Source organism: Nocardia sp. CA-084685 (assembly GCF_050955785.1).
Lineage (GTDB): Bacteria > Actinomycetota > Actinomycetes > Mycobacteriales > Mycobacteriaceae > Nocardia.
Genome location: NZ_CP192094.1, coordinates 7,928,759 through 8,041,476, shown reverse-complemented (window position 1 = coordinate 8,041,476; position 112,718 = coordinate 7,928,759). Strand labels below are relative to the sequence as shown.

112 protein-coding genes and 2 pseudogenes (2 of these 114 running past the window's edge) are annotated in these 112,718 nt (G+C 65.7%); 58 read left to right on the top strand and 56 right to left on the bottom strand.

Annotated elements, in window-relative coordinates; translation table 11 throughout:
- Positions 1-732 carry the 3' portion of a serine hydroxymethyltransferase gene (gene glyA / locus ACQP2U_RS35895; protein WP_396957360.1) on the top strand. Its footprint begins 564 nt before the window's first position, so only the last 732 of its 1,296 coding nucleotides appear in the window; the start codon falls outside the window, past its left edge; its stop codon occupies positions 730-732.
- Positions 733-1,158: 426 nt separating this feature from the next.
- Here glyA and ACQP2U_RS35890 read toward each other — a convergent pair whose 3' ends face one another.
- From ACQP2U_RS35890 to ACQP2U_RS35875, 4 genes and pseudogenes are all read right to left on the bottom strand, one after another.
- Positions 1,159-1,320: a hypothetical protein gene (locus ACQP2U_RS35890; protein ID WP_433716814.1), complete on the bottom strand. Its 162-nt coding sequence runs from the start codon at positions 1,318-1,320 to the stop codon at positions 1,159-1,161.
- A gap of 71 nt (positions 1,321-1,391) precedes the next feature.
- Positions 1,392-1,751: pseudogene (locus tag ACQP2U_RS35885) on the bottom strand (MBL fold metallo-hydrolase); the annotation flags it as partial.
- Between the two features lie 430 nt (positions 1,752-2,181).
- A complete protein-coding gene (locus ACQP2U_RS35880; RefSeq protein ID WP_433711592.1) occupies positions 2,182-2,922 on the bottom strand; it encodes an ESX secretion-associated protein EspG in 741 nt (246 codons plus the stop codon).
- Positions 2,919-3,488, bottom strand: a complete 570-nt coding sequence (locus tag ACQP2U_RS35875; RefSeq protein ID WP_433711591.1) for a hypothetical protein — start codon at positions 3,486-3,488, stop codon at positions 2,919-2,921. Before ACQP2U_RS35875 ends, ACQP2U_RS35880 begins: the two co-directional genes overlap by 4 nt.
- A 115-nt stretch (positions 3,489-3,603) precedes the next feature.
- Here ACQP2U_RS35875 and ACQP2U_RS35870 point away from each other — a divergent pair, with 115 nt between their 5' ends.
- A complete protein-coding gene (locus ACQP2U_RS35870; RefSeq protein WP_433711590.1) occupies positions 3,604-4,128 on the top strand; it encodes a hypothetical protein in 525 nt (174 codons plus the stop codon).
- Positions 4,129-5,441: 1,313 nt separating this feature from the next.
- Here the strand turns inward: ACQP2U_RS35870 and ACQP2U_RS35865 are convergent.
- Positions 5,442-6,635 carry an FAD-dependent monooxygenase gene (locus ACQP2U_RS35865; RefSeq protein WP_433711589.1) on the bottom strand — a complete coding sequence of 398 codons (1,194 nt, stop codon included), beginning with the start codon at positions 6,633-6,635 and terminating at the stop codon, positions 5,442-5,444.
- A gap of 111 nt (positions 6,636-6,746) precedes the next feature.
- On the opposite strand from ACQP2U_RS35865, the gene ACQP2U_RS35860 reads away from it, so the two are divergent.
- Both ACQP2U_RS35860 and ACQP2U_RS35855 read left to right on the top strand, forming a co-directional pair.
- Complete coding sequence (locus ACQP2U_RS35860) at positions 6,747-7,493, top strand: TetR/AcrR family transcriptional regulator (RefSeq protein ID WP_433711588.1); 747 nt, start codon at positions 6,747-6,749, stop codon at positions 7,491-7,493.
- A gap of 44 nt (positions 7,494-7,537) precedes the next feature.
- The gene (locus ACQP2U_RS35855; RefSeq protein WP_433711586.1) at positions 7,538-7,957 is read left to right on the top strand and encodes a limonene-1,2-epoxide hydrolase family protein; all 420 of its coding nucleotides are present in this window, start codon (positions 7,538-7,540) and stop codon (positions 7,955-7,957) included.
- Between the two features lie 109 nt (positions 7,958-8,066).
- On the opposite strand, the gene ACQP2U_RS35850 is transcribed toward ACQP2U_RS35855, so the two are convergent.
- Positions 8,067-8,339 carry a hypothetical protein gene (locus ACQP2U_RS35850; RefSeq protein ID WP_364383958.1) on the bottom strand — a complete coding sequence of 91 codons (273 nt, stop codon included), beginning with the start codon at positions 8,337-8,339 and terminating at the stop codon, positions 8,067-8,069.
- A 281-nt stretch (positions 8,340-8,620) separates the two neighbouring features.
- Here ACQP2U_RS35850 and ACQP2U_RS35845 point away from each other — a divergent pair, with 281 nt between their 5' ends.
- The 3 genes from ACQP2U_RS35845 (at position 8,621) to ACQP2U_RS35835 (ending at position 11,778) form a co-directional block, all read left to right on the top strand.
- Entirely contained in the window at positions 8,621-10,015 is a 1,395-nt protein-coding gene (locus tag ACQP2U_RS35845) for a PhoH family protein (RefSeq protein ID WP_433711584.1), read from the top strand.
- Between the two features lie 193 nt (positions 10,016-10,208).
- Positions 10,209-10,745 (top strand): LGFP repeat-containing protein, encoded by a 537-nt coding sequence (locus tag ACQP2U_RS35840; protein ID WP_433711582.1) that lies wholly within the window; start codon positions 10,209-10,211, stop codon positions 10,743-10,745.
- Positions 10,746-10,908: 163 nt separating this feature from the next.
- Entirely contained in the window at positions 10,909-11,778 is an 870-nt protein-coding gene (locus tag ACQP2U_RS35835) for an acyl-ACP desaturase (RefSeq protein WP_433711581.1), read from the top strand.
- A 209-nt stretch (positions 11,779-11,987) separates the two neighbouring features.
- On the opposite strand, the gene ACQP2U_RS35830 is transcribed toward ACQP2U_RS35835, so the two are convergent.
- From ACQP2U_RS35830 to ACQP2U_RS35815, 4 genes are all read right to left on the bottom strand, one after another.
- Complete coding sequence (locus ACQP2U_RS35830; protein ID WP_433711579.1) at positions 11,988-13,394, bottom strand: class II fumarate hydratase; 1,407 nt, start codon at positions 13,392-13,394, stop codon at positions 11,988-11,990.
- 227 nt (positions 13,395-13,621) lie between these two features.
- Complete coding sequence (locus ACQP2U_RS35825) at positions 13,622-13,825, bottom strand: hypothetical protein (RefSeq protein ID WP_433711577.1); 204 nt, start codon at positions 13,823-13,825, stop codon at positions 13,622-13,624.
- Complete coding sequence (locus ACQP2U_RS35820; protein ID WP_433711575.1) at positions 13,818-14,144, bottom strand: hypothetical protein; 327 nt, start codon at positions 14,142-14,144, stop codon at positions 13,818-13,820. Before ACQP2U_RS35820 ends, ACQP2U_RS35825 begins: the two co-directional genes overlap by 8 nt.
- Positions 14,141-14,335, bottom strand: a complete 195-nt coding sequence (locus tag ACQP2U_RS35815) for a hypothetical protein (protein ID WP_397036985.1) — start codon at positions 14,333-14,335, stop codon at positions 14,141-14,143. The genes ACQP2U_RS35820 and ACQP2U_RS35815 overlap by 4 nt, the downstream gene beginning before the upstream one ends.
- A 241-nt stretch (positions 14,336-14,576) precedes the next feature.
- Here ACQP2U_RS35815 and ACQP2U_RS35810 point away from each other — a divergent pair, with 241 nt between their 5' ends.
- The 3 genes and pseudogenes from ACQP2U_RS35810 to ACQP2U_RS35800 form a co-directional block, all read left to right on the top strand.
- Positions 14,577-15,476, top strand: coding sequence for a helix-turn-helix domain-containing protein (locus tag ACQP2U_RS35810; RefSeq protein ID WP_433711573.1), 900 nt, complete (start codon positions 14,577-14,579; stop codon positions 15,474-15,476).
- On the top strand, positions 15,466-15,672 hold the full coding sequence (locus ACQP2U_RS35805) for a DUF397 domain-containing protein (protein ID WP_433711572.1): 207 nt from the start codon (positions 15,466-15,468) through the stop codon (positions 15,670-15,672). Before ACQP2U_RS35810 ends, ACQP2U_RS35805 begins: the two co-directional genes overlap by 11 nt.
- 214 nt (positions 15,673-15,886) lie before the next feature.
- A pseudogene (locus tag ACQP2U_RS35800) lies at positions 15,887-16,204 on the top strand (DoxX family protein); the annotation flags it as partial.
- Here the strand turns inward: ACQP2U_RS35800 and ACQP2U_RS35795 are convergent.
- Together ACQP2U_RS35795 and glpX are read right to left on the bottom strand one after the other, a co-directional pair.
- Positions 16,189-16,752 (bottom strand): YbhB/YbcL family Raf kinase inhibitor-like protein, encoded by a 564-nt coding sequence (locus ACQP2U_RS35795; protein ID WP_433711570.1) that lies wholly within the window; start codon positions 16,750-16,752, stop codon positions 16,189-16,191. The pseudogene ACQP2U_RS35800 and the gene ACQP2U_RS35795 overlap by 16 nt on opposite strands.
- Before the next feature lie 120 nt (positions 16,753-16,872).
- Positions 16,873-17,916 carry a class II fructose-bisphosphatase gene (glpX, locus tag ACQP2U_RS35790; protein ID WP_397036978.1) on the bottom strand — a complete coding sequence of 348 codons (1,044 nt, stop codon included), beginning with the start codon at positions 17,914-17,916 and terminating at the stop codon, positions 16,873-16,875.
- Between the two features lie 134 nt (positions 17,917-18,050).
- Here glpX and ACQP2U_RS35785 point away from each other — a divergent pair, with 134 nt between their 5' ends.
- Positions 18,051-18,617: a DUF4245 domain-containing protein gene (locus ACQP2U_RS35785; protein ID WP_433711569.1), complete on the top strand. Its 567-nt coding sequence runs from the start codon at positions 18,051-18,053 to the stop codon at positions 18,615-18,617.
- Here ACQP2U_RS35785 and ACQP2U_RS35780 read toward each other — a convergent pair whose 3' ends face one another.
- The 5 genes from ACQP2U_RS35780 to ACQP2U_RS35760 all read right to left on the bottom strand — a co-directional run bounded on the left by ACQP2U_RS35780 (position 18,618) and on the right by ACQP2U_RS35760 (position 21,568).
- Positions 18,618-18,815 carry a hypothetical protein gene (locus ACQP2U_RS35780; RefSeq protein ID WP_433711568.1) on the bottom strand — a complete coding sequence of 66 codons (198 nt, stop codon included), beginning with the start codon at positions 18,813-18,815 and terminating at the stop codon, positions 18,618-18,620. It lies immediately after the preceding gene.
- A 192-nt stretch (positions 18,816-19,007) separates the two neighbouring features.
- Entirely contained in the window at positions 19,008-19,307 is a 300-nt protein-coding gene (locus tag ACQP2U_RS35775) for a type II toxin-antitoxin system Phd/YefM family antitoxin (RefSeq protein WP_433711566.1), read from the bottom strand.
- Between the two features lie 67 nt (positions 19,308-19,374).
- A complete protein-coding gene (locus ACQP2U_RS35770; protein ID WP_397036973.1) occupies positions 19,375-19,617 on the bottom strand; it encodes an exodeoxyribonuclease VII small subunit in 243 nt (80 codons plus the stop codon).
- Between the two features lie 2 nt (positions 19,618-19,619).
- Entirely contained in the window at positions 19,620-20,852 is a 1,233-nt protein-coding gene (xseA, locus tag ACQP2U_RS35765) for an exodeoxyribonuclease VII large subunit (protein WP_433716695.1), read from the bottom strand.
- Between the two features lie 95 nt (positions 20,853-20,947).
- Positions 20,948-21,568, bottom strand: coding sequence for a lipid droplet-associated protein (locus tag ACQP2U_RS35760; protein WP_433711565.1), 621 nt, complete (start codon positions 21,566-21,568; stop codon positions 20,948-20,950).
- 216 nt (positions 21,569-21,784) lie between these two features.
- Here ACQP2U_RS35760 and ACQP2U_RS35755 point away from each other — a divergent pair, with 216 nt between their 5' ends.
- The gene (locus ACQP2U_RS35755; RefSeq protein WP_433711564.1) at positions 21,785-22,795 is read left to right on the top strand and encodes a 4-hydroxy-3-methylbut-2-enyl diphosphate reductase; all 1,011 of its coding nucleotides are present in this window, start codon (positions 21,785-21,787) and stop codon (positions 22,793-22,795) included.
- Positions 22,796-22,818: 23 nt separating this feature from the next.
- On the opposite strand, the gene ACQP2U_RS35750 is transcribed toward ACQP2U_RS35755, so the two are convergent.
- Together ACQP2U_RS35750 and ACQP2U_RS35745 are read right to left on the bottom strand one after the other, a co-directional pair.
- A complete protein-coding gene (locus tag ACQP2U_RS35750; RefSeq protein ID WP_433711563.1) occupies positions 22,819-23,760 on the bottom strand; it encodes a DUF6542 domain-containing protein in 942 nt (313 codons plus the stop codon).
- Between the two features lie 56 nt (positions 23,761-23,816).
- Positions 23,817-24,974, bottom strand: a complete 1,158-nt coding sequence (locus ACQP2U_RS35745; RefSeq protein WP_433711562.1) for a DNA recombination protein RmuC — start codon at positions 24,972-24,974, stop codon at positions 23,817-23,819.
- Positions 24,975-25,464: 490 nt separating this feature from the next.
- Between ACQP2U_RS35745 and ACQP2U_RS35740 the strand changes: the two genes are divergently transcribed.
- The 4 genes from ACQP2U_RS35740 (at position 25,465) to ACQP2U_RS35725 (ending at position 32,329) form a co-directional block, all read left to right on the top strand.
- Complete coding sequence (locus ACQP2U_RS35740) at positions 25,465-26,637, top strand: exonuclease SbcCD subunit D (RefSeq protein ID WP_433711561.1); 1,173 nt, start codon at positions 25,465-25,467, stop codon at positions 26,635-26,637.
- 247 nt (positions 26,638-26,884) lie between these two features.
- Complete coding sequence (locus ACQP2U_RS35735) at positions 26,885-30,130, top strand: AAA family ATPase (protein ID WP_433711559.1); 3,246 nt, start codon at positions 26,885-26,887, stop codon at positions 30,128-30,130.
- Between the two features lie 76 nt (positions 30,131-30,206).
- Positions 30,207-31,814: a DNA-3-methyladenine glycosylase 2 family protein gene (locus ACQP2U_RS35730; RefSeq protein ID WP_433716694.1), complete on the top strand. Its 1,608-nt coding sequence runs from the start codon at positions 30,207-30,209 to the stop codon at positions 31,812-31,814.
- Positions 31,811-32,329, top strand: coding sequence for a methylated-DNA--[protein]-cysteine S-methyltransferase (locus ACQP2U_RS35725; RefSeq protein WP_433711558.1), 519 nt, complete (start codon positions 31,811-31,813; stop codon positions 32,327-32,329). Before ACQP2U_RS35730 ends, ACQP2U_RS35725 begins: the two co-directional genes overlap by 4 nt.
- 179 nt (positions 32,330-32,508) lie before the next feature.
- On the opposite strand, the gene ACQP2U_RS35720 is transcribed toward ACQP2U_RS35725, so the two are convergent.
- Both ACQP2U_RS35720 and ACQP2U_RS35715 read right to left on the bottom strand, forming a co-directional pair.
- The gene (locus ACQP2U_RS35720; protein WP_433711557.1) at positions 32,509-32,841 is read right to left on the bottom strand and encodes a YbdD/YjiX family protein; all 333 of its coding nucleotides are present in this window, start codon (positions 32,839-32,841) and stop codon (positions 32,509-32,511) included.
- Entirely contained in the window at positions 32,754-35,066 is a 2,313-nt protein-coding gene (locus ACQP2U_RS35715; RefSeq protein ID WP_433711556.1) for a carbon starvation CstA family protein, read from the bottom strand. The genes ACQP2U_RS35720 and ACQP2U_RS35715 overlap by 88 nt, the downstream gene beginning before the upstream one ends.
- 203 nt (positions 35,067-35,269) lie before the next feature.
- Between ACQP2U_RS35715 and ACQP2U_RS35710 the strand changes: the two genes are divergently transcribed.
- Genes ACQP2U_RS35710 through ACQP2U_RS35700 form a run of 3 tightly spaced genes read left to right on the top strand, consistent with a single transcriptional unit; the run spans position 35,270 to position 38,369 of the window.
- Positions 35,270-36,553 carry an ABC transporter substrate-binding protein gene (locus tag ACQP2U_RS35710; protein ID WP_433711555.1) on the top strand — a complete coding sequence of 428 codons (1,284 nt, stop codon included), beginning with the start codon at positions 35,270-35,272 and terminating at the stop codon, positions 36,551-36,553.
- Positions 36,554-36,588: 35 nt separating this feature from the next.
- On the top strand, positions 36,589-37,467 hold the full coding sequence (locus ACQP2U_RS35705) for a carbohydrate ABC transporter permease (RefSeq protein ID WP_433716693.1): 879 nt from the start codon (positions 36,589-36,591) through the stop codon (positions 37,465-37,467).
- Positions 37,464-38,369, top strand: a complete 906-nt coding sequence (locus ACQP2U_RS35700; protein WP_433711554.1) for a carbohydrate ABC transporter permease — start codon at positions 37,464-37,466, stop codon at positions 38,367-38,369. The genes ACQP2U_RS35705 and ACQP2U_RS35700 overlap by 4 nt, the downstream gene beginning before the upstream one ends.
- Before the next feature lie 27 nt (positions 38,370-38,396).
- Here ACQP2U_RS35700 and ACQP2U_RS35695 read toward each other — a convergent pair whose 3' ends face one another.
- From ACQP2U_RS35695 to ACQP2U_RS35685, 3 genes are read right to left on the bottom strand one after another with little or no spacing between them, the layout of a single operon-like run.
- The gene (locus ACQP2U_RS35695) at positions 38,397-38,822 is read right to left on the bottom strand and encodes a VOC family protein (RefSeq protein WP_433711553.1); all 426 of its coding nucleotides are present in this window, start codon (positions 38,820-38,822) and stop codon (positions 38,397-38,399) included.
- Positions 38,823-38,832: 10 nt separating this feature from the next.
- A complete protein-coding gene (locus ACQP2U_RS35690; protein WP_433711552.1) occupies positions 38,833-39,669 on the bottom strand; it encodes a helix-turn-helix domain-containing protein in 837 nt (278 codons plus the stop codon).
- A gap of 42 nt (positions 39,670-39,711) precedes the next feature.
- Positions 39,712-40,344, bottom strand: a complete 633-nt coding sequence (locus ACQP2U_RS35685) for an NAD(P)-dependent oxidoreductase (RefSeq protein ID WP_433711551.1) — start codon at positions 40,342-40,344, stop codon at positions 39,712-39,714.
- Between the two features lie 78 nt (positions 40,345-40,422).
- Between ACQP2U_RS35685 and ACQP2U_RS35680 the strand changes: the two genes are divergently transcribed.
- Positions 40,423-41,001: a TetR/AcrR family transcriptional regulator gene (locus tag ACQP2U_RS35680; protein ID WP_433711550.1), complete on the top strand. Its 579-nt coding sequence runs from the start codon at positions 40,423-40,425 to the stop codon at positions 40,999-41,001.
- A gap of 114 nt (positions 41,002-41,115) precedes the next feature.
- Complete coding sequence (locus tag ACQP2U_RS35675) at positions 41,116-42,039, top strand: quinone oxidoreductase family protein (protein ID WP_433711548.1); 924 nt, start codon at positions 41,116-41,118, stop codon at positions 42,037-42,039.
- Between the two features lie 5 nt (positions 42,040-42,044).
- On the opposite strand, the gene ACQP2U_RS35670 is transcribed toward ACQP2U_RS35675, so the two are convergent.
- Positions 42,045-42,272 carry a hypothetical protein gene (locus ACQP2U_RS35670; protein WP_433711547.1) on the bottom strand — a complete coding sequence of 76 codons (228 nt, stop codon included), beginning with the start codon at positions 42,270-42,272 and terminating at the stop codon, positions 42,045-42,047.
- Positions 42,273-42,339: 67 nt separating this feature from the next.
- On the opposite strand from ACQP2U_RS35670, the gene ychF reads away from it, so the two are divergent.
- The gene (gene ychF, locus ACQP2U_RS35665; protein WP_433711545.1) at positions 42,340-43,419 is read left to right on the top strand and encodes a redox-regulated ATPase YchF; all 1,080 of its coding nucleotides are present in this window, start codon (positions 42,340-42,342) and stop codon (positions 43,417-43,419) included.
- Positions 43,420-43,510: 91 nt separating this feature from the next.
- Here the strand turns inward: ychF and ACQP2U_RS35660 are convergent, their stop codons facing one another.
- Together ACQP2U_RS35660 and ACQP2U_RS35655 are read right to left on the bottom strand one after the other, a co-directional pair.
- Positions 43,511-44,350, bottom strand: coding sequence for an alpha/beta fold hydrolase (locus tag ACQP2U_RS35660; protein ID WP_433716692.1), 840 nt, complete (start codon positions 44,348-44,350; stop codon positions 43,511-43,513).
- A 399-nt stretch (positions 44,351-44,749) separates the two neighbouring features.
- Positions 44,750-45,589: a LysR family transcriptional regulator gene (locus ACQP2U_RS35655; RefSeq protein ID WP_433711543.1), complete on the bottom strand. Its 840-nt coding sequence runs from the start codon at positions 45,587-45,589 to the stop codon at positions 44,750-44,752.
- 102 nt (positions 45,590-45,691) lie between these two features.
- Here ACQP2U_RS35655 and ACQP2U_RS35650 point away from each other — a divergent pair, with 102 nt between their 5' ends.
- The gene (locus ACQP2U_RS35650) at positions 45,692-46,417 is read left to right on the top strand and encodes an SDR family NAD(P)-dependent oxidoreductase (RefSeq protein WP_433711541.1); all 726 of its coding nucleotides are present in this window, start codon (positions 45,692-45,694) and stop codon (positions 46,415-46,417) included.
- Positions 46,418-46,441: 24 nt separating this feature from the next.
- On the opposite strand, the gene ACQP2U_RS35645 is transcribed toward ACQP2U_RS35650, so the two are convergent.
- The 6 genes from ACQP2U_RS35645 to ACQP2U_RS35620 form a co-directional block, all read right to left on the bottom strand.
- Positions 46,442-46,831, bottom strand: a complete 390-nt coding sequence (locus ACQP2U_RS35645; protein ID WP_433711540.1) for a VOC family protein — start codon at positions 46,829-46,831, stop codon at positions 46,442-46,444.
- A 103-nt stretch (positions 46,832-46,934) separates the two neighbouring features.
- Positions 46,935-48,353 carry a pentapeptide repeat-containing protein gene (locus ACQP2U_RS35640; protein WP_433711539.1) on the bottom strand — a complete coding sequence of 473 codons (1,419 nt, stop codon included), beginning with the start codon at positions 48,351-48,353 and terminating at the stop codon, positions 46,935-46,937.
- Positions 48,354-49,046: 693 nt separating this feature from the next.
- Entirely contained in the window at positions 49,047-51,122 is a 2,076-nt protein-coding gene (locus ACQP2U_RS35635; RefSeq protein ID WP_433711538.1) for a protein kinase domain-containing protein, read from the bottom strand.
- An 82-nt stretch (positions 51,123-51,204) separates the two neighbouring features.
- Complete coding sequence (locus ACQP2U_RS35630; RefSeq protein ID WP_433711537.1) at positions 51,205-51,408, bottom strand: hypothetical protein; 204 nt, start codon at positions 51,406-51,408, stop codon at positions 51,205-51,207.
- Between the two features lie 635 nt (positions 51,409-52,043).
- Entirely contained in the window at positions 52,044-52,607 is a 564-nt protein-coding gene (locus ACQP2U_RS35625) for a hypothetical protein (protein WP_397031117.1), read from the bottom strand.
- Between the two features lie 64 nt (positions 52,608-52,671).
- The gene (locus ACQP2U_RS35620; protein WP_433711536.1) at positions 52,672-53,562 is read right to left on the bottom strand and encodes a DMT family transporter; all 891 of its coding nucleotides are present in this window, start codon (positions 53,560-53,562) and stop codon (positions 52,672-52,674) included.
- A 62-nt stretch (positions 53,563-53,624) separates the two neighbouring features.
- On the opposite strand from ACQP2U_RS35620, the gene ACQP2U_RS35615 reads away from it, so the two are divergent.
- Complete coding sequence (locus ACQP2U_RS35615; RefSeq protein ID WP_433711535.1) at positions 53,625-54,536, top strand: AraC family transcriptional regulator; 912 nt, start codon at positions 53,625-53,627, stop codon at positions 54,534-54,536.
- On the opposite strand, the gene ACQP2U_RS35610 is transcribed toward ACQP2U_RS35615, so the two are convergent.
- Complete coding sequence (locus tag ACQP2U_RS35610) at positions 54,446-55,066, bottom strand: hypothetical protein (protein ID WP_433711533.1); 621 nt, start codon at positions 55,064-55,066, stop codon at positions 54,446-54,448. The two genes, ACQP2U_RS35615 and ACQP2U_RS35610, sit on opposite strands and share 91 nt — an antisense overlap.
- A 43-nt stretch (positions 55,067-55,109) precedes the next feature.
- Positions 55,110-55,592, bottom strand: coding sequence for a MarR family winged helix-turn-helix transcriptional regulator (locus tag ACQP2U_RS35605; protein WP_433711531.1), 483 nt, complete (start codon positions 55,590-55,592; stop codon positions 55,110-55,112).
- A 75-nt stretch (positions 55,593-55,667) separates the two neighbouring features.
- Here ACQP2U_RS35605 and ACQP2U_RS35600 point away from each other — a divergent pair, with 75 nt between their 5' ends.
- The gene (locus ACQP2U_RS35600) at positions 55,668-57,125 is read left to right on the top strand and encodes an MFS transporter (RefSeq protein WP_433711529.1); all 1,458 of its coding nucleotides are present in this window, start codon (positions 55,668-55,670) and stop codon (positions 57,123-57,125) included.
- 125 nt (positions 57,126-57,250) lie between these two features.
- On the opposite strand, the gene ACQP2U_RS35595 is transcribed toward ACQP2U_RS35600, so the two are convergent.
- Together ACQP2U_RS35595 and ACQP2U_RS35590 are read right to left on the bottom strand one after the other, a co-directional pair.
- Positions 57,251-57,979 carry a helix-turn-helix domain-containing protein gene (locus tag ACQP2U_RS35595; RefSeq protein WP_433711527.1) on the bottom strand — a complete coding sequence of 243 codons (729 nt, stop codon included), beginning with the start codon at positions 57,977-57,979 and terminating at the stop codon, positions 57,251-57,253.
- A 108-nt stretch (positions 57,980-58,087) separates the two neighbouring features.
- Positions 58,088-59,059, bottom strand: a complete 972-nt coding sequence (locus ACQP2U_RS35590; protein ID WP_433711526.1) for a helix-turn-helix transcriptional regulator — start codon at positions 59,057-59,059, stop codon at positions 58,088-58,090.
- A 110-nt stretch (positions 59,060-59,169) separates the two neighbouring features.
- Here ACQP2U_RS35590 and ACQP2U_RS35585 point away from each other — a divergent pair, with 110 nt between their 5' ends.
- Positions 59,170-59,823 carry a TIGR03086 family metal-binding protein gene (locus ACQP2U_RS35585; protein ID WP_433711525.1) on the top strand — a complete coding sequence of 218 codons (654 nt, stop codon included), beginning with the start codon at positions 59,170-59,172 and terminating at the stop codon, positions 59,821-59,823.
- Positions 59,824-59,867: 44 nt separating this feature from the next.
- On the opposite strand, the gene ACQP2U_RS35580 is transcribed toward ACQP2U_RS35585, so the two are convergent.
- The 4 genes from ACQP2U_RS35580 to ACQP2U_RS35565 are packed head-to-tail and all read right to left on the bottom strand — an operon-like array spanning position 59,868 to position 63,442.
- Positions 59,868-60,833 (bottom strand): glycine betaine ABC transporter substrate-binding protein, encoded by a 966-nt coding sequence (locus ACQP2U_RS35580; RefSeq protein WP_433711524.1) that lies wholly within the window; start codon positions 60,831-60,833, stop codon positions 59,868-59,870.
- Positions 60,830-61,609: an ABC transporter permease gene (locus ACQP2U_RS35575; RefSeq protein ID WP_433711523.1), complete on the bottom strand. Its 780-nt coding sequence runs from the start codon at positions 61,607-61,609 to the stop codon at positions 60,830-60,832. Before ACQP2U_RS35575 ends, ACQP2U_RS35580 begins: the two co-directional genes overlap by 4 nt.
- On the bottom strand, positions 61,606-62,799 hold the full coding sequence (locus ACQP2U_RS35570) for an ABC transporter ATP-binding protein (protein WP_433711521.1): 1,194 nt from the start codon (positions 62,797-62,799) through the stop codon (positions 61,606-61,608). The genes ACQP2U_RS35575 and ACQP2U_RS35570 overlap by 4 nt, the downstream gene beginning before the upstream one ends.
- Positions 62,792-63,442, bottom strand: a complete 651-nt coding sequence (locus ACQP2U_RS35565; RefSeq protein ID WP_364344632.1) for an ABC transporter permease — start codon at positions 63,440-63,442, stop codon at positions 62,792-62,794. Before ACQP2U_RS35565 ends, ACQP2U_RS35570 begins: the two co-directional genes overlap by 8 nt.
- A gap of 198 nt (positions 63,443-63,640) precedes the next feature.
- Here ACQP2U_RS35565 and ACQP2U_RS35560 point away from each other — a divergent pair, with 198 nt between their 5' ends.
- The 3 genes from ACQP2U_RS35560 (at position 63,641) to ACQP2U_RS35550 (ending at position 66,499) form a co-directional block, all read left to right on the top strand.
- Positions 63,641-64,246, top strand: coding sequence for a CHAP domain-containing protein (locus ACQP2U_RS35560; protein WP_433711520.1), 606 nt, complete (start codon positions 63,641-63,643; stop codon positions 64,244-64,246).
- Positions 64,247-64,483: 237 nt separating this feature from the next.
- Positions 64,484-65,611, top strand: a complete 1,128-nt coding sequence (locus tag ACQP2U_RS35555; protein WP_433711519.1) for a hypothetical protein — start codon at positions 64,484-64,486, stop codon at positions 65,609-65,611.
- 180 nt (positions 65,612-65,791) lie between these two features.
- Positions 65,792-66,499, top strand: coding sequence for a DUF1906 domain-containing protein (locus ACQP2U_RS35550; protein ID WP_433711518.1), 708 nt, complete (start codon positions 65,792-65,794; stop codon positions 66,497-66,499).
- 81 nt (positions 66,500-66,580) lie between these two features.
- Here ACQP2U_RS35550 and ACQP2U_RS35545 read toward each other — a convergent pair whose 3' ends face one another.
- Both ACQP2U_RS35545 and ACQP2U_RS35540 read right to left on the bottom strand, forming a co-directional pair.
- Positions 66,581-66,958: a hypothetical protein gene (locus tag ACQP2U_RS35545; protein ID WP_433711516.1), complete on the bottom strand. Its 378-nt coding sequence runs from the start codon at positions 66,956-66,958 to the stop codon at positions 66,581-66,583.
- Between the two features lie 191 nt (positions 66,959-67,149).
- Positions 67,150-67,917 (bottom strand): Rv1157c family protein, encoded by a 768-nt coding sequence (locus ACQP2U_RS35540; protein ID WP_433711515.1) that lies wholly within the window; start codon positions 67,915-67,917, stop codon positions 67,150-67,152.
- A gap of 444 nt (positions 67,918-68,361) precedes the next feature.
- Between ACQP2U_RS35540 and ACQP2U_RS35535 the strand changes: the two genes are divergently transcribed.
- Positions 68,362-69,588 (top strand): mannosyltransferase, encoded by a 1,227-nt coding sequence (locus tag ACQP2U_RS35535; protein WP_433711512.1) that lies wholly within the window; start codon positions 68,362-68,364, stop codon positions 69,586-69,588.
- On the opposite strand, the gene ACQP2U_RS35530 is transcribed toward ACQP2U_RS35535, so the two are convergent.
- Together ACQP2U_RS35530 and ACQP2U_RS35525 are read right to left on the bottom strand one after the other, a co-directional pair.
- Positions 69,527-69,823 (bottom strand): 4a-hydroxytetrahydrobiopterin dehydratase, encoded by a 297-nt coding sequence (locus tag ACQP2U_RS35530; RefSeq protein WP_433711510.1) that lies wholly within the window; start codon positions 69,821-69,823, stop codon positions 69,527-69,529. The genes ACQP2U_RS35535 and ACQP2U_RS35530 overlap by 62 nt on opposite strands.
- 134 nt (positions 69,824-69,957) lie before the next feature.
- Complete coding sequence (locus ACQP2U_RS35525; RefSeq protein WP_085998628.1) at positions 69,958-70,134, bottom strand: hypothetical protein; 177 nt, start codon at positions 70,132-70,134, stop codon at positions 69,958-69,960.
- 153 nt (positions 70,135-70,287) lie between these two features.
- On the opposite strand from ACQP2U_RS35525, the gene typA reads away from it, so the two are divergent.
- From typA to ACQP2U_RS35495, 6 genes are all read left to right on the top strand, one after another.
- Positions 70,288-72,186, top strand: a complete 1,899-nt coding sequence (typA, locus tag ACQP2U_RS35520; protein ID WP_397031150.1) for a translational GTPase TypA — start codon at positions 70,288-70,290, stop codon at positions 72,184-72,186.
- Positions 72,187-72,241: 55 nt separating this feature from the next.
- Positions 72,242-73,966, top strand: coding sequence for an ABC transporter family substrate-binding protein (locus tag ACQP2U_RS35515; protein ID WP_433716691.1), 1,725 nt, complete (start codon positions 72,242-72,244; stop codon positions 73,964-73,966).
- Positions 73,963-74,841 (top strand): N-acetyl-1-D-myo-inositol-2-amino-2-deoxy-alpha-D-glucopyranoside deacetylase, encoded by an 879-nt coding sequence (mshB, locus tag ACQP2U_RS35510; protein WP_433711509.1) that lies wholly within the window; start codon positions 73,963-73,965, stop codon positions 74,839-74,841. The genes ACQP2U_RS35515 and mshB overlap by 4 nt, the downstream gene beginning before the upstream one ends.
- 90 nt (positions 74,842-74,931) lie before the next feature.
- Positions 74,932-76,398: an amino acid permease gene (locus ACQP2U_RS35505; RefSeq protein WP_433711508.1), complete on the top strand. Its 1,467-nt coding sequence runs from the start codon at positions 74,932-74,934 to the stop codon at positions 76,396-76,398.
- Between the two features lie 20 nt (positions 76,399-76,418).
- Positions 76,419-76,577 (top strand): hypothetical protein, encoded by a 159-nt coding sequence (locus ACQP2U_RS35500; RefSeq protein ID WP_169338103.1) that lies wholly within the window; start codon positions 76,419-76,421, stop codon positions 76,575-76,577.
- Positions 76,574-76,993, top strand: coding sequence for a hypothetical protein (locus tag ACQP2U_RS35495; protein WP_433711507.1), 420 nt, complete (start codon positions 76,574-76,576; stop codon positions 76,991-76,993). The genes ACQP2U_RS35500 and ACQP2U_RS35495 overlap by 4 nt, the downstream gene beginning before the upstream one ends.
- Positions 76,994-77,040: 47 nt before the next feature.
- Here ACQP2U_RS35495 and ACQP2U_RS35490 read toward each other — a convergent pair whose 3' ends face one another.
- From ACQP2U_RS35490 to ACQP2U_RS35480, 3 genes are all read right to left on the bottom strand, one after another.
- Positions 77,041-78,879 (bottom strand): APC family permease, encoded by a 1,839-nt coding sequence (locus tag ACQP2U_RS35490; protein ID WP_433716690.1) that lies wholly within the window; start codon positions 78,877-78,879, stop codon positions 77,041-77,043.
- A gap of 256 nt (positions 78,880-79,135) precedes the next feature.
- On the bottom strand, positions 79,136-80,671 hold the full coding sequence (locus ACQP2U_RS35485) for a PH domain-containing protein (protein WP_433716689.1): 1,536 nt from the start codon (positions 80,669-80,671) through the stop codon (positions 79,136-79,138).
- 59 nt (positions 80,672-80,730) lie between these two features.
- Positions 80,731-81,228 carry a PH domain-containing protein gene (locus tag ACQP2U_RS35480; protein ID WP_433711506.1) on the bottom strand — a complete coding sequence of 166 codons (498 nt, stop codon included), beginning with the start codon at positions 81,226-81,228 and terminating at the stop codon, positions 80,731-80,733.
- A gap of 164 nt (positions 81,229-81,392) precedes the next feature.
- Between ACQP2U_RS35480 and ACQP2U_RS35475 the strand changes: the two genes are divergently transcribed.
- The 5 genes from ACQP2U_RS35475 to ACQP2U_RS35455 all read left to right on the top strand — a co-directional run bounded on the left by ACQP2U_RS35475 (position 81,393) and on the right by ACQP2U_RS35455 (position 88,265).
- On the top strand, positions 81,393-83,996 hold the full coding sequence (locus ACQP2U_RS35475) for a bifunctional FO biosynthesis protein CofGH (protein ID WP_433711505.1): 2,604 nt from the start codon (positions 81,393-81,395) through the stop codon (positions 83,994-83,996).
- Positions 83,997-84,186: 190 nt separating this feature from the next.
- Positions 84,187-84,510: a ferredoxin gene (gene fdxA / locus ACQP2U_RS35470; protein ID WP_040695137.1), complete on the top strand. Its 324-nt coding sequence runs from the start codon at positions 84,187-84,189 to the stop codon at positions 84,508-84,510.
- 25 nt (positions 84,511-84,535) lie between these two features.
- Positions 84,536-85,639, top strand: coding sequence for a succinyldiaminopimelate transaminase (gene dapC / locus ACQP2U_RS35465; RefSeq protein ID WP_433716688.1), 1,104 nt, complete (start codon positions 84,536-84,538; stop codon positions 85,637-85,639).
- A 50-nt stretch (positions 85,640-85,689) separates the two neighbouring features.
- Positions 85,690-87,327, top strand: coding sequence for an L-glutamate gamma-semialdehyde dehydrogenase (gene pruA / locus ACQP2U_RS35460; protein ID WP_433711504.1), 1,638 nt, complete (start codon positions 85,690-85,692; stop codon positions 87,325-87,327).
- The gene (locus tag ACQP2U_RS35455; RefSeq protein ID WP_433711503.1) at positions 87,324-88,265 is read left to right on the top strand and encodes a proline dehydrogenase family protein; all 942 of its coding nucleotides are present in this window, start codon (positions 87,324-87,326) and stop codon (positions 88,263-88,265) included. Before pruA ends, ACQP2U_RS35455 begins: the two co-directional genes overlap by 4 nt.
- A gap of 70 nt (positions 88,266-88,335) precedes the next feature.
- Here ACQP2U_RS35455 and ACQP2U_RS35450 read toward each other — a convergent pair whose 3' ends face one another.
- Positions 88,336-89,205 carry an oxygenase MpaB family protein gene (locus ACQP2U_RS35450; protein WP_433711502.1) on the bottom strand — a complete coding sequence of 290 codons (870 nt, stop codon included), beginning with the start codon at positions 89,203-89,205 and terminating at the stop codon, positions 88,336-88,338.
- Positions 89,206-89,428: 223 nt separating this feature from the next.
- On the opposite strand from ACQP2U_RS35450, the gene ACQP2U_RS35445 reads away from it, so the two are divergent.
- Positions 89,429-90,058, top strand: a complete 630-nt coding sequence (locus ACQP2U_RS35445; protein WP_433716687.1) for a TetR/AcrR family transcriptional regulator — start codon at positions 89,429-89,431, stop codon at positions 90,056-90,058.
- 15 nt (positions 90,059-90,073) lie between these two features.
- Here the strand turns inward: ACQP2U_RS35445 and ACQP2U_RS35440 are convergent, their stop codons facing one another.
- Positions 90,074-90,925 carry an oxygenase MpaB family protein gene (locus ACQP2U_RS35440; protein WP_397035892.1) on the bottom strand — a complete coding sequence of 284 codons (852 nt, stop codon included), beginning with the start codon at positions 90,923-90,925 and terminating at the stop codon, positions 90,074-90,076.
- Between the two features lie 131 nt (positions 90,926-91,056).
- On the opposite strand from ACQP2U_RS35440, the gene ACQP2U_RS35435 reads away from it, so the two are divergent.
- Positions 91,057-92,484 (top strand): acyl-CoA synthetase, encoded by a 1,428-nt coding sequence (locus ACQP2U_RS35435; RefSeq protein WP_433711501.1) that lies wholly within the window; start codon positions 91,057-91,059, stop codon positions 92,482-92,484.
- A 39-nt stretch (positions 92,485-92,523) separates the two neighbouring features.
- Positions 92,524-92,913, top strand: coding sequence for a PPOX class F420-dependent oxidoreductase (locus ACQP2U_RS35430; RefSeq protein WP_397035894.1), 390 nt, complete (start codon positions 92,524-92,526; stop codon positions 92,911-92,913).
- Positions 92,914-93,244: 331 nt separating this feature from the next.
- Here ACQP2U_RS35430 and dapD read toward each other — a convergent pair whose 3' ends face one another.
- Complete coding sequence (gene dapD, locus ACQP2U_RS35425) at positions 93,245-94,192, bottom strand: 2,3,4,5-tetrahydropyridine-2,6-dicarboxylate N-succinyltransferase (RefSeq protein ID WP_433711499.1); 948 nt, start codon at positions 94,190-94,192, stop codon at positions 93,245-93,247.
- Between the two features lie 83 nt (positions 94,193-94,275).
- Here dapD and dapE point away from each other — a divergent pair, with 83 nt between their 5' ends.
- From dapE to ACQP2U_RS35395, 6 genes are all read left to right on the top strand, one after another.
- Positions 94,276-95,367, top strand: coding sequence for a succinyl-diaminopimelate desuccinylase (gene dapE, locus ACQP2U_RS35420; protein ID WP_433711498.1), 1,092 nt, complete (start codon positions 94,276-94,278; stop codon positions 95,365-95,367).
- A gap of 10 nt (positions 95,368-95,377) precedes the next feature.
- A complete protein-coding gene (locus ACQP2U_RS35415; RefSeq protein ID WP_433711497.1) occupies positions 95,378-96,184 on the top strand; it encodes a TIGR00730 family Rossman fold protein in 807 nt (268 codons plus the stop codon).
- A 56-nt stretch (positions 96,185-96,240) separates the two neighbouring features.
- Positions 96,241-96,780, top strand: coding sequence for a TIGR00730 family Rossman fold protein (locus ACQP2U_RS35410; RefSeq protein ID WP_433716686.1), 540 nt, complete (start codon positions 96,241-96,243; stop codon positions 96,778-96,780).
- Between the two features lie 4 nt (positions 96,781-96,784).
- Complete coding sequence (locus tag ACQP2U_RS35405; protein ID WP_433711496.1) at positions 96,785-98,554, top strand: long-chain-acyl-CoA synthetase; 1,770 nt, start codon at positions 96,785-96,787, stop codon at positions 98,552-98,554.
- A gap of 85 nt (positions 98,555-98,639) precedes the next feature.
- Positions 98,640-99,524, top strand: a complete 885-nt coding sequence (folP, locus tag ACQP2U_RS35400) for a dihydropteroate synthase (RefSeq protein ID WP_433711495.1) — start codon at positions 98,640-98,642, stop codon at positions 99,522-99,524.
- Complete coding sequence (locus ACQP2U_RS35395; RefSeq protein ID WP_433711494.1) at positions 99,521-100,462, top strand: glucosyl-3-phosphoglycerate synthase; 942 nt, start codon at positions 99,521-99,523, stop codon at positions 100,460-100,462. Before folP ends, ACQP2U_RS35395 begins: the two co-directional genes overlap by 4 nt.
- A gap of 138 nt (positions 100,463-100,600) precedes the next feature.
- On the opposite strand, the gene ACQP2U_RS35390 is transcribed toward ACQP2U_RS35395, so the two are convergent.
- Positions 100,601-101,257 carry an SRPBCC family protein gene (locus ACQP2U_RS35390; protein ID WP_433711492.1) on the bottom strand — a complete coding sequence of 219 codons (657 nt, stop codon included), beginning with the start codon at positions 101,255-101,257 and terminating at the stop codon, positions 100,601-100,603.
- A gap of 147 nt (positions 101,258-101,404) precedes the next feature.
- Here ACQP2U_RS35390 and ACQP2U_RS35385 point away from each other — a divergent pair, with 147 nt between their 5' ends.
- The 5 genes from ACQP2U_RS35385 to ACQP2U_RS35365 all read left to right on the top strand — a co-directional run bounded on the left by ACQP2U_RS35385 (position 101,405) and on the right by ACQP2U_RS35365 (position 106,690).
- A complete protein-coding gene (locus ACQP2U_RS35385) occupies positions 101,405-102,046 on the top strand; it encodes a TetR/AcrR family transcriptional regulator (RefSeq protein WP_433711491.1) in 642 nt (213 codons plus the stop codon).
- A gap of 155 nt (positions 102,047-102,201) precedes the next feature.
- On the top strand, positions 102,202-103,194 hold the full coding sequence (locus ACQP2U_RS35380; RefSeq protein ID WP_433711490.1) for a zinc-binding dehydrogenase: 993 nt from the start codon (positions 102,202-102,204) through the stop codon (positions 103,192-103,194).
- Between the two features lie 259 nt (positions 103,195-103,453).
- Positions 103,454-104,449, top strand: coding sequence for an RNA polymerase subunit sigma-70 (locus tag ACQP2U_RS35375; RefSeq protein WP_433711488.1), 996 nt, complete (start codon positions 103,454-103,456; stop codon positions 104,447-104,449).
- 116 nt (positions 104,450-104,565) lie between these two features.
- Positions 104,566-105,252, top strand: a complete 687-nt coding sequence (locus ACQP2U_RS35370) for an SGNH/GDSL hydrolase family protein (RefSeq protein ID WP_433711487.1) — start codon at positions 104,566-104,568, stop codon at positions 105,250-105,252.
- A gap of 49 nt (positions 105,253-105,301) precedes the next feature.
- Entirely contained in the window at positions 105,302-106,690 is a 1,389-nt protein-coding gene (locus tag ACQP2U_RS35365) for an MFS transporter (protein WP_433711486.1), read from the top strand.
- A 240-nt stretch (positions 106,691-106,930) separates the two neighbouring features.
- Here the strand turns inward: ACQP2U_RS35365 and ACQP2U_RS35360 are convergent, their stop codons facing one another.
- Entirely contained in the window at positions 106,931-108,340 is a 1,410-nt protein-coding gene (locus ACQP2U_RS35360) for a PLP-dependent aminotransferase family protein (RefSeq protein ID WP_433711485.1), read from the bottom strand.
- Between the two features lie 63 nt (positions 108,341-108,403).
- On the opposite strand from ACQP2U_RS35360, the gene ACQP2U_RS35355 reads away from it, so the two are divergent.
- Positions 108,404-108,724 carry a cupin domain-containing protein gene (locus tag ACQP2U_RS35355; RefSeq protein ID WP_433711484.1) on the top strand — a complete coding sequence of 107 codons (321 nt, stop codon included), beginning with the start codon at positions 108,404-108,406 and terminating at the stop codon, positions 108,722-108,724.
- Between the two features lie 130 nt (positions 108,725-108,854).
- Here the strand turns inward: ACQP2U_RS35355 and ACQP2U_RS35350 are convergent, their stop codons facing one another.
- On the bottom strand, positions 108,855-109,142 hold the full coding sequence (locus tag ACQP2U_RS35350) for a putative quinol monooxygenase (protein ID WP_433711483.1): 288 nt from the start codon (positions 109,140-109,142) through the stop codon (positions 108,855-108,857).
- A gap of 64 nt (positions 109,143-109,206) precedes the next feature.
- A complete protein-coding gene (locus tag ACQP2U_RS35345; protein WP_433711482.1) occupies positions 109,207-109,962 on the bottom strand; it encodes an alpha/beta hydrolase fold domain-containing protein in 756 nt (251 codons plus the stop codon).
- Between the two features lie 108 nt (positions 109,963-110,070).
- Here ACQP2U_RS35345 and ACQP2U_RS35340 point away from each other — a divergent pair, with 108 nt between their 5' ends.
- The gene (locus ACQP2U_RS35340) at positions 110,071-110,499 is read left to right on the top strand and encodes an alpha/beta hydrolase (protein WP_433711481.1); all 429 of its coding nucleotides are present in this window, start codon (positions 110,071-110,073) and stop codon (positions 110,497-110,499) included.
- Positions 110,500-110,517: 18 nt separating this feature from the next.
- On the top strand, positions 110,518-111,741 hold the full coding sequence (locus ACQP2U_RS35335; RefSeq protein WP_433711480.1) for an FAD-dependent monooxygenase: 1,224 nt from the start codon (positions 110,518-110,520) through the stop codon (positions 111,739-111,741).
- A gap of 67 nt (positions 111,742-111,808) precedes the next feature.
- Here ACQP2U_RS35335 and ACQP2U_RS35330 read toward each other — a convergent pair whose 3' ends face one another.
- Positions 111,809-112,718, bottom strand: the 3' portion of a protein-coding gene (locus ACQP2U_RS35330) for an XdhC family protein (protein ID WP_433711479.1). It continues 167 nt past the right edge of the window; only the last 910 of its 1,077 coding nucleotides appear in the window; its start codon lies off the right edge, out of view — the gene reads right to left on this strand; it ends in the stop codon at positions 111,809-111,811.

Genomic DNA, 112,718 nt, shown 5'->3' with positions numbered 1-112,718 from the left:
TTCGCGGCGTTCCGGGAGATCGCCGACGAGGTCGGCGCGAAGCTGTGGGTCGATATGGCGCACTTCGCCGGACTGGTCGCGGCGGGTCTGCATCCCTCGCCGGTGCCCTACGCCGATGTGGTGTCCTCTACCGTGCACAAGACCCTGGGCGGTCCGCGCTCCGGGCTGATCCTGGCCAAGCAGGAGTACGCCAAGAAGCTCAACAGCTCGGTGTTCCCCGGTCAGCAGGGCGGCCCGCTCATGCATGTGATCGCCGCCAAGGCCGTCGCGTTCAAGATCGCGGCGAGTGCCGAATTCAAGGAACGCCAGGAGCGCACCCTCTCCGGTGCCAAGATTCTGGCCGAGCGACTCGGCGGCGCCGATGTCAAGGACAAGGGCATCAGCGTCCTCACCGGCGGCACCGATGTGCACCTGGTGCTCGTCGACCTGCGCAATTCCGAGATCGACGGTCAGCAGGGTGAGGATCTGCTGCACGAAATCGGAATCACGGTGAACCGCAACGCCGTTCCGTTCGACCCGCGTCCGCCGATGGTCACCTCCGGCCTGCGCATCGGCACCGCCGCCCTGGCCACCCGCGGCTTCGGCGATGCCGAATTCACCGAGGTCGCCGACATCATCGCCACCGCACTGGCCGGGGGCTCCGACGTCGACACCTTGCGTGCCCGCGTCACCAAGCTCGCTCGGGACCTGCCGCTCTACAACGGCCTCGAGGACTGGCACCTGCTCGGCTGAATCTGTCATATTCGCCTGGGAATCCGGCTGCGCGCCAACGGTATCCGTTCGCGCCGGATTCCCAGGCGAATTCGTTCGTGCACAAGACCGAAAGCGTCTCCGTCGGCGGACGCCTAGCCGGTTCCAACCGGGCAGTGGGGCTCGTCGTCGCCGGATGCTTGGTTGGTTCCTGTTCGGTCGGGCGTACTGGGCTGCTCGAACATGGATCGGGTGAGCGGATTTAGGTCGGCAGTGGCTACCCCTCGTCGGTTGTCTGCGCGTGCACCGTTCGATGAAGGGGATAGGTCGGTGGGGCAACAGATGGACGGGCGGTCGTTCAGAGGAGGAGGGGTTGGCCGGGGGTGAGGATATGGACGGTGGTGTCCGGGGCTAGGGCTGTGGTGGCGTCGCGGTAGAGGTCGGGGCGGTTGCGGGTGGATTTGGTCATCATTCGGTCGCCGAGAGGCCGCTTGTGAAGGCGTAGTGGATGGGGACGGCGAGCCGAGGGTGTAGGGCGCGGGTGAGGTCGGCGGCGTCGGTGGCGTCCATGACGACCTGATGGTTGAACGCGGGTCGGATGCGCAGGCCGTTGATGGGGAGTAGCGCCAAATCCAATCCTTGAAGTGATCGGCGATTTCGTCGAGTTCGGCGATGCGGAGGGTGTCCGCGCCGAAGAAGATGCTGTGGCCGTCGGCGAGTAGTGCGAAGGTGACCTCGGGGACGCCGTGGCTCGCGGGCGTGGCGGTCACCTCCACTGGGCCGAGATGCGTTGTCTGCCAAGGATCCAACTCGACGACATTGTGAAAACCAGCCGACCGCACCCGTTTTGCGAGGCCACGCACGACGGCGAACGGCACATTCTTGTCCGGGTAGCTCCGCAGCGCCCCCAGATCGCAGTGATCGTAGTGGGCGTGGCTGATCACGATGCCCGCCAACTCCGGGAGATCGACGGCGATGGCGATGCTGCGCCGCTCGCCCTGGTAGTAGAAGCGGCATTCGGACAACCACGGATCGGTGAGGATTCTGGCACCGCCCGCCATGCACGGCCTGATCACCTTGCGCCAAGACCGTCCCAGCTTCCCCTGGCTCGACCTCGACCCCCTCCTCGCCACCCTCGTATCCGCCCACCTAGCCGCCGCCCAAAGTAGCCCCGGCCAGCTAACCAAGATCAAGTGGTATCCATGGCGGCATCGGCCGAGAAGGCCCACCACCAGTGCCACCTGATCTTGAATCCTCCTCCTCGCCTACGGATCCCCGCTGTGACATGCTCGGGTTGTGGCGGTTGTCCTGCCTCGACCTTGCTGCGCCGAACGGCCGGACCCGTGGGCAGCCACGATCGAGTCCTCGACCGCTGGATTTCCGGACTGCTTGCCTATGCCTGGAAGAAGGCCGGAGTTGCGTCCGATGTCGATCCTGCTGTCCTTCGCCGCCCACGTCCAACCGTGCCTTGATGGACCGGCGCATCGGGGGCTATTGGTCGACGCGGGCTTTGGCTCGGACGATCGAGTCGTCGAGGTAGCGGGTGATGTCGGCGCTGGTGGCGGGGCGGATCATGAGGGCGCGGTTGGCAGGGACTTCGCAGTAGCGGCCGGCCTTGGTGTCGATCCAGCGGAGTTTTCCGGTGCGCAAGGGTTCGGCATTGCGGGGGCCGACCAGGACGGTGACGGTGCCGCTGGAATCACATGGTTGGCGCCAGAAGCGGCGGTAGCGATCCTGGGTGGCGCGGGACGGGGAGTTGCCGAATGGGTCGGGGCGGTCGTCGTTGAGATCATCGAGGAGATAGCTCTTTTCGGCCGCGGTGCCGGGTGGCGCATCGGGGAGCAGGCGAATCAGTTCGGTGGCGAGTTGGTCGACTCGGACGCGCCGCAGCCGAACCTTGCCGCCATCCGGTGCGGGCGCTTGCAATGCGATGACGCCCGGTCCGGTGCGGGTGGCGCAGCCGATGGCGCGCAGTTCGATCGCACCGCGTGAGTTATCGATGCCGAACAGTTCGATGCGCCAGTCGGGTTTGGCGAGCACCCCGATGGCGCGCTGCAGCGACGCATTGTCCTCGCGGGCCAGCTCCGCACGGAATTGGCGCTGGTAGGCGCGATATTCGTGGAGTCGGGGAAAGCGGCTGGTGAAGCGAAACGGAAAGGGCATGCGATCCAGGCCGGTGCCGAACCAGGCCGCCGCGAATTGCTCGGCGGACAAGGTCCACTGCGTCATCATTGCGCTCCGAGTACGGGCGGCACGGTCTTCTCCACTTCGCCGATCAACTCCTCGCCGTGCTCCTCAGTGCGCAAGTACTTGGCCGACTTGTGCTCACCGTCCTCACCCCGTCTGGGCCGCGCGCCCGGCGGAAACATCCCGGAGTATCCGTCGGTACCCGCCGCGCCCACCCGACTCGGCGTACTGGCGCTCGGCTGAGCCGCCGTCGCTCCCGGTGTGGTTCCCAGCACCGACTTGCCAGGACTCGGAGTCTCGCCGGTGCTATGCGCGCCGCCGGGGTTGGGTGTGCTGCCGGGGTTGGGTGCCTCGCCCAAGTTGGGTGCGCCACCGGAATTGGGTGCGCCAACGGGGGTAGGTGCGCTGCCGGGGTAGCGTGCGCCGCCGAGATTGGGCTCGCCGCCGGGGTTGGGTGTGCTGCCGGGGTTGGGTGCCTCGCCCAAGTTGGGTGCGCCACCGGAATTGGGTGCGCCAACGGGGGTAGGTGCGCTGCCGGGGTAGCGTGCGCCGCCGAGATTGGGCTCGCCGCCGGGGTTGGGTGTGCTGCCGGGGTTGGGTGCCTCGCCCAAGTTGGGTGCGCCACCGGAATTGGGTGCGCCAACGGGGGTAGGTGCGCTGCCGGGGTAGCGTGCGCCACCGAGATTGGGCCCGCTACCGGGGTTGGGTGTGCTGCCGGGGTTGGGTGTGCCACCGAGATTGGGTGTGCTGCCGGGGTTGGGTGCGCCGCCGGGATTGGGTGCGCGTCCAGGGGTGGGTGTGCCGCCGGGGTTAGGTGCGTCACCCGCGTTGGGTGTGTCACCGAGATTGGGCCCGCTACCGGGGTTGGGTGTGCTGCCGGGGTTGGGTGTGCTGCCGGGGTTGGGTGCGCCGCCGGGATTGGGTGCGCGTCCAGGGTTGGGTGTGCCGCCGGGGTTAGGTGCGTCACCCGCGTTGGGTGTGCCACCGAGATTGGGCCCGCCACCGGGGTTAGGTGTGCCGCCGGAGTTGGGTGTGCCGCCGAGATTGGGCCCGCCACCGGGGTTAGGTGTGCCGCCGGGGCTAGGCGCACCCGCGGGACTCGGGAAAGTACCCGTCGAGGTCGAGGTCCCCGGCTCGATCCCGCCGGACGTGACGGTGGTCGGTGAAATCGGTGTGCCGGACGAAGGGGCGGCCGAAGTTGTAGATGTATGCGTAGCGGAGCCGGGCATGGTCGACGAGCCATTGTTCTGAGTCGACGAAATAGTTTGCTCGGCAACAGCTTCAGCCTTGCCTGAGGCATCCACCTTGCCCGTGTCCCCGCTATTTTTCGGATCCCAGATTTTGCTAGTGCCCTCTGCCTTATCGGTATTCCCGGTCCCGCTGGTGCCTTCCGCCGTGCCTGTATTCCCGGTCCCGCGAGTCCCGTCCCTCGTGCCTATATCCCCAGCTTTGCCTGTGTCTCCGGCTGCGCTGGTTCCGTCTGCTTTGCCTGTGTCTCCGGCTGCGCTGGTTCCGTCTGCTTTGCCTGTGTCTCCGGCTGCGCTGGTTCCGTCTGCTTTGCCTGTGTCTCCGGCTGCGCTGGTTCCGTCTGCTTTGCCTGTGTCTCCGGCTGCGCTGGTTCCGTCTGCTTTGCCTGTGTCCCCGCCCCCGCTGGTCCCGCTTGCTTTGCCTGTGTCCCCGCCCCCACTGGTCCCATCTGCCTTACCCGAATCCCAGCCCCCGCCGCTCTCTTCCGCCTTGCCCGTATTCCCGGCCCCGCTGGTGCCCTCCGTCGTGCCTGTACCCACTGCCGCACCGGTGTCCTTCGATGTGCCCGTGTCCCCAGCTGCGCTGGTTCCGTCTGCTTTGCCTGTGTCCCCGCCCCCACCTGCCTTACCCGAACCCCCACCGCTCTCTTCCGCCTTACCTGTACTCCCAGAACCCCCACTCCCACCCCACAAAGCCCCCACCACCCCAGAAATCGGATCAACCGGCGCCGGCAACGTAGGAATCAACAGCGCCGTACTCCCATAAGGCTGGATATAGAACGTACTCATATCATCCCGAGCCTGCTCCTCCCGCGAATTCCGCAGCTCCGGCCCAGAGCTATCCACCACCGGCGGCACTGCCACCTTGAACCGTCCTGCCGCACTCGCCGCCGCCGCTAGCGGTGTCGACTGCTGATCCAGCGACTCGCCCAGCTCACCGACCCGCGCGGCATACTCTCGAATGCCGCGCACCGCCCGGTCGGCCGCCGCGCCCTCCCAATGTTGGTCTACCGCTTGCTGAATCGCGGCTTCGAACTGTTGTCCGGCCTTGGTCACCGCGGCTGCGATGGCCGACCAGGCATCGATCGCACCGTCGAGTCCGGCCGGATTCATCTGGTCGGCAGCCTGTTTGATCTCCGCGTGCGAGAAGTTCTGCGCGTTCTCAGGATTGGTGATCGCGCGGCCGTCCATCTGTCCTGTCATGGCCGAGCCAGCCCCTTCCGTCAGTGCCGTCTGACCCTATAGACGCACTCGGCCCCATCCCGGTTCCATCGAAACACAGCCGATCTCGCCATGCCAGACCATCCGGTCGGCCGATCAGTGCGCATCCGCGGCGCCGACCAGCGCCGGATAGTCCTTCAGGTCGACGGTCTTGGCATTCTCGGACATCTTTTCCATCATGGCCATACCCTTCGAACCGAGGAACCAGTTGCGGAACCTGATGCCGCGCGCGGTCTTCGGGCAGAGGAACCGGCCGGCGTCGGCGGAGTCCGCGAGTTTGGTGTATTTGCGCATGATCTCGTTGTAGCGGGCATACGCGACCGTGTGGTCGCCGTCGGCCATCGCGAGCTCACCCGCGAGCACATACGCGCCGACAACTGCCGCGCCGGTGCCGAAGCCCGCCAGCGTATTTCCGTATCCGGCATCGCCGACCAGTGCGATCCGCCCGTTGGCGTAGCTCTTCATCGGCCGCACCATGGCGATGGCGTCGAGGTAGAAATCGTCGAATTCCTCCATTTCCGAAAGCATGCGCGGCACCTGCCAGCCCATTCCGGCGAAGGTTTCCCGCACGATCCGCCGCTGTGCCGCGACATCGTCACGGGCGTAGTCCAGTTCAGGTGCGACGAACATGTACAGCTGCTGCGCCTTCGGCCCGCCGGTGATGACCAACCGGCCCGGAGCGTTGTAACCGAAGGCGGTCGCGCGCTCGGGCTCTGCTTCGGTCCTGGTGGCCCAAGGGCTCGCACCCGCGACGCAGTAGTAGTGGCCTTTGTGCTGGACGAAGTCCTTCTCCGGTCCGAATGCCAATCGCCGTACACGCGAATGAATTCCATCGGCACCGAGCACCAGATCGAAGCTGCGCGGCGCGCCCTTTTCGAATTCGACCCATACTCCCGAATCGGTCTCGGTCAGCGCGCTGATCGAATCACCGAAGACGTATTCGCAGCTCTGATAGGTCTTTTCGTACATGATCCGAGCTAGATCGCCGCGCAGGATCTCCACATCGCCGCCGGTGAAATCGCCGGACATGAAGGCCAGCTGCTCGCCGTTGTCGTCGACGAACACGGTGTCGGTGGTGCCGGTCCGGTGTGCGTAGACCTCTTCGAGGATGCCCATCCGTTGCAGCAAATTCCGGTGCGTCTCGCCCTTGAAGTCGACGGCCTGGCCGCCGGGTCGCAGGTGCGGCGCGCGCTCGACCACCGTGACGGCGAATCCGTAGCGGGTCAGCCAGTAGGCGAGGGCGGGGCCGGCGATGCTCGCGCCGGAGATGAGGACGGTCTTGCTGCGCATGATGTCTCCTGAGGCTTTATTTGTGTCCAGTGGAATCAGTATCTGCCGGACACGGATTAGAGTATGGTGGACACAGTTACTTGTCAATACGCGATGCGTAAGGATGTTGAAATGCCTGCACCGACCACCGTCGAACTGCTCTGGGGGACCCAGCAGCGGCCCAAGCGTGGACCCAAGCCCGCGCTGTCAGTGGAGGGGATCGTCGCGGAGGCCATCGCGCTCGCCGATGCCGAAGGACTGGCGAATCTGTCCATGCAGCGGCTGGCCGAACGCCTCGGCTTCACCAAGATGTCGCTGTACCGGTATGTGCCCGGCAAGGAACAGCTCACCGCGCTGATGGTGGATGCTGCGATGGGCGCCCCGCCTGATGTCATTGCGGCGCAACAGAATTCGAGCGAGGAGTGGTGGCGGGCCGGACTGCGCCGCTGGGCCGAGACGATCTTCGAGCGCTACAGTGCGCACCCCTGGTCGATCAGTCTGACGATCGGTGTGCGCACGATCGGCCCCAATGAAATGGGCTGGATGAACGCCGCGCTGACCGCACTCGACGGCACCGGGTTGACCGGGCCCGAGCGGCTGGACACCATCGTGCTGGTCAATGGACACATCCGCAGCCTCGTGCAGCAGGTGACGACTGCGGGTCGGCAGGAGACGGCGCAGCAGATCGCGGGCCAGTTCGCCGAGATAATGGTCGCCGCCGGTGACCGTTTTCCCCTGGTCGCGGCCGTCTTCGCCGAGGAGGCCGCCGCCACCGGCGCCTCACCCGCGACCGGCGGCCCGGGCGATGCGTTGAGCTTCGGCATCGACCGAATTCTCGATGGTCTGGGTGTCCTCATCGCGGACCGTGGCCGACGCTAGCGGCATGGGCGAATGAATGCGAGGCCACCGCCTACGCTCAGTGCATGACCGACGAACTGGAACTGAAACAGGACGCGATCACCACGGTGCGGGAGTTCTTCGCCGCACTCGAGATCGGTGCTGTGGACGAGGCGCTGGACCTCCTGCACCCCGATGTCGTCTGGAAGAACACCTCACTGCCGACGGTCGGTGGCGGCCTCACGCGCAAGATCCTGCGCGGACTGAACCGCGATACCATCGGCTTCGCCGCTGAAATGCATCACATCGCCGCCGACGGCGACTTCGTGCTGACCGATCGCACGGACATCCTGCGCGTGGGCCCGCTTCGGATCGCGTTCTGGGTCTGCGGCACCTTCGAACTGCGCGACGGCCGAATCATCCTGTGGCACGACCACTTCAGCTGGGAGAGCGTCCTGCGCGGCACCGCCGTCGGACTCATCCGCGCCGCATTGCCCCGCGGCTGATCCATCCCGCTAGAGGCTGCTTCCGACGGTAGTCGAATGGTGGCTCAGCGCCGCGACAGCCGCTATTCGACCACCGTCGGCGCTCTCGCCGAGGGCCGGGTGCGGGGAGTCAGGTGTGTTTGGCGAGGTAGTCGAGGTAGTAGGGGCGCAGGACCTCGGCGATCTTCCCATCGCCCGCATGGATGTAGTCGTCGATCATCGGCAGCACGTATTTGATGTCGGCCTCGCTCTCACCGAGATCGCCCGCCGCTGCCTCGGCGGCCGGGATCGACTTCAGTAGCCGCCACAGATATTTGATGTCGCCGCGTCGCGCCGCGAGCCGGACCGCACGGTCGTGCAGCTCCTTGGACGACAGCTTCTCCAACTCCTCGTTACCGGCCATACCTGCGACTCTATCTCGCACACGAAGCAGGGGTTAACGACAAATTCACGGACACGCCTACCAGTGCCCGAGCGGAGACCGGGCAGTCGGCGGTAGCGTCGTTGGTGCGGGCCGCGTCGTTGTGGCTCGTACGGGAGGTCCTGAACCGTGACTGAGCTACTCAGTACGAGGGGGCCGGCACCCGGCCCTCGTGGCATCTGACGCAAGTCGGATCCCATCAGGACGGACCGGTCCAGCGAGATCGTTCGTGCGGGTGCCGCGCGAACATAAAGGAGCCCACCGTGACTGCTGCACGCTCCGTTCCCGCTCCCTCGGCGCACTCCAGCTCCGCGAAAGGCGAAGCCGCCGCGAAGGGGGCCCGCCCCTCGCATTCCCAGAATTCCGGTGTTAAATCCTTCGTCATCGACACCTCGGTTCTACTGTCGGATCCCTGGGCTTTCACCAGGTTCGGCGAAAACGATGTCGTATTACCGCTGGTCGTGATCAGCGAACTCGAAGGTAAGCGCCACCATCACGAACTGGGCTGGTTCGCGCGGGAAGCCCTGCGCAACCTCGACGATCTGCGTCTGCAGCACGGCAGGCTGGATCAGCAGGTGCCGATCGGCACCGAGGGCGGAACGCTGCAGGTGGAACTCAACCACACCGACCCCGCGGTACTCCCGGTCGGATTCCGCACCGACACCAATGACTCCCGCATTCTGGCCTGTGCGCTCAATCTGGCGGCCGAGGGCCGTCAGGTGGTGCTGGTGTCCAAGGACATTCCCTTGCGCGTCAAGGCGAGTGCGGTGGGTTTGCACGCCGACGAATACCACGCCCAGGACGTGGTGACCTCCGGCTGGTCCGGAATGGTGGAGGTGGATGTCTCCAAAGCGCAGATCGATCAGCTCTACGCCGAGTCCGTGATGGACCTGGACGAGGCGCGGGAATTGCCGTGCCACACCGGAATCCGGTTGCTCGGCGCGAGCTCCAGCGCCCTTGGCCGGGTCACGCCGGACAAGCGGGTGCAGTTGGTGCGTGAACGCGAGGCGTTCGGACTGCACGGCCGCTCGGCTGAACAGCGCATCGCGCTGGATCTGCTATTGGACGAGAGCGTCGGGATCATCTCGCTCGGCGGGCGGGCCGGTACCGGCAAGTCGGCGCTGGCCTTGACGGCTGGGTTGGAGGCGGTGCTCGAGCGGCGCACACAACGCAAGGTGGTGGTGTTTCGTCCGCTGTACGCGGTCGGTGGGCAGGATCTCGGCTATCTACCGGGATCGGAGAGCGAGAAGATGGGCCCGTGGGCGCAGGCCGTCTTCGACACCCTCGACGGATTGGCCAGTCGCGAGGTGATGGAGGAGGTGCTCAGCCGCGACATGTTGGAAGTCTTGCCACTCACCCACATTCGCGGACGCTCGCTACACGATTCGTTCGTGATCGTGGACGAGGCGCAGTCGCTCGAGCGCAATGTCCTGCTGACGGTGCTCAGCCGACTAGGCACCGGATCGCGCGTGGTGCTCACCCACGATGTGGCCCAGCGCGACAATCTGCGGGTCGGTCGGCACGACGGTGTCGCCGCGGTGATCGAAAAGCTCAAGGGCCACCCGCTTTTCGCGCACATCACGCTGACCCGTAGCGAACGGTCGCCGATCGCGGCGCTGGTGACCGAGATGTTGGAGGAGTACGGCCCGAGCGCATAGCGAACGGCAGCAACTATCCAGGGTGTGTTTCCCATCACAATCGGACGGGTAAGATCCGCGTGATACCTGTTCAGCGGCGGCCCGGCGAGTCTCGGAAGGATTCGCCGGGCCGTTGCCTGACATCGGCCTAGGCTACGCGCGATGTCACCGCCTCCGCGGCGTCATCGGTAGAGCCACTTTCGAGAGGATGGAAATGCACCACTTCGCTCGACGAACGGCTGGATTCACCGCGGTCACCGCGGCCGCGGCACTGCTGCTGGCCGCCGGCTGCAGCAAAGACGACAACAAGGACAACAACTCGGCCGCATCCATGACGACCACCTCGGCGGCCGCGCACGGCGAGGAGCACATATCCGGCGCGGCGGAGGAGACCAAGATCGCCACCCAGGGCGGCGATATCACCGTCTCGGGCATCATCTTCGACAAGTACGTGCGGTCCGGCGGTCCGACCGGTCCGCTCGGCGCGCCGCTGAAGACGGAGGACGATGCCCCCAACGACGGCAAGTGGCAGGACTTCACCGGCGGCGCGATCGTCTGGAGCAATGACAACGGCGCGCACATCGTATGGGGCGAAATCCGCAAGGCGTGGGAGGACAACGGCGGCCCCGACGGCGATCTCGGCTACCCGACCAGCGACGAGAAGGACATCCCCGGCGGTAAGCAGAGCGATTTCGTCGGCGGCACCATTACCTGGGTGGACGGCAATACGACCGTCACGCCGAAGTCCTGATCCGCACCGGCGTCCGGGCGCTGACGTGCCGTTATCGGCGTGCCATTATTGGTCAGTGCTCGCGGTTCGCTCGAAAGAGCTGGTGCTTGTACGCTCGGACGCCGGTACCGATTCCCTATTCGTAGATCCCCGCATCGCGGGGCCCAGCCGCTAGGTTGTGCTAGTGCAAACTCTGTTGACCGATCGCGAACTGCTCGCGTCCCTCGCCGATGAGGTGGAGCTGAATCTGCGCCGCCACATCGCCGCCGCCGACGGCTGGCAGCCGCACGACTATGTGCCGTGGGACGACGGCCGCAATTTCGGCTTCCTCGGCGGAATCGATTGGGAGCCGGATCAATCCGAGTTGAGCGAGACCGCCAAGCTGGCGCTGACGGTCAGCGTGCTCATCGCGGACAACCTGCCCTCCTACCACCGCGAGATCGGCAAGTACCTGCGCACCGGGTCGTGGTGGCGCTGGGTCGGCCGGTGGACGGCCGAGGAGAACCGGCACGAGATCATGATCCGCAACTACCTCATGGTCACCCGGTCGGTCGACCCGGTGCAGTTGGAGCGGTTGCGCATGGACCATATGACCAAGGGCTTCCGGCGTCCCGCGCTGCACCTGCTCGATGTGCTCGCCACCTGTGCCTTCGAAGAGGCGGCCGCCGCCATCCGGCATCGCAACACCGCCGCGCTCGGGGCGAACGAGATGGTCACCGCCATCGCCGAGCGCATCGCGGCCGACGACGAGCTGCAGTCGATCTTCTTCGCCAACTTGGTCAGCGCGGCGTTCGGCGTCGCACCGGATCAGACCATGCGCGCCATCGCCGACAGCGTGACGCGTTTCCAGGTGCCGTCGGTGACGCTGTCCGATGGGCGCAGCAGCGACGATGTGCTCGCCGAGGCGGGCATCTACGACCGTGCCAAGGAGGGTGAATTGGTTTTCGGCCCGCTGCTGGAGCGGTGGCAGTTCTTCACCCGCACCGATATCGGTGAAGACGGTGAGAAGGCGCGCGCGGAACTCGCGCATCTGCGGACCGGATCGCTGGCCTGATTGTCGCGGTCACGTCCAGAAAGCGAGTCGGTCGGCGCACAGTTTCGTGCGTCGGCCGGTTTCTTTTCTCACCGTCATCACATTTCTCGCGGCTCTCGGCATTATTCCGTGACGCCCAGCTCGGATACCTGGGCGTATGCGCTCGAGCGTCACGTCGAATCGGCGTGAAGTGTCCAACGTGACGCTCGACCGCGTTTTCTGATTCCGATCTACTTTCCGTCCTCGACCTTGGCCATCGACAGCACATCCAAGCGGCGATCGAGTTCTTCCAGGGTGAGCTTTTCGTCGAGCAGGCCGCGATCGATCACGGTCTGACGGATAGTCTTCTTTTCCTTCAGCGCCTCTTTCGCGACCGCGGCCGCCTCTTCATAGCCGATGGCGGAATTCAGCGGCGTCACGATCGACGGTGACGATTCCGCGAGGGTGCGCAGATGATCCTCGTTGGCGATCAGTCCGCGAATGCACTTGTCGGCGAACAGTCGGGACACATTGGCCAGCAGTCGAATCGATTCGAGCAGATTGCGCGCCATCACCGGGATGTAGACGTTCAACTCGAACGCGCCGCTGGCACCGGAGAAGGCGACGGCCGCGTCATTGCCGATCACCTGCGCGGCGACCTGCGTAACCGCCTCGGGCAGCACCGGATTCACCTTGCCGGGCATGATCGAACTGCCGGGCTGCAGATCCGGCAGCTGGAGTTCGCCCAGGCCGGTCAGCGGGCCCGAACCCATCCAGCGAATGTCATTGGCGATCTTGGTGAGGCTGACCGCGATGGTGCGCAGTGCGCCGGACGCCTCGACCAGACCGTCACGGGCGGCCTGCGCCTCGAAGTGATCCTGGGCCTCCGACAGTGCGTCGATATCGGTCGACACCACCAGTTCGGCAACGACTTTCGCGCCGAAGCCCGCGGGCGCGTTGAGACCGGTGCCGACCGCGGTGCCGCCGATGGGCAGCTCACCGAGCCTGGGCAGCGCCGACATCATGCGTTCCATACTCGCCGCGACCTGACGGGTGTAGCCGCCGAACTCCTGACCGAGGGTGACCGGCACCGCGTCCATGAGGTGGGTCCGGCCGGATTTGACCACGGTGCGCCATTCGGCCGATTTGTCCAGCAACGCCAGCCGCAGATGGTCCAGCGCCGGGATCAGATCCTTGATCGCCGCCTCGGTGGCGGCGAGATGGGTCGCGGTCGGGAAGGTGTCGTTCGACGACTGCGACATGTTGACATCGTCGTTCGGATGCACGGTCACGCCGTTGGCCTTCGCGATCGAGGCGATCACCTCGTTGGCGTTCATATTCGAACTGGTGCCCGAGCCGGTCTGGAAGACATCGATCGGGAACTGGTCGTCGTGCAGACCCTCGGCGATCTCAGTGGCCGCGGCGATAATGGCATCCGCCTTCGCTGGATCGAGCAGCCCCAGATCCTTGTTCACCTTGGCACACGCGGCCTTGAGCAGGCCCAGCGCCCGGATCTGCCCCCGCTCCAACCCGCGCCCGCTGATCGGAAAGTTCTCCACCGCCCGCTGCGTCTGTGCCCGCCACAACGCGTCCACGGGAACCCGAACTTCCCCCATGGTGTCGTGCTCGATCCGGTACTGCGTCTCCTCGGTCGTCATATTCCCGACCCTATGCCGCGGACGCACGCCATGGGGCTGCCACGCCTGAGGCGATTCGCACACCCGTCGCCGGAATACCGCAGACCCCGCACACTGCCGGGTTTCCCGCACTCCTTCGTGTTCGGGGCACGGCGTTTCGTGCGGTGCGTCGGTGTGCGAGCTGGGCGAAAGGTATGTGAGGCCATATACGGACCGTGCGGGCGCGGCGTCGGTAAAACGCAACGTGGTCACTCACCGACACCCGGGTTGTCGTACTCGGTGGGCCAGCCGTCTTCGCCCACCTCACACTCGGAACCGTCCGCGCGCTGACACAGCGGGCGGGTATCCACCGGTGCCAGTTCGAGTTTGTGCCGGGTGTCTTGATGGAACGCGGTGAGCAGTGCGCGCACGGTAGGGTCGGTGTCCTTGCGTTGGGGCGGGGTCTCAGTCATTTGTGCTGTGCCCCGATGGGTTTGGGCAGTCGATTCCGCACAACAGGGCGGCCCAGTAGTCATCGCGCAGCGCGTCCCAGAGGTCGTCGTGAGTGGGAAGCAGCTCGCGTGCGTCGGCGAGGTCGGAGTAGGCGTCGAATACGATAGTTCCCGGCTGCGCGTCCGGAAGCAGCGTGCGCGAGGGCAGCCGATGTGCGGTGAACGATTCGTGCGGGAACTGCACGCGCAGGATGCGAGCGGAACTGTGGACCAGCTGCCAGACCGCGACCTTGCGGCCGTCTCGGGTTCGGGTGGTGCGCAACGTGTCTCGGCGCATCACGCGACCTCTCCGTTGGCGCGCCCGATGCCGGGGGACTCGACACCCCGGCACCGGGACGACTCGGTGGGCGTGATCTGCGCCCATTCGCGGACGGCATCGGCGAACAGTTCGACCACATCGGCCGGTGCGCCGCTGTAGGTGGTTGGCGGCCCGACGAACGGGTCACGCTGTGGCAGCTCACGGCTCGGCATCTGCGACCTCCCGGATCATCGACGGTTGTAGGTGCGCCCGGTGCCCCGAAAACAACTCCTGACGAGGGAAGAGAGTTCTCACCGGGCGCGTATACAGCACACCACCGGACGCGCACCCACACTGGGCAGAACCGAATGTTCGGATCAATCAGTTGAAAGCCCGTGGATGCGGTGCGGACTTGCGGTACAACGATGTTCGGAAATCGAGCGCAAGTACGTTCACTTTTGAGGGGCGGACCGGATGCCTGGAGACGAATCACCGACACTGCTGCGTCGACAGCTGGGTCGTTTTCTACGCGAGAAGCGCGAGGGGCAAGGCTTAGCGATTCAGGACGCCGCCAGAGCGGTTCAACTGAGCTACAACGGTTTACAGCGGCTGGAAACTGGGCGCACCGTCAACCCACGGCGACAGGATGTGCGCGAGCTGTGTTCGCTGTACGAGGTGGATGGCGATGAGACGAAGCAAGCCGTAGACCTCGCCTCGCGTGCTGCCGCGGCCAAGGATGAGGACGGGGTCACCTCGCTCGGCGGATTGTTCTCCGACGCATTCAACATGTACGTCGGTATGGAGCGGTCGGCGCGCAGGCTGACGTCGTATGAGGTGCAGGTCCCTGGTCTTTTGCAAACCGCCGATTACGCTCGTGCGCTGATCGGTTCCTTCCTTTACGACGGCACCCGCGATGAAATCGAGCGCCGGGTCGAGGTGCGCCTGCGCCGCCAGGTAGTTGTCACTCGGAAAGCCACCCCACTCGCGCTCGAGATACTGCTCGACGAATCCGCTCTGCATCGAATCGTCGGGGGCCCGCGGGTGATGGCGGCGCAACTGCGGCAGCTTGCTGAGATCAGCAAGCTCGATAACGTCAGCCTCCGAATACATCCCTACGCAGCGGGATTCACGCGTGGCATTCTGCACAGCTCGTTCGTGATCCTCGATTTCGGCACCGACAGTAAGGGCCAGCCGATCGAGCCGCCCGTGGTCTACCTCGACGGTGGTATGAGTAGCGACCTGTACCTCGAGAAGCCTGAGCTGGTGCGGCGATACACTGAAATGGCTGACACTATCCGACGGGTAGCGCTCGATGAGAAGAACACGCGAGACCTGCTCCGACAGGTAGCGAAGGAGAAGTACGGTGACCGTTGACCTGTCCGGGGCACGCTGGTTCAAGAGCAGCTACAGCGCATCCAATGGTCAGTGTGTGGAGGTCGCGTTCCTTGATGGAGGCTTGGTCGGGGTGCGTGACTCGAAGAATCCGACCGGCCCCGCCCTGGCCTTCACCCCCGCCGAGTGGACCACATTCACCACTGGCCTAACCAACGGCCAACTCAACCACCCCTAACCCACCCCCACACCAGCGATCAAGATCAGGTGGAACTGGCGGCGGCATCGGCCGAGAAGCCCCGCCCTCAGTGCCACCTGATCTTGATCCGTGGGTGTTGGCGGGGGCGTCGTGAGTGTGTTCATTGGATCGGCGACTTGGGTGGGGCGCTGCCGGGGGTCGCTCGGGTGGTGATCGGGTGGTCGCGGCGGAGCTTTGAGTCGGCGGGGTCTGGGATATCGCGCGCATCCAGTTCATTCGCGACGTTGTCGTGGACCTTGGCTATCCCACGTATTTCCTTCTCCTACTGGGCATTTGGAAGATATTGGGCGCGGCGACACTGCTCGCGCCGCGCATGGGCCTCTGCAAGGGGTGGGCGTACGCGGGGGTGTTCTTCGTATACACCGGGGCCATCGCTTCCCACTTGACGACTGGTTACGAGCGAGGCGAGGTAATCGCGTTGCTCGGATTGACCACGTTGACGATCGCCTCCTGGACGCTGCGACCTCGGGACCGCCGCGTGGACAAACTACTCGTTCACGGCCGTTCGTAGAATCCATCGATCCGGCCACGGGCTACTGCCTGTGCGACGGAGAAGACCTCGCGTGGTTTCGCCTTCGCTGCGGGCTTGCCACCGACTGTGGTGATCGGCTCGGTCAGGGCGAAGAGTTGGAAGGCGTAGCGGTGCGGTCCGTGGCCCTTGATCGGGGCCGGACCTCGGTAGCCGTGGCCGAAGCCGGAGCGCAGGATGCTGACGCCCGGTGCGGGATCATCGGCGCGCAGCGCGTCCCGGGGCAGTTCAGTGAGCGTCGGTTCCAACAGGGCTACGCAATGCACGAATGGCAATCCTGTTGGTGCGTCCGGATCTTCGACGACCAGCAGCAGTTGGGCCGCACCGTCGGGTGCGGTCCACGCCAGCGCGGGGGATACGTCTCGGCCGCCGATCCGCTTGGACGCGTGCACCTCGGGTAGTGGCGACTCATGGGTGAAATCCGGGCTGTTGACCTCGAAGGTCGCCTCCGCCGCGAGGTTCGGCAGATGCCAGGTGAGACCATGGTCTCCGGCGCGCCGATTCTTCAACAGCTTCCCGAGGATCGCCATCGGAACTCCTTGGTCTGTAGGGGATTCCGGAGCTTACCGGTGTCATCACTGATCGTGCACAGCGCGGAAAATGCGTCGAGCCCGATCCGAAACGGACCGGGCTCGATGCCGACGAGAAGGTCAGGGCAGCGGCGGCACCGCATCCTCGTCGCCGACGAAATCGACCGAGGAGTATTCGCGCAGCTTGGTGAGCCGGTGGTAGGCATCGATCATGCGCACGGTGCCGGACTTGGAGCGCATGACGATGGACTCGGTGGAGGCGCCGCCGGGGAAGTAGCGGACGCCGCGCAGCAGGTCGCCATCGGTGACGCCGGTGGCGCAGAAGAAGACATTGTCGCCGGCGACCAGGTCGTTGGTGGTGAGGATGCGGCCGAGGTCGTGGCCCGCGTCGATGGCCTTCTGGCGTTCCTCATCGTCCTTCGGGGCGAGCATGCCCTGAAGTTCGCCGCCCATACAGCGCATGGCGGCGGCGGCGATGATGCCCTCGGGCGTGCCGCCGATGCCGACCAGGATATCGGTGCCGGAGTCGGGGCGGGCGCAGGCGATCGCACCCGCGACGTCACCATCGGAGATCAGGCGGATGCGGGCGCCCGCGTCGCGGACCTGCTGGATCAGTTCGGCGTGGCGCGGCCGGTCCAGGATGCAGACGGTGAGATCGGACTTCGACAGGCTCTTGGCCTTGGCCACCCGGCTGATGTTCTCGCCGATCGGGGCGGAGATATCGATCACGCCCGCCGCATCGGGGCCGACCGCGATCTTGTGCATGTAGAACACCGCCGACGGGTCGAACATCGCGCCGCGCTCGGCGACCGCGAGCACCGCGATGGCGCCCGGCGAACCCTTCGACATCAGGGTGGTGCCGTCGATCGGGTCGACCGCGAAGTCGACCTCGGGACCGGTACCGTCGCCGACCAGCTCACCGTTGTAGAGCATGGGCGCTTCATCCTTCTCGCCCTCACCGATGACCACGATGCCGCGCATGGAAACGGAGCTGACCAGCTGCCGCATGGCGTCGACGGCCGCACCGTCGCCACCTTCCTTATCACCACGGCCGACCCAGCGGCCCGCGGCCATCGCACCGGCCTCGGTGACCCGGACCAGTTCGAGCGCGAGGTTGCGGTCCGGTGCCTCGCGGCGGCTGGGTGCGGGCGAAGATGCCGTCATTACGGTGTGCCTCCTACGGTCGTTGCTACCGCTGATTCTCTCAGAAGCGTGACCGTTCCCGATCAGGTACTACCGTTCCAGATCTCGGACCACCTGTGGACGAGCGTGCCGAACTGGGCGTGGATACTGGGAGCGTGTCGTACCAAAAGCCCCGCATTCTGAACGACTACCGGGATCTGTTCTGGTCACTGATCCCGTTGGTGCTGATCGCCGTGGTCTTCGCCGGGCTCGCCAGCCAGTGCAGTTTCGCCGCGAAGGGGCCGACCGAGGGCCAGATTCCGCACTTCGATGTGACGGCCGCACTCGCCAACGACGCGAAGACGATGCCCTTCCCGATCCGCAATCCGAGCCTGCCCGAACACTGGACGCCGAACTCCGGTAGCCGCGACACGATCACAAGCCGCGGCGGCGGACCGGTCAGCACTGTCGGATACATCACACCGCAGGGCACCTATATGCGGATGAGCCAGAGCAGCGCGACCGAAGAGGCGCTGTCGCGCTTCGTACTCGGTTCCCGCTACGGCACCGGCACCGAGCAGGTCGGCGACCAGAAGTGGGTCGTCTACGCCGAGCAGGGCTCCGAGACAGCGTGGATCGCGGACCTCGGTCAGTCCCGAGTACTCATCACCGGCGCGGGCAACCACGCCGCCTTCACCACCCTGGCCGCTGCCATCGCCTCCGCCCAACCGCTCGCGCGGTAGTCAGAGCGGCGCTACCCACGTCAAATCGGCCGCCTCGGCCGCCGCCCCGAGTCTCTTGTCATAGGTGACGAACGCGCTCAGATCGGCGGCCAATCCTAGTGCGGTAGCCAGGTGCAGCGCATCGAGGCTTCGGACTGTCGCGGGTGTGATCGCGGCGGCATTCGCCCGCACAATCCCATCCATTTCGAGTCTGTCCACGGGGTGAGGACAGCCGGTATGTGAATAAGGTCCGCCGGCCCGGCGATTCGTACCGCGCGCACCAGCTCGACTTCGATCAGGGACGACGTGACCCAGTGCTCGTCGGGGCGATCATCGAGCCAGCTTGCGAGTGCCACCGACTCCGACCGAGATGGACCAGCTTCACGAGAGCGCTGGTGTCCAGGTAAATCATTAGTGGCGCTCGTCATCGCGCAGGGACTGCAGTGCAGCGCTCGCACTGCCCTCCGCGTCGATCGGCGCCTGTCGCAGTCGTCGGCGCACCCCGGCAAGCAGATCCGCACGGCCCCCGGTGGCTGGACGCATGCGCCGCTCGATTATCAACCGCGCACGGACGTCCCGCCCCGGATCTACCGGGACGATCCGGCCGATGATGGTGCCGCGCTCGGTGATGTCGATCGTTTCGCCCGCTTTGACCAATGCCAGGCACCGAGCTGTGTGGTGCGAGAGTTCACGAAGGGGGATGGCGGTCATGAGTCTCAGTGTGCGACAAAAATGTCGTAGTTGTCCGTGCCGCCTGCTCAGCGGTGGCGGCGGATGGTCATTCATCGCTTTCGAGGTCGGTGCGCGAGAGCGCGTTCTCGACCCGCTGACGCGCACCTGCCAAATGTTGCTCGCAGCGGGCGGCCAGGGCTTCGCCGCGCTCCCACAGCGTGAGGGATTCGTCCAGGTCGAGGCCGCCCTGTTCGAGCATTTTGACGACGTTGACCAGTTCGTCGCGGGCGCGTTCGTAGCCGAAGGTGGAGATCTCGGCCAACTCGTCGTCCTTGCCGGGGTCGGCCAAGGTCAGTTCCTCCCTGTGTCGGTCTTGCCCAAGGCTTGGGTACCCAACGCCTGGGTGCCCAGCGCGGCGGCGGAAATGGCGCCGTCGGCGACCCGGATCCGCAGCTGACTGCCCGCGGGCGCGTCCTCGATCGAGCGGACCACATGCCGCTCCTTACCGCTGACGCGCTGCACGACAGCGTAGCCACGGGCCAGCGTCGCGGCCGGGCCCACCGCGGTGAGTTTTTCGCGCAGGTGCCGGGTTGCGGTGGTTTCGGTGCTGATCAGATGTTCGGCGGTGCGGCGGGCGGCGGTGCGCAGGCGTTCGATTTCGTCGTCGCGGCGGTCGAGTTCGCGCAGCGGATCGGCCAACACCGGTCGGGAACGCAGCTGGGCCAATGCCCTGGTCTCCCGGTCGACCCAGCCGCGTAGTGCGGCGGCGGCGCGGGCGCGCATATCGTGGACCCCGGCTAGTTCGGCGGCCGCATCGGGCACGATGCGCTTGGCGGCATCGGTGGGGGTGGCGGCGCGCAGGTCGGCGACCAGATCGCACAGCGGATTATCGGGTTCGTGTCCGATCGCGCTGACGACCGGTGTGGTCGCGGCGACGATCGCGCGGCACAGCGTCTCATCCGAGAAGGGCAGCAGATCTTCGACGCTGCCACCGCCGCGGGCCAGCACGATGACCTCGACGGCCGGATCGCGATCGAGTCCGGTCAGCGCCTGCACCATCTGCGCCACCGCGGTCGGACCCTGCACCGCGGTATTGCGGATTTCGAAACGCACTGCGGGCCAGCGGTTTCGGGCAACGGTCAGCACATCGCGCTCGGCGGCGCTGGCGCGACCGGTGATCAGGCCGATTGTCTTGGGCAGGAAAGGGACCGGCCGCTTCAGCCGGGGATCGAAGAGTCCCTCGGCGGCGAGCAATGCCTTCAACCGTTCGATGCGGGCCAGTAGTTCGCCGATGCCGACCGGGCGAATCTCCATGGCGCGCAACGAAATCGTGCCGCGCCCGGTGAAGAACGCCAGCTTGCCGTAGACCACAACCCGGCTGCCCTCCTGCAGCGGTACGGCGGAGCGGCGGATGAGATCCGGATGACAGGTCACCGACAGCGACATATCGGCGGCGGTATCGCGCAACACCAGGAATGCGGTGCTGGTGCCGGGACGCAGATTGATCTGGGTGATCTGCCCCTCCACCCAGATGCTGCCCAGCCGATCGATCCACTGCGCGACTTTGATGGCGACCGAACGCACCGGCCACGGGTGTTCGGCGGAGTTGGCCGGAGCCGCTCGCTCGGGTTGGCCGGCGGATTCCCGGCCAACCGTCGACGAAGACGCGGCGGGTTCGGTCACTGGGCCCGCACGGTGGCGATCCGGTTCGTCAGCATGGTCACGAACGGCGCTCTGGCGCGCGTCCGCTGTTCGTATTCGAGCAGCGCGTTCAGATCCTCGACGGTCAGCATGCGCAGGCGGGCGCGCAGCTGGGCCAGGGTCATATTGGCGTAGTCGTAGCGGATGGCCACCTCGGGCTCGACGATCTCGGGCTCGGGCTGTTGTTCGGGCGCCTCGGAAACCTCGTTTTCCGGCACGGCGATGGGCTGCGCCGGTACGGCGTGACCGTTGGTCTCACCGGCGCGAGCGGCGTCGGCGGCGAAGTCGGTCGGTTCATCCTCGGCGTACAGGTCGAAACGGCTGGTGTGGGCGGGAGTGGTGAACTCCGGCTCGGTGTCCTCGTCGAAAGTGGCCCAGTCGGGCTGCTCGACCGGGGTGTTCGTGAGACGGTCGAATACGCCGTCGCCCTTGAGCGCGAGGCTGGTCACGAACTGCTGGACGTGCATGGTGGTCTGCAGCACCTGGCTGATCGCACTGATCGGGAAATTCATTGCGGCAGTTGGTAGCCGTCGGGTTTCTTCGATGGCGTATACGGCGGCGCCGGCGGCGACCCGGGCCAGGAACGGTGGTCGAAACATGCTCCTAGCCTGCCCGATACGGGATGCTATGCAAAGCACTGGTGTCACAGACACGGAATCTAATTGGCGCGCGGTGCGCTGCGTGCTGTCTGCCCCGGCCTGACCGCGCGCGCCGGGGGTTCTGCATCATCCGGCCTTTTTCGCATGGTGCGAGTGTGTCGAGAACAACCTGACCGGCCACCTACTATCCCTCGGGCCGCACGTAAGCTGAGGGGCATGTCTTCGGCCATCCCTTTGAACGTCGGAATCGCCCGCTCGGCCGGTTTCGGATCCGCCGATGCCGACGGTGGTAAGCGCGTGCTGCTAGCCGAACCGCGCGGCTACTGCGCGGGTGTGGACCGTGCGGTCGAGACGGTGGAGAAGGCGCTCGAGAAGCACGGCGCGCCGATCTACGTGCGCAAGGAGATCGTGCACAACCGCCACGTGGTGGAGACACTGCGTGAGCAGGGTGTGATCTTCGTCGATGAGACCGACCAGGTGCCCGAGGGGGCGCTGGTCGTGTTCTCCGCACACGGTGTCTCACCCGCGGTGCACGAGTCGGCGGCCGCCCGTAACCTGCGCACGATCGATGCGACCTGCCCGCTGGTGACCAAGGTGCATCAGGAAGCCAAGCGCTTCGCCCGCGACGACTACGACATTCTGCTGATCGGTCACGAAGGGCACGAGGAGGTCGAGGGCACCGCGGGGGAGGCCCCCGAGCACGTGCAGCTCGTCGACGGTCCGGATGCGGTCGATCAGGTCACCGTGCGCGACGAGTCCAAGGTGATTTGGCTCTCCCAGACAACGCTCAGCGTCGACGAGACCATGGAGACGGTGCAGCGGCTGCGGCAGCGTTTCCCTGGACTGCAGGATCCGCCGAGCGACGATATCTGCTACGCCACCCAGAACCGTCAGGTCGCGGTCAAGGCGATGGCGCCGGAATGCGATCTGGTGATCGTGGTCGGCTCGCGCAACTCGTCGAACTCGGTGCGCCTGGTCGAGGTCGCGCTCAACGCGGGCGCGAAGGCCGCCCACCTGGTGGACTATGCCCGAGAAGTCGACCCGGCATGGCTGACAGGTGTGCGCACGGTCGGCATCACCTCCGGTGCGTCCGTGCCCGAGATTCTGGTGCGCGGTGTGCTGGATATGTTGGCAGAGCACGGTTTCGGTGAAGTGCAGCCGGTGACCACGGCCAACGAGACGTTGGTGTTCGCACTGCCGAGGGAGTTGCGGACGTCGCGTCGCTGAGCTGCGCCGAGGATGGCGTCCGGCTAGAGATTTTCCGGACGACGGCGCTCGGTGCGGCTCGAATCACGTTCGCGGTAGCGGACATTGGGCTGCGGATGGGGCGGTGGGGCTTCGCCGCGCCGCCTGCCCGCTGCCGCCCGGTTCGCGTCGGCATCGGCCCGAGGGGCTGCCGCTGCCGGTCGTGCGGCTCGGGTGGGTTCGGCCTCGCTTCGGGCCGCTGCCGTGGCTGGGCGGGCGGCGCGGGTGCTCGATCGGCGCTCGCGGCGTTCGTCGCCCCGGGCGCTCTTTGCGGAGCTGCCGACGCGCGGCGGGGTGTCTGCCACTTCCGAATTCCTGCGCCGACTCGGGCGCGGTAGATGCAGATCGGTATCGAGGTCGGAGGTATCGACCTCGGCGCGGCGGGTGCGGCGGCGCGCGGCATCGACGAGCGCACCGGCGCCGGTGCGCTCGGACCTGGGGCGTTTGGTTGCAGCGCTGCGCCCCCAGCTGGTGCCGCGACGCGATTCGTCGGCACGTCCCGCGGCTTCTTCGCGCCTGTGTAGCAGGATCCGCCCGGCGGCGATAGCCAGCACCAGCACGGTCGCCAGCGCCATGATCGGGAAGCGATTCACCAGCGGGATCGCCAGATTCAGCAGAATGTCCTTGAGGCCGGTCGAGGCATGGCCGAGCAGCTGCTGATAAGCCAGCGGCACCGTGACGAACAGCAACAGCGGTGGTAGCACCATCGTCGTGAAGAGTCCGCGAAAGCGAACGGCGAGCACAGCCGCGACGCAGCCCAGGACGTACAACGTGTTGAACGTCCCGGTCAGCTCGTCATTCTCGCCGTGGGCATCGATCAGGAACCCCAAAAAAGTGCACGCCACCGCGATCAGAACCGCCGCCCCGGCCGGAATACCCGGCACCGAGGGCAGGATCGAACGATGCGGCGCGGGCACCCGGGTTCGCACACGTTGGGAAGCAGCCACACCATGACACTAACCGCCGCCGCGCTCGCCGGTGTTACGGCACGGCCGTCGCAGGGCTAATCGCCGGCGTCGGCGAAGCCGACCGCTCGCGGCAATGAATCGACCCGATGGATTGCGGGCACTTCCTGTTCGGCTATTTCAAGATCGTGCAGTTTGCGCGCGGTGACCATCACCCGCGACTCCACCGAGGCGACCGTGTAGTTGAAAGCGTCTACGGCCTTACCGAGTTGCGCGCCGAGGCGGTCCAGATGTCGTCCGGTCATGCCGAGCCGGTTGTAGAGTTCGCGACCCAATTGCTGAACAGTTGCCATATCGCGGGACAGTGCCTCCTGCCGCCAGCCGAAGGCGACCGTGCGCAGCAACGCGATCAAAGTTGTCGGAGTAGCGAGGATCACGTTGCGGCCGAATGCGTACTCGAGCAGGCCGGAATCGGTGGTCAGCGCGGCATCGAGGAACGGATCGCCGGGTACGAACAGCACCACGAACTCCGGCGCCGGATCGAAGGCCAGCCAATAGCCCTTATCGGCCAGCTGATCGATATGGGCACGCAGATGTTTGGCGTGGCGGCCGAGCAGTTCGGCGCGCTCGTCCGGGTCATCGGCCATGGTGGCATCGAGATAGGCGGTGAACGGCACCTTCGCGTCCACCACGATCTGCCTGCCGCCCGCGAGATTGACCACGAGGTCCGGACGCACCATGCCGGTGCGTTCGGTCGTGCCGTCGCTGCGCGCGGCCCGGCTCACCTGGGTGTCGAAATCGCAGTGCCGGGTCATACCCGCCAGCTCCACCACACGCTCCAGCTGGATCTCGCCCCAGCGCCCACGCACCTGCGGTGCGCGCAGTGCGGCCACCAGCTGACTGGTCTGGCTGGTGAGCTGATGTGATGTGCGCTGCATTCCCGCGACCTGTTCGCGCAGGCTCGAATAGGCATTGATGCGGTGATGTTCGACCTGCTGGATGTGCTGGTTCAGCGCACCGACGGCCTCCCGCAGCGGATCGACCATCGCGCCGATGGCATGCGAATGTCGGCGCGCCGCATCCTCATTCGCCGCGGTGAGCGATTGCCGCAGTAGCCGCTCGTTATCGGTGGCGGCGGCTAGTCTCGCCTCCGCGGCCGTCGCGCGCTGCCCGGCGCGCGCGGCATGCCCGAGCCAGCCTAGCCCTACCCCGGCGGCGAACACCAGCATCAGTGCGACGAGCATCGGCGCGGTCATAGCGCAAGATAGTGCCGCATGGCACCGACAAGTTCGAAACCCATGAGCAATTGGGCAGCAGCGCAAGGATGAATGAGTTGGGAGCAGTGGATTCGTACTGGGAACCTGATCGCCAAGCGGCCTGCAGCAAACGATGAGATCGGTCGAACATCCTGCATCACTGACCGCCACGGAACTGTGTTTTGCGAGCGAGGTGTTCGCGGCTGGTCTCGCGGGGGAGCCGTCGTGGCGGTTGCGTTCGCGGGCGCGGCGCTTGGCCTTCGGGGTCGCGTGCGTCAGGTGCTGAACGCCCCCGCCATCCCCAGCCCCAACGGAGCGAGATTACGAGCGGCCGTTCGCGGCCCGTCTCGCGTCCGAGCCGTCGAAGCGCATGCGCCGAAGGCGCGAGTCTCGACGGCTCGGACGCGAGACACCAGGGGGCCGCGAACCCGCCGCGCCCGCGCGGCCAAATTATTGAGTGTGTCGGTGCGATCGCCTACGGTTTCGCGACATGCGGATGCTGCACACCTCGGACTGGCACATCGGGCGCACATTCCATGGGGTCGATCTGCTCGCCGATCAGGCCGCCGCGCTCGCGGCCATTGCCGAATTGGTGACCGTGGAATCCGTTGACGTCGTCCTATTGCCTGGGGATGTGTACGACCGATCGATTCCGAGCGCTGACGCGATCGCGGTGTGTATCCAGGGATTCGAAGCCATCCGCGCGGCTGGTGCGCAGATCGTCGCGACCTCCGGCAATCACGATTCACCGACGCGGCTCGGTGCGGGTGCGAGTTTCGCGGCGGCGGGCGGGCTGCATCTGCGCACCACGGTCGCTGCCGCCGATCAGCCGGTGCTGTTGTCCGACGAGCACGGTGCGATCGCCTGTTACGGCATCCCGTATCTGGAGCCGGAGATCACCCGCGCCGAACTCGGTGTGCCACAAGCGCGTTCGCACGCGGAGATTCTGGACGCGGCGATGAGCCGGATCCGTGCCGATATCGCCGCGCGTCCCGGTGTCCGCACCGTGGTGCTCGCCCACGCCTTCGTAGTGGGCGGCGAGGCGACCGGATCCGAACGTTCGATTTCGGTCGGCGGTGTGGAGACCGTGCCGCTCTCGGCATTCGATGGCATCGACTATGTGGCGCTGGGGCATCTGCATTCGCCGCAGACGCTCTCGGCATCGGTGCGCTATTCCGGCTCGCCGCTGCCGTATTCGTTCGCCGAGACCTCGCACCGGAAGGCGGTATGGCTCGTCGATCTGGACGCTACCGGCCTGCATTCGGTGCGGCGCCGCGACCTCCCGCTCGTGCGCGGTTTAAGTCGTCTAACCGGCACTCTCGACGAATTACTCAGTGACGCAGCCTATTTCGACGCTGAGGCGCACTATGTCTCGGCGACGCTCACCGATTACGCTCGCCCTGTCGACGCCATGCGCAAACTGCGCGAACGCTTCCCGCATGCGGTGCACGTGGAATGGTCGCGCCCGGAAGGCAACCCGGAATTGCGCTACCGTGAGCGCGTGCACGGCCGCCGCGATACCGAAGTAGCGCAGAGCTTTCTCACCGATGTCCGCGGGGAACCCACACCGGGTGAAATGGCCTGGTTGGAACGGGCGCTCGCGGCCGCGGTCGCCGAACCGGAACGGGTGCTGGACACTCTGGCCGGGGAACTCTCCGCGTGATCCGCCCTCGGTCGACGTGTGCCCCGCTCAGTCCGGTCACCAGTGGATATTGCTACGGCGAATCCGTGGCGGGCATGCCGAAGGCCCTTCGTGGTCCCGGTTATCGCAACAGTTTTGCCTCGAGCGTAGATTCCGGCAGAGGGCTTGCGCGAGGCTGCGCACTGATTGGGACCGACGAGGCCGACCTTGGCGTAAGACGTTTACCGGTGCGGCCCGCTACGTCGATTGCACTCGCCGGCGGTGCTGAATGAGGCTGCACCGGCTGGAGATGACCGCGTTCGGCCCGTTCGCCGAGACAACGGTTGTCGACTTCGACGCGCTCGGGGCGGACGGGCTGTTCCTGCTGCACGGGCAGACCGGGGCCGGAAAGACGACGGTGCTGGATGCGATCGCCTTCGCGTTGTACGGCAGTGTGCCGGGCGCACGGGGCGAGAGTAAGCGGCTGCATTCCGATCATGCCGACGAGCAGACTCCGCCACGGGTGGTGCTGGAGGCGACGCTGGGTGGTCGACGCGTGCGGTTGACGCGCTCGCCGGAATTCCAGCGGCCGAGCAAACGGGCCAAAAGCGGTTGGGTCAAGGAGAATGCCGCCGCTACGCTGGAATGGCTGGACGGCCGCGGCGCGAACCTCGCTCGACTGACCGATATCGGCGACGAAATCATCCGGCTGCTCGGTATGAGCGCGGACCAGTTCTTCCAAGTCGTGCTGCTGCCCCAGGGTGATTTCGCGCGATTCCTGCGTGCGGAGAACGAGGAGCGCGAAAAGCTTCTCGAGAGACTTTTCGACACAGAGCGTTTCGGTAGTGCCGAGCAGTGGTTGGCCGACAAACGTCGCGCCTCGGCAGCTGAGGTGGAGTCGCGCAAGCAGGGCATCGATCGGTTGATCGCCCAGGTCGCGGTGGCAGCGGGGGAGACGGCGGCCGAAGCCGTCGGGCCACTCGAGGCGGTCGGCTGGTCGCAAGATCTGCTCGCGACCGCGCGCGAAGCACTCAACACGACCGCGGCGGATGCCCAACGGTGCCAACAGGAATCGGCGCGCATCAGCTCCTGTGCCGAGGAGCAACGGCGCCTGCACGAACTGCGCCGCCGCATGACCGCGGCCCGTGCTCGGCTCGACGAATACGCGGCCGCCGCCGGCCACCGCGCTGACCTGCAGGCCGAACTCGAATCGGCCCGCCGTGCCGCACCGGTCGCCGAGGCCATCGATGAGGCGCGCGCCGCGGTAATGCACGCCAGGCGCAAATCGGAGGAAACCCACCGCATCGCGACGCGATTGGTCGCACTGCTTGTCGAACCCGCTGGTGCGGATGTCGCGGGCAATGAGCTGATCACGGTTGAGCGCGGGCCGGACGGTACGTCGACCGTAGGTGCCGACGCGGACGTCGATGCGGCAATTAGACGGTGGAGCGCCCAAATCGGCGCGCTCGACGAGGTGAGCGCCGATGCGACCACCGCGACCAAGCTCACCTCCGAACTGGCCACGCTGCGCGAGGAGGACACCGCCCTTACCGGCCGCGTGGACAAACTGACCCGGATGCGTCAGCAACTGCCCGATTCGATTGCCGCAATCGAAGCCCGGCTACGCGAAACCACCGCGGCCGCGGCCGAATTGCCGACCTTGACCGCCGAATGTGAACGCCTGCAGACCGCGGCGATGGCGGCCGTCGAACTCGCCAATCGCAGAACAACTCTCGATCACGCACGGATCGAATGGGAGTCGGCCCGCGCCGCCCATCTCGACGCCAAGGAACGCGTGCTCGACCTGCGCGAGCGCAGGCTGGCCGGGATGGCCGCCGAACTCGCCGGTCAGCTGACCGAGGGGCAGCCGTGCACGGTCTGCGGTTCCGCCGACCATCCGGCACCGGCACGCGCCGCGACCAGCGCGGTATCCAAGGACGCCGAAGATGCGGCGGCCACCGCGGAGCGCGCGGCCGAGGACGCCCGTGACCGGGTGCTGGCCCGAATCACCGAGCTGGAACGCGAAATCGACGCGCTCATCGCCCGCGGCGGCGATGCCGACCGCGTCGAATTGGCCGCCGCCCTGCGCGCCGCAACCGACCGCTACGAAGACGCGTCCGAACTCGCCTCCCTCTCCGACAGCCTCACCGCCGAACTGTCCCGCCTGCGCGCCGATGAATCGCGCCTGCACGACGAACTCCGCGAATCCGATACCCGCCGCAGCACCGTCACCGCCCGCATCGCCGCCGCCGCCGCGCGCCTCACCGAACTCACCGAACGCCTGCGTACCGCCGCGGGTGCCGACGAAACAATCGAGCGCCGCCGCACCCGCCTGGACACCCTGATCGGCGACGCTACCGCCCTCCGCGACGCCCGCAACGAAGAGTTGGTGGCAGCAGAGCAGGTCACCGTGATCGCCGACCGCGTCGAAAGCCTCGCGCTGGCAGCAGGTTTCGTCATCGAGCAGGCCGAGAACTCTGTCGCGACCGGTCCGGCGGCTGGTCCGGATGCTTCGCGGGGTGCCGCCCCGGAGAGCGCGGCCAGCAGTGATGCGGTCATCGATAGTGTTGGCGCTGGTGCGCTCGCCGATTCGGCCGAGACGAGCGTCGACCATCCGGAAGCCGCAACGGGCGCAGCCGACGCGCAGCCGCGCGATGACTTGGCTTTGTTGAAGGCATACGCGCAGGTGGTCACCGCTGCCTCGCGAACCGCGCAGCGGCAGAGCGAGATCGAAGCGGAGCTAGTCGCCGCCGATCGGGCTCGTGCGCATGCCGAGGCGGTGCTGGCCGAGCCGGAGATCCAGGCCGCCGCCTCGACCGAGCCCGGTGATCTCGGGGAGCTGGAGTCCGCCGTGGCCGCCGCGCAGACCCAGCTGAATGCCGCGGTCGCCGCGCATGCGGAGGCCACTCGGCGGGTGAACCTGCTGGAGGATTTGGGTGGTCAGCTCTGGGCCGCCGTCGACCGGATCGCCCCGGTGCAGCGTGCCCATGAGGAACTTGCCGCGCTTGCCGAGGTCGTTGCTGGTCGAGGTGAGAACAATCGGCGAATGTCGTTGCGCTCCTATGTACTCGCCGCCCGGCTGGAAGAGGTGGCATTGGCTGGTTCGGTTCGCCTGCGCCGAATGTCGGGCGGTCGCTACGAATTCGTGCACTCCGACAAGGCTGGCCCACGCGGCCGTCGTGGCGGTCTCGGCCTGGATATCCGCGACGACTACACCGGCGCCGTCCGCCCCGCCAAAACCCTTTCCGGCGGCGAATCCTTCATGGCCGCCCTGTCATTGGCCCTCGGCCTAGCCGACACCGTGGCAGCCGAATCCGGCGGAATAGTGCTCGACACCATCTTCATCGACGAGGGATTCGGCGGGCTCGATGCCGATACCCTCGACGCGGTCATGGGGGTCCTCGACGAGCTCCGTGCGGGCGGTCGGGTGGTCGGCGTGGTCAGCCACGTCGACGAAATGCGCCAGCGCATTCCGAGCCGCCTGCACGTTATCCGCGGGCGAGCGGGCTCTCAACTCCGCACCACCGTCGCTTGAGCACACGTGCGGACGGTCGCGTACCGTAGCGGTAATGGCGGATTTCCGCTAGCACTCGGTGCGGGTTGCTGCCATTGTGGATTGGGTGACGATCACGGCTTTGGATTTCGAACGCTGCTATCGGGCGGTGTCGACCCGGGACTCCCGATTCGACGGCCAGTTCTTCACCGCGGTGCGAACTACCGGAATCTATTGCCGCCCCTCATGTCCGGCGATCACGCCGAAGCCATCGAATGTCACATTCCTGCCGACGGCCGCCGCCGCGCAGCAGGCCGGATACCGGGCCTGCCGCCGCTGCCTGCCTGATGCCGCGCCCGGGTCGCCGCTGTGGAATACCCGCGCCGATCTGGCCGCACGGGCGATGCGACTGATCGGCGACGGCGTCATCGAGCGCGGCGGCGTCCCCGCACTGGCCGCCACCCTCGGCTATTCGCAGCGCCAGCTGACCCGGGTGCTCAGCACCGAACTGGGGGCCGGTCCGTTGGCGCTGGCCAGGGCCCATCGCGCGCACACCGCGCGGCTGCTGATCCAGACCACGAATATGCCGATGTCCGATATCGCCTTCGCGGCCGGATTCGCCAGCATCCGCCAGTTCAACGACACCGTCCGCGAGGTATTCGCCGTCAGTCCGACCACGATGCGCACCGAGGCGCAGCGGGTGACCCGCTCCGGCAGCCACTTGGTGCCCGCCACCAATGGCTCGCTGACGCTGCGGCTGCCTTTCCGCGAGCCGTTGGACCGCGGTTGGCTCGAGTGGTTCCTCTCTTCGCACGTCGTGTCGGGTATGGAGCTATGGGAGGACCGCGCCTACACCCGGAGCCTGCGCACCCCGCACGGACATGCGACGACGCGGCTGAGTTTCCAGCCCGACCACGTGCGCGCCGAACTATCCCTGCACGATATGCGTGACCTCGCACCGACCGTCGCACGGTTGCGGCACCTGCTGGACCTGGACGCGGACCCGATCGGTATCGATGAGGCACTGGGCGTGGTGCCCGCTGATACCGACGTTATCGAGACCTCCGGGCGAGATCTCCCGGACGCCGGTGCGGCACCGGCCGAGCATCCCTTGAATGTCGGTGCGGCCGCTCGTCGTACTCGAGTCCATCCGCCGTTCACTCCCGGTATCCGGGTGCCCGGTTGCCTCGATGGCCCGGAGTTATTGCTGCGCACCATGATCGGTCAGCAGATTTCGGTATCGGCCGCCGCGACCCACACCGCTCGACTGGTCGAGGCGCTCGGTGAGCCGATCGACGGACCGGTCGCACGTCTGTTCCCGAGTCCGGCCGCGATCGCCGAACGCGGAGCCGAGGTATTAACCGGTCCGTCGCGACGGACTCGCTCGATTATCGGCGCGGCCTCGGCTCTTGCCTCCGGCGATCTGGTGCTGCACCAGGGCCGCACCGCCAGCGACCTCCGCCGTGACCTGCTGGCGCTGGAAGGTGTCGGACCGTGGACCGCCGACTATGTGACCATGCGACTGCTCGCCGATCCGGATGTTCTGCTCGACACCGATCTCGTTGTCCGCCAAGGCGCCACCCTCCTCGGCGTCGATCTCACCGATACCGCGCGGTGGGCGCCGTGGCGTTCGTATCTGTCCATGCACCTGTGGAAGGCCGCGCTCGCTGGTCGCAAAGCCGCACCACCGAAGGCGTCCCCGATGAAAGCGAAGACCCGAGCGTGACAACCGATTTCGCGACCACCGACACTCCGATCGGCCCATTCACGGCACTGGTCGACGCCGATGGTGCCGTACTCGCGGCCGGCTGGACCGCGGACGCCGAGAATTTGCGGCAGCTGGTCCACCCGCGGCTGCGGCCCAGCGAGCTACGCGGACGTGCTGACCTCGGCGAGGTCACCCGCGCGATCACCGCCTACCATCGCGGTGAACTGGCCGCGATCGACGCGATCGAGGTGCGTCAGCACTCCGGCGAATTCCTCATGCACGCATGGGAAGTGCTGCGCAAGATTCCGGCGGGCGATCCGGTCACCTACACCGAATACGCCGCCATCTCCGGCCGCCCCGACGCGACTCGCGCCGCCGCCAATGCCTGCGCCCGCAATGCCGCGGCGCTTTTCGTGCCGTGTCACCGGGTCCTGCGTATCGGGGGAGCGCTCGGCGGGTTCCGCTGGGGACTGTCGGTGAAGCGTTGGCTGTTGGATCACGAGCGCGGCGCAGCCCAGTTGACCATCGAATAGTCCTGCGCTGGAACGCTCACTACGCAGCGCCGCCGAACCCTTCGACATCGCATGACCTGTCGCATATCCAGTGGCCCCACGCCGCCGCGTACGCCGCCCGCGGGCGACGACCGCGCGGCAGATGGGCCAGCACGGCATCGATGGTCGCCACGGTTACCCGGGCGCGAATGCGCTCCCGTTCAACAGCAGCGATTCTGCGGATTGGTATCCGCGTCCGCATGGCGTCGCCGCCAGTACTCGCGCTCCGACGGAATCTCACAACCGGGGTGACTGCGCTGCAGATGGTCCACATAGCGCTGGTAATCCTGCCCGCCCAGCACCGCATCGAACCATGAAACGAACGCGCGAAGCCTTGCGGCCAGCCGCAGACGCCTAATGACGGCCGGTCGAGGTGACCGGCCGTCATCGGGCTGAGCTGCTGCGGTCAATGTGCGGGTGTTTCCGCCGTGGCGCCCTTGGCATGTGCGGCGCCCGGGGCCCGGACCTGTCCCGATTCGATCAGGGCATCCCATTCCTTCTGCACCGCCTTCTCTTCGGCGGTGGCGATGAAGCCGCGCGGTGCGAAGATCTTTGACGGTTCGTCCGGCGTTTCGCTGCTCGGTCCGCCGCCCGCCCGCCAGGCACGGAAGCAGACCACCACACCGACCACCGCGACGACCAGCACCAACACCGCGAAGATGATCGACAACGTGCCCTGGATGAACGTATTGCGCACGACCTTGTCCATATCGTCGGCAGTCTTGGCCGGGGCCAACAACTTTCCGGCATTGCGGGCGGCACTGTAGTTATCGTGCTGCTTCCAGTAGCCGATCTTCGGATCGGCGGAGAAGATCTTCTGCCAAGAGGCCGTCATCGTCACGATCAGATCCCAGATCAGCGGCAGCGCGGGAATCCACGCCCACTTCACCAGGCCCTTCTTGATCAGAATGGTCAGCACGACGGTGAGTGCGATCGCGGCCAGCAGCTGGTTGGAGATGCCGAACAGCGGGTAGAGCGTGTAGATGCCGCCGAGCGGATCGGTGACACCCATCAGCAGCACCGAACCCCAGGCCGCCACCACGATGGCCGAGCACACCCATGCGCCCGGCCGCCACGACGGATCTTTGAACTTCTTCGCCGGGCCACCAAGGTTGCCGAGCGAGTCCGAGAGCATGAAGCGCGCGACGCGGGTACCGGCGTCGATGGTGGTGAGGATGAACAGCGCCTCGAACATGATCGCGAAGTGGTACCAGAACGCCTTCATCCCAGAGCCGCCGAGGAATCCGGACATCACCTGGGACATGCCGACCGCCAGCGTCGGCGCGCCACCGGTGCGCGAGATGATGCTGGTCTCTCCGACATCCTTGGCGGTCTGGGTCAGCTCGCCCGCGGTGACCGGATCACCGCTCAGGCCAAGGGTATTGGTGTAGGCGGCGGCCTTCTCGGCGGTACCGCCGGTGAGACCGGCGCCCGCGTTCATGGCGAAGTACAGGTGCTGGTCGATGATGCTCGCGGTGATCATCGCCATGATCGCGACGAACGACTCCATCAGCATGCCGCCGTAGCCGATCATGCGCGCATGCGACTGCTTCTCCAGCAGTTTGGGCGTGGTGCCGGAGGAGACCAGGGCGTGGAATCCGGACAGCGCGCCACAGGCGATGGTGATGAACAGGAACGGGAACAGGCTGCCCGCGAAGGACGGACCGTTGCTGTTGTGCGCGAACTGCGAGACCGCAGGAGCTTTCAGCACCGGCATGGTGAACACGATGCCGAGCGCGAGCAGACCGATGGTGCCGATCTTCATGAACGTCGACAGGTAATCGCGCGGTGCGAGCAGCAGCCACACCGGCAGTACCGAGGCGATGAAACCGTAGACGATCAGCAGCCAGGCGATGGTCGTGCCGGACAGCGTGAACAGGTCACGACCCCAACCGGATTCGGAAACCCAACGGCCGGAGATGATCACGAACAGCAGCAGTGCGAAGCCGACGATCGATACCTCGCCGACCCGACCCGGTCGCACGAAGCGCAGGTACAGGCCCATGAACAGGGCGATCGGAATGGTCATGCCGATGGAGAACACACCCCACGGGCTGCCGCCGTGCAGCGCGCCGTCCGGACCCTTGACCGCGGCCAGCGCCTGCACGACCACGATGCCGAGCACAGCGAGCAGGATCATCATGATCACCAGCACGGCGACGATCGCGGCGACACCGCCGATTGGGCCGAGTTCGTCGCGGGCCATCTGCCCGAGGCTGCGTCCACGGCGCTTCGACGATGCCCACAGCACCAGGTAGTCCTGCACCGCGCCGGCGAGGACAACGCCGACGATGATCCAGATGGTGCCTGGCAGATAACCCATCTGCGCGGCCAGCACCGGTCCGACCAGTGGACCGGCACCCGCGATGGCGGCGAAGTGATGCCCGAAGAGCACCCGCCGATCCATCGGCATGTAGTCCTTGCCGTTCTCCAATTCCTCCGCAGGCGTGGCCACATCGTCGCGCGGCTTGGCGATCCGGTATTCGATCAGCCTGGCGTAGAACTGGTAGGCGGTGACATAGGTACAGACCGCCGCGATCACGATCCACACCGCGTTGACGTTCTCACCGCGTGAGATGGCGAGGATCGCCCAGGCTATCGCCCCGATGACCGCGATCGCCCCGAAAATCGCCTTCTTACGTGGCGTGATGGGGGCGTGATCGACCACCCCGACGGGCGGCAGATCGGGATCCGTCCGCAAATATTCGATTGTCGCCATCCGCTTACTCTCCTGAAAAACGCGCAGGATCCTGCTCAAACATCTGACAACGTATCCGATTGGTGAGGTCGATCGGGCTCGTTTCCGATCGGCTTTGGACAACGTTAAGTTTTGTTCGTGTGTCGGCCATCACCTCGGTGTTGCCGAACGTATGCTGCCATGCGATTCCGCCAAGCTCCACACCCGCCTGGAGGAGGGCCTCGTTGCGCAGGCGCACGCTGCTCGGTTCGGTGCTGGCCGCGCCGCTGCTCGGCACCACCGGCTGCGCATCCGATGACGACGCGCTGACGTTTTTCTTCCAGGCCAGGCCGGAGGAGGCCCGGGTCCGGCTGAAGATCATCGACGAATTCCAGCGGCGGCATCCCGACATCCAGATTCGCACGATCATGTCCGGACCGGATCCGTTGCAGCAGATGCTCACCTACTGCGCCGGCGGCAAATGTCCCGACGTCATGATGGCGTGGGAGTTGCTATATGCCGGACTCGCCGAGCGCGGGGTGCTGCTGGATCTGCGCACGCTGCTCGATCGGGAGCCCGAATACGCTGCCGCACTGCGTGCCGACAGTTATCCGGCGCTCTATGACACCTTCACCTATGGCGGCGGGCAATATGCGTTGCCGGAACAGTGGTCCGGGGTATTTCTGTACTACAACCGGAAGCTTTTCGCCGAGGCCGGAGTCACCGCGCCGACTCGGTGGCGCGATGCCTGGTCCTTCGCCGAATTCCTCGATGCGGCAGGGGCACTCACGCGGCGCGAGTCAAACCGGCAGTGGGGGTTCGCCGATGCCTGGGTGCCGTACTTCTCGGCCGCCTGCTTCGGTATGAACAATGGGGCGCAGTGGTTTTCGCCATCGGTGGATCCGATCAGGACCGATCTCGGTGATCCACGGTTCGTCGAGGGGTTCCAGTTCTATGCCGATCTCGCGATTCGCCACCGGGTTGCACCGAAAGTCGCGGACCAGCAGTCGGTTTCGGCTCCCGATCTGTTCCGTCGCGGACGGGCGGCGATGGCGATGGGTGGGCATTGGCTGTATTCGGAGTTCGCCGGACAGGATGATTTGCCGATTGATGTGACAGTGCTGCCGGTCGGTCCGCATGGTGGGGCGGGGGCGATCACCGATGTGGGGAGTACCGGGCTGTCGATCGCAGCCGATAGTCCACGCATCGAGCAGGCTTGGGAGTTCGTCAAATTCGCGACCGGTCCGGTGGGGCAGGCCATTATCGCGTCCTCCGGACTTTTCGTACCGGTGCTGAAATCCGCGATGGGCTCTGCGGGATTCGCGGATGCGCATCGCGAGATACGCAACCTTCAGGTATTCACGGAGGGGCCGGAGAATTCACGAGCATTGCCGGTTACCCCGGTGTGGGGCAAGATTTCCGCGCTGCTCGAACGGGGTGGCAACCGCGTGCTGCGCGGAGCTGCCACTGCCGCGTCCGAGAGTGCGTCTCTGACTGCTGACATCAATACCCTGCTGGAATCCTCATGAAACCGACTCGTAGTCGGGTGCACACACAAGCGCGGCTGGCGCGGCGGCGTGAGCGGGCGGGCTGGATGTTCGTGGCACCGAATCTGCTTGCGGTGCTGGTGTTTCTGCTATTCCCACTCGGCGTTTCTCTGTATCTGAGTCTGTACTCATGGGACCTGTTCAGCGCACCACGGTTCGTGGGGGTGGCCAACTATCGGCGGTTGTTCGCATCGGATCCGTTGTTCCTCATCGCATTACGCAATACCACCGTGTTCACCATGTTGACGCTGGTGCCGACGGTCGTGATCGGGCTGGCCGTTGCCGCCGTGCTCAATCGAAAACTGGCCGGTATCGGCATCTTTCGAACCATCGCGTTCCTGCCACTGGTTGCCTCGACCGTGGCCATGGCCGTGGTGTGGCGCTTCATTTTCACCACCGACGACGGTCTGCTCAACATCATGCTCGGCTGGGTCGGCATCGATCCGGTGCCGTGGTTGACCGACCCGGATTGGGCGCTGGTCTCGCTGAGCATCGTGACCGTATGGAAGAGCGTGCCGTTCGCGACGGTTATTCTGCTGGCCGCTATGCAGGGCGTGCCCGAGACGCTGTATGAGGCCGCGCGCATTGATGGCGCAGGGGCGATGCGGCGGTTCTGGTCGGTGACGCTGCCGTTGATTCGTGGGCCGCTGTCTTTTGTTTTCGTCATCACCATCATCAACTCGGTGCAGGCCTTCGACCAGGCCTATGCCTTGACCGGCGCTAATGGCGGGCCGGAGACCGGGACCTACCTCCTCGGAATCATGTTGTTCCAGAATGCCTTCGGGTTTTACGAGGTCGGCTACGCGGCGGCGCTGGCCTGGGTGATCTTCGCGATCCTGCTGGTGCTGACGCTCCTGCAGCTGTGGTTCGCGCGCCGGTCGGAGGTCGAGTTGTGAATGCGTACGAGATGGTTCGGTCGCTTCCGGTGCGGATCGGTGTGCGGGCGCGCGGTGCCAGCCGGGTGGAGCGGGCCATTCTGTGCCGGACGGTGCGCGGCGTCCTGATCTACCTGGCGCTTGTTGGTGTCGGCTGGTGTGCGCTGTTTCCGATCCTCTGGGCATTGTCGGGTTCATTGAAGCGCGATGGCGAGATCACCGAACCGACACTGGTTCCCGCGCATCCACAGTGGTCCAACTATGGGAAGGTTTTCGACCTGCTGCCGCTCGGGCGGATGTTGCTCAACACCGCGTGGTACGCGCTATGTGTCACGGCGGGGCAGGTATTCTTCTGCGCGCTGGCCGGATACGCGTTCGCGCGCTTGCGCTTTCGTGGACGCGACGTACTTTTCCTCGCCTACCTCGGCACGCTGATGGTGCCTTTGACGGTTACGGTGATCCCACAATTCTTGATCATGCGCGCCTTCGGTTGGGTGGACACGCCGTGGGCGATGATTGTTCCCGGCCTGTTCGGCAGCGCGTTCGGCACCTATCTGATGCGCCAGTTCTTCCGAACGTTGCCCGCCGAGCTCGAGGAAGCGGCGATCGTCGACGGGTGCACTACCTGGCAGGTGTTCTGGCGAGTCTTGTTGCCGCACACCCGTCCTGGGCTCATGGTGCTCGGAGTGCTGACCTGGATCACCGTGTGGAACGACTTCCTGTGGCCGTTGATCATGATCCAACGCAACGACATCGCCACCGCCACCTTGGGTTTGGTGCGGCTGCAAGGTCAGTACCACACGCAATGGCCGATTCTCATGGCTGCGGCCACGGTCATTCTGCTGCCGCTGGTCGTGGTCTACGCAATCGCGCAGCGGGCCTTCGTGCGTGGCATCGCGGCATCGGGCCTGGGTGGGCGTTGACGGCCGCCCTGATGGCGGCCGTCGCTACTACTCGCCCCAATAGGTACCGAAGCTCCAGAGGTTGCCCTCCGGATCACGGACGGTGAAGCCGCGCGAACCGTAGTCCTCATCGCGCAAGCCGCGCACCACCTCCGCGCCCGCCGCGACCGCACGGTCGTGCAGCGCATCGGGTTCCTCGCAGACGAGGTAGATCGAGTCGGTGCCCGGTCCCCTGTCGCAGAACGGGTTATCGCCCTTGCCGATGGAACTGAACATGATTCCACCGCCGAGCGGCCAACGCAGCTGACCGTGCTCGATGAACGACGGATCGTCTTCCCTGGCGTAGAGCGCTGTTTCTTCGAAGCCGAATGCGCTGGTCAGGAAGGCGACCGCCGCGCGAGCATCGGTGAAATTGAGACACGGCCATACGGCGGTGCGGGTAGTCGTCTGGGGTGAATCCGTTGGTGTTGTCATGGATCCAGCCTCACTCGCCGGACCCCTCCGGGTCTTGGACGGATGGAATCTCTTCGGCCAACCATGCGGTGGGGCTGCAACCAGCCAATTCCGCGAAGTCGCGGTTGAGGTGGGCCTGGTCGTAATATCCGCAGGTCGCGGCCACCTGCGCGAATGTCACATAGGACGGTGTATGCCCGATCATCCGCCTGGCGCGTTCGAAGCGGGCGATCCGAGCGGCGAGTTTGGGACCGAGCCCGAACTCCGCACCGAAGCGTCGGGCCAGATGCTGGCGGCTCCAACCGATCTCTTCGGCGAGCGGGCCGATCTGCGCCGCACCATCGGATTCGACCACAGTGCGCCAGGCCCAAGTCAATTCGGGCATCACCAGCCGATCGTGGCAGGCCAGCGCGGTCAAAACCCGATCACAGGCGGCGAATCGCTGCGGCCAGGACGACAGCTCCTGCAACTGCTCCCACAGCTGCCGGCCGACCGGCCCCGCCACCTCGGCACATTCCACCGAAGTGTTCCACAGCGCACTCGCGGGCATCCCGAACAGTGCCCGGCTCCCGAGCGGCGTCAACTCGATCCCGATGCCCTCCTGATAGCCATTGTGCGAAATAACCGCCGAACTGGCCTGCAATCCGCTCAGCACACATCGGTAATCCTGCGGCGACTGCCGCGAATCCGTCTGCGCCACAACGTCGATACTCGGCCCGATCGACACGATGAACGTCATATGCCGTGACGGCAGCCCCCGGTGCAACCCGGGCGCGAACCCGCTCAGTCGATATCCGACGTACCCATCGATATACGCCGCGAGCGCAGGTGCCGGACGTGCCGTCACCACTTCGGTGGTCGGCTGCATACCCGCCAACGCTACGCCGGCGGTCGGCTAGCGCGCGGTGAGTCAGCCGGCAACGTTGATATTGCGGTGGATCGACCGCGGATCCGCCGCCAGGTCGAGAAGGCAGGTGGCCAGGTCCGCGCGGCTGATCCGGATGCCGAATGTCACGTTGCGGTCGACCGCGGTTTTGTAGGAACCCTTCGCTGGATGGTCAGTGAGCTGCGGTGCTCGCACGATCGTCCAATCCAGTTCGGTATCGCGCGTCGCCTGTTCGGCCGCGGCCATATCGTCGAGGCTGTGCCGCAGCAGCGGACGCAGAATGAGCGGCTTCACCACGAAGCGGGTGAACCAATCGTCGCCCGGTCCAGCGGTTCTCGCGCTATTGCTGATCAGGATCAGCCGCCGTGCACCCACCGATGCCATGGCCTTGGTGATGGCGAGTGTCGCATCGGTGGCGACCGTCGTCGGGCCTTTGTCCCGTGAGCCGATGGTGTCGAGCACCGCGTCGGCGCCCCGGACGGCCATAGCGATGTCATCGGGATTCATGATGTCGGCCGTGATCACGCGCAGTTGTGGATGATCTGTCATGGCGTGCTTGCCGCGGACGACCGCGGTCACCTCGTGGCCGGCCGTGAGTGCCTGGCGCACGAGATGTCCGCCGGTGCGGCCGGTCGCTCCGAAGATCGTGAGTCGCATGGTTAGTCCTTCAGGTTGGTGAGTATTTACTAACCTAGAATGGGTGAGTACTTACTAACCTGTCAACCGGGAGGCCGCATGGGCACGCGCGACCAGATCCTCGACGCCGCGGCGGAGATCATGCGCAACCGCGGCGTGGTGGAGGCCACCACCAAGGAGATCGCGAAGGCGGCGGGCTACTCCGAAGCCGCGCTCTACAAGCACTTCAGCGATAAAGAGGACCTGATTCTGAACGTCCTCCAACACCGTATGCCCGGCCCCGCCGCGACCCGACCCGAACCGGGATCCGCCACGGTCGAAGCCAATCTCGCCGCACTCGCCCGCGCGGCCCTGGCCTTCTATCAGCAGTCCCTACCCTTGCTCGGCGGACTACTCGCACAACCCAAACGCATGGCGGCGCATCGCGATTCGATGCGTCGGCACGGCGCGGGCCCCGGCCACGCCATCGCCGGGATCGCCGCTTACCTGCGTGCCGAACAGCAACTCGGCCGAGTCGACCCCGAAGTCGACGTCGACACCGCAGCCGCACTCCTCGACGGCACCTGCTTCCACCAGGCCTTTCTGCGCTTCTACGAGGAGGGTCCGGATGCCACCCCCGCCCCGGACGAACTTGCCGAGGACCTGGCGCAGACGCTCGTACGTGGCCTCGGATCGTAGCGCCGCTTACCCTGCGGGCGCGGCGGTGAGATTGCGCACTCGGCGCGGTAAGTAGATGAGGGTTGTCGCAGCGCCGGGCTACCTTTACCTCTCCTAAGGATTTTTGGAGGTGTGATGCGGCGGGTGCAATACCAGCGCAGCGGTGGTCCAGAGGTACTCGAGGTGGTGTCGGTCGAGGTGCCGACGCCGGGCCCCGGGGAACTGCTGGTCCGGGTCGAGGCGGTTGGTGTCACGCTGCCGGTCGTTCGTAAGGTGCGTGAGCCGCGTGAGCCGATCGCGCTGGGCGGCGAGGTCGCGGGCGAGGTGGTCGCCGTTGGTGAGGGTGTGACCACGTGTATGCCCGGCTACCGTGTGACCGGTCTGGTCTTCGGTCACGGTTATGCCGACTACGCGCTGCTCTCTGCCGCAATGGCCTCGCCGATTCCCGACGGCGCCTCGGCCGTCGACGCGGTCGCGCTGGTCCGCAGCGGTTTGGTCGCACTCGGTGCGCTCGATGCCGCGCATGCCAAGCCGGACGAGTCGGCCCTGATCACGGCCGCCGCCAGCGGTGTCGGGCATCTCGCCCTGCAACTCGCGCGGGTGCGCGGGGCCGCACGAGTGGTGGCGGCGGTCTCCGACCTCGCCAAGACCGACTTCCTGCGCGGCCTCGGCGCCGACGAAGTCGTCGCGTACGACCAGGAATCATGGGGCGAACCCGTCGATTACGTCCTCGACGCTGTCGGGGGCGACCTTCTCACCCCGGCCATCGCGGCGGTGGCCCCAGGCGGCCGACTCGTCGCCTACAGCTCCGGCGGGGGCACCATCCAGGCCTACGACCTGCTAGTCGGCGCGAAATCGGTCATCGGCTTCCAAATGGGCCGCATCGCGCGTAACTCCCCGGACCTCTACGAACACTGGCGCCAAGAACTTTGGCAATACTTCGCCTCCGGCCTCCTGCACCCCGCCGTCCACGCGGAATTCCCCTTGGCAGACGCCGCCGAGGCCCACGCCGTCATCGAGAACCGCTCGAACCTCGGCAAGGTCATCCTGGTTCCCTGACGAAGTTACCGTGCGTCCGGGTGCGTCACGGGCGAGAGCGTCACCAGATCCTCGAGTCCTACGAAGTCCGCCGGGTTGACGGTGTACAGCGCCAGTCCATGCGCGGACGCTATCGCGGCGATCATCAGATCGATCCGGCGCGGCTTCGGATTCCGCCCCGCTGCGAGCACCGCCGCGACGACATGGCCATAACGGCGCGCTACGCGGGTATCGAACGGCAGCGGCTCGAACAATGCCTCTGCGTCGGCTCGCTCGGCCGCTGCCGAAGCTCTACTTCTTGCCGCGTAGACTCTCTCTCTCGTGAGTCTCACCCTCGGAATCGTCGGCCTGCCCAACGTCGGAAAGTCGACGCTATTCAATGCGCTGACCAAGAACGACGTGCTGGCCGCGAACTATCCGTTCGCGACCATCGAGCCGAACGTCGGGGTGGTTCCGCTGCCCGACCCACGACTGGACAAACTGGCCGAGATCTTCGGCTCCCAGCGCATCCTGCCCGCCACGGTGTCGTTCGTCGATATCGCGGGCATTGTCAAGGGCGCCTCCGAGGGCGCCGGACTCGGCAACAAATTCCTCGCCAATATCCGCGAAGCCGATGCCATCTGCCAGGTGGTGCGAGTCTTCGCCGACAATGATGTGGTGCACGTCGACGGGCGCGTCGACCCGCTCGCCGATATCGAGGTCATCGAAACCGAACTGATCATCGCCGATATGCAGACGCTGGAGAAGGCGATCCCGCGGCTGGAGAAGGAAGCCAAGGTCAAAAAGGACCGCAAGCCGCTGCTCGACGCGGCCAAGGCGGCCCAGGAAGTTCTCGATAGCGGCAAAACGCTGTACTCCGCACGCGCCCAACTCGATGGTGAACTGCTGAAAGAACTTTCGCTGCTCACCACCAAGCCGTTCCTCTATGTCTTCAACGCCGACGAGTCGGTGCTCACCGACGAGGCCAAGGTCACCGAACTGAAAGCCGCTGTCGCACCGGCAGATTCGGTCTTCCTCGACGCCAAGGTCGAAGCCGAACTCCTGGAACTCGACGACGAATCCGCCCTGGAACTACTCGAATCCATCGGCCAGTCCGAACCCGGCTTGCACGCTTTGGCCCGCACCGGCTTCCACACCCTTGGCCTGCAGACCTACCTCACCGCCGGTCCGAAAGAGGCCCGCGCCTGGACAATCCACCAAGGCGACACCGCCCCCAAGGCCGCCGGCGTAATCCACACCGACTTCGAGCGCGGCTTCATCAAGGCCGAAGTAGTCGCCTACGACGACCTCATCACCGCCGGCTCCATGGCCGCCGCCAAGGCCGCAGGCAAGGTCCGCATGGAAGGCAAGGACTACGTCATGGCCGACGGCGATGTAGTCGAATTCCGTTTCAACGTTTAGCGTTTCAGCTTCCCTATTACCTTTTCAATGCCTCGACCTGGCGGCGGAGCAGGCAGCGTTCCGCCGGCTCAGGATGCCTTCCAACCGGCGGTTACAGGGCGAGCATGGCGGCAGCGACCTGGTCGGCCGCGGCGTGGCGCAGAGCGGTACCCATGTCGTCGAGGACGAGCAGTCGCGCCCTTGGGATTTCGGCGGCGAGGGCCTCGCCGTCGCCGAGCGGAAAGAACGGGTCGGCGCGACCGTGCACCACGAGTGTGGGCACGTCGAGCTCACCGAGCCGGCCCCGCCAGCGCGGGGCGCAGTCGATCCGTGAGAACACCATTCCGAGCTGGTTCGCCTGGTGCACCGCGGGATCGCTCGACGGTGTCCGATCCCAGATTCGGGCTGCCGTCGCCCGCGCGTCCTCCGGATCGTTGCCCATCGGCTCGGCGCCCTCGGCGGCGAATGCCGCGACAGCGTCCCGGTCGGTCCAGTCCGGCAGCGGGCGGGAGAACAACGCGCCCATGACCGCGGGGTTGTGGTCGGGCAGGTCCTCGTCGACCGGGCCTGGAGCCACCGGCCGAGTGCCGACGAGGGTCAGTGCCGAGAACGCGTCCGGGTGGTCCAGCGCGGCGACCTGAGCGACCATCCCCCCGACGCCGACTCCACCGAGATGGGCGGTCCCGGCGCCGAGTACCTCGACGAGCGCGGCCGCGTCGGCGGCGAGATCCCGCAGGTTGTAGGCCGGGGTCTCCGGGTCGAGGGTCGTCGACGCGCCGGAGTCACGTAGGTCGTATCGGACCACGCGCCGCCCGCCCGACGCGAGCCGCTCGCACAGTGCGTCGGGCCAGAACAACATCGTTGTGCCGCCGGCCAGCAGGACCAGCGGATCGTCCTCGCGGCCGAAGCTCTCGATGCCCAGATCCACACCGTTCGCCCGCACCGAGGTCATGCCCAATCGAAACGGTCTCGTCATGCCTGGACCCCTGTCTGTCGGTATACCCAGAGGTATCGACGGCAGATTCACCCGAAAGTCATCGGTGCGGCCGGGATTATGTCCACACTCCCGCAGTCGGCCCTTGAACTCGGCGGAAGAGGATGTATTGGGGCGCAGTCGGTCTCGCTGTCGGCCGCACCCGGGCTGGCCCGTTCGATCAGCGCGGTATGCGGCATGAGGGTTTGTCGACCGCCGAAAGAATCGGTCCGGGACGATACCGGCCTTATCCGCTGCCGATGCCTAGAACTCGCAGTACATGACGTGCGGGCCCACTCTCCCCAGCGTGGGGTGGCGAAACGCACTCACAAATCGGCACAAGGCGGCCGAGGAACCACAGTGCCGCAGCGGTGTCGGCTAGAGACGCATAGCGGTGCGGACGAGGTCGGCGACGGCTTTGGATCTGCTGTGTGGTGGCCAGGCGATGACCGTCGTGACCGCCGGTGCGTCCGGCACCGGCACGATCGCGTGATCGTCGCGTAGCTGGGTTCGGACCGACTCGGGCATGACTGCGCAGGTTCGTCCGAGCGCGATGAGTTGGGCCAGTTGGGTGTGGTCGCGAACCTGCGGGCCAGGGCCGTCGGGATAGCTCCCGTCGCGTCGGGGCCAGCGCGGCAGGGGCAGATCCGTCAGGGCGGAGACCTCGGCTAACGACATGTGGGGCCGGTAGGCGAGGGGGTGGCCCGCGGGCAGGACCAGGACCTGCTGTTCGGTGTGCAGATCCTCGGTGTCGAATCCGGCGGTCGTGTCGAAGGGCCGGTGGAGCAGGGCGACGTCGGCGCGGCCGTCGCGCAGCAGTCCCTCCTGCTCGCCGGGCCCGCACAGCAGCACCTCGACGGTGACAGCGCCCGGTTCGGCAGCGTAGGCGTCGAGCAGCTTCGATAGCAGTTCGCTGGACGCTCCGGCCTTCGTGGCCAGCACCACACCGGGCCGATCGGCGGCGCGGCGGGTGCGGCGCTCCGCGGCTTCGACCGCGTCGAGCGCGGCGCGGGCCTCCCGCAAAAGCACCGACCCGGCCTCGGTCAGGGCGATTGAGCGAGTGGTGCGGTGCAGCAGAACCACGCCAAGCCGCCGCTCGAGCTGTTGGATCGCCCGTGACAGCGGTGGTTGCGCCATGGCGAGTCGCTGTGCCGCTCGCCCGAAATGCAACTCCTCGGCGACGGCGACGAAGTATCGCAACTCCCGAGTCTCCACCATGTCATCGTATCCGGCGCTCACCGCCACAAATACCCGTGCGGTATGAGCGCCCACCCAGCTGGTGTTGGACGCACCACCCGAGACCGAACCAGGATCGACGGTATGAGTGAACAGACGATCGCGCTGGTGACCGGTGCGAACAAGGGAATCGGATACGAGATCGCGGTGGGTCTAGGCGCCCTCGGCTGGCGAATCGGTGTGGGCGCGCGGGATCAACAACGCCGCGACACGGCGGTGGAGAAATTACGCGCGGCTGGGACCGATGCATTCGGCGTTCCGCTCGACGTGACCGACGACGCGAGCGTGGCCGCCGCGGCCGATCTGATCGCCGACCGCGCCGGAGGGCTCGACGTCCTGGTCAACAACGCCGCGATCACCGGCGGCATGCCACAGGAACCCACCTTGGTCGATCCCGCGACCATGCGAGCTGTCGTGGAAACCAACGTGATCGGGGTCATTCGTGTCACCAACGCGATGCTGCCCATGTTGCGCGGTTCGGCAGCACCGAGGATCGTGAACATGTCCAGCAGCGTCGGCTCTCTCACGCTGCAGACCACCCCCGGCACCGACACGGGCCCGATTTCCGCGGCATACGCGGCATCGAAGACCTTCCTGAACGCAGTCACCGTCCAATACGTCAAGGAACTGGGCGACACCAACATCCTGATCAACGCCGGCTGCCCCGGTTACACCGCCACCGACCTCAACGGCTTCCGCGGCGTCCGAACCCCCCAACAGGGCGCGGCGATCGCGATTCACCTCGCCACCTTGCCCGACGACGGACCGACCGGCGGATTCTTTTCCGACGCTGGAACAGTGCCCTGGTGACAGACTCACAGCGTTTCAGCTTTCCTATTGCCCTTCCAACGCCTCGACCTGGCGGCGGAGCAGGCAGAATTCGTTCCCTTCCGGGTCGGCCAGCACTTGCCACGATGCGGTGGTGTTCTGGCCGATGTCGACCTTGCGCGCACCGGCGGCGAGCAGTCGTTCCAGTTCGGCGTCCTGATCGCGGTCGGTGGGGTTCACGTCGAGGTGCAGCGGCAATTTCCCGCGCTTCGGCTCGGTGCTGGGAATGAACACCAAGGTGGGCTGTGGTCCGCCGAAGCCGGTTCCGGGTGGACCGATCTCCAAAGCGTCGCCCTCCCAGCCGAGTTCGACGTAGCCGAGGACTTCGCACCAGAAGTTCGCCAGCCGTTGCGGGTCGGCGCAGTCGAGGACGAGTTCGGTGATCCGGCAAGCCATGCACGCGACACTACGCGCGCAAGAAAGGTTCGGACGGCGGTTCGTTGGTCGCCGGGGTGACGAGGCCGGGTGCCGCCTCGAGTGTCCTCGACACACTGCGCCATCATGCTGACGCTGTAGCGGGTGGCCAGTCCTGGGGCCCGACATTCACCGGCTTCACCGCGACATCCTGAGCCCAGTCGAATGCCGGTGCGGGTGGGCCCCACTGTGCCGGGCGGTCGAAAACGACCTGCTCGGAGCCGAAGTCGGCATTCGAGAAGGTGGTCGGACCGGTGAACCGCACGCCTGTGAACTCGGCACCGCCGTTGAACGTCGCTTCGGCGAACTGCGCGTCGCCGTTGAACGTCGTGTCTTGGAATGCGGTGCGACCGTCGAATGTCGCCTTGCGGAACTCGGCGGCACCGTTGAATGTCGCCGCGTTGAACTCGGCGCGACCGTAGAACCTTGCTCCATGAAATATGGTGTCGCCCTTGAAGGTCGCGTGGTGGAACCAGGCGTGGCCGTCGAACGTAGCACGATAGAATTCGGCGCCGTTGAACGTCGCTTCTTGGAACTCCGCGTGGCCGTTGAATATTGCGCGGTAGAACCGAGCGTCGCCGTTGAGTATCACTTGTCGGAATTCGGCGCCGCTGTTAAAGGTGGTCTCGCTGAACCGGGTACGACTGTTGAAGGCTGCGCCGCCGAATGCCGCCGGACCGTTGAACGTTGTGCCGTCGAACCCGGCGGGACCATTGAAAGTCGCCTTGTCGAAGTGGGCGGCGCCGTCGAATGTTGCCCTGTCGAACCAGGTGTTGCCGGAAAACGTTGCGGCGCTGAAGGTGGCTTCCTCGAGGTGCGCGGTGCGAAAGTCGAAATTGCTTGTCGACCAGCTGTATTCGGCTTCGGAGTGCAAATGGTCGGCAATGACGCGGACAATGGTTCGACGGACCTCCCGGTCGTTCTGACGGTACTCGATGTGCTCTTCGGTTTCGCCGCCGTCAGCGCGTGGGATGGTGGTGACAAGCTTGGTGCGAGCGCTACCGCCGTGGTCTGGATCGTAGGGCAGGCGCAGGTAGCCGCAAAGGACGTCGATGCATTGCTGGCGGCGCAATCCATCGGATTCGTCGGCGGCACCGGCCATCGCGTATACCCCCGCGATCCGAACCGCGACATCGGACGCCCCGAGCTGGCCGGCCGCGGCGCCGAAGCGTTCCACAAACCGGCTCTGCTCGATATCACGCTGGCGACGGTAGGCGATCACCAGAGCGACGACCCCACCGACTCCGGCGACGACGGTCAACGAGACACGGGTAATATCGATGGGTGCTGCTTTTTCTTGGCTGGCGGGCATGATCTGGTGCAGGAACCCGTAGGTCGCGACGGCGACGACCAGACCGGCGCCAAGCGCGAAGCATACAACCGGAAGCAGCCTGAGCCTCTCTATGCGATGGCTGATTGCCTTGTAGCTCTTGCTCATTCGTCCGCGCAGCGCGGCCGCTGTCCTACGCGTTTCCGATCCGATAGCGTTCACCCTGCCTGGCATCGCTCGATTGTGACCGATTTCGGCGCGGTACGACGTCAGTCGGACGCGATGCGGGGTTGGAGTACGACGACCGGGATTTGGCGTTCGGTCCATCTCATCGTCGCCGCCATCGCCATGTGCCGAGCCCAACGCGGCACCCGTCCCCTCGACCAAACCGCGGCTGCCCTCGAAGACGTAGCCCGGGCTTACCGACCGAGCCCCGCGCTAATGTGACTGAATGCGATCGGACAGGCGAATATGTGGAATATGCGCGGAGGATGTCCGTATGTGATCAATTGGGTAGCGGTGAAGAGTAGGATTGTGCTGGTCGGGGACGGATTTGTTCGATGCGCAATGTCGAGGATTGGACGGTCTGAATTGTAGAGTGTGCGCGATCCGTCATCGGTTCGGAGGATTGATCATGTTTCGTTTTTCGCTATTTGTTGCTACTGCTGCTGCCGGGGTGGCCGCGGCGTTGGGTCCGGTGAGTGCGCAGGCTGATCCGGATGATCCTGGGATGCCGTGCGGGGATCAGATGGTTATGAATACGCATCGGGAGTGCGTTCAGATCGGCAGCTTTTGTACTTTGTCGGACGGGATGATCATCGGGAGTATCGGGCCCGATGGGCGGTGTGTTATTCCGGGCACGAATATCTGAGGCTATTGAATTCGCTGTTGCACCTGATTCCAGTTGGGTGGGGGAAGTCGGTGGGCTCAGCGGCCTCTGGGGTATTTGGTTACCACGGTGCCGTCGGTGTTGGCGGCCAGATAGGCGCCGCCGTAGTCGTCGGTGAGGTAGACCATGACTGTTGGTTGGTCGTTATTGAAGGTCCAGGCTGGATCGACGATTACGTAGCGCAGGGTTGGGGTGGGGATGCCGAGACTTTCGTCGGCGGTGCGGAGTAGGTCGGGCAGTATGTCCCAGTTGATAGCGCTCAGTTTTACGGTGACTTTGTCCGAGAGTGGGCCGCCCGCGCCCTTTCGGGTGGCTGTGCCGTCGCGGTAGACGAACAGGTCGTAGAGGTCGGGTTTGTTTTTGACCGGCGCACCGACGTTGGCATAGGTCGGATAGAACGTTGCTTCGTTGAATTCTGCGCTGCCGGAGACCTTTTCGAGTGCCGTTATGGCCTGTCGGATGCCGGTCGGGGTCAGGAGGTCGACGGTTTTGCCGTTGACGGGTGCTCCGGATGTCGGGAGTGCGGCTCGGCTCGTAGCGGGGAACTCATTGGTCGTGGGATTACTTCCGGCAGCCTGGTTACCGTTCGAATCGGGGCGCAGGGCAACTATCACTATCGTCGCGACGATGGCAGCGATGACGGCGGCGGCCGCGACGCCGACGAAGATCCCGAGTGAGAGTGGTTTGCGCGCAGAGGGATTCGTGGAGCCATACGGGTGGGTGGCGGGTGTCGTGTCGGGTGCACTGCCGCCGGGGCCGTGGAACTCGTCCCCTTTGAAGGCGCCGGGCGCATTTCCCGAGCCTCGCGAATTGAATCCGCCGGGTGCATAGGCTGCGTCGGGTGTGCTAAACGCGCCCGGCGTGCTGTATGCGCCTGGTGTGTTGCTCGCGCCAGGTGCACTGTATGTGGCCGGTGCGTTGCCCGCGGCTGGTGTGCTGAATCCACCAAGTGTGTTGGCCGCGCTCAGCGTATCGAATCCGCCGCGTGAATTACCCGGGGAGTCGAATGCGCTGGGGGTGCTGAAGCCGCCGGGGCCATACGCTGCGCCTGGTGTGCTGAAGCCGGGGCCATGGGCCGTGCCCGGGGAGGTGAATCCGCCCGGAGCCTCGGCCGCGCTTGGCGTACCGAACCCATCCTGTCCGCCGAAACCCTGTAGGCCGCTATCCGCGCCGGATTTACCGAGAATGCCGGCACCGCTGCTCGCGTCCGGCCCACCAACCGCCCCTCGACCGCTGCCTGCCTCCGGTCCACCGACGCTTCCCACACCGACCCCGCCGAACACACCCGGAGTGCCACCGAACCCAACCGCCTGCGCAAGCATCAGATCCACTTGCTCGGCACTCGGCCGACGATCCGGATCGGGCACCAACAGCGCCGTCAAAACCGCGGTCAATACCCCGGCCCGCTGCGGCGGCGGGACCTCTCCTCTTATTACGGCAGCAAGGGTGGCAACTGTCGATTCCCGCCGCATGGGGTGAAACCCCTCCACCGCGAAATACAGCAGCAAACCGAACGACCACAGGTCGGAGGCGGTGTGCCCCTCCTGGCCGCTGAGTCGTTCCGGCGCAACATAATCCAACGAGCCGACGACACTCCCCGTGGAGGTCAATCCGGTCATATCGTTGAGCGCTGCGATACCGAAATCGGTCAGGACCGGTGAACCATCTTGGCGCAGAAGCACATTCGCGGGTTTGATGTCGCGGTGCAGCACGCCCACTTGATGTGCGGCGCGGAGGGCGGCGAGGATGCCACGGCCGAGGTGCGCCGCTTGCAAAGCCGGCATCGGTCCACCCGCCAGGTGATCGGCGAGACTCTGTCCGCGAACGAGTTCCATGACAATCCACGGATGCGCGACTTCGGGCGAATCCACGATGTGGTGGATGGCGACGACATTCGGATGACCGATCCTGGCCAGCGCCCTGGCCTCCCGGAGCACCCGCTCGCGGTGCACGCCGGGCGAGCCCGCGCCATCAGTCTCGGCCCGTACCTCTTTGAGCGCGACCTCGCGGTGCAGCGCGAGGTCATACGCACGCCACACCGTCCCCATACCGCCGCTGCCGAGCGGCTCGAGCAACTCGAAACGCCCGTCGACCACTGCACGCTCGGAAATCACGGCGCAAGCCTATGGTATTGCCGCGCCTATGCGACATCGGTGTTTCACATGCCTCATTCGGGCTGAAGATGAGGCGGTCCAGCTACTTCCCGCTGCCGACCAACTGGTCGAAGAAGGCGCGGTAGCTGCGCAGCGTCAGTCGCAGATCTTCGGTGTCGCCATCCTCCTCGCGCGACCACAGCCGTTCCAGCGACTGCTTGCGCTCGGCGAGTGTCGCGGACAACTGCTGAACCGTCGCCATGACGAGCTCGTCGGCCTTTGTCACCGCGTCGTGCGGGCTGTCCACGAAACTGCCCTGCACCTGCCGCCATGCGGTGCGCAGGCGCTCGACATCGGCAGCACCGAAGAGCGGCTGATCTCCGATCTCCTGCGATCCTGAGGCAGCGCTCCCGCCTGCGGCTGTGCGTTGGTCTGCGCTCGTGCTCGCCCCTGCGGCTGTGCGCTGGTCTGCCGCTGTGCGCTGGTCTGGGGTCGCGCTCCCGTCTGCGGTCCCGCGTTGGTCCGCGGCCGCGCGTTGGTCTGCGGTCGTGCTCGCGCCTGTGGTCGCGTTCCCGCCTGCGGCCGTGCTCCTATCCGCTACTTCGCGCTGGTCTGCGCCCGTGCCTGTACCTGCCGCCGTGCGCGAACCCGTGCCCCCGCCCGCAGGGGTCCGTTCGTCTGGCGTTGCCCGCTGGTCTGTTGCCGTGCCTCCGCCTGCGCCGGCGGGCCGGTCTCCGGCAGTGCTCTCGCCTGCGCCCGCCCGCTCGTTCTCATCCTCGCCAACTGCTGGCATACCACTGCCCCCACTCGCCTCGGCTTCCGACATCGGCGCGGGCCCATACGACGCGGCCGAATCAGTCTCCGTCCCGGTTCGTGTCGCGGTAGGCGAAACTCCCTCCGGCACTTCGGATTCGAGATTCCGCTGCCGGTCCTGCTCGGTGCTCATTGCTTTACATCCTTCTTGTCGTGCGGCGCATCGCCGAGCAGGTCCTCGAACAACTCGCGATACTGCACCACCGCGAAACGCATATCCTCGGTGGAGATTCGCGTATCGGAGCGCCGGACCGCGATCTCGTGCGCGGCGCGATAGTGGCCCACCGTCGCCGCATGCTCGACGGATAGATCGGCGAGCTGCTGGTCATACCCTTCGGTGGGATAGCCGCGCTCGGACATGATGTCGGCCACCAGCACATCGGCCGCCGTCACCGCGTCCGCCGGAGCGTCGACGAAGCGTTCCTGCATCCGCGCCCACTCAGTGCGATACCGCTGCTTTTCCGGCTCGGACAGCTCCCGGATATCCAGGTCGGCATGCCGCCGCTCGCGTTCGGCCAGCTCACGGTCGGTGGCCTTATGGCTGTCCAGCTCTTCCATGGTCCGGTCGTATTCGGGGCCGAACTTCTTGCGCAGTCGCCTTCTCCGCAGCATCGGCCAAGTTGCGACCAGCAACCCGGCCGCGACCAACACCACTACCACGATGATCACTATCGCTATCGCTGCAGAAGACACCCGATCCTCCTAGCCCAGACGGTCGTGTCGTCCACGTAATGCCTCGCCAGCGGCCATCCAAACCTCAGGAACGCACGTCGACTGGCTCCGGCACGCGCAGGGGCGCTTCGCTGCGAGTGTTCAGCCAGGCACCGATGAACATGAGTGCCGCGCCGAGAGCCTGCGTCGGCGACATGGACTCGCCGAGCAACATCCACGCGCAGCTGAGACCGAAGGCGGGTACCAAAAACATCGCCGCGGCCGCGGTCGCCGGACCGACCTGACTCACCGCGCGGTAGTAGAGGACATACGCGAGGGCGGTGGGCAGCACACCCAGATAGACCTGATTGAGCCAGAATCCGAGGTCCAGCTCGGACCATCGGACGTCGGAGAGTTCTGGAGCGGCGATGATTCCGAGCGCGAGCGTGCCCGCGGCGGTGGCATACACGGTGACGGTCGGGGCGGACAGCCGAGACAACAGCGGCGCTCCGAGCATCGTATAGCTCGCCCAGCATGCCGCCGCCGCGAGGAAGACGAGATCGCCGAGCAGCCGATGGGATCCGGTGTCGGGGATGCCGAGAATGAAGACGCTCGCACCGGCGACCGCCACGGTCAGCCCGACCATTCGGATGCGCGACAACCGTGTGCGACTGAGCAATGCCGTCACGGCGACCGTGAAAATCGGTGCCGCCATGGGGACGATCACGCTGCCGTCCGCCGCGGGGGCCAGGGCAAGGCCCAGAAAGAACAGAAAGTTGTAGCCGAACACGCCGACGAGCCCGATTCCGGCCGCGCGAGCGGCATCGGCGGCGGGCAGGCGCGGCGCCCGCAGGACGACGAGCAGCACAATCGTGCCGATCAGGAACCGCAGAAAACCGGCGACCGCATGAGGCACCTCGTTCACCGCGAGTTTCGAAGAGGCGAACGCACTGCCCCACAGCGCCATGACCAGTATCAATAGCAATCGGATACGCACAGTTCGATCTTCGGCGGGGGCCGCGCCCGAGTATTGAACGCTGGTGCGGCGACAATGAACGGGTGACCGAGGGTGAATGGGTCGACTACCGGCGAATGGCTAACCGCCCGGTCGAGGTCATGCACGCACATTTCGAACGGCACGTCTACGACCTGCACAGTCACGAGACGTACTCGTTCGGACTGACCGAATTCGGCGCACAGACCTTCGACTGCCGCGGCGCCACGCGCACCAGCGCGGCGGGCATGGTGATGGCGTTCAATCCGGACGAGCCACACGACGGCCACAGTACGACCGAACTTGGATTCACCTATTGGATCGCGCATATCGGCGCTGAGTTGATCATCGATCTGCTCGCCGACCGAGCGGGGCGCCCGATCGGTCTGCCCTTGTTCACCGACCCGGTGCTCCGTGATCCGGTACTTTCATCGGCGCTGCGCAGGCTCTGTGCGAGTCTGATCGGCCCCGCCACCGAACTCGCCGCCGACGAGGCATTGGCCGCCTCGGTCGCGGCACTGGTGCAGCGTGGTACTCGAATGTCGACGAGAACCGCCGTGGTACAGGCCGATTCGGCAGCCGATATCGCGCGACGGGTCCGCGCGGTGCTGCATGATCGCCATCTCGATCCCATCTCCATGGACGATCTGGCCGAGGCCGCCGATTGCAGCCGATTCGCGCTCTATCGAGCCTTCCGCGCCAATTACGGTCTGGCCCCGAGTGATTACCAACGGCTGCTTCGCCTACGCACGGCTCGCAGATTGATCGCCGCGGGGCGACCGATCAGCCAGGCGGCGATCGAGGCCGGATTCGCCGATCAAGCGCATCTGACCCGCTGGTTCCGGCGCTGCTACGGCATTACACCCGGTATGTATTTCGAAGCGGGTCATGGCTCGATGGGTTCGAGTGTCGCACCGGTGAACGTCACGAAATCCGGTCCCTCGGTGAAACGTTCGGAATCTTCCTCGCCGATGTAGAGGTCGAGATGGCGTGGGCCGCCGAGTCCCGGCGTGAATGCGTCGCCGATCGTCCACGTCGCGGCACTGAATTTGCCGCATTCGCTCTCACGCCCCGCGGCGCCACAACCCTTGAGCCGCAACCGAGTTCCTGGCTCGATGCCATCCGCAGCCGCACTCTCGAAGGGATGCAGCGCCTCGCCACGGGTACCCCTCGGTTCGGTGTCGAGCCAGAAACCGACATCGTAGGACCAGTTCAGGTATTGACTCGCGTGCTCGCCGCTGGTGATCCGGCCGGTGCCCTCATCGCGGACCGCATCGACGAAATCCTCTGGCAGCGAGCCGATTTCGACATTGGCATCGGTGCATTCGAAATCACCGCAACCGCGCACGGTTTCGAGCGGCCCGTTGTGATAGGACTCGACCGCGGTGTAATACACCGTTACCGTCCAGCCGTTCCATTCGTCGGCCTCGGTATCGAGTCCGCAGCCCGCGGTGAGCGGCGACGCCACGAACAGCGATGCCGCGACCACTCCACACCCGAACCTCACCGCAGCGATATTGCCCGACGCCGCGGGCGCCGCGCCACTCGACCTAGCGGGCGCCGGGCGGGCGCGGCCACGGATTCTCCTCGAGATGCTCTATCGACATATTGAACCGGGAGATGAGCCCGCTCAACTGTGTGATATCGGCGGCCGTCCAGTCGGCGACGACCGCGCCTATGCCCTCTTGACTCTGCTCGCGATCGGCGGCCACCAATTCCAAGCCCTTGGCGCTGGCCCGGATCTTGCGGGCGATGCCGCCGTCCGGATCGGGAACGCGCTCGACCAGCCCCTGCTTCAGCATCGCGGCGACCTGCCGATTAATGGTGGAGATATCGAGCTGGAAGGCCTCCGAGAGCTCGCGCAGGCTGAGCGGAGCGTCCATTTCCAGTCTGGTGAGGATCAAGTACGCCGATCGGTCGAGCTGGAATCCGGGGCGGCGCAGCAGCGAGGCCGGGAAGTGTCGGGACAGCAGGGTCAGCTCGAAGACGAGGTGGGTGAGCGCATCGTCATCCTCGGGACCTGATTCGGACATGGCCCACACTATGTCGGCTGAATCACGCCCATAGCAAATTGTGCACGATACATAGCGTGTGTACCGTACATATTCATGTCTGTTGCCGCCGACGTGTCTTCGACCGTCACCGAGGACGATGCGCCGCGCCGTCCCGCATCCGGTCTGCTCATCGCGACCCTCGGCATGGTCGGTGTCGTCGTCTCGCTGATGCAGACGCTGGTCATTCCGATCATTCCCACCCTGCCGACGCTGCTGGACAGCTCGGCGTCCAATGCGTCCTGGGTGATCACCGCAGCCCTGCTGGCCGGTGCCGTGGCAACACCGATCAGTGGCCGACTCGGCGATATGTTCGGCAAGCGCCGGGTGCTGTTCGCGAATCTGGTGTCAATGGTCGCCGGGTCGGTGGTGTGCGCGCTGTCCTCCTCGCTGGCTCCCGAAATCATCGGGCGCTCGCTGCAGGGCGCGGCGGTCGGCGCGATCCCGCTCGGCATCAGCATCATGCGTGACGAATTGCCCGCTGAGAAGGTGGGTTCGGCGATGGCGATCATGAGCGCCACGCTCGGTGTCGGCGGTGCGCTCGGTCTGCCGCTTGCGGCGGCCATCGCGCAGAATTCGGACTGGCACATGCTGTTCTGGACCGCGGCCGGGCTCGGTGTCGTCTGTGCCGCATTGGTTTTCGTCTTCGTACCGGAGTCTCCGGTGCGCACGCCGGCGCGTTTCGATTTCGGTGGTGCGGTCGGTCTGTCGATTGCGTTGCTGGCCTTGCTGATTCCGATCACCAAGGGTGCGGACTGGGGCTGGGGCAGTGCGAGCACGCTCGGCCTGTTCGCGCTGTCGGTGGTGACATTCCTCATCTGGGGCTTCTTCGAACTGAAGCAGCGCGCACCGCTGGTCGACCTGCGGGTTTCGGCGCGGCCGCGGGTGCTGTTCACCAACTTCGCTTCCATCGCGGTCGGATTCGCGCTCTACGCCATGTCGCTGACCTTCCCGCAGCTGATGATGGCACCGGAACAGACCGGATACGGGTTCGGACTGTCCATGGTCAATGCCGGATTGGCGCTGGCGCCAACCGGATTCGTGATGATTCTGCTGTCGCCGGTTTCGGCACGGCTGTCCGCGGCGCGCGGCCCGAAAGTCACGCTGGCGCTCGGTTCGGCGGTGATCGCGGTCGGTTATCTGTGTGCCGTGGTGCTGATGAACAGCGTCTGGGAGCTCATGATCGCGGCGATGATCGTCGCGGGCGGTGTCGGTCTGGCCTATGCCGCGATGCCCGCGCTGATCATGGGCGCGGTGCCGCTGACCGAGACCGCTGCGGCCAACGGCCTCAATTCACTGATGCGCTCGATCGGCACCTCGACCTCGGCCGCGGTGATGAGCGTGGTGCTCGCCCATATGACGATGCAGCTCGGCCCGCACGTGCTGCCATCGCGCGACGGCTTCCACACCACCTTCCTGATCGCCACGGCCGCTGCTCTGGTCGCCATCGTGCTCACGCTGATCATCCCGATGCGCAAAGCGGCCGACGCCGCTGACAAGGCCGGGCACGCCTGATCATCGGGTCATGAGCCCGAACGGCCACGGGGCCGGTCCTCAACGGCGAGGATCGGCCCCGTTGTCGTTCGATCCGCACCGAGGCCACGTATGGGGCTTGGATGGCGAACAGTCGCCGGGGCGGATCAGTCGATCGGCACCAGGGTGTACATCCACCACGGCCGCCGGGGGAATTCGGACATGAAGACGTTCAATGTCATTCGGCGCAGCTCGCGCCGCGCCGGATCGCGCACGTGGCGCCAGGGCCGGGCGATGTCGGCCGGTGCCACATCGGCGAGCCACAGTTGCTCCCACTCCGGTGCCGATCGGCAGGCGGAGATGATCTTGTCCAGCCGCTCCTGCTGCACCAGGCCCGGCGCCATCATCCGCAGCGCATAAACCATCAGATGCGCCTCCTTGTGCCACTCGTGCACGGTCTGTCTGGCGTCCGGATTCAGCATCGTCCACTCGAGGATATTGTCGCCGGGCTCGAGCCCGGGAAATAGCCGCAGATAAGCGGAGTTCGCGGCGACCAGATCGAAGGTGGGCACGATCTGGAACCAGGCGGGCTGGGCAAGGCTGCGCAAGGTGCGCAGATCGCTTGGCAGCGGCACGCTCGGCACGGGACCGTAGGTATCCGGAAACTGGCTCGCCTGTGTGAGGCTCACGATGTGGTCACGGAAGAACACCGGTACACCTAGCGCATCGAACAACCGGCCCAGCGTTGCCGAGGTGGGCGCGACCACGCCCTGTTCGAAGTCCTCGATCACCGTCTGCGCGAATCCGGTGGCCACGGCCATCGCGGCCTGGGTGAGTCCGGCCGCGGCGCGGCGCTCACGCAGATAGCGGGCGATCGAAGGGCGGTCGTCCGCCATGGTGATATGCCTCCTGATTGGCGTCGGGATCAACAGCTGATCCACCTGTTCACTTACCCGCTCCAACCTAACTTCGACCGAAAACCCTTGCCGCGACGTTGGATAACGCTAAGGTGCCAGTTCGACCGACTCGGTATAACGCCGCGCGAGAGTGCGCAGGTGCGCAACCAGTTCCGGCGGGCCGTCGACCCGGAAGTCCATCATGAGCATGCTCAGGTAGATGGCAATGGTCTCGAGGGCATCCGCGCCGGTCAGCAGGATGCAGGTATCGGCGTCGACCGCCTCGACCACGCCCACCGCCGGGTTGATGCGGGCGATCACCGTCTCGGCGGGCGCCAGCACCGTTACCCGGGCGTGCACCTTCCAACCCGTGCTGGCGATATCGCGCATGACGAAGGCAACCAGATCATCATCGGGCAGCGACCGTGCGGCGAATCGCCGTGATCCTGCGACCGCGCGCTGTAGCTGTGCGACGGGAATAGCACGCCAGCAATGGGTTTCGAGATCGTAGGCGACCAGATACCAGCGCCGCTGCCAGTTGATCAGCCGGTAGGGCTCGATTTCGTTGTCCGCGTCGGGATTCAGGCCGATCCGCACCGCGGCGCCATCCCGGATGGCGCTCGCGAGTGTGGTCAGCGTCGCGGCCGGGACCGGGGCATCCGGTTCGCGTGAGCCGGTGGTCGCCGGTCCGATGGCAGTCGCGTTGCGCAGCGCGGTCACCTTGCGCTGCAAGCGTTTCGGCAGGATTTGTTCGAGTTTGGCCAGTGCGCGCGCGGCATTCTCGGTGATATCGGCAATGCCGGTCGACCCGTCCTCGGCCAGGCCGATGGCCACGGCCACCGCGACGGTCTCATCATCGTCGAGCAGCAGCGGTGGCATGGTGCTGCCGCGGCCGAGCCGATAGCCGCCGATCGCACCCCGCTCGGCGTGTACCGGATAGCCGAGTTCGCGCAGTCGCTGGATGTCATTGCGCAGCGTCCGATCCGTGATGTCGAGCCGTTCGGCCAGCTCACGACCGGTATGTGCGCGATCCTGCAGCAGCGAGAGCAGGCGCAGAACTCGGGTTGTGGTGGCCGCCATCGTCGCCTCCGAAAATTCTTCTTGATGAAGCCGCTGTATTAGGAACGAAACTAGCCTAATGGCCGCATAGGCTTGGTGACATCAGCAAGAAGGAAAAGGAAAGGCCAGCCATGAACATCACCACTGCCGCCGACGCCACCGCGACCCTGCGCCCCGTCTGGCGTGATGTCCTCGCCACCTCCTACCGCGCCCTGACCGATGTGGTGGCGGGTATCGGCGACGACCAGTGGCAGCTGCCGACCCCGTGCTCGGAATGGGATGTCACGCAGGTGATTCAGCACGCCGCGGGCGATCAGCTCGCCTTTGCCGTGGCACTCGGTATCGGAATCGGCCCGGCCTACAACCCCTTTGCCCCGTCCGGCACCATCGACGGCACCGCCGCCGATTTGGTGCGCGATGCGGTCGAGCAGACCGAGACCGCATGGGCCACTGTCACCGACGAGACCGAGACCGTGCCCACCCCGCTGCCGCATGGCGCATTGCCGACCCCGGTCGCCGCGGTCATGTGCGCATTGGATGCGGCCGTGCACGCCTGGGATATCGCGATCGCGACCGGACAGCCGTCCCCGTTGCACGACGAACTCGCCGGTCACCTGCTCACCGCCGCGCGGACCATGAATCCGGCACCGGGCGGCGGCCCGGAGGCGGAAATCGTTGAGCCGCTGCGCCAGTGGGGTGCGTACGCCGCAATCGTCGACGGTGCGCAGGACGACACGACGGTCGCCGAGTTGCTGCGCTACCTGGGCCGCGATCCGCGGGCCTGATTCGAATGGGGTCTGAGCGTGCAAAGTGCATGCTCAGACCCATATCACCGGGCCGTGACGAACCCTTGCGCCACCATCCAATCCCGTGCTACCTCAGCGGGTTCGCGGCCATCCACATCGACCTGGCGGTTCAATTCGGTGATCGCCTCATTGGTCAGCTTCTTCGATATCGGCGCCATGATGTCGGCGACCTGTGGATGTGCATCCGCGAAGGACTTTCGCATGACCAGTGCCGCATTGTATTTCGGGAAGAAGCCCAGATCGTCCTTCAGTAAGACGAGCCCGAGCGCTGGAATCCGGCCGTCGGTGGCGGCGACCGAACCGAACCGGCACTGCTTGGCATCGGCGGTCGCCTGATAGACCACCGCATCCTGCACGATCTGCTTATGCACTTTGCCTACATCGATACCGTATTTGCGCGCCATCCCGGGATAACCGTCTTGGCGCACATTGAATTCGGTGCCGACGCACGTCGCGGCCGCGGCCGGATCGGTGACAATCAGCCGAGCGTAGTCGGACAGCGTGACGACACCGGTCTCCTTCGCGGTGTCGGCGCTCATCACCAACGCGTAGGTGTTGTTCATCGGGGCCATATCCGTCCACACGATGCCATGTGCGGACAGATCCGCGTCGCGAACCGCCTCGAACTGCCCGACCTCATCCGGAACCGGTGTCTCGTTGCCGAGATAGTTGATCCACCCGGTCCCGGTGTATTCGTAGGAGATATCGATCTGACCGTGCAACTGGGCATCACGGACACTGTTGGAGCCTTGGATATTCGTCAGATCCCGTACCTGTGCACCCGCCGCGGACAGGGCGAATTCGATGAGGTATCCGAGGATGTTCTGCTCGGTGAAATCCTTGGAGCCCACCGTAATCGAGACCCCGTCGAGTTCCGGTACCGGACGAATACTGCCTGGCCCCACCCGCAGCGGCACCGCGCTTCCGGACTGCAATCCGCAGGCGCTCAAGAGGAATACGGCCACAACACCCAGCGCCCACGTTTTCACTTCAGCCCCCTCGGCCCCAGGTACTGTTCGGCCAGCGCGCCCAGCCAATCGACGAGCAGCGCCAGCGCGACCGCGAGGACCGCACCGACCACCAACGTGACGTTATCGCGCAGCTTGTATCCGGTATCGATCAGAATGCCGAGACCGCCCGCGCTCACCAGGAACGACAGTGTCGCGGTGCCCACGGCGAGCACCAGCGAGGTGCGCAGCCCGGCGAGGATATAGGGGATGGCGAGCGGAAATTCGATGCGGCGCAATACCATAAGCGCCGACATGCCCTGGCCGCGTCCGGCGTCGATGACCGCCGGATCCACCTGCTGGTAGCCCAGGATCGTATTGCGCAGCACCGGAAGCAGCGAATAGAACGCGATCGGCGCGACGCCGATCCAGAAGCCGGTGGTGCGGGTGGCGAGGTAGAACAGCACGATCAGACCGATCGCAGGAGCTGCGGCGCCGATATTGGCGATACCGACGAAAAGCGGTGCTAGGCGGCGGTATCCCGGCCGGGTGAGCAGTGTTCCCAGCGGCACCGCCACCGCGACGACGATCACCACCACTGTCGCGGTGATCAACACATGCTGCCAGGTGGCGGTAGCGATATTGGATACGCTGATGCTGGCCTGCTGGGTGGCGGTGAGATCGCGCCGGAATGCCCACACCAGCACACCCGCGGTCAGTACGAGCACGAGCGCCGGTTGGACCAGCAGCCGAATGCGTTCGGCCCGACGCAGTGTCGTCGGCGATGCCGTGGCCGCAGCGGTGGTCGCCATGGTCATGAAGTCGCATCCATCTCCGCGCCCGCATGCGTGGCGCGCATGGCCGACAGATGGCCGACGAGCGTATCGATCGTGATCAATCCGGCGTATTCGCCACGTCGACCGGTGACGACCGCGGTCGCGGTCTGCTCGGCCAGCAACGCCTCCAACGCATCCTGCAGCGTCGACTGCAGCGATAGCTGCTCACCGACCGGGGATCCGACGGTACGCAGCGAATCCGCCTGTGCCAGTTGCTCCCTCGACACCCAGCGCAAGGGCCGCTGCTGCGCGTCGAGAATCAGTGCCCACGGCCAATCCAGTCCGGCCAGCGCGGCGCGGAGATTGTCGACCGAATCGGACTCCGGGGCCGTCGGGCAGCTGCCGAGGTCGACATCGCGGACCCGGGTGAGGGTGAGCTGTTTGAGCGAGGCATCCGCGCCGACGAAACCGGCCACGGTCTCGTCCGCGGGATCGGCCAGGATCGCGGCCGGGGTGTCGTATTGCAGAATCCGAGATTGGTTGCCCAGCACCGCGATTCGATCGCCCAGCTTCACCGCTTCATTGAAATCGTGGGTAACGAACACGATGGTCTTACCCAGTTCGGATTGCAAGCGCAGCAGCTCGTCCTGCAGCAGACCACGGGTGATCGGATCGACCGCACCGAACGGCTCGTCCATCAGCAGCACCGGGGGATCGGCCGCCAAAGCGCGAGCCACCCCGACGCGCTGCTGCTGGCCACCCGAGAGCTGCCTGGGATAGCGATGACGATAGGTATCGGGATCGAGGCCGACCAGTTCGAGCATTTCGTCGGTCCGCGCGGCGACCTTCTTGCGATCCCAACCGATCAGGCCGGGCACTGTCGCAACATTCTTCGCGACCGTCAGATGCGGAAACAACCCCGCCTGCTGGATGGAATAGCCGATGCCCCTGCGCAAGTGGTCCGGATTCACCCCGGTGACATCGCGACCGCCGATCGTGATGGTGCCAGAGGTCGGTTCGATGAGGCGATTGATCATCCGCATGGTGGTGGTCTTACCGCAGCCGGAGGGTCCGACGAGGACGACGATTTCGCCCGCGGGGATGGTCAGCGAGACTCGGTCTACCGCCGGATCTCGTTGGCCCGGATACTGTTTGGTGACCTCATCGAGCACGATCTCGACGCCGGATACCGCCGATGTCTCACTGTCGCCGCGGATTTCGGTATCAGTCACGTATTCCCCTCGAGGTGGTGAGTCGCCCGACGATGACGAAGATCCCATCGAGGATCAGCGCGAGTACGACTATCAGGATCGTGCCGACCAGCGCCTGCGGCACCGCATTCGGACTACCGAGCCGGGCCAGGCCGGAGAAGATCAGATTGCCGAGTCCGGGCCCCTTGGCATAGGCGGCAATGGCCAGAATGCCCATGATCATCTGCGTGCTGACCCGCATCCCGGTCAGAATCGATGGCCAAGCCAGCGGCAATTCGATGCGCGCGAGCACCCGCAGCCGATTCATCCCGACCCCGCGCGCGGCATCCACGATCGCCGGATCCACCGAGGCCAATCCGATGATGGTGTTGCGCAGAATCGGCAGCAGGGCATAGAGCACCAGCGCGGTAATCGTCGGTCCGACACCGAGTCCGAGGAATGGAATCAGCAGCCCGAGCAGCGCGAACGATGGGACGGTGAGAATGGCGCTTGCCAGCGCTGTCGCTACCGAGGACCCGAACGGACTGCGGTAGACCAGCACTCCGATCAGCACCGCCACGATCGTCGCCAGCAGAATCGACTGCACCACCGCCGAGACATGTAAATACGAATCGGTGACCAGCTGCGCGCGTCGATGCACCACGAACGTCCACAGTGTATCCAGGGCCGTACCTCCGTTCGTGAAACGTGTCGAATACGCGGCACGCTTGCACGACCTGACGAATCAGAGCACCGCACGCTATCACTGAATGTCATGTGTTGAAAGGAAATTGGGAACAGTCGCAACCTCCACCACATCGGCGGGAACCTCGTGGCGGACCCATTCGTCCTACTGATCGAGAGTCGAATCCTGGAGGGGAGTATGGGAGTGCATGAGGTGGCCGAGCGGAGACGGTATGTGTGGCCGGTGTTCGGCCTGGTGGTGGTTGCGCTGGTCGCGGTGGGGGTTGTCGGAGTGCGCTGGTGGCAGGATCGCGCACAACCCGCTATCGCTGGAGACCGCTTGACCGCATTTCCCGCGATCGACCGGTCGGCGCTGGACCTCGCCCAGGGGCGGATCGTCGCGGTCCTCGAACGCGAATTCGAGGCACCGGGCGATGGTCCGAAGTATGCCGAGGGGGCCGACGAACCGTGGTGCGCCGACTTCGTCAGTTGGGTGCTGCGGGAGGCGGGGGCGCCGCTGGCCAATCCGAATTCCGGATCGTGGCGGATTCCGGGTGTGTACACGCTGCAGGAGTACTACCAGGGCGTCGACCGCTTCGCGCCGATCGGTTCGGAATATCAGCCGCGCACCGGTGACGTGCTGCTCTACGCCGAGGGGAGCCCCTTCAGCCAGCACACGAATTTCGTGCTCACGGCCGCGAACGGGACCGTGACGACCATGGGCGGGAATGAATTCGGCGAGGTCGCGATCCACCGTTTCGCACCGGCGCAGGTGCCAGGGGTGGTGGGATTCGGCCGTTTGTGAATAGGGTTGGTACTCAGCTGGTCTTCCTAGTGGCTATGCATTGTCGGCGGGTCCTCCGCTAGCACTTACCATTGACTAGGCGGCGCCCGGCAGCGCCGTCTTTCGGTCCCTGTCCTGCTACCCCCTCATCAGCAGGACAGGGACCCCGGGTGGGGGCATGTCGGCCCGACCTCGCCGAAATCCGCGTCGCGTACCGTGTCGGTTGTCCGTTGAGAGGTGAGGGTTTCGGAAACTCTGATGCTGCCCATCGAGGAAAAGGCCGATGATCCGGTGTGGATCGACTACGCCGACTTCGGAGAACGGTTCGTCACCCACGCGGTGACGGCCGAACGGATCGAGGCCGCGGTCTCCGCGATGACCGATCACGGTGTCGCCATCGGTCCGTTCTCCCTCGGACCGGTGGGTTTGGCCGGCTTCATGGCCGAGGGCAAGGTGGGCAAGCCGGTCGTCCTGCGGAGCGGTCCGCATGTCACCTTCGAGGTGACCGTGCCGCTGACGATGTCGGTGAAGGTACTGCTCGGCGGACGGAAAATGCGGCTGGAGGCGGTCGCCGAAATCGATCTCACAATGCACGCCCGGACCGCGGACCCGCTGCTCATCGTCATCGATATTCCGCCGATCACCTCACGTGACGTCAGCTTCGTGCTGCGTGCCCAGGCCATCGACTCGGCGTGGGAATGGTTGCTCGATCCGATCGCCGGGGTGGTGCAGCGCGAGGTCGCCAATCGGGTGAATGCGATGCTCGCCGAACCGCAGGCCCGGCGCGGCCGGGTCTTCGACGTCGAGGCCATCATCAACGGAGTCCGGTCCGAGCACGTCGACCGGGCCGAATTCGACTGGATCGGCTATGACGAATTCGGACATCAGTTCTTCTCCCGCATTGTGACCCGCGATCGGGTCTTCGAATTCGTGGAGCGGATGGCGGGCCGCCCGATCGAGGTCGGGCCGCTGCGCACCGGACCGCGCGACTCTGCCACCGTCACGGTGCAGGGCAATGTGCGAACGCCGCAATTGGCGGATCGCTCGGAGGAGCCGGTGTCCTTCGATCTGACCCTGCCGGTGAGCCTGGATATCACCGTCGATGTGCTCAAGGCCAACCGATACCGCGCCGAGGTCGAGATTCCGCTGGTGCTGACCGCGCGGGCGGCCGATCCGCTGTTGATCGTCGTCGATGTGCCGCCGCCAGCACCCGATGACCTGCGGCTCGAGTTCAAGGCACGCGGAATGCGGGCGGCGACGCTCGGTGCGCTGGCCGGTATCAAAAAGCAGGTCATCGCGCAGGTTGCCGAGGTGGTGCGCCACGAGCTCAGCGACAGCTCGGGCCGCACGATCGATGTCGCGGCGCGGCTCGACAGTATCGCCTAGAACCAGCTATCGACCTGTGTGACCAGTGTGAACTTCTGTTTCCAGTGGGTCTAGCGGTTCCAATGTGAATATGGTGAAATGAGTACACGTTCGAGGCTCCCGGCGCTCGAGTGAACCTTGGGGAAGGTGCGCCGGGCACGCTGCCTGTCCATGACCGGTGTTGCGCGAAGGAGTCCTGCGATGCGTTCCATTTCCGTGTCTCGCCGCCAGTTGTTCGCCTACACCGCCGCGGCCGCCGCCGTCGGGATCACCGCCCCCCGCGCTTCAGCGGCCGGTGTGCTCGGCACCCTCGTCGATTACGCGGGCGGCGTCCCGTCCGCCGACGCGATCCTGGATGACGGTCACCTCGGCGTCATCCGCTACGTTTCCGATCGTCGTCCGGGCGCCGAATGGATGGAGGGGAAGCCATTGCGCGCCGAGGAGGTCGACCAACTACACGCCGCCGGTCTGACGATCGTGTCGAACTACCAGTTCGGCAAGGGCGCGACCGCCGACTGGCGCGGCGGCCTGGAGGCGGGCAAGAAGCATGCCGATCGCGGCCTGGAACTGCATCTGGCAGCGGGTGGTCCGGAGAATCGCCCCATCTACGCCTCCATCGATGACAATCCGTCCCCAGCCGATTTCGCGAGCATGATCGCGCCGTACATCCTCGGCTGGGAGTCGGTGCTCGGCAAGGAGAACGTCGGCATCTACGCCAATGCGCCGACCATCGAACTGGCACGGTCGGCGGGCCTGGGTTCCTGGTATTGGCAGCACAATTGGGGCACGCCCAAGGGTTTCGTACACCCCGTCGCGCACCTGCACCAGATCGAAATCGACCAACGCGCCATCGACGGCATCGGCGTCGACGTCAACAACATCCTCACCGCCGAATACGGCCAGTGGTGACTACGGATCAAGATCAGGTGGCACTGCTAGCGGGGGGATTCTCGCATAATGCCGCCGTGGATTTCATCTGATCTTGATCGGTTAGGTCTGGCAGTGGCAGGTGGGGGCTAGGCGCAGTTCGGGTTCGTCGTCGGGGACGACGCGGAGGGTGGGGCGGTTTTCGGGGGCCTCGTGGTTGCCTCGCCAGGAGAAGAGGGACCAGCGGGAGATGCCGGAGAAGGCGGAGCCGAGGCTGCCGATGGAGAAGGAGGAGATCACCGAGCCGAAGGAGCCGACAGCGCCGATGGACAGCACCGAGCCCACACTGCCGATCGATAGGATCGAGTAGGCCGAGCCGATGGACAGGATCGAGCCTTCCGAGCGGAAAGACAGGACCGATCGACGCGATCGCCTGCTCCGGATCGAGTGACCCGGGCGGATCGAGGGACGGGACCGGAGCGAATCATCGACAGTCGCCATGTGTTCGGTCTACCACAGTTCTCGGGGGGCTACGCAGTTACCGAACGATTCGCGCCATGTGTCGAAACGTTTCGCAACAACAGATTTCGTAGGTACATCGGCGGCGCAGGCATGACTACATGCTCTCTTGCCGCCAGCCGCCGACGTTTACCTTCAGGCGCCTGAGTCCGGCGCCTGAAGGTTCGGGGAGCCTAGGTGACGGTGAAGAAACCGAGCGTCGGCAGGAACGAGCAGGTCCGCGGGTCGGCGTCATCGGCCTTGGTGGTCAGCGAACCCCCGACGACCGCGACGACCCGGCCCGAGCCGGTGTTGACGATCGCCGAGAGTGTGGCCGGACCGTCCGGGTTGATATGCGCCTCGTCGGTCAGCGGCTGAACGCCGGACTGACGGGTGTCGAGATTCAGCCACTGGACCGTCATCGGCGGATTCTGCTCCGGTGTCGGCGACTTGGTGCCGAGTGCGGTGAATACGAATCCGGTCTGACCGGCCTGCGGTCCCGGCGGCGGCAGCTCGGCCGGACCGGGAACGGCAAGTGCGGTGCCGATCGAATCGGCGCCGGGGCCGATGCAGCCCTTGCCGATGGTCGGGTAGAGGAACTGGGCGATGGCCGGTCCACCCTGAGGGACTTCCGGGCCGCCGCCGCCGCTGCCGTCCAGGAAGGTGATGATCCGTTCCAGTGTCGACTTGATCTGCGGCGGCAGGTTCAGCGCGTTGAGCAGGGCTCGGACCTGATCGAGGATGGCGTTCTTCGGCGCATCCGCGATGGGCTTGGCATCGGCCGGCCCGGCGATGGCGCCGACGATGGCCGGGGCCAGCGAGGCGAGCGTATCGATCGGGACGCCCTCGGGAACCATCGGAATGGTGTTCCGCGATGCGATGGGGGCGGGGGCCGGTGCCGCGACTGCCGTCGACGGCGCGGCGAGCGAAGCGCTCGCTGCGATGGCGAGCGCGGACAACATGATCCGCGATCCTCGGGTGCGAAGCACTGGTCTAGCCGTCCTTAACCTCGGGTACATCACAGGAGCGATGCAAAAAGCCATCGTTTCGGGGTCACTCTAGGGACAAGAGCGCCGTGTTGTACAGCCGACGTGCCCCTACTTCTGTTGTGGACGATCAGTGTTATCAGACGCTACCTGTTCTCTGGTGTTACCAGAGTGAAAGGTGATGCAAATGTTACCGGTGTTCAGTGTCTGCCCAGCCAGGTTGTGCGGTACGCAAGCTACCTTCTCCGGGCTCGATGACGCATGTCGTGCCGATAAGGGGTGACCCTTCGTGGCCACGCAAGCTACCTGCTGCGGGCTCGACTGTTCATGCCGGGGTCGGTCCAGGGGATTGATGGGATCTCTCGCGGCGGCGGTTAGGCTAGTCGCAGCCTTCCCGGAACCGACTCGAAAGCCTGCGAATTGAACCGAAGCCTCCGATTGGCTGTGCCGGTGCTCGGTCTGTCCGTGTTGGCCAGGCTGCTGTGGATGCTGCTGACGAAGAACGGGATGAATCTCGTCGATCTGCACGTCTATGTCGACGGTTCGGCGGCCCTACTGACCGACCGTCTGTACGACTTCACCTACGCCGAGAAGACCCCGGACTTCCCGCTGCCGTTCACCTATCCGCCGTTCGCGGCGCTGGTCTTCTTTCCGCTGCACTACTTTCCGTTCACCGGGATCGCGGTGCTCTGGCTGCTGGCGATTGTCGTCGCGCTGTATGCGGTGGTGTGGATCGCCTTCGAATTGATCCTCGGCGCGGAGCGGATGCGCGAGCCACGGTGGCGCACCGGCGCGGTGTGGTGGACCGCGATCGGCATCTGGATGGAGCCGGTGCGGACCACGATCGACTACGGCCAGGTCAATGTGTTCCTGGTGCTCGGGGCCATGCTCGCGGTGCGCAGTTCGCGATGGTGGCTCTCCGGTGGATTGATCGGTGTGATCGCGGGAATCAAACTGACACCGGCGATTTCGGGGCTGTACTTCGTGGCCCGGCGGCGGTGGGGGACCGCGGTGTGGTCGGCGGTGGTTTTCGGAGCGACGGTCGCGGTGAGCTTCCTGATCAACCACAAGGAGGCCAAGCGGTACTTCGGCACGCTGCTCGGTGACGCGGATCGGATCGGTCCGGTGGGTTCGGTCTGGAATCAGTCGCTACGCGGTGCGCTGAGCCGTCTACTCGGCCATGACGTCCAATCCGGGCCGTGGTGGTTGGCGGCCGTCGTTGTGGTCGCTGTGCTGGCCTTCTTCGCTTGGCGCGCATTGGGTCCCGATGATCGGTTGGGCACCCTGATCATCGTGCAGCTGTTCGGGCTGATGGTTTCGCCCATCTCGTGGTCGCATCACTTCGTGTGGCTGCTGCCCACGGTGATGTGGTTGCTGTACGGGCCGCTGCGGCAGGCGTCCGGCGCTCGGATTCTCGCCGGCTATTGGCTGGTCGTAACCCTCGTGGGCGTGCCGTGGGTGCTCTCGTTCGCCCAGCCGTCGATTTGGACTATCTCGCGGCCGGGGGTGCTGTCCTGGCTCGGCGCTGTCGACGTGCTCGGCGTACTGGTGCTCTACGGCTGGGTGATCTGGTCCGGGCGCATGGTCAATCGGATTGCGCCGCAAGGCGATCTATCTCGCGAGCCAGCGACACATCAAGCGCCGTGAGTCCGCCCGAGTCGTGGGTAGACAGACTGAATCTCACCCGACGCCAGCGGATATCGATATCCGGATGATGGTTCGCTTTCTCGGCGACTTCGGCGACCTGACGCACGAGGTCGATGCCCGCCGGAAAGGTTTTCGCCTCGATCGTGCGGGTGATGGTGTCGCCGGACCGGGTCCATTCCGACAGTTCGGTCAAAGCTTCGGTGAGTTCTGCCTCGGTTAGTTTGCGTTCGCTCATGCCTGTGCCTCGCTCGTACTCGGCTCCGGTATGACCGCTCGGGCGGCTGTGTTGTCTGTTCGCTCACTGCGTTCGCTCATATACGAGGTGTACCCCGGGAGCCGCGAACCCATCACCGAATCCGAATTCGTCGATCAGGCGGCGCGGGCCTTCTTGAGGCCCTTCTTCAGTTCCTTACCGCAGCAACCGGCCGCTTCCAGGCGTTTCATCCGCATGATGACGACGGGGCACTTCAAGCAGCGCGTCTTCTTGCGACAGCACTTCTTCTTCGGTTTGAGGCTGGAAACCTTCTTCGCCTTCACCTTGCCCATGATTGGTTAGCTTACCCTTAGTGGAGTGCGTGGTCGGCGAGCCACCGGGATGCCGGTACTGTGTAACTGGCCGCAATGCCCTGGTGAGTTTCGATTCTCCACCTGTTTGCAAGGGTCGGCCGGCATCTATACCAACAGCAGGAGGATTGAGGCGTGTCGTCTGCACGCGATTTTCGCAACGTCGCCATCGTGGCCCACGTCGACCACGGTAAGACGACGCTGGTCGACGCCATGCTGCGCCAGTCCGGCGCCTTCGCCGAACGCGCCGAGCTCGTCGATCGCGTGATGGATTCCGGTGACCTGGAGCGCGAGAAGGGCATCACCATTCTCGCCAAGAACACCGCGGTGCACCGGCACCACCCGGACGGTTCGGTCACCGTGATCAACGTGATCGATACGCCCGGCCACGCCGACTTCGGTGGCGAGGTCGAGCGCGGACTGTCCATGGTCGACGGTGTCGTGCTGCTGGTCGACGCGTCCGAGGGGCCGCTGCCGCAGACCCGCTTCGTGCTGCGCAAGGCGCTGGCCGCGAAGTTGCCGGTCATCCTGGTGGTGAACAAGACCGACCGCCCCGACGCCCGCATCGAAGAGGTCGTCGAGGAGAGCCACGATCTGCTGCTCGACCTGGCCTCCGATCTGGACGACGAAGCCGCCGAAGCCGCCGAACTCGCGCTGGACCTGCCGGTCCTCTACGCCTCCGGCCGTGCGGGCAAGGCCTCCAAGGAGCGTCCCGAGAACGGCAGCGCCCCGGCCGCGGAGAACCTGGACGCGCTGTTCGACGTCCTGCTGGAGAACATCCCGGCGCCAAAGGGCGATCCGACCGCGCCGCTGCAGGCGCACGTCACCAACCTCGACGCCTCGGCCTTCCTCGGTCGCCTCGCGCTGGTCCGCATCTACAGCGGTGAGCTGCGCAAGGGGCAGAATGTCGCGTGGATGCACGCCGACGGCGTCAAGCAGGTCAAGATCACCGAACTGTTGCAGACCATCGGCGTCGAGCGGCAGCCAGGAGAGGTCGCGGTGGCCGGTGACATCGTCGCCATCGCGGGCATTCCGGACATCATGATCGGCGACACCCTGGCCGATATCGACAATCCCGTCGCGCTGCCGCGCATCACGGTCGACGAGCCCGCCATCTCCGTCACTATCGGCACCAATACCTCGCCGCTGGTCGGTCGGGTGCAGGGCCACAAGTTGACCGCCCGCATGGTGAAGTCGCGGCTGGACGCCGAACTGGTCGGCAATGTCTCGCTGCGCGTGCTCGATATCGGCCGCCCGGACGCCTGGGAGGTGCAAGGGCGCGGTGAGCTGGCGCTGGCCATTCTGGTCGAGCAGATGCGTCGCGAAGGCTTCGAATTGACCGTCGGCAAGCCGCAGGTGGTCACCAAGCAGGTCGACGGCAAGGTGCACGAGCCTTACGAAGAGCTGACCATCGACTGCCCCGACGAGTACCTCGGTGCGATCACCCAGTTGCTGGCCGCCCGCAAGGGCAAGATGGTCCAGATGAACAACCACGCCGCGGGTTGGGTACGGATGGAGTTCATCGTTCCCTCGCGCGGCCTGATCGGGTTCCGCACCGACTTCCTCACCGAAACCCGCGGCACCGGCATCGCCAACGCGGTCTCACACGGTTACGCACCGTGGGCCGGTGAGATCCGCGCCCGCCACACCGGTTCGCTGGTCTCCGACCGCGCTGGCTCGGTGACCCCGTTCGCCATGATCCAGCTGGCCGATCGCGGTCAGTTCTTCGTGGAGCCGGGTGCGGACACCTACGAGGGTCATGTCGTCGGCATCAACCCGCGCGCCGAGGATCTCGATATCAATGTCACGCGTGAGAAGAAGCTGACCAATATGCGCAGCTCGACCGCCGATGTGATGGAGACGCTCGCCAAGCCGCTGCAGCTCGATCTGGAGGCGGCGATGGAGTTCTGTGCCGCCGACGAATGCGTCGAGGTCACACCGGAGATCGTGCGGGTGCGCAAGGTCATCCTCGGTGCCACCGAACGTGGGCGCGAACTGTCGCGACGCAAGGCTCGGGATCGGGCGGCGCTGTAGGACAAGTAGAGTGCGGCACGTGAGCTCGGGGGCTATACGACGCGCGACGCTGATCATGATGGCGGCCTCCTCTATGGTGCTCGCCGGCTGCACCGCGAATCCGCCACCGCCGATCGAGAGCACCGACAGCCCGAAGACGACACCGGCCAAGCCCGGCAAGAACACGGTCGTGGTGGCCATCGACGACATCGGCATCGGGTTCAATCCGCATCTGCGTTCGGATCAGTCACCGGCCACCGCCGCGGTGAGTTCGATGGTGTTGCCGAGCCCGTTCCGGCCGGTGCCGAATCCCGCGGTGCCCGGCGCCACCGAATGGGTGCCGGATACCGCGCTGGTCGTCTCGGCCGAGGTGACCGCGCAGGAACCGTTCACCATCACCTATACGCTGCGCAACCAGGCGAACTGGTCCGATGGTGCGCCGATCGCCGCGGAAGACTTCCGGTTCCTGTGGCAGCAGATGATCAGCCAGCCGGGTGTCGTCGACCCGGCTGGTTATCGGCACATCGCCGATATCAGTTCCTCCGGCGGCGGTAAGACGGTCACCGTCACGATGACCGAGGCGTATCCGGCTTGGCGTGAGCTGTTCACGAATCTGCTGCCCTCACATCTGATCAAGGACCAGCCCGGCGGTTTCGCCACCGGTCTGGTCGAGGGAGTTCAGGTGTCGGGCGGCAACTTCCGCATCAAATCGACCGACCGCGGCCGCGATGAGATCCTGCTCGAACGCAACGATCGCTACTGGGGCACCCCGGCCGCGCCGGATCAGATTCTATTGCGCCGCGGCGGAACTCCGGCGCAGTTGGCCGATTCGCTGCGCACCGGCGATGCGCAGATGGCGCTGGTGCACGGTGGTGTCGCGACCCAGGCGCAGCTGGCGGCGATCCCGTCGGTGCGCACCGTGATCATGCCGCAGTCGCGTGAGCTGCAATTCGCAATCAATGGGCGCAGTGGTGATCTCAGCGATCCACGGGTGCGGCGCGGGGTGACCGCGCTGATCGATCCGACGCTGCTGGCCACCGTCGCCGGGCAGACCGGTGGCTGGGTCGAGCCGGTGCGCGCGCAGATTCTGACACCGTCGGATCCCGGGTACACCCCGACCGCGCCGCCGCGGCCGTCCGCGGAGGAAGCGTTCGCGCTGCTCGCCGAGGCCGGTTATGGTCGAGCTCCCGAGACGCCGCCGGTGCAGTCGCCGACCTCCCCCGCACCGCAGCCCCGATCGGTGGCGAAAAACGGTAAGGCACTGGCGATTCGGATCGGCGCGGTAACCGGTGACGCCACCGCGCTCGCTGTCGCCAATACCGCCGCGGACCAACTGCGTAGTGCCGGAATCGATGCCAGCGTGCGCAGTCTCGCGGCCGATACCCTCTACGGCAAGGAACTCACCGAGAGCGGCGTGGACGCCATTGTCGGCTGGGAGGTCGCCGGTTCGGATCCGGCCACCGTGCTCGCCTCGCGCTACGGCTGCCCGCCGGTGGATACCGGTGCCACCAACGGAGATTCGCAGACCGCCATCGAGGCGGCCAAGAAGGCGCCGAGCAATCTGTCCGGCATCTGCGATCCAGGACTGCAGCCCTCGATCGACGAATCGTTGCGCGGTGTGGAGGTCGGCCGGGCGCTGGCCGGGGCCGAGCCGCGGCTGTGGGCATTGGCGACGGTACTGCCGATCGTGCAGGACAATGTGGTCGCCGCGTCCGGACCGCGGGTCGACGGTGCGTCGTTGAGCGGTGCCATTCAGGTAGGCATCTTCGGTGATGCGGCGATGTGGCGCAGGATTCCATGACCGGTGGACTGCTGCTCGTGCACGCCCACCCGGACGACGAGTCCATCACCACCGGGGGAACCATCGCGCACTACCGCCGCCGCGGCGTACCGGTGACAGTAGTGACCTGCACGCTCGGGGAAGAGGGTGAGGTCATCGGCGACGAGTGGGCACTTCTGACCGCCGAGCACGCCGATCAGTTGGGCGGCTACCGGATCGCGGAGCTGACTACCGCATTGGCCGCGTTGCAGGCCGGACCGCCGCGGTTCCTCGGCGGTGCCGGCCGCTGGCGCGACTCCGGGATGGCGGGCACCCCTGCCGCGGAGCATCCGCGGGCCTTCGTGCATTCCGGTGCCGCCGCGGTGGACGCGCTGACCGCGATCGTGCTCGAACTGCGGCCCCAGGTGGTCATCGGCTACGACCCGCGCGGCGGCTACGGGCATCCGGACCATATTCGGGCGCATTCGGTCACTTCGGCGGCGGTGACCGCGGCGGCCGAACAGGGCTGGGACACCCCGAAGTTCTATTGGACCGTCACCGATGCGGACATGTTGCGACTGCACACCGAGGCGCTGGCCAGGCGCACCGTGGCGGGGTTGCCCGGCGCATTGCCGCGCGGTTGGCGGTTGCCCGCCGCGGGGGAACTCGCGAGCGTGCCGAGCCATACCGTGACGACGACCGTCGATGTGTCCGATGCGCTGGCCGCCAAGCGGGCGGCGCTGCGGGCGCATGCCACGCAAGTCACAGTCGCGCCGTCGGGGCGCGAGTTCGTGCTGTCCAATAATGTTGCGCAGCCGGTGCTTCCGGAGGAGCACTTCATCTTGGTCCGTGGTACACGCGGTGCGGTGGGTGCGGATGGGCGTGAACACGATTTGTTCGCAGGCCTTGATTTCTAGCCGTTGCCTGAGGGTTGCTGTCGCGGCTGTTTTCGACGGCTAGTACGGTCTTTGTGATTTTGGACATCGATGTGAAGGACATGGCGGTTCATGACAGCGGTCGGCGACAAAGACCACCTCAGCATCGAGGATCACGGGTACCACAAGAGTCTCAAACCGCGTCAGCTGCAGATGATCGCCATCGGCGGCGCGATCGGCACCGGTCTGTTCCTCGGGGCTGGTGGTCGGCTGGCGAGTGCTGGACCAGGGCTGTTCCTGGTATACGCGGTCTGCGGTGTCTTCGTATTCTTCATTCTGCGCGCGCTCGGTGAGCTGGTGCTGCACCGGCCGTCGTCCGGTTCGTTCGTTTCCTATGCCCGCGAATTCTTCGGTGAGAAGGCCGCATTCATTGCCGGATGGATGTACTTCCTGAACTGGTCGATGACCGGAATCGCCGATACCACCGCGATTGCCCAATATTTTCACTACTGGGCCGGATTCACGCATATTCCGCAGTGGGTGCTCGCGTTCATCGCGTTGGTGCTCGTGCTGGGGGTCAATCTGGTCTCGGTCAAATGGTTCGGTGAGATGGAATTCTGGGCGGCGCTGGTCAAGGTGGCCGCGCTGAGTGCGTTCCTGATCGTCGGCACGATATTCCTGATCGGCCGATTCACCGTCAAGGGTGCGGCGACCGGTCCGAGTGTCGTCACCGATCACGGCGGACTGTTCCCGACCGGGATCCTCCCGCTGGTAGTGGTCACCTCGGGCGTCGTATTCGCCTATGCCGCAGTGGAATTGGTGGGGACGGCAGCGGGGGAGACGGAGAATCCGGCGAAGATCATGCCGCGCGCGATCAATTCGGTGATCCTGCGGATCGCGGTCTTCTACGTCGGCTCGCTCGTGCTGCTCGGATTGCTGCTGCCCTACACCAGTTACAAGTCCGGCGAGAGCCCGTTCGTCACCTTCTTCACCATGCTCGGTGTGCCGGGCATCGGCAGCGTCATGAACGTCGTGGTGCTCACCGCCGCCTTCTCCAGTCTGAATGCGGGCCTGTACTCCACCGGGCGCATTCTGCGGTCGATGTCGATGAACGGTAGCGCGCCCGAGTTCACCGGAGTGATGGGCCGCAACGGTGTGCCCTACGGCGGCATCATGCTGACCAGCCTGATCGCGCTCTGCGGTATCGCGCTCAACGGCATTGTGCCCGAGCGCGCCTTCGAGATCGTGCTGAATATGGCCTCGCTCGGCATCATCGCGTCCTGGGCCACCATCGTGCTGTGCCAGCTCCAGCTGTGGCGCTGGTGGAAACAGGGCAAAGTCGAGCGACCGCAGTTCCGCATGTGGGGTGCGCCGTGGACCGGCCTGATCACGCTGGTATTCCTGTTCTTCGTGGTGGTGCTCACCGGGGTCGACTATCCGGTCGGCACCTGGACCGTCGCCTCACTCGCTGTGCTCATCCCGGCGCTGATCATCGGCTGGTTCGCCGCCCGCAAGCGGGTGCTCGCGATCGCCCGGATGCGTGCGGGCTACACCGGAGAGTTCCCGGTCGTCGCAAACATCCCCATTGAAGGTGACTGATTTCGGCTTAGACTCCGATCATGTACAACTGGGATCTGCAGAACGCCATCGCTGCCTTCGTGGACAGCCTGCGCCCTGGGGCGCAGCAACAGCACGACCTCTACATGTCGGTGCTGTACGCGTTCGTCGATATGCAGAGCCATCTGCTCACTCTCCTCGGTTTCCCGCCGGTCGCGTGAGGGTCATTTTCGACAAGGCACCGAACCGCACCTCCGGCGCCGATGAGAACCTGCCCTTGGGCCCGGTGATCATCGCCGTCCTGACTCTGGACGCCCTGATCACCCTCGCCCTGGAGGTCCTCTACCTTCCCACCTACATCAACACCGTTGCCTTCCCCCTGTCCGCAGTGCTTGCTGGCGTGATCAATGTGCTCCTGGTGATGGGAGTCGGCTCCATAACCCAGCGCGTCAGCGCGATGATGCTCCCCATCGCCGCCTGGACCCTCGGGTTCCTGACCTGCTCGGTAACCGGCCCCGGCGGCGATATCATGCTGGGCAGCGACTGGCGGACCCTGCTGCTTCTTTTCTGCGGATTGGTCCCGCCGCTGCTCTATATCTACATCCGAAGCAACGCAGGCCTGTTCAGCAGCCACTGACAGAATTCGCCGAACTCCGCGGCAATCCCTAAGGCCGCAATGCGCATTCAGTCGAGGCGAATGGCGAGGGTGGCGATTACGGCGTCGGTGCGGGCGCGCAGGGTCGCGGCAAGCACGGGGCCGCGCGGGTTGTGCAGGGGACGGTGATACCAGTGGGCGGCTTCTACCTGAGCGAGCAGAACGGTCACTTGACGGCCGGTTCGGGTTTGCGCGCGGACGTAGCCGACGAGAGTGGTGATGAGACTGCGCCGTGGGCTCGGGAGGACGGTGAGAGGGACTCCCGGATCCCACTGCTTCCATTGTGCGCTGAGTCGACGAGTAGCAGCCGGGTCGATTTCGGCTGCGACGGCGACGATTTCGCCGTCGAAGGCTTGGGCGGTGCGCAAGGCACGCGCGGTGACTTCACTGACCGCGACCACCGGCACCACGATGAGCATCGGTTCCTGATCCGGGGATTGCGGTGGGAGAAAAGGGATTCGGCCGAGGCTGAGCTGATCGGCCACACTGCGATAATAGTTCTCGGTGCGCGCGAACAGCGTTATCAACGCGGGCACAATGATCAGCAGCAGCCACGCACCTTCGTCGAACTTCTCGATGAACAGGACCACGGCGGCGACTGCGGTTAGCAGCGCGCCGAAGCCGTTGAGCATGGCGCGCGGAATCCAACCGACTCCACGCTGCTCGCGCCAGTGTCGCACCAGCCCGGTCTGGCTGATGGTGAACCCGATGAACACACCGACCGCGTAAACCGGTAGCACACGGTGGGTTTCGGCATGCACGACCAACAGCACGATAGTGGCCAGAATAGTAAGGGCCGCAACGCCATAGCGGAATACCGGGCGCTCGGAGCGCAACGCGAACAGGTGCGCGACCCGATGGTCTTTCGCCAGCAGCGACAGCAGCACCGGCAGGCCGCCGAAACTGGTATTCGCGGCCAGGCACAGCGCCAGCGTGACGGCCAGACTGGTGACATAGAACGGCCAGCCGGTCCCGAATGCCGCCGCGGACAGTTGCGCGAGCAGGGTGACATCGCCGCGCGGTACCGCGTGATGGCGGCGGATGAGCAGCGCCAAACCGAGCAACATCGTGCACAGCAGCACTCCGAGCGCCACCTCGGTGTGCTGGGCCCGTCGTACCGCGGGCGTCCGGAAAGACGGCACGGCATTGGCAATCGCCTCGACACCGGTCAGCGCCGAACACCCGGCCGAAAATGCCTTCAGCAGCAAGAGAATTCCGACGGAATCGTACGGCACGATCGGCCCCGGATCGGTACCGATCACCGCGACCGGTGTCGCGCGGAACAGTCCGACCACGATCACCGAGACAATCGCGACGATGAACAGAAGTGTCGGCCCCATCAGCACTTTCGCCGATTCGGCGACGCCGATCAGATTGAGCACGGTGAGCACCGCGAGTCCGCTCAGCGTGATCAGCAGCAGATGGTCGGCCAGCACCGGAAACGCGCTGGCCAGACTGGCCGCACCGGCCGCGAGACTCACCGCGACGGTCAGTACATAGTCCACCACCAGACTCGCCGCCGCGAGCAGACTTGCGCCGCGACCGAGATCCTTCTTCGCCACCGCATAGGATCCGCCGCCATCCGGATGCACGGCGATAACCTGCCGGTACGACAGTACCAATACCAGCAATAGCACCGCGATCACCAGCGAAACCGGCAGTGTCCACGACACCGCCGCCGCACCCGCCGCGACAAGAACCAGCACGATCGCCTCGGGCCCGTAGGCCACACTCGACAGCGCATCCAGCGATAACGCAGCTAAACCGCCGATTGCGGTGAGTCGATACTTATCGCCGCGCTGCAGCCGCCGCATGCGGCGATCGGCGATGGGTAACTCCCGCATCCGTGATACCGGGGTCTCGACCACGCTGACCATTGAACTCGGCACGGTGCTGGCAATCGGTCAGCGACACCGCGCGAGTCGGCGCGATTACGCTCCATTCTGGGCGCGAGGTGGTCTCGGACAGTTGGACCATATCCTGGCACGCCGTCCTGGCGCAGCGCCCACAAGCGCTGACGGCGCCGCCGCTGGATGCCCAGACCGACGCTCTCGGCCTGCCGCACGCTGACTCCGGCGCTGTAGCTGGGTATGCGTGAACTCGATTGGCGAGAGTGACCAGGTATCAGCGGCGACCGAGACGGCCGGGGGTTGCCGATTCGATGAGGTCCCAGGCCTGGTCGAGCGGTATATCGACGACGAGGTAGCGCTTCTTACCGGCCGCGGTGGCGGCGACCACGGTGGCGATGCCGGAGCGGCGCTGCCAAAAGGATTGGCGGACAGTCCAACCGATGATGCCGGGGGCCTCGAGGCAGTCGCGGTCGCGATCCAGTGAGCCGGATCGGGTGATGAGCCAGGCCGGGCTGTCGTCGGTGGCGGGCAGAACGGCGTGGCCGAGTCCTCGGTAACGGTCGGTTGCCAGTGCGGCCGCGATCAGTGCCGCGAGCGCGGGGAGCAGCCACAACCATGGTGAAAAATATTCTCCAGCAAGGGAATTGATCAGCATAACGACCGCGATGATCGCGATCGGGCTGAGCGCGCGAGTGTATCGACGGCGGCGTGCGACCGGCCCGTGCGCGATCAGCGCTACGGTGCTCACCGTCGCGTGCGCGCGGCCCACGGTGGGCTCCCGCGCTGAATCTCCGAGCCTCGAAAGTTCGTTGGCGGCACCGGGGCGCCGGACGGCCCTGGGTGCGAGTAATTCCGCGAGAGTGCGTTCGATCGCGGAGCGCGGTGCCTGGGGCAGGATCTTCTGACGCGGGCTCTGACCCGTCATGATGGCTTCGAGTTCGGCGGCACCGGCGATGCGGAGCAGCAGCGGCTCGTTGACGGTCGCGCCGCGGAATCGGGCCAGATCCAGCGTGATCTGTCTGGTCGTGAACAGTCCGTGGCGCAGATGCAGCGTGCGGTCGTTATCGAGCACCCGCAGTCGGAAATACGTTGTCAGATAACGCGCACAGGCCGCGAGACTGACAATCACCACGATCGCGACGACCAGCAGCACGATGGCGACGACGATGCGGACCGCACTGCCATCCTCGATGCTGTGCACTGCCTCCGAACTGAACACGATCTGGTCGAACCCGTACTGGAATGCCAATCCGACAATGGGTGCGATGATGGCGAATCCGGTCAGCGACAGCGGCGCGTAGCGCACCCAGCTCGCTTGCCAATGACCGATTTCCCGCGCGTTCCCGGACACCGGCAGGTCTTTCCGCAGGCTCGGAACCTGTTGTTCAGCAGTGGATTCCGGCGAACCAGCGGTATGGGCGAGCAACACAGCCCGCAACCGAGGCACGACATCCGCATCCAACGCATCGAGCTTGAATTTCTCACTCGAATCCGCGTGCTGCCCGGTCCCGATCGCCAACACCGCGAGCCCGAGAATCCGGTGCAACAAATCCGCCTCGATATCGACCGACCGAATCCTTGACCGAGGTACCGACAGTTTTTTGCGCTGAATCAACCCGGTCCGCAACTCGACATCCGTCGTCCCGACCCGGTAGGTAGTGGTGAACCAGCGCGTCAGCGCGAACCCGACGATCGCCGCCAAGACGATGAGCCCCCATAGCGGATTACCGGTATTGGTGCCCAGGATCACCGACCCGATGAGCACCGGAATGAACTTCACGACCTCGTTGACCGGATGTACCAACAACATTCGCTTATCCAGCCGCAACCACGGCTGCTCGGTCTCCGGCGCGAGCGGTAGGTAGGTACTCACGTCGCATCCCCGCGGTGCAATGCGGCGATCTCGGTCAACCGGGTGACGGTCTGTTCGGCGACCGGCAGATCGAGCTCGGAGATCCGCACCGCACCGGCCGAGGACGCCGTCGTCACGGTCACCGTCGCCAGCCCGAGCATTCGCTCCAGCGGCCCGCGCTCGGTATCAACGGTCTGCACCCGGGAGATGGGCGCGACCCGGCTCTCCACCGTCAACCACCCGACCCTGGTGTACACCGCGTCGTCGGTCACTTCCCACCGATGCACCGCATACCGCCACAGCGGCATCACCCCGATGCTCACCGCCGCGAACACTAGCGCCACCGCGAACCCCACCAACTGCAGACCACGGTGCTCGGAGTCGACGACCATCCACAAGATCAGTGCCACGAGCGGAATCACCCACCCGATCGCGGCTTGAATGGTCCACAGGAGCTTGGCCTTGGTGCTCGGACGCCAGGCCGGATCGGCCATGATCGTGCGCGGCTGCGACATGCTTGCCATGGTTGCACGTCCCGGCGCGACCGTCTCCGTCCTGCGCCGCAACCCACCTACCTGCATGGGAATAATTCGCACCAACCATCCGGAATACTGCGTGAAACCCCACAGTTATCACCCCTCACAAGCACTGGAGGGAGACAGCCCAGGATGTGTAGCGCATGATCGAGGGCGTGACCGAGCTAGCGACCCCGAGTGTCCCGCCCGCACCGCCAGCGCCGTCGGCCATGCGCCGTGCGCTGCGGCGGGCCCGCGACGGTGTGACACTGAATGTGGACGAGGCGGCCGTACTGCTGCACGCACGGGGCGCTGACCTCGTCGACCTGTGTCGCAGCGCCGCCAGGGTGCGTGATGCCGGATTGGAATCGGCGGGTCGGCCGAAGACCATCAGCTATTCGCGCAATGTCTTCATCCCGCTGACCAAGCTTTGCCGGGATAAATGCCACTACTGCACCTTCGTCACGGTGCCGGGCAAGTTGCGCGCCGAGGGCAAGGGCATGTTCCTGGAGCCCGACGAGGTACTCGAGATCGCGCGTCGCGGTGCCGAGCTCGGCTGCAAGGAGGCCCTGTTCACCCTCGGTGATCGGCCCGAGGACCGTTGGCCGGAGGCCGCGCAGTGGCTCGACGAACGCGGCTACGACTCCACGCTGGACTACCTGCGCGCCGTCTCGATCATGGTGCTCGAGGAGACCGGTCTGCTGCCGCATCTGAATCCGGGCGTCATGAGCTGGGAGGAAATCTCGCGCCTCAAGCCGGTGGCGCAGTCCATGGGCATGATGCTCGAGACCACCGCCACCCGGCTGTTCACGGAAAAGGGCAACTGCCACTACGGAAGTCCGGATAAGGATCCGGCGGTTCGGCTGCGCGCGATTACCGACGCCGGTCGGCTCTCGGTGCCCTACACCACCGGCATCCTGGTCGGCATCGGCGAAACGCTGACCGAACGTGCCGAGTCGATCATGGCGATTCGCAAGCAGCACAAGGCATTCGGGCATATTCAGGAAGTGATCATCCAGAACTTCCGCGCCAAGGACGACACTGCCATGCGCGATGTTCCCGATGCCGGTATCGAGGAGTTCCGGGCCACCATCGCGGTCACCCGGCTGCTGCTCGGCCCCGACGTTCCGGTGCAGGCGCCGCCGAATCTGGTGTCGCACGAGGAATGCCAGGCTCTGATCGATGCGGGCATCGATGACTGGGGCGGCGTCTCGCCGGTCACCCCCGATCACGTGAATCCGGAACGGCCATGGCCGAACCTCGATACCCTGCGCGAAATCACCGAGGCCGCGGGCTACCAACTCGTCGAACGCACCTCGGCGCACCCGAAGTACGTGCGCGCGGGCAACCCGTGGGTCGATCCGCGCATCGGCGCACACGTCGCCGCGCTCACCGATCCGAAGACCGGTCTTGCGAATCCGGATGCGATTCCGGTCGGCCTGCCCTGGCAGGAACCGGACGAGTCGTGGGAATCCGCGGGCCGCACCGACCTGAATACCTCGATCGATACCGAGGGCCGAAATACCGACAGCCGCAGCGATTCCGCACTCGGCCAGGATGTCGTTGGGGCCTTCGGCGACTGGGACACCATTCGTGAACAGGCTCGTGACCTCGCCGTCGCGGCCCCCGAGCGGCTCGATTCCGATGTGCTTGCCGCCCTGCGCGCCGCCGAAAACGATCCGGCCGGGCTCACCGACGCCGAATACCTCGCATTGGCAACGGCCGACGGGCCAGCACTGGAGGCGGTGGCCGCACTCGCCGACCAACTGCGCCGCGACGTCAACGGCGACGATGTCACCTACGTGGTGAACCGGAATATCAACTTCACCAATATCTGCTACACCGGCTGCCGCTTCTGCGCGTTCGCCCAGCGCAAGGGCGATGCCGACGCCTTCACCCTGAGCATGGACGAGGTCGCCGATCGTGCCTGGGAGGCACATGTCGACGGCGCGACCGAAATATGCATGCAGGGCGGTATCGATCCGGACCTCCCGGTCACCGGCTATGCCGATCTGGTGCGCGCGATCAAACAGCGGGTGCCATCGATGCATGTGCACGCGTTCAGCCCGATGGAGATCGTGAACGGTGCCTCTCGCGGCGGCCAGAGCATCCGCGACTGGCTGGTGGCGCTGCGGGAAGCCGGGCTGGACACGATTCCCGGCACGGCCGCGGAAATCCTCGACGACGAGGTGCGCTGGGTCCTCACCAAGGGGAAACTGCCGACCTCGGCGTGGGTCGAGGTGATCACTACAGCCCATCAGGTCGGCCTGCGTTCGAGTTCCACGATGATGTACGGCCACGTCGACAATCCGAAGCACTGGGTCGGACATCTGCGGGTGCTGCGCGGAATCCAGGACGAGACAGGCGGTTTCACCGAATTCGTACTGCTGCCGTTCGTGCACCAGAGCGCACCGCTTTACCTGGCCGGTGCCGCGCGACCTGGCCCGACCATCCGGGACAACCGGGCGGCGCATGCCCTCGCGCGGATCATGTTGCACGGCCGCATCGATAACATCCAGACCAGCTGGGTGAAACTCGGCACAGCGGGCACCCGCATGATGCTCAACGGGGGTGCCAACGATCTGGGCGGTACCTTGATGGAGGAGACCATCTCCCGCATGGCCGGATCGCAGCACGGTTCCGCCAAGACCGTCGCGGAGCTCGCCGAGATAGCCGAGGGTATCGACCGTCCGGTGCGCGAACGCACCACGACTTATGGGGTGCCACCACGGAAGATCTCCGCGGCGCTGCCACTGACGGTGGGCTAGGCGATACCGGATTCCCGGTCGTCGCACTCGGACGATTCGCAAAGGCGCGGATGTCAGTGGTATTTCATATCCAGCGAGTGGCATCCGGGATGAAGTTGGTTAGGGCAGGCTGACCCGGAGTAACCTGGGCTGCCGGGCTAGTGTGACGCTGGGCGGACTATCCCCGTGAGGACAGACTAGGAGAGCGGCAGTGCCGTACATCATCGCTGAACCGTGCGTTGACGTGAAGGACAAGGCATGCATCGAAGAATGCCCCGTGGACTGCATCTACGAGGGTGGTCGGATGCTGTACATCCATCCGGACGAGTGCGTGGACTGTGGTGCATGTGAGCCGGTGTGCCCGGTGGAGGCGATCTTCTACGAAGACGACACTCCGGACCAGTGGAGCGGATACGTGAACGCGAATGTCGACTTCTTCGACGAGCTGGGTTCGCCCGGCGGTGCGACGAAGGTCGGCAAGGTGGACTACGACCCGCCGTTCATCAAAGAGCTGCCGCCGATGGCGACTGAATGAGTAATTTAGGTACTGAGTGAGTACTGTGTCATCGCGTCGCCGGGTCAGCGCTCTGCTGCCCGATTTTCCCTGGGACACCATTGCGTCGGTGAAGGCGAAGGCCGCCGCGCATCCGGACGGGATCGTCGATCTATCGGTCGGCACGCCGGTTGATCCAGTGGATCCGCTGATCCGTGCGGCATTGAGTTCGGTCGCCGCGGTGCCTGGTTATCCGACCACGCATGGCACGCCCGAACTGCGGGTCGCGGCGGTAGACGCGCTGAAGCGGCGCTACGGGATCACCGGACTCGACCCGGCCGCGGTGCTGCCGGTGATCGGCACCAAGGAGCTGATCGCCGGACTACCGCGACTGCTCGGCCTCGGCGCGAACGATCTGGTGGTCATCCCGGAGGTCGCCTACCCGACCTACGAGGTGGGTGCGCTGCTCGCCGGTAGCAGGGTGGCGCGAGCGGACGGGCTGACCCAGTTGGGTCCGCAATCACCTGCCCTTATCTATGTGAATTCCCCGTCGAATCCGACGGGGAAGGTGCTCGGTGTCGAGCATCTGCGCAAAGTGGTGCAGTTCGCGCGTGAGCGCGGCGCTGTCGTGGCCTCCGACGAGTGCTATCTGGGCTTGGCCTGGGAGGGTCGAGCCGTCTCGGTCCTCGATCCGGAGGTATGCGACGGCAACCACACCGGTCTGCTCGCGGTGCACTCGCTGTCGAAGACCTCCAACCTGGCCAGCTACCGCGCCGGATTCGTGGCGGGCGATGCCGAACTCGTCGCGGAACTGCTCGAGGTGCGCAAGCACTCCGGCATGATGGTCCCGTTCCCGATCCAGGCGGCCATGGCCGCCGCACTCGATGACGACGCCCACGAGGCGGCGCAGCGTGAGCGCTACCGTGCGCGCCGCGAGGTGCTGCGAAAGGCCTTGCAGCAAGCAGGTTTCCGCATCGATCACTCCGAGGCGGGCCTGTATCTGTGGTGCACCAGGGGCGAACCGTGCCGCACCACCCTGGACTGGTTGGCCGAGCGCGGCATCCTCGCCGCACCGGGCGACTTCTATGGACCGGGCGCGGGGGAGTACGTGCGCATCGCCATGACCGCCTCCGATGAACGCATCGAGGCCGCGGCGCAACGCCTGAGCTGACACGTCCCGCAGTCGTGCCCGATGACCGGAAACGGCGATAGCCTTGGGGTATGGACGCTGTCACGGTAGTCCCTGTCCCCAGCAACGAGCCGGTGCATTCCTACGCGCCGGGTAGCCCTGAGCGGGAACTGCTGATCACCGAGCTCACCGAGATCGCAGCCGAACCCATCGACGTTCCGCTGGTCATCGGCGGCAAACACCGGCCGGGTATCGGGGCTCGGCACGACATTGTCGCCCCGCACCGATATCGGCATGTGCTCGGCACCTATACCGACACCACGCATTCGGAAGCCCACGGTGCCATCGATGCCGCGCTCGCGGCGGCACCGGGCTGGCGCAGCACCTCGTTCGACGAGCGGGCGGCCGTCTTCCTGCGTGCGGCGGACTTGTTGGCCGGGCCATGGCGGGAGACGGTCGCCGCGGCGACTATGCTCGGTCAATCCAAAACGGTCCAGCAGGCCGAAATCGATGCGCCGTGCGAATTGGTCGACTTCTGGCGCTTCAATGTCGCCTTCGCGCGCCAGATTCTGCAGCAGCAGCCGCAGTCGAGCGCCGGTGTGTGGAACCAGATGGACTATCGCCCGCTGGAGGGTTTCGTCTACGCCATCACACCGTTCAACTTCACCGCCATCGCGGGCAATCTCCCGACCGCGCCCGCGCTGATGGGTAATACCGTTGTATGGAAGCCCGCGCCGACGCAGACGCTCGCAGCCTTCTACACGATGTGGCTGCTGGAGGCGGCCGGACTGCCGCCGGGCGTCATCAATATGGTGACCGGCGACGGTGTCGAACTGTCGGAGGTCGCGCTCGTCGATCCGCGACTGGCGGGGATCCATTTCACCGGCTCCACCAAGACATTTCAGTTTCTGTGGTCCCAGGTCGGCGCGAATATCGGTCGCTACCGTGGCTATCCGCGCTTGGTCGGGGAGACGGGCGGTAAGGACTTCATCGTCGCGCACCCGTCCGCAGATCCGGATGCATTGCGTACCGCGCTGATTCGCGGAGCCTACGAATATCAAGGCCAGAAATGTTCGGCGGCTTCGCGCGCCTATATCGCACGTTCGGTCTGGCGGACGATCGGTGACGACTTCCTGCAACTGACTCGCGAACTCAGCTACGGTGATGTCGCGGATCTGACGAATTTCGGAGGGGCACTGATCGATCAGCGTGCCTACGACAAGAATGTGGCCGCCATCGAACGCGCAAAGTCGGCGGGTATCGCCATCCCGGCGGGCGGCGAATACGACGACAGCGAGGGTTGGTTCGTCCGACCCACGGTGCTGGTGGTGGACGACCCCCGCAACGACGCCTTCGCCACCGAATATTTCGGTCCCATCCTCGCGGTGCACGTCTACGACGATGCCGAACCCGGCTCCTATGCGGCGATATTGGCCGAGGTGGAGCGGGCGGCACCCTACGCGCTGACCGGTGCGATCTTCGCCCAGGACCGCAAGGCCGTCGAACAGGCTTCGGCCGCCCTGCGATTCGCCGCGGGCAACTTCTACATCAATGACAAGCCGACCGGCGCGGTCGTCGGTCAGCAGCCCTTCGGCGGTGCGCGCGCCTCGGGCACCGACGATAAGGCGGGTTCGCCGCTGAACCTGCTGCGCTGGGTCGCGCCACGCACGATCAAGGAAACCTTCGTGCCGCCGGGTGATTACCGGTATCCGCACATGGCGTCGGAATGAATCCATTGCGGCCGGTCATACTCGCGGCCTCCGCCTCACCGCGGATGAAGCGCATCCTGACCGGGACGCCGATCACAGCGCAGATCGTCCGGCGCTTCGTGGCCGGTGAGGACCGCGACGAGTTGATTCCGGTGGCGCGGGAGCTGCTCGCGAGCCGTCGGCTGATCAGCGTCGACTTCCTCGGGGAGAACACCACCGATCGGGCACAGGCCGACGCCACGGTGGCCGAATATCTTTCGCTGATCAATGATCTGGCGGCATGGAACGGCTTCCGAGATGCCGTGGCGCGCACGGAGGTATCGGTGAAGCTGTCCGCGCTCGGCCAAGCGCTTCCCGTCGACGGCCCGGCCATCGCCGCTGAGAACCTGCGCATTGTGTGCACCAAGGCGGCCCAGGCCGGAGTGTGGGTCACCGTTGATGCGGAGGAGCACACAACCACCGAGGCCACGCTGACTACGGTCCGCGAGTTGCGCGCCGAATTCCCCTGGCTCGGTGCGGTTTTGCAGGCCTATCTACATCGGACCGAGGCGGACTGTCGCGAGTTGTCCGGAGCGCGAATTCGCTTGTGTAAGGGCGCATATCGGGAATCGCATACCGTCGCCTACCAGCGCCGCGCCGAGGTGACCGATTCCTACCTGCGTTGTTTGGAGATCCTGATGCGCGGTGACGGCTACCCGATGGCGGCCACTCACGATCCGGTGCTCATCTTCGCCGCCGAACAGCTGGCCGCCGGAACCGGCCGTGGTCCAGCGCGATTCGAGTACCAGATGCTCTACGGCATCCGCGATCCCGAGCAGTTGCGACTGGCCGCCGCGGGCAATGCCATGCGGGTCTATGTGCCCTATGGCGGCCAGTGGTACGGCTACCTGACTCGCCGCCTCGCCGAACGCCCGGCCAACCTCACATTCTTTCTGCGTGCACTGGTCGGCAAGTCCTAGGAGATGGCAGCCGGCGGGGTGGGTGAGCACAGGGGGATGGCAGCCGGCGGAGCCGGCGGCGTGGGTGAGCTCAGACGAGCGGCTTGCCGAGGCGATGCCGCCTGCGCATATCCCACAGACACAGGTTCATCGGAAAGAGCCTGGCGGGCTTGGGAAGTATGCGGTGCACGGCGCCGATCGCACGCAGCAATCGGTTCGCGAAGCGCTCCTGGCGGTCACTCCAATCCATGCGCATCTCGGTGCGCAGGTGTGGCGGCAACAGACTGGTCACCAAGAACCGCTGTAGTGGACCGAAAATGCGCAACGGCCAGGCGACCATCTTCAGATCGATGAGATCGTTGAAGTACGCGCGGGTGCGGGCATCGACGGTCTTGGACGCGAGATTGGCATTCCAATACTCCTGGAAGGCCTTTCGGTCGCGGGGCCACATTTCCGGTCGCATCTGCAGGGTTGTGCCGAGCCGAGCGGCGTACTGGTAGAGCACATCCGCGGTGTCCTCATCCATCGGCCCGTGCAGCCGCTCCTCCAGATCGACCAGGCCCCAATACAAACACGCCGCGACCCACAGTTGCAGCTTCGGATCGAAGGCGTTGTATTTGATCGCGGCGCCCGGTTCGGAATGCACCGCGCGATGTGAGCCGTTGACCGCCTCGCGATAGTTCGCACGATCCTGCTCGGTGCCCATCAGTGCCACCGCGAGATAGGTCAGCGTGGTACGTGTCCGCTTCCACGGGTGCACATCGATGCGGCCGGATTCGACCGTGCTCTCCATGACGCCGTAGGCGACCGGACGCAGGCTGAGCTGCATGATGACATTGGCCGTCCCGCCGAGGAAGGCCGCGACACCGCTCCAGAATTCGTCCATCGCGAAGTTGTCGACGGTGCCGTAGCGGCAGGTCGGTCCGGGATCGGGTGGTTCGACGGGTAACGGCAAGGTCATCGTTGGCCTCGTCTTTCGGGGTTGATCAGCGGCGATCGAAAGGTGATGAGAAGAATTGGTACTTACCTTCTCATTACCTCGATAGCGTGTCAAACGGTCCCCTTGTACGGCGTTTACCCAGTCGGATGCGGCGACGAACGCGCATTCGTGGGCGGTGCGGGTTGATGGCATGCGATGCTAGCGGTGTCATCGTGTCATCGGAGCGGAAATAGGGGTGGATATTATGGCGACGCTGACCAGACTGCTGGCCTTGGTGCGCAGCACCGGTCCGGAGGATCGCAACCAGACGCGGGTGCTCGATGCCGCGCTGTTGGCATTCCTGGACTTCGGAATCAAACGGACCAGCATGGTGGAGGTCGCGCGGCGGTGTGGGCTGTCGCTGGCCACACTCTATCGGCGTTTCGCGAGCAAATCCGATCTGATCCAGGCCGTCGGGATGCGGCAGGCACGGCAATTCGTCGAGGAGGTGGATGCGGCGCAGCAGCGTCAGGTCGATCGCGATGCCGGTGCCGAGGATCAGATCGTGGAGCTGTTCGTCGCGTTCCTGAACGGACTGCGCGGCAATAAGCTGCTCCACCGATTGTTGAAGACCGAGCCGGAGATCGTGCTGCCGTACCTCACCGTGAAGGGCGCGCCGGTGCTCGAACTCGGCCGCGACTATCTGGCCGAATTCATTACCCGGCTGCAGGGGGAGGGCAAGTTGCCCGAATACGATCCGGAGCCGGTCGCCGAGATGATCGCGCGGACGGCGCTGTCCTTGGCGCTGACTCCGCAAACGGTCCTTCCGCTCGACGACGACACCGCGATCCGCAAGTTCGCGCGCGAGCATGTGGTCGTCTCGTTCCGGCTGTAGCCAACCCGCCCCGAGTCACACCATCCGTAGGCCGAACCGCCTGCGGATGCGCATATCCCATAGGTAGGCGTTGATCGGAAACAATCTGGCCTGCTTCGGTATTCGGGCGGTGATCGAGCCGGTGGCGTGCAGGATTCTGGCGAGTTTCCGATCGTCGTCCTCGGTCCAAGTCATGCCCATCTGGTCGCGCAGATGTTCGGGCAACAGTCCGGTAACCATGAACCGGTGGAACCGCGCGAATAGCATGCGAGCGGGGCGCGGGAGCATCTTCAGATCGATCAGATCGTTGAAGTAGTCGCGGATCGGGGGATCGATGGTGGTCTTCGCGAGGTTTTCGGTCCAGTACTCGTCGAAGGCGATGCGGTCGGCGGGCCACATTTCCGGATGCATTTGCAGCGTGGTGCCGAGTCGAGCGCTGTAGCGGTAGAAGGCTTCCGCGTCGGCGTCGTTCATCGGGCCGTGCATGCGCTCGTAGAGATCGCGGGCACCCCAATAGAGACAGGCGGCGACCCAGAGTTGCAGTGCTGGATCGAAGGCGTTGTACTTCACCGGACTCGCCGAGGTCGATTTGACCGAGCGATGCGACAGATTCACGGCCTCGCGATAGGCGTCGCGTTCATCATCGGTGCCGAGCATGGCGACCGAGAGATAGGTGAGAGTGGTGCGCAGCCGCTTGATCGGATGCAGCATGACCTTGCCGCTGTCGACCGTGCTCTCCAGTACGCCGTAGCCAACCGGCAGCGTGCTGAGCTGCATGATGACATTCGCCGTTCCGCCGAAGAATGCGGCGACACCGTCGAGGTACCGCTCGATATCGAAGCTGTCCTCGGCGGGCGTGGGCGCGGGTTTGCGAAACGGGCTGGTCATCAGCTACCCCGGTCTCATCGGTGAGAAGGTTTTGCTTAGACGTTCTCACTGTCTCATGGGCGTGTCAACCGTCACGTTGTCCTCGAGGGGGAGCGTGGTGGCGCGCAGTACTGCCGAAGTAGCGTGAGCGCATGTCATTCGGTCCGCCGCTGCTGCTTCGATCACTCAATCCGCTTGCTGTCGCAGGGGGAGCGGATATACCGGATGCCGTCACCATCGACGGGGTGACACTGTCGCGCAGCGATTTGCTCGGTGCGGCAACGTCGGTGGCCGAGCGCATCGCGCGCGCCGACCGCGTGGCGGTACTGGCGCGGCCGACCGTGACGACGGTGCTCGCGGTGGTCGGCTGTCTGATCGCCGGGGTCACGGTGGTGCCGGTGCCACCGGATTCGGGGACCGCCGAGCTGGCGCATATCCTCGCCGACTCCGGTGCGCAGGCGTGGTTGGGTGAGGCGCCGCAAGGGTCGGATCTGCCGGTCGTTCCGGTGCGAGTGCACGCGCGCTCATGGCACAGCTACCCCGAACCGGATGCTGCCACACCGGCATTCGTGCTCTACACCTCCGGGACGACCGGTCTGCCCAAGGGGGTCGTACTCAATCGCGGTGCCATCGCCGCCGGGCTCGACGCACTCGCGGACGCATGGGCCTGGACGTCGAATGACGTTCTGGTGCACGGCCTTCCGCTGTTCCACGTGCACGGGCTGATCCTCGGTGTGCTCGGCCCACTGCGGGTGGGCAGTCCGCTGATCCACACCGGCAAGCCAACGCCGCAGGCATATGCGGATGCGCGGGGCACGCTCTATTTCGGGGTACCGACCGTGTGGTCCCGCATTGTCGAAGATCCCGATGTGGCGAGGCAATTGGCCGATGCGCGGCTGCTCGTATCGGGTAGTGCGCCACTGCCGGTGCCGGTGTTCGAGCGGCTGCGCGAACTCACCGGGCAGGCGCCGATCGAGCGGTACGGTATGAGCGAAACGATGATCACGCTGTCCACGCGCTTCGATGGGGAACGGCGTCCCGGATGGGTCGGCACGCCCGTCGCAGGTGTCCAGACGCGGCTGCGGGACGAGGCCGGTGCGGATGTCCCGCATGACGGCGAGAGCATCGGTGGCCTGCAGGTTCGCGGGCCGATGCTGTTCGACGGCTACCGTAACCGGGCCGAGGAGACCGCCGAATGCTGGACCGAGGACGGTTGGTTCAAGACCGGCGATGTCGCGGCGATCGATGCCGATGGTTTCCATCGCATTGTCGGCCGGGAATCGGTCGATCTCATCAAGTCCGGTGGCTACCGGATCGGTGCGGGCGAAGTCGAGACCGTATTGCTCGGACATCCGGATGTGGCCGAGGTGGCGGTAGTTGGCCTCCCCGATGCTGATCTGGGACAGCGGATCGTCGCGTACGTCGTATTGCGCGGTAGCGCGCCGGATTCCATCGAGAAGACACTCATCGAGCATGTGGCCGAACAGCTTTCGGTGCACAAGCGTCCGCGCGAGGTCCGCGTGGTGGATTCCTTACCGCGCAATGCGATGGGGAAGGTGCAGAAGAAGCTGCTCGGCTGACTTGACCTCCACTTCGGTTCAGGTTCTACGGTCGCCGGTATGAGCGCAGCACTGACACCCGAACAGATCGACTACCTGGCCACCCAGCGCCTGGGCCGACTGGCGACCGTCCGCCCCGACGGCTCACCCCAGAACAGCCCGGTCGGCTTCCGCTACAACGCCGAACTCGGCACCATCGATATCGCGGGCTGGAATATGGGCAAGTCCTGGAAATTCCGCAATATCGCCACCAATAACCGCATCGCCTTCGTCGTCGACGATGTCGCCTCGGTGCAACCCTGGCGCGTCCGCTGCCTCGAAATCCGCGGCACCGCGGAACAATTGACCGACGTAGAGCCCTACATCTCCGGCGTCTCCCGAGAGATGATCCGCATCCACCCGACCCGAGTGATCGCCTTCGGCCTGGAGGCGGGCGTCACCAACGGTTAGGACCGCCTCGTTCGGTGCGACAACTCGTGCGCATGTGGGTGATACGCGTGGTGGTGATCGAGACATCCACAGCACGGGCCCGGCGCGATATCGCCCGTGCCTGGGCGGTTATCGCGGTCGGTGCGGAGCTGGCCATCGTGGTGTTCGCCATGCCCACCGGTGTGTCGGTTGTCGCGATTTTGTGTGGTCGGTCGTGCTGCGTCATTACCGATGGGACTGCGCCGTCGGCGATGATGCACTGGCCGGGCGGTGAGTGTGGTGCTGGCTGTGGGGGTGTTGGGCGATGACGCCTTGTCCGACCGCGCGCCCGAGGGAGGCGGAGGAGCCCAGCTCAGTCGTTGGCGTGCAGGTCGGCGTTGAGTTCGATGCCGGTGCCCTTGCGGTGCACGACCTCTACCGCGCCGGTAGTGGAATTGCGGCGGAACATCAGGTTGTTCTGGCCGCTGAGCTCGGCTGCCTTGACCACGGTGCCATCGGGCGTGCTGACCTTGGTGCCCGCGGTGAGGTAGAGACCGGCCTCGAGGACGCAGTCGTCGCCGAACGGGATGCCGAGACCGGAGTTGGCGCCGAGTAGGGAGCGCTCGCCGATGGAGATGATGGTGGTGCCGCCGCCGGACAGGGTGCCCATGGTGGAGGCGCCGCCGCCGATATCGGAGCCGTCACCGACCACGACGCCCGCGGAGATGCGGCCCTCGACCATGGAGGCGCCGAGGGTGCCCGCATTGAAGTTCACGAAGCCCTCGTGCATGACGGTGGTGCCGGAGGCCAGATGCGCGCCGAGGCGGACCCGGTCGGCGTCACCGATGCGCACACCCGACGGCACGACGTAATCGACCATCCGCGGGAACTTGTCGATGCTGTACACGGTGACCGGGCCGCGCGCACGCAGCTTGGCGCGCGTCGCCTCGAAACCCTCCACCGCGGCCGGACCATGGTTGGTCCACACCACATTGCTGAGCAGCCCGAACTGCCCTTCCAAGCTCACCTCGTGCGGCTTGACCAGCCGATGCGAGAGCAGATGCAGCCGCAGGTACACATCGTGCGCGTCCACGGGCGCGGCCGACAGATCGGCGATCGTGGTCTGCACCGCGATCACATCGACCCCGCGCGCCTCGTCGAATCCGAGCAGCGCCGCGTATTCCGCGGGTGCCTCGTCCAGGTGCTTGGTGCCGGTGTCACCGAACGCGCCCAACTCCGGATTCGGGTACCAGGTATCCAGTACGGTCCCGTCCGCGGTCACATTGGCGATACCGACTGCTGCTGCTCCCTGAATGCTCACGTCATCAGAGGTTACCCACCCGCCGTCGCCCATGGTGAGCCACGTCGACCGATCCTTGCCCGGGCGGTCGTAGGCTGGGGCGCGTGACCATCGACTTGCGCGCCGACCCCATCACGCTGACCGCGGCTCTGGTCGACATCCCGAGTGTGTCGCAGAACGAGGCGGCTATCGCCGACCTGGTCGAGCGGGCGGTGCGTGAGCAGACGACGGGGTTCGAGGTGCTCCGGCATGGCAATGTGGTGCTCGCCCGCACCAACCTCGGTCGGCCGACTCGGGTCATCCTCGCCGGTCACCTGGATACCGTGCCGATCGCCGACAACGTGCCGAGCACCTTTGTGGACGAGGCGGGTCAGCGCCAGCTCTACGGCTGCGGCACCGTCGATATGAAATCCGGTGACGCGGTCTTCCTGCATCTGGCCGCGACCGTCGCCGAACCGGTGCACGATCTGACGTTGATCTTCTACGACTGCGAGGAGATCTCCGCGAAGTACAACGGACTCAATCACATCGAGCGCGACCTCCCGGATTGGCTCGTCGGCGATCTGGCCATTCTCGGCGAACCGTCCGGTGGTGTTATCGAGGCGGGTTGTCAGGGCACCTTGCGCGCCCGGCTCACGACCAAGGGCGTGCGAGCGCATTCGGCGCGATCGTGGAAGGGCGACAATGCGATTCACCGCTTGGCCCCGGTGCTGCAGCGGCTCGCCGACTACAAGGCCCGCGAGGTCGATATCGATGGCTGTGTCTATCGCGAGGGCCTTTCCGCGGTCCGCGTCGGCGGTGGCGTTGCGGGCAATGTGATTCCGGACGAGGCCGAGGTCGACGTGAACTTCCGCTTCGCGCCCGACCGCACCGTCGCCCAGGCCACCGAACATGTGCGCGAGGTATTCGACGGGCTGGAACTCGATTTCGAGCTCACCGACGCCGCCGCGGGCGCGCTGCCCGGCTTGTCCGCCCCCGCCGCCAAGGATTTGATCAGCGTGGTCGGCGCCGACAGCGTGCGCGCCAAATACGGCTGGACCGATGTCGCCCGCTTCGCCGCCCGCGGCATCCCGGCGGTGAACTTCGGTCCCGGCGATCCCAATCTCGCGCATAAGCGCGACGAACATGTCCCGGTCGCCCAGATCACCTCGGTCGCCGAGGTGCTGCGCGGCTACCTCACCGGCACATCCCGGTAGCGTGGGCGCCATGTCCACCGAAGCCGCCGATAGCGAGATCGCAAGCACGCCGAAGTCGACACCCAAGTACCGCGGACCGATCATGTTCCGCCGCGATCGCAAGCCGGGCGGCACCGCCGACCAGAACCTATTGGACCAGCACGGGCCAAGCGATTGGGTGCACACCGATCCGTGGCGGGTGCTGCGCATCCAGGCCGAATTCGTCGAGGGCTTCGGTGCGCTCGCCGAACTGCCGCGCGCGGTCACCGTTTTCGGTTCGGCCCGCACGCCGGCGGGGCATCCGGAGTATCACGCCGCCATGGCCATCGGCGGTGCGCTGGCGCGGGCCGGATTCGCGGTGATCACCGGTGGCGGACCTGGCGTCATGGAGGCCGCGAACCGCGGCACGTCGGAGGCGGGCGGGTATTCGATCGGACTCGGCATCGAGTTGCCGTTCGAGCAGAGCCTCAACGAATGGGTCGATCTCGGCATCAATTTCCGCTACTTCTTCGCGCGCAAGACCATGTTCGTGAAGTACTCGCAGGCATTCATCTGTCTGCCGGGCGGATTCGGCACCCTGGACGAGCTGTTCGAGGCGCTCACCCTGGTGCAGACCCACAAGATCACCCGCTTCCCGATCATCCTGTTCGGCAGCAAGTACTGGGCCGGACTCGTCGACTGGCTGCGCGATTCACTCGGCGGCTCCGGCAAGATCTCCCCCGGCGACCTCGGCCTGCTGCATGTGACCGATAGCGTCGAGGAGGTCGTGCAGATCATCCTGGCCACCGCGGACGGTGCCACCGACACCGATGCTCTCGGAACGGAGGATCAGTGGTGAGCGAGGACGCATACGCGGTCTGCGTGTACTGCTCGGCCAGCACCGCCGATCCGGCGATGCTCACCCTCGCCGCCCGGGTCGGCACCGAGATCGCAAGGCGGGGTTGGCAATTGGTGTCCGGAGGCGGTCACGTCTCGATGATGGGCGCGATCGCCACCGGTGCCCGCGCGGGCGGTGCGCACACCGTCGGGGTGATCCCGAAACACTTGGTGCACAAGGAAGTAGCCGATGTCGATGCCGACGAGCTGATCGTCACCGACACCATGCGCCAGCGCAAACAGGTCATGGAGGACCGCGCCGACGCCTTCCTCACCTTGCCTGGTGGCATCGGCACGCTGGAGGAGTTCTTCGAAACCTGGACCGGCGGTTATCTGGGCCAACACGATAAGCCCGTGGTCGTGCTCGATTCCCATGGGTTCTATCGAGGTCTGTTCGACTGGCTGGACCAACTCTACGATCGGAAGTTCGTGTCCCAGTCGGCCATGGCCCGGATCACCGTGGTCGACGATCTATCCGCTGCCTTCGCGGCGCTGAAACCAGTGCAGGCGGCCGAGGTGACCCGGGAACCCGGCTCCATTCTCGACGAGGAGAACTGACACAGTGAGCACCGCGGCCCGCCCGAAGGTCAGCCTATTCGATATCGCGAAGCGGTTGCCGCCCATGGCATTGGACGCACCGTCCATGCTGCGCGGCGCGCTGGGCATGCTGGTGGGGCCGGATGACAAGTCCTCGGTCGGTCTGTACTTCCAACGCAACGCGCACCGGCATCCGGACCGGCCGTTCCTGAAGTACGAGGGCGAAACCTTCAGCTACCACGCGGCCAACGCCCAGGTGAACCGTTACGCGCGGGCGCTGGCCGACCGTGGCGTGCAGCGCGGTGACGTGGTCGGCGTGCTGATGACCAATCGCCCGGAAACGCTGTTCGTGGTGCTGGCCACCGTGAAACTCGGTGCGACGGTCGGCCTGCTGAACCACCACCAGCGCGACCAGGTGCTTGCGCACAGCTTCGGACTGCTCGACAGCGTGCTCAACGTAGTCGGCGAAGAGTGCCAGGCGGCACTCGACTCACTCGCCGAACCACTTGCCAACGTGCTCTTTTCGCAAGAGCTGCACAAGGCGGCCGAAGACGCCGACCCGGCCGATCCGTCGAGTTGCGCGCAGATCACCGCCAAGGAACGCGCCTTCCTGATCTTCACCTCCGGTACCACCGGCCTGCCCAAGGCCAGCGTGATGACCCATCTGCGCTGGACCAAGAGCATGTCGGGACTCGGTGGCCTCGGAATTCGTCTGCACGGCGACGACTCGCTGTACTGCTGCCTGCCGCTCTATCACAACAACGCACTGACCGTCGCGTTGTCATCGGTGCTGGCCGCGGGCGGCACCTTCGTACTCGGCAGGCAGTTCTCCGCCTCCCGGTTCTGGGACGAGATCATCCGGGAGCAGGCGACCGCATTCATCTACATCGGTGAACTCTGCCGCTACCTGGTCAATCAGCCCGCCAAGCCGACCGATCGGCAGCATCGGGTGCGGCTCGCGGTCGGCAATGGTCTGCGGCCGGAATTGTGGGACGAGTTCAAGAGCCGTTTCGGCATCGGCCGGATCGTGGAGTTCTACGGCGCCAGCGAGGTGAATATCGCCTTCGTGAATGCCTTCGGTGTGGATCGCACCGCGGGCTTCGGACCGCTGCCCTATGCCATCGTGGAATACGACGATGCGACCGGAAAGGCCAAACGCGACAAGGACGGTCGGTTGCGCCGGGTGCCGCGCGGCGGGGTCGGTCTGCTGCTGGCGAAGGTCACCGATCGTTCGCCCGCCGACGGCTACACCGATAAGGCCGCCTCGGAGGCGAAGCTGGTTCGCGACGGCTTCGCCGACGGCGATGTCTGGTTCGACACCGGCGATCTGGTCCGCGATCAGGGCTGGCATCACATCGCGTTCGTCGATCGGCTCGGCGATACGTTCCGTTGGAAGGGCGAGAATGTCGCGACCACCGAGGTCGAGGGCGTGCTCGCCGAATCCGACGCGATCTCGCAGGCAGTCGTATTCGGTGTGGATATCCCTGGCACCGACGGCAAGGCGGGGATGGCGGCGGTGACGCTGCACCCGGATGCCGAATTCGATGGCCGCGCGCTCGCCGAACTGGCCTACTCCCGGTTGCCCGGCTATGCGGTCCCGCTGTTCATCCGGGTCGTCGCCGAACTCGAACAGACCTCGACGTTCAAGAGCCGCAAGGTCGAACTCCGCAAGCACGGCTACGAATCCGACGCCGAGGGCCAGCTGTATGTGCTCGCCGGTCGCACCGACGGCTACGTCCCGGCCTACGACGAATACGCCGCCGACGTCGCCGCGGCCCGCGCGCCCAAGAATTGACAACACGACACGCCTGGGGCCGGGCGCCGCACTTACTTATATGGCCTGAGTAACCCTGGGAGGCGGGGGAGATACAGTCGGGTGCATGTTCAGCCCCACCGCAGCGCCGCTTCCCACCCTGTGCGGCAAGCCGGTGGCGACGGATCGGGCGTTGGTGATGGCCATCGTCAACCGCACGCCCGATTCCTTCTACGACCGGGGCGCGACCTTCACCGATGCGGCAGCCATGGACGCGGTCGCGCGGGCCGTCGACGAGGGCACTGATCTGGTCGATATCGGCGGGGTCAAGGCCGGGCCGGGGACCGTGGTCGATGCGGCGGAAGAGGCTCGCCGGGTGGTCCCGTTCGTGGCGGCGATTCGGGAGAAGTACCCGGAGCTACTGATCAGCATCGATACTTGGCGCGCCGAGGTGGCCGAGGCGGCCGTCACGGCGGGTGCGGACCTGATCAACGATACGTGGGCGGGCGCCGATCGGGATTTGGTGCACGTGGCCGCCGATCGCGGCGTCGGCATCGTGTGCAGCCATACCGGTGGGGCTGTTCCGCGCACCCGTCCGCATCGGGTGCGCTACGCCGATGTGGTGGCCGAAGTAACCCGAACCGTGCAGCGGGCCGCTGAAGACGCACTCGCCGCCGGGGTTCGCAAGGATTCGATTCTGATCGATCCGACCCATGATTTCGGCAAGAACACTTACCACGGGCTCGAGTTGTTGCGAGGAATAGACGTTCTTGTAAATACCGGATGGCCAGTCTTGATGGCGCTCAGCAACAAGGATTTCATCGGGGAGACTTTAGGTGTCGGTCTATCCGAACGGTTGGAGGGCACATTGGCAGCAACGGCATGGTCGGCGGCCGCCGGCGCCCGAGTCTTCCGAGTGCACGAGGTCGCCGAAACTCGGCGCGTCGTGGACATGATCGCCGCGATACAGGGCATCCGGCCCCCCGCACGAACCCTGCGAGGTCTGGTATGAATTTCCACCACCACGACAGCCCGCTCTGGGCGACGACGAATACCTGGGACACCCCGGACTGGACGGTCGAGGAACTGATCGCCGCCAAGCGCGGACGCACCGTTTCGGTGGTGCTGCCCGCGCTGAACGAAGAGAACACCGTCGCCGATGTGGTAGCCAGCATTCGACCGCTGCTCGGCAACCTGGTCGACGAGCTGATCGTGCTCGATTCCGGATCGACCGATGCCACCGCCGAACGCGCGCTGGCCGCGGGTGCCGAGGTGATCAGTCGCGAACAGGCCGTCCCCGAACTCGATCCGATGCCGGGCAAGGGTGAGGTGCTGTGGCGATCGCTGGCGGTAACCAGCGGCGATGTCATTGCCTTCGTCGATTCCGATCTCATCGACCCGGATCCGGCATTCGTGCCGAAGCTGCTCGGCCCGCTGCTGCTGGTCGACGATATGCATCTGGTGAAGGCCTACTATCGCAGGCCGCTGCGGCAGGCCGGTGCCGTCGACGCCCACGGTGGCGGTCGCGTCACCGAACTCGTGGCCCGTCCGCTGCTCGCCGCATTGCGTCCGGGACTGTCGCAGGTGCTGCAGCCGCTCGGCGGCGAATACGCGGGCACCCGCGAACTGCTCACCTCGGTACCGTTCGCCCCCGGCTACGGCGTGGAGATCGGCTTGCTCCTCGATACCTACGACCGCCTCGGCCTATCCGCGATCGGCCAGGTGAATCTCGGCGTGCGCACCCACCGCAACCGCCCACTCGCCGACCTGGGCGTAATGAGCCGCCAAATCCTCGGCACCGTCCTCGGCCGCAGCGGTGTCCAGGACTCCGGCGCCGCCCTGACCCAGTTCCCGCTGATCGGCGATGCTTTCACCGCGCACAGCACGGAGGTCTCCCTCGCCGATCGTCCGCCGATGAATACACTGCGCCCGGCCTGGGCCGCAGCCTGAGACAACTACGACGAACCCCGGCCGAGCTCGGGTTCACGCGGTCGTCGCAACACTCTCGATGTGAGAGGTTGCGACGATCGTGTCGTTTCAGGGGGCTTTGGCGGGGCTCGCGCATGACGACTCGAGCCGTGGGCGGATCTACTCTTCGGCCGCGGTCCGCAGGTCGGCCAGCCAGGCTTCCAGACCGGCGCCGAGAAGGTGGGTGGAGGTCGGCACGTCCGCTTCGACCTGTGCTCCGTTCCAGTTCTCCTCGGTGCGCACGAGGACGCCGCCGTCCGTCGGGGTGAAGGTCCAGACATGGATGCCGCCGTCGATGCCAAGCCCGTCGCCGATCGCCGGGCCGCTCCAGCGGATGCACCGTTCGGGTTGCAACTGCTGGACGGTCGAGGTGATGGTCAGGGTGGTCGCGGGAGTGGTGGCGGTGGCGGGGGCGGGAGTGGTCCATCGGAATTGCGAACCAGCCTGCAGTGGCCCCTGGTCGAGGCGCTGCATGCTGGTGACCGGTTTCTGCCAGGACGGCCAGCGTTCCACATCGGTCTGCAGGTTCCAGATGGTGTGCAGTGGCGCGTTGATCAGGGTCTCGGTCCGGTAGTGGATCGGCGCGGCGCGGTCGATGCCCGCCCCGTCGCAGGCCAGCGGGGCCGTGTCCGCAGTGGGGCCGTCAGCGATGGCTGGTGTCGCGGTGGTTCCCAGGATCGTGGCCAGCGCGATTCCGATCAGAGCGGCCCGCCCGCAGCGGCGGGTGACGGACTCGGCTTGTGACTTCGATGTGCTGGACGCGTGAGTGTTGGTCATTGTTCTGCTCCTGGTTGACGGCCGACCCGGATGCCGGTTAGCGCCTCTTGCTTTAGTTAGACCTTATAATCACGACAAGTGATAGGCAAGAGCAAAAGTGATAGCCTCTAACAGTGATGGCGGACGGCGCCGTGGAAGGAGTCGTTGATGACGGAAACCGGTGCGAAGAGCCCGCGGGAGCGTTATCGAGTGCAGATGCGTGCGGAGATCAAGCAGTGCGCCTGGGAGCAGATCGCTACGGCGGGTGCGTCCGCGCTGTCGCTCAACGCGATCGCCAAACAGGTGGGTGTGAGTGGCCCGGCCCTTTACCGGTACTTCGCCAGCCGCGACGAATTGCTCACCGAACTCATCCGCGACGCCTACCGGAGCCTTGCCGACACCTTGCGCGCGGCTCAGGACTCCGGTGCCGACGTGGCCCGGCTTGCGTATGCGCTACGCGAATGGGCCTTGGTCGACCCCCAGCGATACTTCCTCATCTACGGCACACCCGTCCCCGGCTACCACGCCCCCGACGACACCACCGATATCTCGAACGAAATCATGACGATGCTGATCGAGGCATTTTCTGCACTGTCCCCAGACAAGCCGACGACACCGTTCGACGCCCACCTCGAACACCATCGCCGATGGGCCGCCGACCACTCGGTACCGGTCATAACCCTGCACTGCGCGATCGCCTTCTGGACCCGACTCCACGGCGTCCTCTCCCTGGAACTCGCCGGGCACTTCACCGGAATGGAGTTCGACCCCGCCCTCCTGTTCGCCGACGAGCTGAACACCCTTCGGTAGCCCACTCGGCGAACCTTGTCCGCAGGCTGCCGAGCTGCGGCCTATCCGAACAGCTCCCTGCGGCCGCCGATTCCTTTCCGAGTTGGCCGAGGTCTACATGTCGACGGCGCGGCACCGACCGCGACGAGGCAAGCCGAGAAAGAGAGTTGATTGCTGTGCGTATTCCCAGCACTATGCGCGCCCTGCAGCAGACCTCGCTGATGGGTCCGCAGGATATGCGTTTGATCATCGACGCGCCGATACCGGTGCCCGGCCCGGGCGAGATCCTGATCCGGGTCGATGCCGCTGGCGTCAACTTCGCCGATATCTCGAGGGCCTATGGTACCTTCCTCGGCGGCCCGCAGCCACCGTATCTGGCGGGTTTCGAGGCGGCGGGAGAGGTCGTGGCGGTGGGCGAGGCGGTGACCGGCCCGCAGCTGGGTGCCCGCGTTATCGGCGTCGGCGACGGGGCTTTCGCCGAGTACATGCTCCTGCCCGCGGCCGCGGCGGTGCCGGTACCGGTGGACTGGAGCGCCGAGCAGGCGCTGGGCCTGGTCGTGAACTGGCCCACCGCACTGGCCGCACTGCGGCCGCTGGGCCGCATCGCCACGGGAGAGACCGTGCTGATCCACGCCGCGGCGGGCGCGACCGGCCAAGCCGCGGTGACCATGGCCAAGCACTACGGCGCGACGGTCATCGCCACGGCCGCGCCGGGCAAGCACGAGACTGTACGGGCACTCGGTGCCGACCACGTTCTGGACTCCCGCGCCGACGATCTCGCCGCTGAGGTACTGAAGCTGACCGACGGCCTCGGTGCCGACCTGGTGCTCGAGTCCGCCGGCGGCGCCACCTTCGACGCCAGCCTGGCCGCGGCCAAGCGGGTCATCGGCCGGATCGTCGTATACGGCGTGGCAGGCGGTGAAGCCGCGATCACCAACTGGGAGCTCGTGTACAAACACCAGGTCACCATCATCGGCCTCAACATCGGCGTGCTGAGCCAGGCTGCACCGCAGATCTTCGGCGAGCTCATGGGTGAGCTGTCCGCACTCATCGCCACCGGCGTGCTCGCCCCCGCTCGCCCCACCGCCTACGACTTGTCCGACGGCCCGAAGGTCCTCGCGCAACTCGAAGCCCGCGCTACTACCGGCAAACTGGCACTGCTGCCCTGACAGCCGCTGAGCTGGGCTTCGATTCCTCCGCAATAGCGTCCCGGTCGTAATGGGTGACGGTCCCGAGCGGCGGGAGCGATCGGGACAAGGAGCAGCGCATGGCGAGCGGGCAATCCACCGCAATGGTTGAGCGGTATCGGAAGCGGTCGATGGCTCCGGCGGCGGGCCACGAGCGGACGCCGCGAGGCAACCGCCTGTCGGTGGCTGACTTGGATGCCATCGCGAGTCCGCTCGCCTGGCGGCGACCTAAACTCGCGGCATGACGGCGGACGCGCTGGAGGCGGCGAACAAGGACCGGTTCGCCGCCGAAACCGAGCGGTTCCGCCGGGAGTTGCTGGCGCATTGCTACCGCATGGTCGGCTCGGCCCACGACGCGGAGGACCTGGTTCAGGAAACCTATCTTCGAGCGTGGCGGTCTTATGCCGGATTCGAGGGCCGCGCCTCGATTCGTGCATGGCTCTACAAGATCGCCACCAATGTTTGTCTGACGGCGTTGCGGCCGCGCCGGATCCGGGTGCTGCCCTCGGGCCTGGCAGGTCCTTACGATGGACCCGATCACCCGCCGAGTCGCGTTGCGCCGGAAGATGTTTCGTGGCTGGAGCCGATGCCGGACGGGTGGCTCGCCCCGCCCGCCGATGATCCGGCCGCGGCGGTGATCGCGCGCGAGTCGCTACGGCTGGCGCTAATCGCCAGCCTGCAGCACTTACCCGCTCGCCAGCGCGCGATCCTCATCCTGCGTGAGGTAATGGCATTCTCCGCGGCCGAAACCGCGGAGATCCTCGGCACCACTACCGCGGCGGTCAAGAGCGGCCTGCAGCGCGCCCGCGCCCGGCTGGACGAACTGGAGCCGGAGCCCGAGGAACTACTCGAACCAACCGACCAGCGGGCACGTGCGCTACTCGACGGCTACATCGCAGCCTTCGAACGCTCCGATGCCGGTCTGCTGGAACAAGTGCTGCGCACCGACGCCACGCTGGAGGCGACGCCATTCCGTGACTGGTACGCGGGCCGGATGAATTGCATCCATGTGCTCGACGCGTACGTGCTCGGCGCGCCGGGTAGCTGGCGGATGCTGGCCACCACGGCCAATGGCCAGCCCGCCGCCGTCATCTACTACCGCGACGCCGACGGTGCGTTCCGGGCAAACGGCATCGTGGTGCTGGCCGCGACTCCCACCGGAGTCTCCCGCGTCATCGCGCTCCACGATCCGGCGCTGGTCGCGATGTTCGGCTTCCCCGACGTGCTCGCACACTGAACTCGAACCGAATGGCATTGAGTTCCAACACCTTCCGATCTCCATGAGATTGTCCGCGACTTAACGATGCGCTCGAACGCTTGAGAAAACATACGGTCGACCGTATTCTCTTGTGAATGGCGCAACACACCTTGACCGAGTCGAACGACCCGTTCTGCCTCGACCACGCGGATGCCGTGGCATTGCTGACCGGAGCCCCGTGGGGCAGGTATGCCGTTATCGGCGACAGCCTTTCGGCGGGAACCGGCGATCAAACCCCGGGCTACCAGGATCGGGGCTGGTCAGACCGGGTTGCTGAGCTCTTACGTGCGGTCCGTCCGGATCTGGAGTACCTCAATGTCTCCGAGATCGGGGCAACAACCGCACAGACGCTCGAGAACCAGGCAGCCCGCATGCTCGAGTTCTCTCCGGACCTGCTCCACCTGCCATGCGGGGCCAACGACATCGTGCGGCGCAGGCCGGATTTCGGTGAGATCGAGCGAACGCTTCGGCAGATGTACGAGCTGGCGAAGGGGACCGGCGCTTTGCTGACCACGTTCACCCTCGGCAGGGCGTATGTCGTCCCGGTCTTCCCCGACTGGTCGGAGCGCGTTGCGGCGGTCAACGAGATCGTGCGCAAGCTCGCTGCCGAATACGACGCCCTCATGGTGGACATGTGGGATCACCCCATCAACGACCGCGACAACCTGCTCAGCGCGGATCGGATCCACTTCTCGACCTCGGGCCAGGCCGTGATGGCGGCCGAGGTGGTCAAAAAGCTGGCTGATTCCCTAGTGAAAGAGGCTTCTTCTCGTGGCAAGTAGTCAGCGGTCAGCTATCCAGCCGGTAGTGGAAGCCGACGCGATTCCATGGATGACGATATCGATTGTCTTGACCGCCCTATTCATTGCTGTCCTCGACTCATTCATCGTCGTGGTCGCCGACCCTTCTATCGTGGCGGACTTGCATGCCTCTCCCGGCGATATCCAGTGGGTTCTGGCGGGCTATCAGCTGAGTTACGCGGTCTTCATCATTACCGCTACGCGCCTGGCCGACCTGTACGGCCGCAAGCGGATTTTCCTTCTCGGGGTAGGTCTGTTCACGCTGTCGTCAGTCGCGTGCGCGCTGTCACCGAACGCGGGCAGCCTTATCGCCGCACGTGTCATCCAGGGCCTCGGAGCTGCCCTGATGGTTCCCCAGGTGTTCGCGTACGTCACGGTGCTGGTGCCCGAGGCGCGGCGGCACGGCGTATACGGCGTGCTCGGCATCGTCATCGGTATGGCCACCATCGGGGGCCAGGTCATCGGCGGACTGCTGATCGGCGCTAATCTGTTCGACTCCGGCTGGCGACTGGTGTTCTGGGTGAATGTGCCGATCGGAATCGTCATGCTCGCGCTCGCCGTGCGACACGTGCAGCAGACAGGCTCAGCCGCCACCCGCAAGCTGGACATGCCCGGCGTCCTGGTGCTCAGCGCGGCACTGTTCCTCCTGGTGCTCCCGCTGATCCAGGGACAGGGGGCAGGCTGGCCATGGTGGGTCTGGGCTTGCTTCGCGGGCAGCGCGGTCGCGTTCGGCTTATTCGTCGCGATCGAGCGGGACCTGGAACGGCGGGACGGAGATCCGTTGGTACCGCTGACGCTGTTCAGACAGCGCTCGTTCTCGCTCGGGATCATTCTCGTCCTGGCCCTGTACGCGCTGATCTACTCGTATTACCTGGCCTTGTCGGTAACGATGCAGCAAGGCCTCGATATGTCGGCGCTCGGCGCGGGGCTGGTCTACACGCCCGCAGCCATCGCATTTTTCGTATTCAGCATGGTAGCGAGCCGGACCATCCCGAAATATGGACGACGGGTCCTGGAAATCGGGGCGATCATATTGGCGAGCGGTTACCTGGCGACCGGGCTCCTGCTGATGTCCGGCCCGCGAATCACTCCATTGCTGGTGATCCCCACCCTCGTTCTGCAGAGCATCGGTGGCGGGCTGGTCATCACCCCGGCGCTCAACACGGTGCTGAGCCGCGTCGAGCCGGAGTCGGCCGGTGTCGCGTCCGGGGCGTTGTCCACTGCTCAGCAGTGTGGGGGAGCAGTAGGCGTAGCCATTATCGGCGCGGTCTACTTCAGCTCATTCCATCCCGCGGCAGTCGGCAGGGTCGCCGCCGCGGGCCACGCCTTCGCGGTCGCGTCCTTCGGGACATTCGTCATCGCTGTCATAGCGGGCATTGTCGTCTTCCTGCTGCCGAAGCGCCCAGCGGACCAGACCTGATCAGGTCCCCGCGCCGCTATACCGAGAGATATTGCGAGCGGTCCTGTCCCGAAACAGGGCCGCTCGCTGTCGATCGAGGCCAGTGCCTTCGGCGGGCGATGCCAGCGGTAGTTGTCACCGATTGCAGGTTGCCGCTGTCGCGAGTCGGCATGGGTCCGCTGACAGCTCATCGGTGACGCGAACCTCTATGCCGAATGGCGTGCATCAGCACGAACAAGTCGAAACGATATGAGAATCGGTCTAGACAGCCAGTGGTGGTACTGCCGGAGCGGGCTGGTCAGGTGGGTCATAGCTCCGCCATGCCTCGGCCAAGCGGTGTACGGCCTCGCGTAGGCTGCCGGGTTTGGCGACGAAGCTGATTCGGATGTAGTCGATGCTGCCGCCGGAGGCGTCGAGGCCGGCGCCGGGCAGGATCGCGACACCGTGCCGCAGGGCGCGCTGAGCGAACGAAGTGCCGTCCCCGTGGGGCAGCCGAATCCACAGTGTCTGACCGCCGGACACCGTGGGGACCTCCCATTCCGGTAGGCGCTCGGTCAGCTCGGCCACCAGAAGATCGTGACTTTCCTTGCGCTCCTGCGTAATTCGCTCACGCAGCGGATCCAGATTGCGAAGTAGCCAGGCAGCGGCCAACTGAGCTGGAATATTGCCGCCGAGATCGTGCACGGCGCGCAGCCGGGCCAACCGGGCGATCACCGGGATCGGTGCACGCACCCAGCCGACGCGCAGTCCACCCCAGACGATCTTGCTGAGCGAACCGATGGATATCACGGACTCGTCCAGGGCTGCCAACGGTGGTGGTGGCGGATCGGTCCCCGGGAATCCGAGTTCGGTCAGCACCTCATCATCGATCAGCGGCACCCCGGCGGTTCGCGCCGACTCGACCAGTGTCCGCCGGGCAAGCGCGGGAAGCACCGCGCCCGTGGGGTTCTGGTATGTCGCCACGATGTAGGCGAGCGTCGCCGGGGTCACCGCGCCCAGGCCCACCGGACCTGTCCGCGGCATCGCAGCGACCTCCCGAAATGCCTCCAGCGCACCGGGATAGGTCGGCGCCTCGACTAGTACTCGGTCGCCGGGCCGCAGCAGCGCGCGGGCGAGCAGAGACAGCGCCTGTTGTCCCCCACCGGTGACGAGAATCTGCTCCGGATCGGTCGGCACGCCACGTGCCGAGTATCGATCGGCAATCGTCGTGCGCAGCAGCGGATGTCCGGTCGGACGATACCCGATGTCGCCGTCGGCGGCGGCGAGTTCGGGCAGGATGTGCCGATACGCCTGAGCCACCTCGGGCGGCGGTGTCGCTGGGGCGGCACAGGCGAGCGCGATGACATCGGCGTCCGGTTCGAGCAGCTGCAGAAAGGCCGGAGAATGCGTGGTCTCCCGGGCCGGGAGCGCTCCCGGCCCCGCGACCCGGGTGCCGCTACCCTGGCGGCGCACCACCCGCCCCTCCACACTGAGCAGGTCGTAGGCCGCCACGACCGTACTGCGCCCCACCGCAAGTGCTTTCGCAAGCCTGCGGTCGGGCGGCAACAGCAGGCCCGACCGCAGCTCACCATCATCGATCAACGTCCGCAATCGCCCGGCCAACAGCAGATATAGCGGCCCTCGGTCGGCGGACCAGCGACCGAGCCGGTCGGCAAGTTCGATTGGCTCCATACGCAAACCATTCTGCCCCGATTGGCTCTAGGGGCACGACCCCGCCGCCGCGAGGATGAAGTCATGAGCAAGATCTCCATCACCGATGTCGTCGATGACCTGACCGGACCATGGCAGCCGCGGGACCTGGCCATTGCCAACGACGCCGTGGTACGCATCGCCCGCTTCCACGGCGCATTCCCCTGGCACCACCACGACGAGGACGAACTGTTCCTGTGCTGGAGCGGCACCTTCCGCATCGAACTACACGACCACGAGCCGGTGACGCTCATTCCCGGCGAAATCTTCGTCGTTCCGCGCGGAGTCGAACATCGGCCGGTGGCCGAGGAACCGGCTCACGGGATCATGATCGAACGACCCGAAACCAAACAGTACGGCAACTGAAAACCCGCTGGCATGAACCTGGCGATCAGACAGTTGGTGATGGCCGCTTCGAGCTGCATGCCGATAAAGATCCGCCAATTCGGCTGGCGCGTGGCCGGCGAGCGGCCGCTTTGCGGATCCCATACGGTTTTCATGTCAGCGGGCGCACGCCCGCGACGTCGTACTCGGCGACCGAGGCGGCGCGGATCGCAGCACTCTGCGCATCGCTAGGGCCCCCGCCACGGAAATCCTCAACGGCCGCCCGCGACTCCCATCGTTCGAAGATGACGATGCGACTCGCATCGACCAGGTCGGCAGAGATCGAGAAGTCGAGGCAACCGGGCGCGCGGCGAGCCTGTTCGACTATGCCCACACAGTCGAACAGGTAGGAATTCCGCTGTTCCGGGTCGACCACGAGATGCCCTGCGACTATGACCATTTGCTGCCCCTGTCTGAGTTCGAAATCGGTCGGTCGAAGGTATGACGACCAGTCGCGCCGGAACTCATCGGTGGACCGAATCGCCGGTCAAGGTGATCCGGCCGGGATCGGTGCCGGTTTCCAGCAGCCAGCGGTAGCCGCGCAGGGCATCCTCGACCGCAGCCGGGTAGGGGTGCTCGGGTGCGAGGCGGTAGTCCAGCACGAGGGTGGTGGTGTTGGCGGCAACTGTCAGCGCACCCGCGAGCGCGCGGTAGCCGAAGGCAGATCCGGCGATGTAGCCGCCACCGTGCAGATAGAGCACGGTCCCGGCATCGGGGCGAGCGGGTGTCAGCAGCAGACTCGATACCCCGCCGGCGGTGATCGGCCGGATCGAGATCTCCGGCGGTGCCGGGAACTGCGCGTGTAGATCCTCGTATGCCGTACGCATCGCGTGCAATTCGGCGTCGGCCGCACCTAAGAGCTCCCAATAGCGGGTGATGTGAGCCAGCAGTTCTCCACCGACCGCTCGCGTCGCCACCACCGCCTCGTCGACCCCCTCGATGATGCGGCGGGCTCGGTCTAGCAGCGCCTCGCCCGCCAGCGTGAGTTCCACCTGATGGGTGGTGCGGCGCAGTAGGTCACAGCCGATGAGTCGTTCCAGCGCGCGAATCTGCCTACTCGAGGCCGGCTGCGAAACGTAGAGCCGGGCGGCGGCCCGGCCGAAGTTGAGCTCCTCGGCCACCGTGACGAACGCCCGGAGGTGGCGCAGTTCGATCGCGTCCGGCGTGGTCGGCAGGCTGGTCGGCGCAACGGACACACTCTCATCCGACTGGGAACTCATCTCAGCAGTAGTGCCGATTCACCGCCCCCGCGGTCATGCCGTACTCGCAAGACTGCCATGCGCATTCGGACCTTCCCTGCCGTACTCCCGGGGTGCCAACGTTGGCCTATGCCTTCCGCATCAGCACCGTGCCGGGTCGCCGAGTTGCACCTGCGCACCACCGTCGACGACCGGAGCGCCAGGGTCTATTGGCCCGGTCCCACCGGCCCGCCGCCGCGGCCGCTACTGCTGCAATTCGAGATCGGCGGCCCGGAACCAGCAGACGATTTCGACGCATTGTGCCGAAGACTCTGCCGCAGCCACGATTTCGTCGTGCTGTCGGTGCGCTACGCGCGTTCCGGACAGGATCCGGCGATCGTCTCCGATGCGATGCACACCCTGGAGTGGGCCGCCGACCACGCATCCGCACTCGACGCCGACCCGGCCCGGTTGCTCGTCGAAGGCCGCGGCTCGGGCAGCGCTCTCGCCGAATCGGTCCGCCGCCGTACTCAGCAGTTCGGCTGGCCACCCCTACTACCTCCACTGCCCTTTCCCTGACTTCAGGAGATTCACAACATGATTCATCGCAGCATTCTGGTCTCCGGCGCGAGCATCGCCGGGCTGACATTCGCCCACTGGCTGGGCCGGTACGGATTCCAGGTGACCGTCGTGGAACGAGCGCCCGCTCCTCGTCCCGGCGGCCAGGCCGTCGATCTGCGCGGCGTGGCCAAGGAGGTGGCCGAGCGGATGGGTGTACTGCCTGCCATCGAACGAGCGCGCGTGCACGAGCGCGGACTGGCCTATGTCGATGCCGACGGTAAATGGAAGGCGAGCATGCCTGCGGAACTGTTCGACGGTGCGGGCGCGGTCGCCGAGATCGAGATCCTGCGCGGCGATCTCACCGATATCCTGTACGCGTCCAGTCGCAACGGCGTCGAGTACCTGTTCGGTGATTCCATCACCGAACTGCGGGAAACACCCGACGGCGTCGTGGTCGACTTCCAGCGCCACGCATCACGCGCCTTCGACCTGGTCGTGGGTGCTGACGGCCTGCACTCGAACGTGCGCAAGCTGGCTTTCGGACCTGAGTCCGAATTCGTCCACCACCTGGGTGCGTACCTCGCGTACTTCACCGTGCAGGTCGAGGGGCTGCAGCTCGAAGACTGGTTTGTCATGCACAACGCCCCCGGCGGCCTACTCGCCGCGATCCGGCCCGAGGGGCCCAACAGCGCCAAGGCCATGTTCGGCTTCACCGCGACCGATCTGGTCTACGACCGCCACGACCGGGTGGGCCAGCAGCGGATTCTGCGCGAGCGGTTCGCTGAAATGGGTTGGCACACACCGCAATTGCTGAGCTCGATGGGTCAGGCGCCGGATTTCTTCTTCGACAGCATCAGCCAGACCCGCATCGATCGATGGTCACGCGGACGCGTCGCGCTGATCGGGGACGCTGGGTATTGCGGCTCACCGCTGTCCGGCAACGGCACGGCAATGGCGATGGTCGGAGCGTATGTCCTGGCCGGGGAGCTGGCTCGAAGCCGCGACGACTATTCAACCGCGTTCACCCGCTATCAGGAAGTACTGCGCCCCTACGTCACCGAATGCCAAAAGCTGCCGCCCGGCGGTGTCAACGGCTTCCTGCCCGCCAGTCGCGCTGCCATCGCCATGCGTAACCTGTCGGTCCGGGCGATGACCTCCGCACCGTTGCGCGCAATGATCGCCAAGTCGCTTCAGAAGGCCGACGCCATCAGCTTGACGGACTACCGCGAATTCGAATCGGTCGCCGCCGGACACCATTGAACAGTCGAATGCGTTCTCGGGCGCTGAGCAAGCCGGGTGCGGCCCCCGGCTACGCGTAGATCGCCGGTCAATGGTGTATCGGGCCCTCGGTTTGTGCCAATGGCCGGGCTGACGCACCACCGCGCTCGGCGAGAATGTGAGCGGCGATGGATATCGCGGTCTCGTCGGGCGTGTGGGCGTTGAGGTCAAGGCCGAGTGGGCTTTTCAGGCGTCTGAGCTGATCGTCGGTGATACCGGCGGCACGCAGGCGTTCGATGCGTTCGGCATGCGTGCGCCGCGAACCCAGTGCGCCAACGAAACCGATTTCATCGATAGCCAAGGCCGCCACCAGCATCGGCACATCGAATTTGGTGTCGTGCGTGAGCACGCAGACCACGGTGCGCGCGTCGATACGCCCGGCGGCGTGCTCAGCGCTCAGATAGCGGTGCGGCCAGTCGACGACAACCTCGTGGGCGGAGGGGAATCGGGCAGGGGTAGCGAAGGTTTCGCGGGCGTCGACGACGGTGACGCGGTAGCCGAGCTGGCGACCGGTGCGGGCGAGGGCGCGCACGAAGTCATTGGCGCCCGCCAGGATCATGCGTGCCGGGGCGGCGAAGGTCTGGACGAAGACGCGCGGGCGCGGGGCCTGCACCGTTTCGCATTCGTCCGAGCCGACCAGACCGCTGCGTCCGGCAGCGAGCAGCGCCCGCGCGTCGCGGTCGACGCCGCGCCAGGGCTCGGAGCCGCCGGGACGCAAGAGTTTCCAGTCGGGCGCGGCATCCAGGGTGGTCGCCAGCGAAACCGGCTCACCAGCCGCGATCGCCGTGCGCAATGCCGAAAGCACCAGCAGCCTCGTCTGATCGACCCGCTCGACGAAGACTTCGATCTCACCCCCGCAGGTCAGCCCCACCGCGAAACCGTCGGCCTCGGCATACCCGAACCGATCCGACACCGCATGTCCACTGACCAACACTTCCCGCGCCGACTGGACCACCGTG

Coding starts and splice junctions, on each gene's coding strand:
- ACQP2U_RS35815 (WP_397036985.1), bottom strand. CDS start 14,335: ATGCCGAGCCGTGAGCTGCCACAGCGTGACCCGTTCGTCGGGCCGCCA.
- ACQP2U_RS35445 (WP_433716687.1), top strand. CDS start 89,429: ATGGCGACGCTGACCAGACTGCTGGCCTTGGTGCGCAGCACCGGTCCG.
- ACQP2U_RS35735 (WP_433711559.1), top strand. CDS start 26,885: ATGAGGCTGCACCGGCTGGAGATGACCGCGTTCGGCCCGTTCGCCGAG.
- ACQP2U_RS35650 (WP_433711541.1), top strand. CDS start 45,692: ATGAGTGAACAGACGATCGCGCTGGTGACCGGTGCGAACAAGGGAATC.
- ACQP2U_RS35440 (WP_397035892.1), bottom strand. CDS start 90,925: ATGACCAGCCCGTTTCGCAAACCCGCGCCCACGCCCGCCGAGGACAGC.
- ACQP2U_RS35645 (WP_433711540.1), bottom strand. CDS start 46,831: ATGGCTTGCCGGATCACCGAACTCGTCCTCGACTGCGCCGACCCGCAA.
- ACQP2U_RS35515 (WP_433716691.1), top strand. CDS start 72,242: ATGATGGCGGCCTCCTCTATGGTGCTCGCCGGCTGCACCGCGAATCCG.
- ACQP2U_RS35825 (WP_433711577.1), bottom strand. CDS start 13,825: ATGACTGAGACCCCGCCCCAACGCAAGGACACCGACCCTACCGTGCGC.
- ACQP2U_RS35450 (WP_433711502.1), bottom strand. CDS start 89,205: ATGACCTTGCCGTTACCCGTCGAACCACCCGATCCCGGACCGACCTGC.
- ACQP2U_RS35480 (WP_433711506.1), bottom strand. CDS start 81,228: ATGTCGCAGCCGCGCACGATCATGGCCGATCCGGCCTGGCGTCCGAGC.
- ACQP2U_RS35355 (WP_433711484.1), top strand. CDS start 108,404: ATGAGCAAGATCTCCATCACCGATGTCGTCGATGACCTGACCGGACCA.
- ACQP2U_RS35695 (WP_433711553.1), bottom strand. CDS start 38,822: ATGACAACACCAACGGATTCACCCCAGACGACTACCCGCACCGCCGTA.
- ACQP2U_RS35655 (WP_433711543.1), bottom strand. CDS start 45,589: ATGGTGGAGACTCGGGAGTTGCGATACTTCGTCGCCGTCGCCGAGGAG.
- ACQP2U_RS35385 (WP_433711491.1), top strand. CDS start 101,405: ATGACGGAAACCGGTGCGAAGAGCCCGCGGGAGCGTTATCGAGTGCAG.
- ACQP2U_RS35555 (WP_433711519.1), top strand. CDS start 64,484: ATGCTGCCCATCGAGGAAAAGGCCGATGATCCGGTGTGGATCGACTAC.
- ACQP2U_RS35605 (WP_433711531.1), bottom strand. CDS start 55,592: ATGTCCGAATCAGGTCCCGAGGATGACGATGCGCTCACCCACCTCGTC.
- ACQP2U_RS35640 (WP_433711539.1), bottom strand. CDS start 48,353: ATGCCAGGCAGGGTGAACGCTATCGGATCGGAAACGCGTAGGACAGCG.
- ACQP2U_RS35880 (WP_433711592.1), bottom strand. CDS start 2,922: ATGATGACGCAGTGGACCTTGTCCGCCGAGCAATTCGCGGCGGCCTGG.
- ACQP2U_RS35560 (WP_433711520.1), top strand. CDS start 63,641: ATGGGAGTGCATGAGGTGGCCGAGCGGAGACGGTATGTGTGGCCGGTG.
- ACQP2U_RS35540 (WP_433711515.1), bottom strand. CDS start 67,917: ATGTTGTCCGCGCTCGCCATCGCAGCGAGCGCTTCGCTCGCCGCGCCG.
- ACQP2U_RS35720 (WP_433711557.1), bottom strand. CDS start 32,841: ATGGGATGCCCTGATCGAATCGGGACAGGTCCGGGCCCCGGGCGCCGC.
- ACQP2U_RS35590 (WP_433711526.1), bottom strand. CDS start 59,059: ATGGCGGCCACCACAACCCGAGTTCTGCGCCTGCTCTCGCTGCTGCAG.
- ACQP2U_RS35595 (WP_433711527.1), bottom strand. CDS start 57,979: ATGGCGGACGACCGCCCTTCGATCGCCCGCTATCTGCGTGAGCGCCGC.
- ACQP2U_RS35690 (WP_433711552.1), bottom strand. CDS start 39,669: ATGCAGCCGACCACCGAAGTGGTGACGGCACGTCCGGCACCTGCGCTC.
- mshB (WP_433711509.1), top strand. CDS start 73,963: ATGACCGGTGGACTGCTGCTCGTGCACGCCCACCCGGACGACGAGTCC.
- ACQP2U_RS35530 (WP_433711510.1), bottom strand. CDS start 69,823: ATGAGCGAACGCAAACTAACCGAGGCAGAACTCACCGAAGCTTTGACC.
- ACQP2U_RS35550 (WP_433711518.1), top strand. CDS start 65,792: ATGCGTTCCATTTCCGTGTCTCGCCGCCAGTTGTTCGCCTACACCGCC.
- ACQP2U_RS35740 (WP_433711561.1), top strand. CDS start 25,465: ATGCGGATGCTGCACACCTCGGACTGGCACATCGGGCGCACATTCCAT.
- ACQP2U_RS35340 (WP_433711481.1), top strand. CDS start 110,071: ATGCCTTCCGCATCAGCACCGTGCCGGGTCGCCGAGTTGCACCTGCGC.
- folP (WP_433711495.1), top strand. CDS start 98,640: ATGTTCAGCCCCACCGCAGCGCCGCTTCCCACCCTGTGCGGCAAGCCG.
- ACQP2U_RS35660 (WP_433716692.1), bottom strand. CDS start 44,350: ATGACCTCGGTGCGGGCGAACGGTGTGGATCTGGGCATCGAGAGCTTC.
- ACQP2U_RS35810 (WP_433711573.1), top strand. CDS start 14,577: ATGCCTGGAGACGAATCACCGACACTGCTGCGTCGACAGCTGGGTCGT.
- ACQP2U_RS35415 (WP_433711497.1), top strand. CDS start 95,378: ATGTCCACCGAAGCCGCCGATAGCGAGATCGCAAGCACGCCGAAGTCG.
- ACQP2U_RS35500 (WP_169338103.1), top strand. CDS start 76,419: ATGTACAACTGGGATCTGCAGAACGCCATCGCTGCCTTCGTGGACAGC.
- ACQP2U_RS35475 (WP_433711505.1), top strand. CDS start 81,393: ATGATCGAGGGCGTGACCGAGCTAGCGACCCCGAGTGTCCCGCCCGCA.
- ACQP2U_RS35840 (WP_433711582.1), top strand. CDS start 10,209: ATGCACCACTTCGCTCGACGAACGGCTGGATTCACCGCGGTCACCGCG.
- ACQP2U_RS35545 (WP_433711516.1), bottom strand. CDS start 66,958: ATGGCGACTGTCGATGATTCGCTCCGGTCCCGTCCCTCGATCCGCCCG.
- ACQP2U_RS35455 (WP_433711503.1), top strand. CDS start 87,324: ATGAATCCATTGCGGCCGGTCATACTCGCGGCCTCCGCCTCACCGCGG.
- pruA (WP_433711504.1), top strand. CDS start 85,690: ATGGACGCTGTCACGGTAGTCCCTGTCCCCAGCAACGAGCCGGTGCAT.
- glpX (WP_397036978.1), bottom strand. CDS start 17,916: ATGACGGCATCTTCGCCCGCACCCAGCCGCCGCGAGGCACCGGACCGC.
- ACQP2U_RS35365 (WP_433711486.1), top strand. CDS start 105,302: ATGACGATATCGATTGTCTTGACCGCCCTATTCATTGCTGTCCTCGAC.
- ACQP2U_RS35525 (WP_085998628.1), bottom strand. CDS start 70,134: ATGGGCAAGGTGAAGGCGAAGAAGGTTTCCAGCCTCAAACCGAAGAAG.
- ACQP2U_RS35745 (WP_433711562.1), bottom strand. CDS start 24,974: ATGACCGCGCCGATGCTCGTCGCACTGATGCTGGTGTTCGCCGCCGGG.
- ACQP2U_RS35600 (WP_433711529.1), top strand. CDS start 55,668: ATGTCTGTTGCCGCCGACGTGTCTTCGACCGTCACCGAGGACGATGCG.
- ACQP2U_RS35430 (WP_397035894.1), top strand. CDS start 92,524: ATGAGCGCAGCACTGACACCCGAACAGATCGACTACCTGGCCACCCAG.
- ACQP2U_RS35760 (WP_433711565.1), bottom strand. CDS start 21,568: ATGTTTCGACCACCGTTCCTGGCCCGGGTCGCCGCCGGCGCCGCCGTA.
- ACQP2U_RS35370 (WP_433711487.1), top strand. CDS start 104,566: ATGGCGCAACACACCTTGACCGAGTCGAACGACCCGTTCTGCCTCGAC.
- ACQP2U_RS35375 (WP_433711488.1), top strand. CDS start 103,454: ATGACGGCGGACGCGCTGGAGGCGGCGAACAAGGACCGGTTCGCCGCC.
- ACQP2U_RS35865 (WP_433711589.1), bottom strand. CDS start 6,635: ATGCGCAGCAAGACCGTCCTCATCTCCGGCGCGAGCATCGCCGGCCCC.
- ACQP2U_RS35755 (WP_433711564.1), top strand. CDS start 21,785: ATGTCTTCGGCCATCCCTTTGAACGTCGGAATCGCCCGCTCGGCCGGT.
- ACQP2U_RS35345 (WP_433711482.1), bottom strand. CDS start 109,962: ATGAGTTCCCAGTCGGATGAGAGTGTGTCCGTTGCGCCGACCAGCCTG.
- ACQP2U_RS35390 (WP_433711492.1), bottom strand. CDS start 101,257: ATGACCAACACTCACGCGTCCAGCACATCGAAGTCACAAGCCGAGTCC.
- ACQP2U_RS35860 (WP_433711588.1), top strand. CDS start 6,747: ATGCCTGCACCGACCACCGTCGAACTGCTCTGGGGGACCCAGCAGCGG.
- ACQP2U_RS35395 (WP_433711494.1), top strand. CDS start 99,521: ATGAATTTCCACCACCACGACAGCCCGCTCTGGGCGACGACGAATACC.
- ACQP2U_RS35795 (WP_433711570.1), bottom strand. CDS start 16,752: ATGGCGATCCTCGGGAAGCTGTTGAAGAATCGGCGCGCCGGAGACCAT.
- ACQP2U_RS35675 (WP_433711548.1), top strand. CDS start 41,116: ATGCGGCGGGTGCAATACCAGCGCAGCGGTGGTCCAGAGGTACTCGAG.
- ACQP2U_RS35485 (WP_433716689.1), bottom strand. CDS start 80,671: ATGTTGTTGGTACATCCGGTCAACGAGGTCGTGAAGTTCATTCCGGTG.
- ACQP2U_RS35830 (WP_433711579.1), bottom strand. CDS start 13,394: ATGACGACCGAGGAGACGCAGTACCGGATCGAGCACGACACCATGGGG.
- ACQP2U_RS35410 (WP_433716686.1), top strand. CDS start 96,241: ATGCTCACCCTCGCCGCCCGGGTCGGCACCGAGATCGCAAGGCGGGGT.
- ACQP2U_RS35855 (WP_433711586.1), top strand. CDS start 7,538: ATGACCGACGAACTGGAACTGAAACAGGACGCGATCACCACGGTGCGG.
- ACQP2U_RS35680 (WP_433711550.1), top strand. CDS start 40,423: ATGGGCACGCGCGACCAGATCCTCGACGCCGCGGCGGAGATCATGCGC.
- ACQP2U_RS35335 (WP_433711480.1), top strand. CDS start 110,518: ATGATTCATCGCAGCATTCTGGTCTCCGGCGCGAGCATCGCCGGGCTG.
- ACQP2U_RS35585 (WP_433711525.1), top strand. CDS start 59,170: ATGAACATCACCACTGCCGCCGACGCCACCGCGACCCTGCGCCCCGTC.
- ACQP2U_RS35850 (WP_364383958.1), bottom strand. CDS start 8,339: ATGGCCGGTAACGAGGAGTTGGAGAAGCTGTCGTCCAAGGAGCTGCAC.
- ACQP2U_RS35575 (WP_433711523.1), bottom strand. CDS start 61,609: ATGACCATGGCGACCACCGCTGCGGCCACGGCATCGCCGACGACACTG.
- ACQP2U_RS35350 (WP_433711483.1), bottom strand. CDS start 109,142: ATGGTCATAGTCGCAGGGCATCTCGTGGTCGACCCGGAACAGCGGAAT.
- ACQP2U_RS35685 (WP_433711551.1), bottom strand. CDS start 40,344: ATGCGACTCACGATCTTCGGAGCGACCGGCCGCACCGGCGGACATCTC.
- ACQP2U_RS35360 (WP_433711485.1), bottom strand. CDS start 108,340: ATGGAGCCAATCGAACTTGCCGACCGGCTCGGTCGCTGGTCCGCCGAC.
- ACQP2U_RS35435 (WP_433711501.1), top strand. CDS start 91,057: ATGTCATTCGGTCCGCCGCTGCTGCTTCGATCACTCAATCCGCTTGCT.
- ACQP2U_RS35505 (WP_433711508.1), top strand. CDS start 74,932: ATGACAGCGGTCGGCGACAAAGACCACCTCAGCATCGAGGATCACGGG.
- ACQP2U_RS35715 (WP_433711556.1), bottom strand. CDS start 35,066: ATGGCGACAATCGAATATTTGCGGACGGATCCCGATCTGCCGCCCGTC.
- ACQP2U_RS35775 (WP_433711566.1), bottom strand. CDS start 19,307: ATGACCGCCATCCCCCTTCGTGAACTCTCGCACCACACAGCTCGGTGC.